At 53.4% G+C, this 115,343-nt stretch carries 106 protein-coding genes, 1 tRNA gene and 1 pseudogene (2 of these 108 running past the window's edge); 64 read left to right on the top strand and 44 right to left on the bottom strand.

The annotated features are described in order from the left end of the window. Positions 1-405: the 3' portion of an RNA polymerase sigma factor gene (locus J0L72_10190; protein MBN8691139.1), read on the top strand. It extends 159 nt beyond the left edge of the window; the window shows 405 of its 564 coding nt (coding positions 160-564); its start codon lies off the left edge, out of view; its stop codon occupies positions 403-405. On the opposite strand, the gene J0L72_10185 is transcribed toward J0L72_10190, so the two are convergent. From J0L72_10185 to J0L72_10165, 5 genes are all read right to left on the bottom strand, one after another. Further along, on the bottom strand, positions 402-3,587 hold the full coding sequence (locus J0L72_10185) for an efflux RND transporter permease subunit (GenBank protein ID MBN8691138.1): 3,186 nt from the start codon (positions 3,585-3,587) through the stop codon (positions 402-404). The genes J0L72_10190 and J0L72_10185 overlap by 4 nt on opposite strands. Continuing rightward, entirely contained in the window at positions 3,584-4,954 is a 1,371-nt protein-coding gene (locus J0L72_10180) for an efflux RND transporter periplasmic adaptor subunit (GenBank protein MBN8691137.1), read from the bottom strand. The genes J0L72_10185 and J0L72_10180 overlap by 4 nt, the downstream gene beginning before the upstream one ends. A 149-nt stretch (positions 4,955-5,103) precedes the next feature. After that, the gene (locus J0L72_10175; protein ID MBN8691136.1) at positions 5,104-6,738 is read right to left on the bottom strand and encodes a S8 family serine peptidase; all 1,635 of its coding nucleotides are present in this window, start codon (positions 6,736-6,738) and stop codon (positions 5,104-5,106) included. A gap of 69 nt (positions 6,739-6,807) precedes the next feature. Beyond that, on the bottom strand, positions 6,808-7,323 hold the full coding sequence (locus J0L72_10170; protein MBN8691135.1) for a TlpA family protein disulfide reductase: 516 nt from the start codon (positions 7,321-7,323) through the stop codon (positions 6,808-6,810). A 113-nt stretch (positions 7,324-7,436) separates the two neighbouring features. Then, positions 7,437-7,513: transfer RNA gene (locus J0L72_10165), tRNA-Pro, on the bottom strand. A 429-nt stretch (positions 7,514-7,942) separates the two neighbouring features. On the opposite strand from J0L72_10165, the gene J0L72_10160 reads away from it, so the two are divergent. From J0L72_10160 to J0L72_10150, 3 genes are all read left to right on the top strand, one after another. Next, the gene (locus J0L72_10160; GenBank protein MBN8691134.1) at positions 7,943-9,220 is read left to right on the top strand and encodes a hypothetical protein; all 1,278 of its coding nucleotides are present in this window, start codon (positions 7,943-7,945) and stop codon (positions 9,218-9,220) included. Between the two features lie 237 nt (positions 9,221-9,457). Further along, positions 9,458-12,904: a sodium/proton-translocating pyrophosphatase gene (locus J0L72_10155; protein ID MBN8691133.1), complete on the top strand. Its 3,447-nt coding sequence runs from the start codon at positions 9,458-9,460 to the stop codon at positions 12,902-12,904. Between the two features lie 106 nt (positions 12,905-13,010). Further along, complete coding sequence (locus J0L72_10150; GenBank protein MBN8691132.1) at positions 13,011-14,264, top strand: TlpA family protein disulfide reductase; 1,254 nt, start codon at positions 13,011-13,013, stop codon at positions 14,262-14,264. A gap of 69 nt (positions 14,265-14,333) precedes the next feature. Here J0L72_10150 and J0L72_10145 read toward each other — a convergent pair whose 3' ends face one another. The 5 genes from J0L72_10145 to J0L72_10125 are packed head-to-tail and all read right to left on the bottom strand — an operon-like array spanning position 14,334 to position 17,924. Further along, complete coding sequence (locus J0L72_10145) at positions 14,334-14,795, bottom strand: hypothetical protein (GenBank protein ID MBN8691131.1); 462 nt, start codon at positions 14,793-14,795, stop codon at positions 14,334-14,336. Positions 14,796-14,836: 41 nt separating this feature from the next. Continuing rightward, positions 14,837-15,640, bottom strand: a complete 804-nt coding sequence (locus J0L72_10140) for a hypothetical protein (GenBank protein MBN8691130.1) — start codon at positions 15,638-15,640, stop codon at positions 14,837-14,839. 2 nt (positions 15,641-15,642) lie between these two features. Then, complete coding sequence (locus tag J0L72_10135; protein MBN8691129.1) at positions 15,643-16,203, bottom strand: RNA polymerase sigma factor; 561 nt, start codon at positions 16,201-16,203, stop codon at positions 15,643-15,645. A 41-nt stretch (positions 16,204-16,244) separates the two neighbouring features. Beyond that, the gene (locus J0L72_10130; protein ID MBN8691128.1) at positions 16,245-16,601 is read right to left on the bottom strand and encodes a hypothetical protein; all 357 of its coding nucleotides are present in this window, start codon (positions 16,599-16,601) and stop codon (positions 16,245-16,247) included. Between the two features lie 39 nt (positions 16,602-16,640). Continuing rightward, positions 16,641-17,924 (bottom strand): glycosyltransferase family 39 protein, encoded by a 1,284-nt coding sequence (locus J0L72_10125; protein MBN8691127.1) that lies wholly within the window; start codon positions 17,922-17,924, stop codon positions 16,641-16,643. A 100-nt stretch (positions 17,925-18,024) separates the two neighbouring features. Between J0L72_10125 and J0L72_10120 the strand changes: the two genes are divergently transcribed. The 8 genes and pseudogenes from J0L72_10120 (at position 18,025) to J0L72_10085 (ending at position 26,343) form a co-directional block, all read left to right on the top strand. After that, positions 18,025-19,014: a thioredoxin family protein gene (locus tag J0L72_10120; GenBank protein MBN8691126.1), complete on the top strand. Its 990-nt coding sequence runs from the start codon at positions 18,025-18,027 to the stop codon at positions 19,012-19,014. A 260-nt stretch (positions 19,015-19,274) separates the two neighbouring features. Then, positions 19,275-20,303, top strand: a complete 1,029-nt coding sequence (locus J0L72_10115; protein MBN8691125.1) for a thiamine pyrophosphate-dependent dehydrogenase E1 component subunit alpha — start codon at positions 19,275-19,277, stop codon at positions 20,301-20,303. A 5-nt stretch (positions 20,304-20,308) separates the two neighbouring features. Then, the gene (locus tag J0L72_10110; protein ID MBN8691124.1) at positions 20,309-21,316 is read left to right on the top strand and encodes an alpha-ketoacid dehydrogenase subunit beta; all 1,008 of its coding nucleotides are present in this window, start codon (positions 20,309-20,311) and stop codon (positions 21,314-21,316) included. A gap of 135 nt (positions 21,317-21,451) precedes the next feature. After that, entirely contained in the window at positions 21,452-21,859 is a 408-nt protein-coding gene (locus J0L72_10105; GenBank protein ID MBN8691123.1) for a response regulator, read from the top strand. Positions 21,860-22,028: 169 nt separating this feature from the next. After that, a complete protein-coding gene (locus J0L72_10100; protein ID MBN8691122.1) occupies positions 22,029-23,045 on the top strand; it encodes a LacI family DNA-binding transcriptional regulator in 1,017 nt (338 codons plus the stop codon). Beyond that, positions 23,042-25,195, top strand: coding sequence for an alpha amylase N-terminal ig-like domain-containing protein (locus tag J0L72_10095; GenBank protein ID MBN8691121.1), 2,154 nt, complete (start codon positions 23,042-23,044; stop codon positions 25,193-25,195). The genes J0L72_10100 and J0L72_10095 overlap by 4 nt, the downstream gene beginning before the upstream one ends. Before the next feature lie 8 nt (positions 25,196-25,203). After that, positions 25,204-25,359, top strand: a pseudogene (locus J0L72_10090) (prepilin-type N-terminal cleavage/methylation domain-containing protein). A 738-nt stretch (positions 25,360-26,097) separates the two neighbouring features. After that, positions 26,098-26,343, top strand: coding sequence for a hypothetical protein (locus J0L72_10085; protein ID MBN8691120.1), 246 nt, complete (start codon positions 26,098-26,100; stop codon positions 26,341-26,343). A gap of 71 nt (positions 26,344-26,414) precedes the next feature. Here the strand turns inward: J0L72_10085 and J0L72_10080 are convergent, their stop codons facing one another. Together J0L72_10080 and J0L72_10075 are read right to left on the bottom strand one after the other, a co-directional pair. Next, positions 26,415-27,965: a site-2 protease family protein gene (locus J0L72_10080; protein MBN8691119.1), complete on the bottom strand. Its 1,551-nt coding sequence runs from the start codon at positions 27,963-27,965 to the stop codon at positions 26,415-26,417. Between the two features lie 3 nt (positions 27,966-27,968). Further along, positions 27,969-29,084 carry a 1-deoxy-D-xylulose-5-phosphate reductoisomerase gene (locus J0L72_10075; GenBank protein MBN8691118.1) on the bottom strand — a complete coding sequence of 372 codons (1,116 nt, stop codon included), beginning with the start codon at positions 29,082-29,084 and terminating at the stop codon, positions 27,969-27,971. Positions 29,085-29,159: 75 nt separating this feature from the next. Between J0L72_10075 and J0L72_10070 the strand changes: the two genes are divergently transcribed. The 7 genes from J0L72_10070 to J0L72_10040 all read left to right on the top strand — a co-directional run bounded on the left by J0L72_10070 (position 29,160) and on the right by J0L72_10040 (position 33,320). Then, on the top strand, positions 29,160-29,852 hold the full coding sequence (locus J0L72_10070) for a hypothetical protein (protein ID MBN8691117.1): 693 nt from the start codon (positions 29,160-29,162) through the stop codon (positions 29,850-29,852). A 6-nt stretch (positions 29,853-29,858) separates the two neighbouring features. Continuing rightward, positions 29,859-30,296, top strand: a complete 438-nt coding sequence (locus J0L72_10065) for a hypothetical protein (protein ID MBN8691116.1) — start codon at positions 29,859-29,861, stop codon at positions 30,294-30,296. A 3-nt stretch (positions 30,297-30,299) separates the two neighbouring features. Then, the gene (locus tag J0L72_10060; protein MBN8691115.1) at positions 30,300-31,226 is read left to right on the top strand and encodes a Mu-like prophage major head subunit gpT family protein; all 927 of its coding nucleotides are present in this window, start codon (positions 30,300-30,302) and stop codon (positions 31,224-31,226) included. Positions 31,227-31,293: 67 nt separating this feature from the next. Next, positions 31,294-31,557: a hypothetical protein gene (locus J0L72_10055; GenBank protein MBN8691114.1), complete on the top strand. Its 264-nt coding sequence runs from the start codon at positions 31,294-31,296 to the stop codon at positions 31,555-31,557. Position 31,558: 1 nt separating this feature from the next. Further along, entirely contained in the window at positions 31,559-31,978 is a 420-nt protein-coding gene (locus J0L72_10050) for a hypothetical protein (GenBank protein ID MBN8691113.1), read from the top strand. A gap of 5 nt (positions 31,979-31,983) precedes the next feature. Further along, positions 31,984-32,307 carry a hypothetical protein gene (locus J0L72_10045; protein ID MBN8691112.1) on the top strand — a complete coding sequence of 108 codons (324 nt, stop codon included), beginning with the start codon at positions 31,984-31,986 and terminating at the stop codon, positions 32,305-32,307. A gap of 23 nt (positions 32,308-32,330) precedes the next feature. Further along, positions 32,331-33,320, top strand: coding sequence for a Gfo/Idh/MocA family oxidoreductase (locus J0L72_10040; protein MBN8691111.1), 990 nt, complete (start codon positions 32,331-32,333; stop codon positions 33,318-33,320). Here J0L72_10040 and J0L72_10035 read toward each other — a convergent pair. Next, positions 33,306-33,914 carry an alpha/beta hydrolase gene (locus J0L72_10035; GenBank protein ID MBN8691110.1) on the bottom strand — a complete coding sequence of 203 codons (609 nt, stop codon included), beginning with the start codon at positions 33,912-33,914 and terminating at the stop codon, positions 33,306-33,308. The genes J0L72_10040 and J0L72_10035 overlap by 15 nt on opposite strands. Continuing rightward, positions 33,911-34,807, bottom strand: a complete 897-nt coding sequence (locus J0L72_10030; GenBank protein ID MBN8691109.1) for a VOC family protein — start codon at positions 34,805-34,807, stop codon at positions 33,911-33,913. Before J0L72_10030 ends, J0L72_10035 begins: the two co-directional genes overlap by 4 nt. Before the next feature lie 85 nt (positions 34,808-34,892). On the opposite strand from J0L72_10030, the gene J0L72_10025 reads away from it, so the two are divergent. Further along, entirely contained in the window at positions 34,893-35,447 is a 555-nt protein-coding gene (locus tag J0L72_10025; protein MBN8691108.1) for a hypothetical protein, read from the top strand. Here J0L72_10025 and J0L72_10020 read toward each other — a convergent pair. Then, positions 35,444-36,154: a hypothetical protein gene (locus tag J0L72_10020; protein ID MBN8691107.1), complete on the bottom strand. Its 711-nt coding sequence runs from the start codon at positions 36,152-36,154 to the stop codon at positions 35,444-35,446. The two genes, J0L72_10025 and J0L72_10020, sit on opposite strands and share 4 nt — an antisense overlap. Positions 36,155-36,201: 47 nt before the next feature. On the opposite strand from J0L72_10020, the gene J0L72_10015 reads away from it, so the two are divergent. Beyond that, positions 36,202-37,656: an amidohydrolase family protein gene (locus J0L72_10015; protein ID MBN8691106.1), complete on the top strand. Its 1,455-nt coding sequence runs from the start codon at positions 36,202-36,204 to the stop codon at positions 37,654-37,656. Here the strand turns inward: J0L72_10015 and J0L72_10010 are convergent. The 3 genes from J0L72_10010 to J0L72_10000 are packed head-to-tail and all read right to left on the bottom strand — an operon-like array spanning position 37,653 to position 40,715. Then, complete coding sequence (locus tag J0L72_10010) at positions 37,653-38,288, bottom strand: hypothetical protein (GenBank protein ID MBN8691105.1); 636 nt, start codon at positions 38,286-38,288, stop codon at positions 37,653-37,655. The two genes, J0L72_10015 and J0L72_10010, sit on opposite strands and share 4 nt — an antisense overlap. A gap of 5 nt (positions 38,289-38,293) precedes the next feature. After that, the gene (locus J0L72_10005) at positions 38,294-40,117 is read right to left on the bottom strand and encodes a redoxin family protein (protein ID MBN8691104.1); all 1,824 of its coding nucleotides are present in this window, start codon (positions 40,115-40,117) and stop codon (positions 38,294-38,296) included. 34 nt (positions 40,118-40,151) lie between these two features. Continuing rightward, complete coding sequence (locus tag J0L72_10000; protein MBN8691103.1) at positions 40,152-40,715, bottom strand: hypothetical protein; 564 nt, start codon at positions 40,713-40,715, stop codon at positions 40,152-40,154. A gap of 93 nt (positions 40,716-40,808) precedes the next feature. Here J0L72_10000 and J0L72_09995 point away from each other — a divergent pair, with 93 nt between their 5' ends. Continuing rightward, positions 40,809-41,723: a pyridoxal-phosphate dependent enzyme gene (locus J0L72_09995; GenBank protein ID MBN8691102.1), complete on the top strand. Its 915-nt coding sequence runs from the start codon at positions 40,809-40,811 to the stop codon at positions 41,721-41,723. Here J0L72_09995 and J0L72_09990 read toward each other — a convergent pair. From J0L72_09990 to J0L72_09965, 6 genes are read right to left on the bottom strand one after another with little or no spacing between them, the layout of a single operon-like run. Continuing rightward, positions 41,700-42,179, bottom strand: a complete 480-nt coding sequence (locus J0L72_09990; protein ID MBN8691101.1) for a DUF2752 domain-containing protein — start codon at positions 42,177-42,179, stop codon at positions 41,700-41,702. The genes J0L72_09995 and J0L72_09990 overlap by 24 nt on opposite strands. Beyond that, complete coding sequence (truB, locus tag J0L72_09985; GenBank protein ID MBN8691100.1) at positions 42,172-43,041, bottom strand: tRNA pseudouridine(55) synthase TruB; 870 nt, start codon at positions 43,039-43,041, stop codon at positions 42,172-42,174. Before truB ends, J0L72_09990 begins: the two co-directional genes overlap by 8 nt. Continuing rightward, positions 43,023-44,000 (bottom strand): bifunctional oligoribonuclease/PAP phosphatase NrnA, encoded by a 978-nt coding sequence (locus tag J0L72_09980; GenBank protein ID MBN8691099.1) that lies wholly within the window; start codon positions 43,998-44,000, stop codon positions 43,023-43,025. Before J0L72_09980 ends, truB begins: the two co-directional genes overlap by 19 nt. Positions 44,001-44,014: 14 nt before the next feature. Next, a complete protein-coding gene (locus J0L72_09975; GenBank protein MBN8691098.1) occupies positions 44,015-45,475 on the bottom strand; it encodes an FAD-binding oxidoreductase in 1,461 nt (486 codons plus the stop codon). Beyond that, positions 45,403-46,131 (bottom strand): SDR family NAD(P)-dependent oxidoreductase, encoded by a 729-nt coding sequence (locus J0L72_09970; GenBank protein MBN8691097.1) that lies wholly within the window; start codon positions 46,129-46,131, stop codon positions 45,403-45,405. The genes J0L72_09975 and J0L72_09970 overlap by 73 nt, the downstream gene beginning before the upstream one ends. A 6-nt stretch (positions 46,132-46,137) precedes the next feature. Further along, the gene (locus J0L72_09965) at positions 46,138-47,025 is read right to left on the bottom strand and encodes a UbiA prenyltransferase family protein (GenBank protein MBN8691096.1); all 888 of its coding nucleotides are present in this window, start codon (positions 47,023-47,025) and stop codon (positions 46,138-46,140) included. 109 nt (positions 47,026-47,134) lie between these two features. Here J0L72_09965 and glmS point away from each other — a divergent pair, with 109 nt between their 5' ends. The 5 genes from glmS (at position 47,135) to J0L72_09940 (ending at position 54,413) form a co-directional block, all read left to right on the top strand. Continuing rightward, a complete protein-coding gene (gene glmS, locus J0L72_09960; GenBank protein ID MBN8691095.1) occupies positions 47,135-48,964 on the top strand; it encodes a glutamine--fructose-6-phosphate transaminase (isomerizing) in 1,830 nt (609 codons plus the stop codon). 223 nt (positions 48,965-49,187) lie between these two features. Then, entirely contained in the window at positions 49,188-49,823 is a 636-nt protein-coding gene (locus tag J0L72_09955; protein ID MBN8691094.1) for a sugar transferase, read from the top strand. Positions 49,824-49,854: 31 nt separating this feature from the next. Next, a complete protein-coding gene (locus tag J0L72_09950; protein ID MBN8691093.1) occupies positions 49,855-50,625 on the top strand; it encodes a WecB/TagA/CpsF family glycosyltransferase in 771 nt (256 codons plus the stop codon). A gap of 172 nt (positions 50,626-50,797) precedes the next feature. Continuing rightward, positions 50,798-52,885, top strand: a complete 2,088-nt coding sequence (locus tag J0L72_09945) for an AAA family ATPase (GenBank protein MBN8691092.1) — start codon at positions 50,798-50,800, stop codon at positions 52,883-52,885. A gap of 70 nt (positions 52,886-52,955) precedes the next feature. Further along, positions 52,956-54,413 carry an O-antigen ligase family protein gene (locus J0L72_09940; GenBank protein ID MBN8691091.1) on the top strand — a complete coding sequence of 486 codons (1,458 nt, stop codon included), beginning with the start codon at positions 52,956-52,958 and terminating at the stop codon, positions 54,411-54,413. A gap of 68 nt (positions 54,414-54,481) precedes the next feature. On the opposite strand, the gene sucC is transcribed toward J0L72_09940, so the two are convergent. Further along, positions 54,482-55,636: an ADP-forming succinate--CoA ligase subunit beta gene (gene sucC / locus J0L72_09935; protein ID MBN8691090.1), complete on the bottom strand. Its 1,155-nt coding sequence runs from the start codon at positions 55,634-55,636 to the stop codon at positions 54,482-54,484. A 158-nt stretch (positions 55,637-55,794) separates the two neighbouring features. On the opposite strand from sucC, the gene J0L72_09930 reads away from it, so the two are divergent. The 7 genes from J0L72_09930 to carB (J0L72_09900) all read left to right on the top strand — a co-directional run bounded on the left by J0L72_09930 (position 55,795) and on the right by carB (J0L72_09900) (position 64,935). After that, entirely contained in the window at positions 55,795-56,607 is an 813-nt protein-coding gene (locus J0L72_09930) for a prepilin-type N-terminal cleavage/methylation domain-containing protein (protein ID MBN8691089.1), read from the top strand. 25 nt (positions 56,608-56,632) lie between these two features. Next, the gene (locus J0L72_09925) at positions 56,633-57,523 is read left to right on the top strand and encodes a hypothetical protein (protein ID MBN8691088.1); all 891 of its coding nucleotides are present in this window, start codon (positions 56,633-56,635) and stop codon (positions 57,521-57,523) included. Between the two features lie 95 nt (positions 57,524-57,618). Next, positions 57,619-59,064, top strand: a complete 1,446-nt coding sequence (locus tag J0L72_09920; GenBank protein MBN8691087.1) for a hypothetical protein — start codon at positions 57,619-57,621, stop codon at positions 59,062-59,064. A gap of 39 nt (positions 59,065-59,103) precedes the next feature. After that, positions 59,104-60,573 (top strand): hypothetical protein, encoded by a 1,470-nt coding sequence (locus J0L72_09915; GenBank protein MBN8691086.1) that lies wholly within the window; start codon positions 59,104-59,106, stop codon positions 60,571-60,573. A gap of 27 nt (positions 60,574-60,600) precedes the next feature. Beyond that, complete coding sequence (gene carB / locus J0L72_09910; GenBank protein ID MBN8691085.1) at positions 60,601-62,499, top strand: carbamoyl-phosphate synthase large subunit; 1,899 nt, start codon at positions 60,601-60,603, stop codon at positions 62,497-62,499. Continuing rightward, complete coding sequence (locus tag J0L72_09905; GenBank protein MBN8691084.1) at positions 62,483-63,262, top strand: DUF2071 domain-containing protein; 780 nt, start codon at positions 62,483-62,485, stop codon at positions 63,260-63,262. Before carB (J0L72_09910) ends, J0L72_09905 begins: the two co-directional genes overlap by 17 nt. Before the next feature lie 20 nt (positions 63,263-63,282). Continuing rightward, a complete protein-coding gene (gene carB / locus J0L72_09900) occupies positions 63,283-64,935 on the top strand; it encodes a carbamoyl-phosphate synthase large subunit (GenBank protein ID MBN8691083.1) in 1,653 nt (550 codons plus the stop codon). Here carB (J0L72_09900) and J0L72_09895 read toward each other — a convergent pair. Next, a complete protein-coding gene (locus tag J0L72_09895) occupies positions 64,932-67,061 on the bottom strand; it encodes a hypothetical protein (protein ID MBN8691082.1) in 2,130 nt (709 codons plus the stop codon). The genes carB (J0L72_09900) and J0L72_09895 overlap by 4 nt on opposite strands. A gap of 77 nt (positions 67,062-67,138) precedes the next feature. On the opposite strand from J0L72_09895, the gene J0L72_09890 reads away from it, so the two are divergent. The 4 genes from J0L72_09890 to J0L72_09875 all read left to right on the top strand — a co-directional run bounded on the left by J0L72_09890 (position 67,139) and on the right by J0L72_09875 (position 69,759). Next, a complete protein-coding gene (locus J0L72_09890) occupies positions 67,139-67,639 on the top strand; it encodes a bifunctional nuclease family protein (protein MBN8691081.1) in 501 nt (166 codons plus the stop codon). A 5-nt stretch (positions 67,640-67,644) separates the two neighbouring features. Beyond that, entirely contained in the window at positions 67,645-68,424 is a 780-nt protein-coding gene (locus tag J0L72_09885) for an HAD family hydrolase (protein MBN8691080.1), read from the top strand. A gap of 111 nt (positions 68,425-68,535) precedes the next feature. Beyond that, on the top strand, positions 68,536-69,516 hold the full coding sequence (locus J0L72_09880) for a prepilin-type N-terminal cleavage/methylation domain-containing protein (GenBank protein ID MBN8691079.1): 981 nt from the start codon (positions 68,536-68,538) through the stop codon (positions 69,514-69,516). Between the two features lie 21 nt (positions 69,517-69,537). After that, positions 69,538-69,759 (top strand): hypothetical protein, encoded by a 222-nt coding sequence (locus J0L72_09875; GenBank protein MBN8691078.1) that lies wholly within the window; start codon positions 69,538-69,540, stop codon positions 69,757-69,759. Positions 69,760-69,810: 51 nt separating this feature from the next. Here the strand turns inward: J0L72_09875 and aspS are convergent, their stop codons facing one another. After that, on the bottom strand, positions 69,811-71,625 hold the full coding sequence (aspS, locus tag J0L72_09870; GenBank protein MBN8691077.1) for an aspartate--tRNA ligase: 1,815 nt from the start codon (positions 71,623-71,625) through the stop codon (positions 69,811-69,813). Between the two features lie 95 nt (positions 71,626-71,720). Between aspS and J0L72_09865 the strand changes: the two genes are divergently transcribed. From J0L72_09865 to J0L72_09855, 3 genes are all read left to right on the top strand, one after another. Then, entirely contained in the window at positions 71,721-72,740 is a 1,020-nt protein-coding gene (locus J0L72_09865; protein MBN8691076.1) for an endonuclease/exonuclease/phosphatase family protein, read from the top strand. Between the two features lie 87 nt (positions 72,741-72,827). Then, on the top strand, positions 72,828-73,784 hold the full coding sequence (locus J0L72_09860) for a prepilin-type N-terminal cleavage/methylation domain-containing protein (GenBank protein MBN8691075.1): 957 nt from the start codon (positions 72,828-72,830) through the stop codon (positions 73,782-73,784). A gap of 108 nt (positions 73,785-73,892) precedes the next feature. Then, positions 73,893-74,945, top strand: a complete 1,053-nt coding sequence (locus J0L72_09855) for a M42 family metallopeptidase (protein MBN8691074.1) — start codon at positions 73,893-73,895, stop codon at positions 74,943-74,945. 3 nt (positions 74,946-74,948) lie between these two features. On the opposite strand, the gene J0L72_09850 is transcribed toward J0L72_09855, so the two are convergent. Then, complete coding sequence (locus tag J0L72_09850) at positions 74,949-75,935, bottom strand: hypothetical protein (GenBank protein ID MBN8691073.1); 987 nt, start codon at positions 75,933-75,935, stop codon at positions 74,949-74,951. A gap of 90 nt (positions 75,936-76,025) precedes the next feature. Here J0L72_09850 and J0L72_09845 point away from each other — a divergent pair, with 90 nt between their 5' ends. Further along, positions 76,026-77,504 carry an AAA family ATPase gene (locus tag J0L72_09845; GenBank protein MBN8691072.1) on the top strand — a complete coding sequence of 493 codons (1,479 nt, stop codon included), beginning with the start codon at positions 76,026-76,028 and terminating at the stop codon, positions 77,502-77,504. Here the strand turns inward: J0L72_09845 and J0L72_09840 are convergent. Genes J0L72_09840 through ligA form a run of 4 tightly spaced genes read right to left on the bottom strand, consistent with a single transcriptional unit; the run spans position 77,501 to position 82,836 of the window. After that, a complete protein-coding gene (locus J0L72_09840) occupies positions 77,501-79,120 on the bottom strand; it encodes a phosphodiester glycosidase family protein (GenBank protein ID MBN8691071.1) in 1,620 nt (539 codons plus the stop codon). The two genes, J0L72_09845 and J0L72_09840, sit on opposite strands and share 4 nt — an antisense overlap. Continuing rightward, entirely contained in the window at positions 79,117-79,980 is an 864-nt protein-coding gene (locus tag J0L72_09835) for a hypothetical protein (protein MBN8691070.1), read from the bottom strand. The genes J0L72_09840 and J0L72_09835 overlap by 4 nt, the downstream gene beginning before the upstream one ends. Before the next feature lie 10 nt (positions 79,981-79,990). Next, positions 79,991-80,830, bottom strand: a complete 840-nt coding sequence (locus J0L72_09830; protein MBN8691069.1) for a hypothetical protein — start codon at positions 80,828-80,830, stop codon at positions 79,991-79,993. Beyond that, complete coding sequence (gene ligA / locus J0L72_09825) at positions 80,827-82,836, bottom strand: NAD-dependent DNA ligase LigA (protein ID MBN8691068.1); 2,010 nt, start codon at positions 82,834-82,836, stop codon at positions 80,827-80,829. Before ligA ends, J0L72_09830 begins: the two co-directional genes overlap by 4 nt. A gap of 53 nt (positions 82,837-82,889) precedes the next feature. Between ligA and J0L72_09820 the strand changes: the two genes are divergently transcribed. The 4 genes from J0L72_09820 to queG all read left to right on the top strand — a co-directional run bounded on the left by J0L72_09820 (position 82,890) and on the right by queG (position 86,671). Beyond that, positions 82,890-84,101: an AI-2E family transporter gene (locus J0L72_09820; GenBank protein MBN8691067.1), complete on the top strand. Its 1,212-nt coding sequence runs from the start codon at positions 82,890-82,892 to the stop codon at positions 84,099-84,101. A 131-nt stretch (positions 84,102-84,232) separates the two neighbouring features. Beyond that, complete coding sequence (locus J0L72_09815; GenBank protein ID MBN8691066.1) at positions 84,233-84,874, top strand: G5 domain-containing protein; 642 nt, start codon at positions 84,233-84,235, stop codon at positions 84,872-84,874. 5 nt (positions 84,875-84,879) lie between these two features. After that, complete coding sequence (gene rsmA, locus J0L72_09810; protein MBN8691065.1) at positions 84,880-85,716, top strand: ribosomal RNA small subunit methyltransferase A; 837 nt, start codon at positions 84,880-84,882, stop codon at positions 85,714-85,716. Next, positions 85,697-86,671, top strand: coding sequence for a tRNA epoxyqueuosine(34) reductase QueG (queG, locus tag J0L72_09805; protein ID MBN8691064.1), 975 nt, complete (start codon positions 85,697-85,699; stop codon positions 86,669-86,671). The genes rsmA and queG overlap by 20 nt, the downstream gene beginning before the upstream one ends. Positions 86,672-86,677: 6 nt before the next feature. On the opposite strand, the gene J0L72_09800 is transcribed toward queG, so the two are convergent. Both J0L72_09800 and J0L72_09795 read right to left on the bottom strand, forming a co-directional pair. Beyond that, entirely contained in the window at positions 86,678-88,087 is a 1,410-nt protein-coding gene (locus tag J0L72_09800) for a DUF4382 domain-containing protein (GenBank protein ID MBN8691063.1), read from the bottom strand. 74 nt (positions 88,088-88,161) lie between these two features. Next, a complete protein-coding gene (locus tag J0L72_09795; GenBank protein MBN8691062.1) occupies positions 88,162-88,902 on the bottom strand; it encodes a TerC family protein in 741 nt (246 codons plus the stop codon). Positions 88,903-89,006: 104 nt separating this feature from the next. Between J0L72_09795 and J0L72_09790 the strand changes: the two genes are divergently transcribed. Next, positions 89,007-90,014, top strand: a complete 1,008-nt coding sequence (locus J0L72_09790; protein MBN8691061.1) for a hypothetical protein — start codon at positions 89,007-89,009, stop codon at positions 90,012-90,014. A 7-nt stretch (positions 90,015-90,021) separates the two neighbouring features. Here J0L72_09790 and J0L72_09785 read toward each other — a convergent pair whose 3' ends face one another. Further along, entirely contained in the window at positions 90,022-91,671 is a 1,650-nt protein-coding gene (locus J0L72_09785; protein MBN8691060.1) for a methylcrotonoyl-CoA carboxylase, read from the bottom strand. 136 nt (positions 91,672-91,807) lie between these two features. On the opposite strand from J0L72_09785, the gene J0L72_09780 reads away from it, so the two are divergent. Further along, the gene (locus J0L72_09780; GenBank protein ID MBN8691059.1) at positions 91,808-93,142 is read left to right on the top strand and encodes an adenylate/guanylate cyclase domain-containing protein; all 1,335 of its coding nucleotides are present in this window, start codon (positions 91,808-91,810) and stop codon (positions 93,140-93,142) included. A 9-nt stretch (positions 93,143-93,151) separates the two neighbouring features. Here the strand turns inward: J0L72_09780 and J0L72_09775 are convergent, their stop codons facing one another. Then, positions 93,152-94,543: an FAD-dependent thymidylate synthase gene (locus tag J0L72_09775; GenBank protein ID MBN8691058.1), complete on the bottom strand. Its 1,392-nt coding sequence runs from the start codon at positions 94,541-94,543 to the stop codon at positions 93,152-93,154. 9 nt (positions 94,544-94,552) lie between these two features. Further along, positions 94,553-95,974, bottom strand: a complete 1,422-nt coding sequence (locus J0L72_09770; protein MBN8691057.1) for an aldehyde dehydrogenase family protein — start codon at positions 95,972-95,974, stop codon at positions 94,553-94,555. A gap of 81 nt (positions 95,975-96,055) precedes the next feature. On the opposite strand from J0L72_09770, the gene pyrF reads away from it, so the two are divergent. From pyrF to rpsT, 4 genes are all read left to right on the top strand, one after another. Next, entirely contained in the window at positions 96,056-96,766 is a 711-nt protein-coding gene (pyrF, locus tag J0L72_09765; GenBank protein MBN8691056.1) for an orotidine-5'-phosphate decarboxylase, read from the top strand. Beyond that, the gene (locus J0L72_09760) at positions 96,763-97,767 is read left to right on the top strand and encodes an A/G-specific adenine glycosylase (protein MBN8691055.1); all 1,005 of its coding nucleotides are present in this window, start codon (positions 96,763-96,765) and stop codon (positions 97,765-97,767) included. The genes pyrF and J0L72_09760 overlap by 4 nt, the downstream gene beginning before the upstream one ends. A 276-nt stretch (positions 97,768-98,043) precedes the next feature. Next, the gene (locus J0L72_09755) at positions 98,044-99,855 is read left to right on the top strand and encodes a hypothetical protein (GenBank protein ID MBN8691054.1); all 1,812 of its coding nucleotides are present in this window, start codon (positions 98,044-98,046) and stop codon (positions 99,853-99,855) included. A gap of 78 nt (positions 99,856-99,933) precedes the next feature. Next, complete coding sequence (rpsT, locus tag J0L72_09750) at positions 99,934-100,206, top strand: 30S ribosomal protein S20 (GenBank protein ID MBN8691053.1); 273 nt, start codon at positions 99,934-99,936, stop codon at positions 100,204-100,206. 43 nt (positions 100,207-100,249) lie between these two features. Here rpsT and lnt read toward each other — a convergent pair whose 3' ends face one another. From lnt to J0L72_09730, 4 genes are all read right to left on the bottom strand, one after another. Next, a complete protein-coding gene (gene lnt / locus J0L72_09745; GenBank protein MBN8691052.1) occupies positions 100,250-101,710 on the bottom strand; it encodes an apolipoprotein N-acyltransferase in 1,461 nt (486 codons plus the stop codon). Further along, a complete protein-coding gene (locus J0L72_09740) occupies positions 101,694-102,317 on the bottom strand; it encodes a histidine phosphatase family protein (GenBank protein MBN8691051.1) in 624 nt (207 codons plus the stop codon). The genes lnt and J0L72_09740 overlap by 17 nt, the downstream gene beginning before the upstream one ends. Positions 102,318-102,333: 16 nt before the next feature. Beyond that, positions 102,334-102,879, bottom strand: coding sequence for a LemA family protein (locus J0L72_09735; GenBank protein MBN8691050.1), 546 nt, complete (start codon positions 102,877-102,879; stop codon positions 102,334-102,336). A gap of 66 nt (positions 102,880-102,945) precedes the next feature. Then, entirely contained in the window at positions 102,946-103,356 is a 411-nt protein-coding gene (locus tag J0L72_09730; protein ID MBN8691049.1) for a hypothetical protein, read from the bottom strand. Between J0L72_09730 and purL the strand changes: the two genes are divergently transcribed. From purL to J0L72_09695, 7 genes are all read left to right on the top strand, one after another. Continuing rightward, a complete protein-coding gene (gene purL, locus J0L72_09725; GenBank protein ID MBN8691048.1) occupies positions 103,313-105,583 on the top strand; it encodes a phosphoribosylformylglycinamidine synthase subunit PurL in 2,271 nt (756 codons plus the stop codon). The two genes, J0L72_09730 and purL, sit on opposite strands and share 44 nt — an antisense overlap. Before the next feature lie 68 nt (positions 105,584-105,651). Continuing rightward, positions 105,652-107,139: a tetratricopeptide repeat protein gene (locus J0L72_09720; GenBank protein ID MBN8691047.1), complete on the top strand. Its 1,488-nt coding sequence runs from the start codon at positions 105,652-105,654 to the stop codon at positions 107,137-107,139. A gap of 87 nt (positions 107,140-107,226) precedes the next feature. After that, entirely contained in the window at positions 107,227-108,075 is an 849-nt protein-coding gene (locus J0L72_09715; protein MBN8691046.1) for an NAD(+)/NADH kinase, read from the top strand. After that, complete coding sequence (locus J0L72_09710; protein MBN8691045.1) at positions 108,072-108,980, top strand: ABC transporter ATP-binding protein; 909 nt, start codon at positions 108,072-108,074, stop codon at positions 108,978-108,980. The genes J0L72_09715 and J0L72_09710 overlap by 4 nt, the downstream gene beginning before the upstream one ends. Before the next feature lie 17 nt (positions 108,981-108,997). Then, positions 108,998-109,621: a phosphate signaling complex protein PhoU gene (gene phoU / locus J0L72_09705; protein ID MBN8691044.1), complete on the top strand. Its 624-nt coding sequence runs from the start codon at positions 108,998-109,000 to the stop codon at positions 109,619-109,621. A 47-nt stretch (positions 109,622-109,668) separates the two neighbouring features. After that, on the top strand, positions 109,669-110,520 hold the full coding sequence (locus J0L72_09700) for an ABC transporter permease (GenBank protein MBN8691043.1): 852 nt from the start codon (positions 109,669-109,671) through the stop codon (positions 110,518-110,520). After that, positions 110,517-111,239: an ABC transporter ATP-binding protein gene (locus J0L72_09695; protein ID MBN8691042.1), complete on the top strand. Its 723-nt coding sequence runs from the start codon at positions 110,517-110,519 to the stop codon at positions 111,237-111,239. Before J0L72_09700 ends, J0L72_09695 begins: the two co-directional genes overlap by 4 nt. Here the strand turns inward: J0L72_09695 and J0L72_09690 are convergent. Both J0L72_09690 and J0L72_09685 read right to left on the bottom strand, forming a co-directional pair. Further along, positions 111,214-111,501, bottom strand: a complete 288-nt coding sequence (locus tag J0L72_09690) for a pentapeptide repeat-containing protein (GenBank protein ID MBN8691041.1) — start codon at positions 111,499-111,501, stop codon at positions 111,214-111,216. The two genes, J0L72_09695 and J0L72_09690, sit on opposite strands and share 26 nt — an antisense overlap. Positions 111,502-111,510: 9 nt before the next feature. Next, entirely contained in the window at positions 111,511-112,398 is an 888-nt protein-coding gene (locus J0L72_09685) for a glycosyltransferase family 2 protein (GenBank protein MBN8691040.1), read from the bottom strand. A gap of 49 nt (positions 112,399-112,447) precedes the next feature. On the opposite strand from J0L72_09685, the gene greA reads away from it, so the two are divergent. The 3 genes from greA (at position 112,448) to J0L72_09670 (ending at position 114,004) form a co-directional block, all read left to right on the top strand. Then, positions 112,448-112,918: a transcription elongation factor GreA gene (gene greA / locus J0L72_09680; protein ID MBN8691039.1), complete on the top strand. Its 471-nt coding sequence runs from the start codon at positions 112,448-112,450 to the stop codon at positions 112,916-112,918. Beyond that, positions 112,902-113,543, top strand: a complete 642-nt coding sequence (locus J0L72_09675; GenBank protein MBN8691038.1) for a hypothetical protein — start codon at positions 112,902-112,904, stop codon at positions 113,541-113,543. The genes greA and J0L72_09675 overlap by 17 nt, the downstream gene beginning before the upstream one ends. Before the next feature lie 146 nt (positions 113,544-113,689). Beyond that, entirely contained in the window at positions 113,690-114,004 is a 315-nt protein-coding gene (locus J0L72_09670) for a hypothetical protein (GenBank protein ID MBN8691037.1), read from the top strand. 30 nt (positions 114,005-114,034) lie between these two features. Here J0L72_09670 and J0L72_09665 read toward each other — a convergent pair whose 3' ends face one another. Continuing rightward, positions 114,035-114,454, bottom strand: coding sequence for a hypothetical protein (locus J0L72_09665; GenBank protein ID MBN8691036.1), 420 nt, complete (start codon positions 114,452-114,454; stop codon positions 114,035-114,037). An 81-nt stretch (positions 114,455-114,535) separates the two neighbouring features. On the opposite strand from J0L72_09665, the gene J0L72_09660 reads away from it, so the two are divergent. Continuing rightward, positions 114,536-115,129 (top strand): leucyl/phenylalanyl-tRNA--protein transferase, encoded by a 594-nt coding sequence (locus tag J0L72_09660; protein ID MBN8691035.1) that lies wholly within the window; start codon positions 114,536-114,538, stop codon positions 115,127-115,129. Between the two features lie 60 nt (positions 115,130-115,189). Continuing rightward, positions 115,190-115,343, top strand: partial view of a hypothetical protein gene (locus J0L72_09655; GenBank protein ID MBN8691034.1) — the 5' portion only. Its footprint extends 350 nt past the window's final position; only the first 154 of its 504 coding nucleotides appear in the window; its start codon is at positions 115,190-115,192; its stop codon lies off the right edge, out of view.

The raw sequence follows: 115,343 nt of genomic DNA, 5'->3' as shown, positions 1-115,343 counted from the left end.
TCGCATCAATTGCACGATCCCACAAAATTCCGTGCCTGGATCGCTACAATCGGCAAACGTGTGTGCGCCAAGAAGAAGATTCGAGAGAGGCTTAAAGGAGCTGTTTCTTTAGAGTTACTCCAAGGTGCGGGGTTTGATCCTGTCGATCAATCTCCCGAAGCAGATGAAGTTTCTGTCCAGCATCAAATGCAACGTTGCGTCAAGTCGGCTTACGAGGCATTGCCACCGATTTATCAGGAAGTGTTTCGGCTTCGAGATATTCAAGGTCATTCAAACCAAAAGGTTGCAGACGAATTACGGATCTCCTTGCCCGCGGTGAAGTCGAGGCTCCTGCGCGCACGTTCAATGCTTCGCAAGAACCTTGATTCTGGCTTTGAGTGTTCGAATCTATTCGAAAGTGCCTAAGCCAATTTGCTCTTCGACATGTAGTAGAGGACTGGGACCGCGAATCGAGAAAGAAGAGTCGATGCGATTTCACCTGCCATCAGTGCGATCGCGAGCCCTTGAAATATCGGGTCGAACAGGATCACAAACGAGCCTACGATAACCGCGGCAGCAGTCAATAGCATCGGACGAAACCGGATTGCTCCAGCATCAATGACGGCGTCTTCGAGCGAGGAACCTTGACTTCGGCGGAGCTCGATAAAGTCCACCAGAATGATCGAGTTGCGGACAATGATCCCGGCGCCAGCGATAAACCCGATCATGGATGTTGCCGTGAAGAAGGCACCCATGATAGCGTGTCCTGGAAGAATGCCGACCAGTGTTAGAGGAATGGGCGCCATGATCACGAGCGGGGTCTTGAAATCTTGGAACCAAGCCACGACCAGAATGTAAATCAAGATCAAAACAGCGGCAAACGCGGCGCCGAGGTCACGAAAAACTTCGTAAGTGATGTGCCATTCGCCGTCCCATTTAACCGAAGGTTCTGTGGTGTCGGAAGGCAGGGAAGCGGTCATCACTTTGACGCCTTGGCCGTTGTTTAGCTCCTTGAGCGCTTTGTTCATCTTGAGAATTGCGTACACAGGGCTCTCTTGTCGGCCGGTAACGTCACCGATCACATACACCACTGGCAACAGGTTTTTGTGATAAATCGCTTTGTCTGTCTCGACCAACTTGTTGGTCACCAATTCGCTCAATGGGACGAGAGATCCTGAATTCGAGCTCACACGCACTTCCAAGAGGTTTGCAATGTTGTTGCGGTCCTCGATTGGCATTCGCAATCTGATAGGGATTTCCTCCCGTGATTCCGCGTCGTGGTACAGGCCAGCGTGTGCTCCTTGTGTAGCCGCTTGCAATGCAGCGACTGCTGCCGCGATGCTAACGCCTGACCGCGCAGCTTTTTCCTCATCGATGACAAGTTGCATCGTGCGTTGGTCATCGTCGACGTACCAGTCGATATCGGCCACGCCTTCCGTCGTTGCAAAGATGTTCTTGACTTGCTCGGCTAACTTTAAGCGAGTTTCTGCGTCGGGGCCATAGACTTCGGCGACCAGCGTTTGTAACACAGGTGGCCCAGGTGGGACTTCTGCAACCTTGATTCGCGCTCCATTGGCTTTCGCGACTTCTGCCAAAATCGGCCTCAACCTCTTGACGATATCGTGGCTTTGCGCCGACCGTTCGTGCTTATTTGCGAGGTTGACTTGGATATCTGCCTGATAGGGTGCCGCACGGAAAAAGTAGTGTCTTACGAGCCCGTTGAAATTGTATGGGCTCGCCGTGCCAGCGTAGATTTGAGTGTTCGTGATTTCTGGTTCGTTTTGGATCGCCGAAACCAGTTCTCGGCTCACACGAACCGTCTCTTCAAGCGGAGTGCCCATTGGCATATCCACGACAATTTGGAATTCGTTCTTGTTGTCAAACGGGAGCATTTTGACCGTTACAGCCTTGATTGCAATCAAACCCATCGAGCCGAGAAGGAGCACGCCGACAACCGAGAAGAACATGATTCTTGCTCGACGCTTTTGTAGCAATGGAGTCATGATTCGGCGGTAGAGCCTTGTCATGCGATCGTCGCTGGCTTCGTCTTCTGAGTGGGCCTTTGATGCATGGTTCTTTCCGAGAATCCTCACCGCTGCCCAAGGAGTGATCGCGAAGGCGACGAGGAGCGAGAAGATCATCGCTGCCGATGCACCGACAGGAATTGGGCGCATATAAGGCCCCATCAATCCGCCGACCATTGCCATTGGCAAAATCGCTGCAATGACGGCGAACGTTGCCAGAATTGTGGGATTACCGACTTCATCCACGGCGGTGACGGCAATCTTGATGAGGGATTGACCGTGATTTTCGGGCATGCGAATATGCCGTACGATGTTCTCGACCACTACGATCGCGTCATCCACCAAAATTCCAATCGAAAAGATGAGGGCGAAGAGAGTGATTCGGTTTAGCGTGTAGCCATAAAGATAGAAGACAAGGAGAGTCAACCCAAGCGTAACCGGGATTGCAACCAGAACGACTAGAGACTCTTTGAATCCTAAAGCGATTGCCATGAGAATGGTCACGGAGATCACCGCGATTCCCATGTGCAGGAGAAGCTCGTTGGATTTCTCACTTGAACTCTCGCCATAGTTACGAGTGGTGGTGATTTCTACTTGGCTGGGAATGAGATTGCCTTTGAGAGTTTCCAACTTGGATTCAGCCGCGTGGACTACATCCATCGCGTTGACTCCTTGTCGCTTGGCGATGCTCAATGTCACGGCTTCCTGTGGAGCTTCGGGTTGGCCATCGTGACTTGCTCGGCCACGCCCAAAAAGGACGAGTTGGGTTGGATCTTCCGGGCCAAGCTCAACGGTTGCGACGTCCCGGATTCTTACCGAATGATCACCACTTGCCGAAACAACACAGGCCGCAACTTGTTCGACGGACTTGTAACTCTCGCCGGCCTGAAGAATGATTTCCTGATTTCCTTGAGTGATTCCGCCAAGCCTCGATTGAACGTTGGCAGAACGTAGCGCACCCAAAACCTGGCTGGAATCAAGATGATACGAAGCAAGTTTTGCCGGATCCAAAGTAATTTTCAGCGTTGGCTTGGTACCACCGATTACCGCAGTTTCAGAAACATTCGGAACTGATTTGATTTCGTTTTCGAGACGAACTGCAAGTTGCCGCAATGCATATCCGCCGAGTTCCTTGCTGTGCAATGTAAACGCCAGAATCGGCACGTCATCAATTGATCTTGGTTGTATCAGGGGTTGAGAAGCCCCGCTAGGGAGTTCGGTGACATGGCTATTCAGCTTCTCTCGTAATCGGACGAAGGCACGTTCTTGGTCTTGTCCCACCATGAATCGGACAACGATCATCCCCCTTCCAGGGCTGCTGGTGGAGTAGACATACTCGACTCCAGGTATCTCCCAAATCCACTTTTCGACTGGTGAACTGATTTTGGTTTCGACTTCCTTTGCCGTTGATCCGGGCATTTCCAGAATCACGTCGGCCATAGGGACGATGATTTGGGGTTCTTCTTCTCTAGGAGTTCGTACGACTGCTAGTAGTCCAAGTAGTAGCGCAGTAATGATCAGCAGCGGCGTAAGTTTGCTTTGAATGAATGCTGATGCAAGCCGGCCCGAAAGCCCTAGTTTCACTGTGTAACCGCCTGGACTTTGTCGCCATCTTTCACAGCGCTGGTGTTCGATGCAATCATTCGGTCGCCCGCTTTGATTCCGGATCGAATTTGAGTAAAGTCGCCGGAAGTCGTGCCTGTGGTTACCAAAGTGAGCCTGGCAGTATCATCCTTGGCCACTGTGAACACATATTTCAGGCCTTCTCGAGCGATGATCTGATCAGACTTAACCCAAATTGATCTGACAGGATCGCCCGTCGCGACGTTTGCTCGGCCGAATGTTCCTGATCGAAGATCTTCCGGAGAGGCGATGCCGAATTTCGCGATGAAAGTATGCGATTGCGAGTCGCCTTGCGGGCTGAGTTCTTTCAAATGGCCGATCCAGCTTTTTCCAGACTTACCGTCAATAGTAATCGTCGCTGCATCGCCGATCGAGAGGCGACCGATATCATTCTCGGGGATGCTGACTTCTAGTCGCAATTCGCCACCTTCCATCACGAGGAGCGGGACTGATGGACCTGTCAGGAGTCCTGGATCAGCAGTTCTGGAAGTAATCACTCCATCAAATGGGGCAGAAATGGTGGCATAACCGAGGCTGACTCTAGCTGCGGAGGCCGCGGCAGAAGATTGTTGAACTTGCGCTCTTGCCGATTCGACTTCTCGTTGACGAACGCTGACCATCATTGCGGCTGCCTTGGCTTCCACCAGAGCCGCCTCGGCTCGCTTCACATTGGCACGGGCCACGGCAACGCCTTGTTCGGCTGTTCGCAATTGTTCTTTACGCGTGCCTTCGACTGCCATTTCAAGAGACTTTCTTGCGGAGTCCAGTTGCGCTTTTGTGACATCAAAACGAGTCTGCGCAGCATCCAAGTCTTTGCGCGGGATGATTCCATCTGATTCCAGCCTCCTCGCACGATCAAGGTCTTCTTGTGCGAGGCGATGCTGTGATTCCGCTTGACTGACGGCGAGTTCTGCTTGAGTGATTTCTTGAGGCCTTGGACCGTTTTTGGCCAAATCGCGCTGAGCTTCGGCGGCGACAAGAGCAGCCTTGGCTTGTTGAACTGCAGATTCTGCCTGTGCGATCCGCGCCTTAGAAGTCGCAGATTCCATTGCAGCGGCGGATTTTGCGCTATTTTCACCGGCGCGAGAAGCCGCGATGTTGGCGTCTGCCATCTGGACCGCGGAAGACAACTCCCGGGAATCAATGCTCAAGAGCCGTTGTCCGCGCGTCACACGGTCGCCGACATTCACGCTAACCGACTCGACTTTTCCCATGACCTTGCTGTACAAAGTGGAATTCAATTCGGCGCGGATCGTGCCCGAATATGTCACGGACACAGGCCGAGTGGATTCCTCAACAAAAAGAACTTCAGCCTGAACAGTGTTCACAGAATTCTTCTGACTAGGCGAATGAGAGCTTTGACATCCAGCCACAATCAGCGCAGAAAGCAGGACTAAAGTGGAGTTTCGTACTGAGAAAACCATAGATCTGCCCCAAGAGAGGCAGGAAAATTCAAAATGGATTCAAATCGCCGGGACTATTCGCCGCTTTGGCCGAAGTTACCGACAACGATATCAAAGTCTGTTGAACCGATTTCTCCGTCGCCGTCCAAATCCGCATAGGCGGAGTACAAGCTATCGCCCACAGTTAGCCCAAATTTCGCGACGATTTGATCAAAATCCCCTGCGCCGATCTCGTTATCGCCGTTAACGTCACCATTAACCAGCGTAACGTTGCCTAAATTCACTGTGGAACTGTTGTTGAGCGCAAATTTCTTCGTCAAAAACGGGCGGGAACTGATGGAGACTTCAAAAGGTCCCACTGGAGCAAGCCAATTGAAGGCACCCACCGATCCCGTGAACGATCCATCCTGGAGTTTGGTGGGAAGATCGTACGAAACTTGGATGGAATCCACCGGAGATTGCCGATTTTGCAACAATAAATTCCCAATAAGGCGATAATTGAGTGCTTTTTGGACTGCGGCGTCAGCCCTGGGCAATCCCCATCCAGCATAAATATCCCAACCTAACGCTTCCAAGTCCCGCGCAGTAGATGCCAGAACGGTATGTATTCCATCTGGCGTCAAATATCGATTCGCGCTCACCGCGAGTGCGGCAATTCCCGCCACAGCAGGAGAAGCGAACGATGTTCCGGACAGATTCACCGATCCGGTTCCAGAATAGCCCCCAGGATCTCGGTCTAGCAGCCGAATATCGAGTGCTGGCCCAACAAAATCTTGTTCAGGACCGAAATTTGAATTCGACCAGATTCCTCCAAATCGATCTACACCTCCAACAGCAAAGACCGTCGGAAGATTCGCTGGGTTAGAAATTGCTAAAACGCCGCTATTTCCTGATGCAGCAAAGTGCGCGACGCCCGCGGCTCTTGTACTGGCGTAGGCGTCTGCAACAGACTGAAAAGCGGTCGCATATCCGTTCGAATTGTTGGTGATGCGGCATCCGGTAGTGAGGGAATAGCCGATCGCGGCGACGATATCGCTGGCCTGAGCGGTGAATCCGTTTGCGCTGGTCATCACGTGCGGGCGAGCGCTTCCAATCGTCACTCCAGGAGCAATTCCCGCGACCAAAAGAGCGTTGTTCAGCTTCGCGCCAATGACACCTGCGACACAAGTTCCGTGGTTATCGAACGTACTAACAGGAGTCCCGTTGCCCGGCTGGCCATTAAAATTCGCGCCAAAACCAAGCGTGAGGTCCGCGTGGTCACCTTGCACGCCGTTATCAATGATCAGGACTTTAACAAAAGATTGCCCTTGCTGCAAATCCCATGCAGGATCAATATTGAGGTCAAAATCGGTGGTTCCGCCGGATTGCCCGGTGTTTCGAAATCCCCATTGCTGGTTAAAAAGGGGATCATTTGGGATGGAAAAAGTGGTACCGGCGATCACGCCATCTTCTTCGATGTATTCAAACCAGCCGGTCTTCTCTAAATCGGTGAGCGCGGATTTCAAAGCCGCATCAGAAGGGAAGGAAACTAAGGCAAGCCGCGGAATTCCCGCAAAATCAGGCTGGATTTCTGTTCCGAGCTTGGATTGAATGGCGCCGCCAGCGATTTCGATGGGGATTTCGGGTTTCAGTTTGAAGAAGAGCCGGGGCGGCGTTGCCGCCCCATAACTCGCCAACCCGAATGCGGACAGCACCGCAAACCAATTCATCAGCTCCCAATTTACACCAAAAAAGGCTGGAACAGAGTCCCAGCCTTGATCTTAAACAGAAAACCTAGCTTACTTTTCAGCCAAAAGTTTGGTGACGGTTGCTTTGATCTTAGATTCTTGGAATCCGAGCACAACATCTCGTACGACGCCCTTGCGGTCGATAATCACGAATGTCGGATAGCCCTGGGTTCCAACAGCTTCAAACAACTTGTCGTTGTTATAAGTGAAAAGATAGTTGTATCCGTGCTCCTTGACATAAGCCTTGGCGGTCGAACCGTCCTTCACGCGCTCGCCAGCGTTAGCACCGACGACCATCAATCCCTTAGATTTAAGATTGGTGTGCATTTCTTGCAATTTTGGCGAAGCTGCTTTGCAGGGGCCGCACCATGTTGCCCAGAAATCCATGAGTACAACTTTGCCCTTAAAATTGGCATTTGTATAAGTTTTGCCGTCGAGTCCGGTCATCTTGAATGGGACCATCGGCTTGCCGAGCAGCTTGTTTGTGGTGGCGTTTTGTGCCGTGGCCGGAACGATCAACGCCGCGGCGCAGACCGCCATTAATGAACCTAGTGCAAATTTCTTCATGGTCTAATTCTCACTGTCGGCGACAAAAATGACGTGCCGAGCAATCAATAGAATAAACGGTTGGAGAGTGTGGAACGTTCCACAAGGTTTGCTACAAAAGCAAGGGAGGGAATTGGTCGGGGCAGCAGGATTCGAACCTGCGGCCTTCTGGTCCCAAACCAGACGCGCTACCAAACTGCGCCATGCCCCGAACGGAAGAATCTATTTTACCACGGGCCCGACCGAATTTCCAGTGGGCCGGGGATGTGCGGCGAGATTTGCCGTTTAAGTTGTGGCGATCTGGCCTTTGAAGGCTGGAATCTGGAACGTGATTGCAGTCTTCTGAATTTAGAATAATCCTGCCGCGATCAAAAGAAATGTTGCTGAAATTTAGGGAAATGCTTTTGAAATTTAAATATTAGTAACTGAATCTTAGGAATCAGCGACCAAATTTTAGAAAATAGTCGTTGCAATTTTAAGAAATCCACCATTTCTTTAGAGAAAACCGTGATTTCTTGAAGAAAATCTATCTGCATTCAAGGAAATTGTTGTCGCAATTTGGAGGATTTGAACCTAAAGTGGGCATCGCCTGGCCCAGATTGAACGCAATTTGGTTCACACTTGAGGGAGCCGAATGGAGATGGATTTTGATCAAGCGGTTGCGGCTATTGCAGCCTTGGCGCCACGAGGTTGGCGGCTCGGGCTCGACCGTATGCAGGCTTTTGTCGATCGCGCAGGATTGCTGAAGGGAAGCCGGCCGAATTTCATTCAGGTCGCGGGGACCAACGGCAAAGGGAGCGTGACCGCGACCTTGCAATCGCTGATGGTTGCTTCGGGAAAGAACACCGGCGGCTATTTTTCACCTTATGTCTATGACGTGCGGGAGAGAGTTCAACACAACCAGGAGCTGATTTCGCCAGAAGAATTCGCCGCATGGACCAGCGAACTGTTGCCGATTGCCGCCGCGATGGACGAAACCGAATACGCGGGCGTCACCGAGTTTGAATTCAAAACCGCGCTTGGATTTTTGGCGTTCGAGCGGTGGAATTGCGATTGGGTCGCTTTAGAAGTCGGGCTCGGGGGAAGACTTGATGCGAGCTCGGTTTGTACTCCAAAATGCGGGGTGATCGTCAGCATTGGATTAGATCACGTGGATATTCTCGGGCAATCTTATGCCGAGATCGCGCGGGAAAAGGCGGGAATTTGTAAGCCGAATCTGCCGCTCGTGATCGGAGAAATGCCCGCCGAGGCCACCGCTGCGATCCGAGAAGTTGCCAACGGACTGAACTGTGATGTGTGGCAGATCGGCAGGGAAATGATCGTGGAAAGGCGTGCGGAGCGCGTGACGCTGCAAACTCCCACCGCGGCGTTCGATTTTCCTCTCGCGGTTTTGGCGGGACCACACCAGATCGGGAATGCGGCACTTGCGGTGGCGGCGGCATATCGCGCGGGGCTGGAGTTTAGTCAAGAACAACTTGACGCTGGAATCTTGAACACGCGGATTCCCGGCCGATTTGAAGTGATTAAGATTGGCGCAAAAACATTCATCTTGGACGGGGCGCACAATGCAGAATCGGCTTCCGCTCTCGCCACGACTCTTTCTGAGAAAGGATATTCGAAGTTCGCCTTGGTGACGGGGATGTTGCACGGACACGATCCGGTGAGCTTTTTACAGCCTTTGCGGCCGCTGATCGAAGCGTTGTTCGTCTGCCCAGTTTCTTTTGGGAGGACGAGAACACCGCAAGAAGTTGCGGAAAAAGCACAAGATTGCGCTGTAAAAATATCTGTTTGTGGTTCTGCATTGGAAGCGATCCGGCTCGCCGCGGCGGAAAATAATGTCGTTGTGGTTTCTGGGAGTTTCTATCTGGTGGGAGAATTGGGAACTCTATTGCGTTCTGGGGCAGTTCCAGTTTCTTGACGCAGACCGCTTGATTGGCTCGTCCTTGCTACGGATACCTGGAATAGGTTCAGTTCAACGTGCAAAAACTTTGACCTTGAATCCGAATTTGAGGTATCTTCAGCGAGATTGCCTAGCCTTCCCATCGGGAGGGTTGGGTTTGTTTCAATCGGGGGATCCACCATAGGAATGAATTGGATGACAAACAATTTTAAGACGTCTCATCAGGGAAGGGGACGTTTCTTAGCGGTCATTCTCATGCTTCTCGCGTTGCTAGTGCCAGGAATGGCGTTCGCATCCGGAGGTGAGGATGTCACGTTGCAATTTAGCAACGCAGACGCTATCTATCTCTACATTTCGCTTGTGTTCGGTGCAATTGCACTGGTCGCAGGCTTTGCATACCGTGGCAAAGTTCTTTCGGCGTCTACGGGCGACGAGAAGATGCAAGAAGTCGGAAAGGCCATTCGTGATGGCGCGCTCGCATATTTGCGACAGCAGCGAACAACGATTGGTATTTTCGTTGTTCTGCTCAGCGTCGGTCTTTACGCACTTTACGTCGGCAAGTTCGGCCCGATGATTGCGATCCAATTGGTCGTATCTTTCATCTTGGGTGTGACTGCTAGCTATGTCGCTGGTTATCTCGGCATGGATATGGCGGTTAACGCAAACATGCGAACTGCCGCCGCCGCGCTCACTAGCTACAAGAAGTCGTTGGAAGTGAGCTTCCAAGCTGGCGCCGTCGCTGGTTTGATCACCGTTGGTATGGGCCTTATCGGCGCAACGTTGATCTTCTTGGTCGCTAAAGAAAACGCCATGAAGTTGCTCGTTGGCTTCGGTTTTGGTGGTTCGCTCGCCGCGCTCTTTATGCGTGTTGGCGGTGGAATTTACACCAAGGCTGCTGACGTTGGAGCTGACTTGGTTGGTAAGGTCGAAGCTGGAATTCCAGAAGACGACCCACGAAACCCAGCCGTTATTGCTGACAACGTTGGAGACAACGTCGGCGACTGCGCTGGTATGGCTGCAGACGTCTTTGAATCGTACGAAGTCACCTTGGTTGCTGCTATCGTTCTCGGTGCGGCCACTGCAGTTATCTTCCCACAAGATGTGTGGATGAAGCTGATCATCTTCGCCTTGATGGCTCGTGGCGTTGGAATCATCGCTTCGATCATCGGTATCGGCATGGTGAAGGGTTCGGACGATCTTAACTCCGATCCTTTGGCACGAATCTCCAAGGGTTTCCAGGGTTCGGCTGCTGTGGCAACCGTTCTCACGATTGGCCTCGCTTACTTCCTTATGGGCGGTATGCCAAGCCAGAATCCAGTCATTACTGCATCCTCGCTCAAGTCGGTTGAAGTTTATCAACGCGCCGAGCAGCAGATGGTTCACAAGGTCGCCAATGCGATCGCTGCCAAGGCTGCTGTTGCTAAGAAGGGTGTCAATGACATCATCGTAGACCTCGGTGCCAAGCGCGCAGACAAGGACACTAAGATGATTACTGCGGACGAGGTCATGAAAGACACTCGAATCGCCGGAATCATGTCCGGTCTTGGATTCAAGACTCTTGCTGCTAGCGAAGTTAAGAACGCAGAAACCGAAGAACAGAAGAAGAACTTCTTCACTCCTGAAGAGTTCAAGAATGCTGTTGTCGTGCCACTGATTGGCCAAGAAGCAACTGCTGATAAGAAGTTCACCGCCGATCTTTCCACCTTGAGCCCAGATCTCGTGATGGAAGATGCCGGTATCCAAAAGGCTGCTGAAGGTAGCGGTCTCCCAGTCGATCAATACAAGGTCGCTGCTGTGCAGCAAGCCTTGGGTATGACCGATGAGCAACTCAATGCCCCTGTCAAGAAGATGGAAGGCTTTGCGAAGCTCAGCTGGACTGATTCGCGAATCGCTAATTACACTGTTCAGGTTCCTGCCTCTGAAATGGGCCAGCCACCTGTCTACAAGGGATTGGCTGAAGCGTTTAAGGATCAGCCACTCGATAAGCAATACGTGGTGTACAAGCTCGGAATCGAGCAAACCCCACCATCGTCTGGTCCTGAGCGACCAAAGCCAATGAAGACCACGGTTCTTTATGGACCAGTCATCAAGGAAGCGGCTGACAAGCAGATTGCAGACGCACTGAAGAATCCGCAGGGCGGCTTGAAGGTTGACAAGTTGGCAATCTTCCCAACCGAACTGCTCATGGACAAGAAGGGCCGACTCGCCGTTGGTGTCATTTCCAAATCGATCAGCGATTCAAAGGCTGGCGTGAAGGAACTTGGCGTCAACCTCGACAACGCTCAGCGAATGACCGGATTCGGCGGGCTCACTTACTTCCGAGAGAAGAAGGATGTCGTCGAGAAGGCAATGGCTGGAAATCCAACCGCTGGACCAAAGGCAGAGAATGCTGAATTTGGTGTCTCTGCAACGACTGTTGCAGATTGGTGGAGATTCTTCCTCTGCATCTTCTTCGGTATCGCGATGGCATTTGCTTTCGAGCGAATGACCGACTACTACGTCAGTGCTCACAAGCGACCTGTGCAAGAAGTTGCCGGTGTTGCAAGTGCTGGCCCTGCTCCAATGGTGATCCAAGGTTTTGCTTTGGGTCTCGAATCCAGCGTGTTCTCGGTGCTTGCCATCTGTGTCTCGCTGGTGATGCCGCTCATGGTGTTCCCGCCAGATCTTTATGGTGGATATGTCTTGAGCTTCTACGGAATCGCTCTCGTGGGTCTTGGTCTTCTGACGACCACTGGCTATATCTTGGCGATGGATACCTTCGGTCCGATCAGCGACAACGCTCAAGGCGTTTTCGAAATGTCGGGTGCCGGTCACACCAATCCAGAAGGCGCGCTAGCTGTTCAACGGCTGGACGCTGCTGGAAACACCACCAAGGCTCTGACCAAGGGCTTTGCAATCGCAACTGCAGTTGTTGCTGCGGTCGCACTGTTCCACAGCTACATCGAAGCTGCAAAGCTGACGACTGCTGGAATGCCGCTTGAGGCTCCAGAAGTGTTCGTCGGATTGCTGGTTGGTGGTGCTGCTCCGTTCCTGTTCGCTGCGTTCTTGATCAACGCTGTGGGCCGAGCTTCGTTCAACTTGATCGGTGAGGTTCGCCGACAGTTCCGCGAAGATCCAGGCATCATGGCTGGTACAAGCAAGCCGGACTATGCACGATGCGTGGCAATCGTCACCGCAGCTGCTCAAAAGGAACTCCTCGGCCCTGGCATCTTGGCAATCGCATTGCCAATGCTGGTCGTGATGCTCCTTGCAGTTGGCAAGCCAACGACGATGGTGGATGGCAACGAATACAACCTGGTTGGTGCTCAAGCTCTGGGCGGCTTCCTTGCTGGAACCATTCTCACTGGCCAATTGCTGGCTGTGGTCTTGGCTAACTCCGGCGGTATTTGGGACAACGCAAAGAAGGTCATTGAAGATGGTATGCACGGCGGTAAGGGCACCGAAGCTCACAAGGCTGGTGTGGTCTGCGACACCGTTGGCGACCCATTCAAGGACACTGCTGGTCCTGCTCTCAACCCGCTCATCAAGGTGATGAACCTGGTGGCGTTGTTGGCTGCTCCGTACGTCATCTTCCCAGGCAACGACAACGTCCGATTGATCGGATCTGGCGTCTGCTTGGCTGCACTGATCTACGCGATCTACGTCAGCAAGAAGGGTTCGATTGCTACCGAAATGCAGTCGATGACCGAAGAAGGCAAGTAAGCTAACTTCGATCACTGAAAGATCAAATCCCCGGTTCATTTTTGAACCGGGGATTTTTTATGCGAATCGGAACCAATCCACGCAATTTTGCAATATAGTTAGAAGTATGGGAATCCTTCTCAATTCTGCTGGGGCGGGTGTGTTGCTCGCGTCCCTCCTTGCGGCTGGCATGTCTGCCTCCGACGCGATGAATGCGTTCAACAAGGAAGTTCAATCGCTGCAAGCTGCAAAGAACCTCACCGAAGCGACTTACTATGGTGCGGCCGATAAGTTTGCGGCTCAGATCGACTATTCGACGCTCTCGCTCGACGAAGCCATGTCCTTTGTGAACTCGCCGATGGCGGAGTCAAAGGCAGGATTTGAAGGTCTCGGCGCGCAGGTCAAGCGATTCGCGGTGACCAAGGATGCGGCTGGCTTTAGCTCGGCTACATTGAAGTTCCGATACAACATTCTGGAACCGCGCGAAGGCAAGGCTCCAAGCGCGAAGGATGCCAAGAACTCTCTGGGCGATGTGCTCAAGCATGGCTATGCTTCGACAGCAATCAAGGATATGACGGGCTATCCGTTCGTCGTCGGCATGTACTATGCGGCAGATCGAGGCGGAATCGTTGATGACAAGTCCATGATCAAGTTCGGCGAACTCATCAAGGATGGGGTTGCTCCACAGTCTGGCGCCATGCTTTCTGAAATCTGGATGAGCTGGCAGAAAGAAAACGCAGGCAATCCGAAGTTCGACGAAATCTGGAAGAGCTTCCATGATTCGATCGTCACCACTTTGGCAAGCGCTGAGAAGGGCGGCACTGATGCCCGGACTCTTTCTGTCCTTAAGCGATCCAAGCAGAAGATGGAATCTCCATCGGGCATGGGCAAGTTGCTGAACCACCCGGCTCCGAACATTGACTTCATGTGGTCGACTCTCCCAGGCGTTTCTTCGCTGAGCGACCTCAAGGGCAAGGTTGTTGTTCTCGACTTCTGGGCTACTTGGTGCGGTCCATGCATCGCATCCATGCCACACATTAGAGAGCTGCAAGAGCACTACAAGGGCAAGAATTTGGTGATCTTGGGTGTGACTAGCATTCAAGGCAGCTTCACCGAAAACGGAAAGCGAGAAGACACCAAGGGTAAGCCAGATACCGAAATCGGTATGTACCCTGCGTATATTCAGCGGCAAAATATCACCTGGAACGTTGCCGTTTCCAAGCAAGACGTGTTTAACCCAGACTACGGCGTGGACGGAATTCCGCACATGGCGATCGTAGACAGCAAGGGCGTTCTGCGATTCTCTGGTCTGCACCCATCTGGAGTCACTCTCGAGCAAAAGATCAAGATGATTGATCCGCTGCTTGCTGAGATTAAATAACTTCTAGTTCGGAAACATACAAAAACGGCGCGGTGCGAACAAGCACCGCGCCGTCATTTTGGATTTCGATTACTGTACAAGATTTCGGATCGAATCTAGATTGATCTCTTTGCCGCAGTCTTCGCAAATGAGCTTGATCGTCTTCTTGCTGAAGAAGTTCTGCTTTTGGCAACTTTCGCAGTTGACCTTGTACACCGGGAGCATCAGGCCGTTCTCAAACGGTACGAGCCGCAAGCAATGCATGCAAGTGAATTCTGAGGTCGGTTTGCCCGTGAGTGCATTGAGCTGTTGACAATAAGGGCATTGCACCCGCTCGACCGGAATACTCTTGCTCGCGACCATTTTGATGATTGCAAAAACGATAGCGATAGTGGCAAATCCTATCAAAAGCCAGCCCAAGATCATTAGCGAACTTTGGTATGCCACCATCGGCACTCCGATCAGGAGGCAGAGAACAGCTCCACCGCCAGCCATCGCCGCTTGTTGCATGTTGATTTCGATCAGGTCCGAAGCACGTTTAATATCGCTCATAGATTCCTCGAGTTCATAGGAATTAGGACGAAACTCAAAACCTATTCGGATTCGGAAGAAATTTTTGGCAGTGTGCCTTCGCTAGTATCTGGTGGTGGGAGCTCCGAAGGATCCGCCTCGACATCAAAAGCAGGCATTGGAGTGGCTGGTTGCGCGTTAGGATCTACAGCCGGGATGATTAGCACGCTTTGAGGGTCTTGTTCGAAAACGGTAAAGTTGCCCTGTTTACCGAGCTGCTTCAGGGCTGAGATCGCCGTGAGGCCAGAAGCCACGAAGTCCACGGGGCGATCTTGGAATCCTGGTCCGATTTCGATGTGCAAACCCGTCTGACGAGTGATTTCGGAAAAGAGCAAGAGCAGCGACTGATTGCTTCCACTCAGCGATACGACCTTGTCGTAGTAAGCGATCTGCCGAGGAGTATCGTTTGGCGTTTTGGGCACGACGTTCGCATACGGATCGTAACCTGGATTGTCGCGGATGTTTGGAGTTTCAGCGCTGACCGTCGGCACATTCGTCGTGACAACAGGAACGTTGGGTTGGTCTGGAGACCGGAACTGGAAATAACTAGCGACTGCGAGGAGCGGCACGGCGATGGCAACTCCCCAAACCCAGCGACCGCGATGGGAGTTTGTGGAGATATCGGGCACTCCTTCTTTCACTTGGAAAGCTGGAATTGGTGCGGACGCTTCTTTCACTGGTCGGTTACCTTTGAGTCCGCGAACCATGTTCACGCGCCGAATCACTTCTGCCCGATGGGCCGGGTAGCGCTTGATGAATGCCTCGATCGCGGCGTCATCGTTTTCTTCCGCCAAAAGCCACATCAACTCGTCAAATGAGCGGTCCATGGTTAACGGTTTGCCTCCTCGTACAGTTTTTTGAAACGCTCTCTCGCGCGGAAAAGCCTCGTTTTGGCGGCATTTGGGCTGCAATCCATGCTCTCGGCGATTTCCTGAAGGCTGAGATCATCCCAATAATAGAGCGTGATCATCGCGCGGTCATCGGGGGGGAGGGAATTCATCGCCTGCTCAACCGCCGGGTCCATGGCAGCTGCGGGTTCTGACTCGACGCGCTCGGCCGCCTCATCCAACTGCACGGTGAGTTTTTGGTACTTCATCGTGCGTTGGTGCTGGATGCTGCGGTTGACGGCGATTCGATAGAGCCAAGTGCTGAACCGGCTTCGGCGGTCGAACTTGTCGAGCTTTCGATAGACCAATGTGAAAATCTCTTGCGCGGCGTCGGATGCCTCATCGTGGCGCAACAGGACGCCGAGCGCAATGGAGAACACGCGATCATAGTAGCGCTGATACAGCACCGTGAACGCGTCTTCATCGCCTGCCACAAAGCGATCAATCAGACGCAAATCATCGTCAAACTCGCTACCGTGGACATTCTCGTAGACCGAGGACATCACACCTATCTTGACGCTATTTCACGCGAAATGGTAACGGTTTATGGCGTTTCGAACCGGTAATTGCTAATCTCGCTCGTTGGCGTTTGGGCATTTCGGACTTCGATCACGAGGATCAATGGTCGCAATATCTGGTGCTTGAGCGAGAAAATGACCTTGGCCTTTGGCACTGGCTGGTCGCCGATTTTGACCGCGTATCCTTCGGTAGTTGGAGAGATCGACACAACGGTTTGTTCGTTCGAGCGTTGTACTTCGAACTGGACTTTTCCGTCTGCGAGTTGAATTTTGTTGAGAGAGGCCAGCCCGCGCTTGCCGTTTAGGCTGACGCGCCAGTTTGCGGGGTCTTCGAGGTCTTGTCCGATGGATCGGAGAACGCGAATAAAGCTGTTCCAAAACATACGACCCTTGAGGTGGCTTTGCGGTCGTGCGTCAATCGGTCAAGGCAAAATGCGCATCGCAAACTGTTGGGGGAGGTAGCTGGACAGCAGCCAGAAATGGAGCCCGCCGAAGAGTGCCAATGGGATCAAGAATGCAAGCTCCTTTTTGGACTTGAACAAATACACCAGCCCCAGTCCGAACGCGAAGAAAATCGCGGGTGCAGCCGGCATTAAGTACCGTGCTTGGCCCTGGAAATAGGTCCTGTTGAACATCAAAAATTGAAGGACTACGATGGTGAAAAGTGTCCAAAGTACGGCTGGCGCGCCTTGCGCCGCTCGGTCGTCTGGGCTTGTCCGTGATTTCAGGATGTGGCCAAGCAGGAACACCACGATGACTGCTCCGAAGATGCGGTAGGTGTTTGAATCCAAGAAGATGTCCATGTAGCCATATGCTGCGATGAAGCTGCGATAGGTCCACCACGCCACGTAATCGGTCCAATAGGTTGGCGCGCCAAAAGCCTGGATGAACATTTCTGCCTTCGGACTTCCCGTGAAGGCTTCCGTGAATGCCTTGAGTGCGAGCGGATCACCATAAAGCGATTGATTGCGCATGAGCCAAGGAAGTGCGATCAAGATCGGAACAGCGATGAGGCCCGCAAGAGCCTTGATGTCTGGCTTGTTTTGATTCCGGATCGAGACGATGATCGCGGCGAGGGTCGTGGGAGCAAGTGCGACCGCGGAGGACTTTGTGAGCATTGCTAAGCCCGCGCACACTCCTGCCGCAACGGCGATCCTGAAAGTCCAGCCATTCACAACTCCGAGCAGCAAGAAAACTACGCTCCAAGCACTGAGGCAGATCACGAGTGGATCATTGGATACCGCCGCGTGGAGAACGAGGAAACCGGGCAGTAACCCCATCGCGGCGACAGCGAATCCAACGGATTCACTTGAAGTACAAATCTTGCCAATGCGAAATAGAGCGACGAGTGTAGCCAGTCCGATTAGAACGTTGATATAGCGCGTCTTTGCGCCATCTGGTGTGGTCGGATCGCCCAGGGTGGATGCGAGTATGTAATAGAGAGGCGGCTGATGTGCCTGGTACATCTCGCCGAGGTCGGCCGAGCCTGGCACGAGCACTGGGAACTTGCGCTCCTTCAAAAGATAGGCGATGTAGTTGGCGTGCTGACGTTCATCTGGTGCGCCTATGTCGGGAATCTGGGCATGGTTGCCTGCAGCATCTCGCTGGAATCTTAGAATTCCTGCTGTCCGGTAGGGAGTCACGTTTGCCGTCCAGATGCCGAAAAACGCGAAGACGAACAGGATTAGGCCCAATTGCCACTTCATCACGAGCAAGGGTATCCGAAAATCGTGTAATTCTTCACGCAATTCTTGCGTCTATCGTTATAATGGAGTTAGAACCAGCCCTCGCTGGGAAGAGTTTGTCATGAGAAAAATTGCCCTATTTATTTCAAGCGTCGCTGCTGTGATGGCTTGCGCCGCATTTATGGCTGCCCCTGGAGCTGCAGAGCTGGTCAATGGCCACTCCGCTGCCCTCGCCAAAGCAGATGGTCTGAGCACCAAGATCATTACCGTTTCTTCTGCGGCTGGTCGACTACAAACCATGGTCGATTTTGCTAAGCCAAATTTGCTTCGGATCGACTCTCCAACTCAATTGGTGATCTCTGATGGAACATCGGTTTACACCTTGTTGAAGTCGCAAAATGTTTACTACAAGAGCCCTGTGAATGCTGAATCGATGGCAAAGGTTCTTGGTTCGGATGCGATGATGCCGTTGCGCTCGTTCTTCAATGCGAATGCACTGAGCGGACTTTCTGGCTTGAAGGTTGGAACTCCGATCAACAAGAAGGGTGTGATGTTGACTCCTGTTACCGGCAACTACGGTAGCGGGATGAAGGCGACTATCGCTATCGCATCGACCGACGGTGTTGCACGACAAATCGAAATTGGCAAGGCAACTGGAACCGGCGAGACCATGATCGCAGACTTTACCGAGCTCGTGTTGGCTCGACCTGCGGCAAGCAAGTTCACCTTTACTCCTCCGGCGGGCGCGAAGGAAATCAGCGAAGCTGATTTGATGTCGACCAAGTGGTTCGAGAACTATGACGAAGCGATGGCAGAAGCTAAGCGAACCAATCGACCGATTCTGCTCGACTTCTACACTGACTGGTGCCACTACTGCCACATGTTGGACGAAGAGGTCTACACCACCGAGATCTTCAAGAACAAGGCTCGAAGCTTCGTTCTTCTCAAGATCAATCCAGAAAAGGATCCAGGCAAGACCTACGGCTTTGAAGTCGAAGGCTTCCCAACCATTCTGTTCTTGAACACCTCTGGTCAGAAGATTCACGAAGTGGTGGGCTACATGCCAGCTGATCGCTTTGTGGGCGAAATGGACAAAGCTCTCGGTAAGTAATCGAGACGAGTTGATCAACTTCGGCGAGCTATCTCATTTTGAGATGGCTCGCCGCTTCATTTTTGAGCGTGACAGGCCGAAGATTTAAGTTAGCCTTTAGGTAGAATGAACCCTAGTGGCGCCCGCCAGGACGGGGGGCCCGGAGCAGTGTTTTGGCGAGTTCACCCACTACAAAATCAAATGGCCAGACGGCCAATGACATTGGGGCTGGCGCGTTGCCCAGTACCAAACTGACCAAAGATGAGCATATTGAGATGCTCATGCAGCTTTATTTGGCCCGATATTTTGATGTCCGGCTGGTCAAAGAAAAGCGACGTGGTCGACTGACAGGCACCTTGTATTCCAGCCACAACCAGGAAGCGATTCTTGTTGGTTCGGTGTTTGGATTGCGTTCCACCGACTGGATCAGCCCGATCCACCGCGATATGCCTGCGTTCTTCTTGAAGGATTTCCGGTTTGGCAAGGATGATCCAAACCGCATGGGCATGAGCATCGAAGAAGTTTGCTCGCAGGTTTGGTGCCGCGTTGATTCTCCAGGGCGTGCGCGCGATAACTGGTCGCACATTGGATCAAAGGCTAAGCACATTATTCACAGCACGTCGATGCTGGCTGGCACGATTCCAGCGGCGGCAGGCGTTGTGTACGCCGACCGGCTCAACGGTGGCGATGCCGTCGTCTTGACTTATAACGGTGAAGGCTCGACCGCCCAAGGCGTGTTCCATGAAGCGATCAATTTTGCCGCTGTCCACAAGCTCCCGGTGATCACAATCATCGAAAACAACCAGTGGGCTTATGGAACTCCGACACACCTGGAATATTCGCTCCCTGATTTTGCTCGCCGCGCTGATGGGTACGGCATTCCTGGCTTGATCGCTGACGGTCAAGACGTTTTTGATGTTTACGACAAGGTGATGCAAGCCGTAGAGTACGCCCGAGCTGGCAACGGTCCGAGCATCATCGAATGTAAGACATTCCGAAGCTACGGTCACGGCGATCACGACGATGATCGAGCTGACAAGTACCGAAGCAAGGAAGAGATTGAAAAGGGCCGGAGCCGTGATCCGATCGCGATTGCTAAGGCCCGACTAGTCAGCCTGGGACACATGACCAAGGACGAAGCCAAGCAATACATGGCTGAAGGAAAGCATGCGACTGAAGCAAGCGATGATGACTTCCCACCGCAAGTGGTGGAGCGCATGAAGAAAGCCGTGGAGTTTGCGATCAAGAGCGGTGTGCCCGAAGCCGAAGAAGGCGCAAAGTGGGTCTTTGCTGAAAGGAAGGATAAGTAATCGATATGTCTGCAACTGCAAGTAAGGGTGTGAAAACCAATTACATCAACGCGATCAAAGACGCGCTTTTCGAGGAAATGGCGCGGAACTCTGACATGGTTTGCATGGGCGAGGATATCGGAATCCTCGGTTCGGCGTTTGGAACCACAGAAGGACTTCAAGCCAAGTTTGGCGCAGATCGCGTGATTGACATGCCGATCAGCGAAGCCTGCATCGTGGGTGCAGCTGTTGGAATGGCACTCAATGGTAAGACCGTGATGGTCGAAATGCAGTTTATTGACTTCATTTCGTGCGGCTTTGACCAGATCGTCAATATGATGGCGACCTACCATTACCGAACTGCTGGCGACGTGTCGATGCCGATTGTGGTGCGCGGCCCTGCTGGAGCGTATTCTGGCGGCGCGCTCTATCACAGTCAGATGAATGAGGCCTGGTTCCTGAATTCGCCTGGCATTAAGGTGGTTTGCCCATCCACGCCATACGACGCCAAAGGTTTGATGAAGGCCGCCCTGCGCGATCCAAACCCGGTGATCATTTACGAAATTAAGAACCTGTACCGATTGCCTAAGATCGAAGAAGAAATTCCAACCGAGGATTACGAAGTGCCACTGGGCAAAGCTGTGGTCCGAAAAGAAGGGAAGGATATTACGATCGCAACCTACGGACAGAATGTTTATCACTGCCTGGACGCCGCCGCTCTGCTCGAAAAGCAGGGAATGAGCGCGGAGGTGATCGACCTTCGAAGTTTGAATCCGCTTGACGAGGACACCTTGGTCGCCTCAGTTGCGAAGACCGGCAGGTTCCTCGCGGTGAACGAAGCCCCAAGAACCTGTGGATTTGCAGGCGAATTGGTAGCACGGATCAACGAGAAGGCGTTTGAATATTTGGACGCTCCAGCTTCGCGAATCACGCGAATGGACACGCCAGTGCCTTGGGCAAAGACGCTTGAAACTTTTGTGCTGCCAAGCATTAAAGAGATTGCAGACACGGCCGAACGGCTCATCAAGTATTAAGGCTTGTGGCTTCTGGCGGAGAATGCTCTGCCAGAAGCCCTGGAAATCAGAACGAAACCGCAGTTTGCGCAGTCATACACGGGCGGCGCATCGATTGGATAAGGTAGCATTGGACACCGCATAGGGAAGAGTTACATGGCCCTGAAGATTCTAGTTTGTGACGACGAAAGACATATTGTTCGCTTGATCCAAGTTAACTTGGAGAAGCAAGGCTATCAGGTTGTGACGGCATACGACGGCAAAGAAGGTCTCGAGAAGATCAAAGCCGAAAAGCCGAACCTGGTTGTATTGGACGTGATGATGCCGTACATGGACGGGTTTGAAGTGCTCAAGAACCTTCGACGCGAACCCGATTTCATGGATCTCCCGGTGATCATGTTGACCGCGAAGGCGCAAGACAAGGACGTGTTTGAAGGCTATCACTATGGCGCAGACATGTATCTCACCAAGCCGTTTAACCCGATTGAACTGGTGACCTTTGTGAAGCGAATTGCTGAAGGTGCCGGCGGAAACAACGGCGGACCAAAGCGCTACGAAGTGTAACTTTCACTCAACAGAAAATCAATTCCGGCAAATCCTATGGATTGCCGGAATTTTTTTGTGAATATTGATTCACCAAGCATTGTCGTTTGCGCGATATTGTGATAATATTCTTGTGAGAATACGAATTCTCAAATCGGATTCGACGAAGAATTGCCGAGAATATTCACCAATGAGGGTTACACAACAAGATATCGCGAGAATATCCGGGGTTAGCCAGGCAACCGTAAGCCGAGTGCTGGGGGGCGACGACCGTGTTGACGGTGAGATCCGAGATCGGGTTCTTGCCGTGATGAAGAGCCACAACTACCAGCCGGATGTGCGCGCCCGTAATCTTCGGCAACGCAAAACTCACCTCATTGGCCTCGTGCTCAAGCGGGAGCAGGGCACTCTTAAAGGCGATCCGTTCTTTGCGATGCTCGTATCTGAGATCGTGGACGCTCTCGCTGGGACACCTTGGCACCTCTGCGTCGATATCGCGAACGACTCCTCTCGCCAAAAACACGTTTACGATGATCTTCTTCGGACTCGGCGTGTCGACGGCCTGATGATGGTGGAAGTCGAACCGAGTGATAACCGAATTCTCGCTCTCAAGGCAGACAATTTCCCATTTGTGTTGATCGGCAATGCTTCGGAAGTACCTGAACTGAATGCGATCGACAATGACAACGTGTTCGCGGGCAAGATTGCCACTCAGCATTTGGTCGAAAACGGATACGAGAAGGTTGCGTTTTTGGGCGGTCCAGCCAATTTGACGGTCACTCAAGATCGCGTCGCAGGATATTCCGGCATTGTGGACCAGCCGATAATCCGGTATGCCGAGTTTGGATGGCAGGATGCTCGTCAAGTCGCACTGCAACTATTACGTGGGAACAATCGGCCGGATGCGATTGTTGCCATGGACGATACGATGGCGCTCGGCGTAGTGCAAGCCGCTCGAGAACTCGGCCTCGCTCTAGGCGACGATCTGGGCGTGGTTGGATTTAACGACAGCTCAGTTTGCGACCTTATCTTTGGTGGATTGACCAGCGTCAACCTTCAAATCGAATCGATGGTGAGATGGGCAATCCGCCGATTGATTCAAGTGATCGAAGATGAGCCTCTCACCGGCCCAACCCAAGACACCGTTGGTTGTCAATTGGTGGTGCGCGGCTCTACAAAGAGGAGACCCACAGTAGGAGCAAGATGAACGGAATCATGATTTGCGCGTTGTTAGGAGTGTTCGCTGGTTCAGACCAGGTCGCTCACCGGTTTGAATTCACAACCACGGAAGACCTGAAAGCAGTCAGCGTTGCCGGTGAGTTCAACAACTGGAACAAAGACGCAAATCCAATGACCAAGGCGGCCGGTACAAAGAACTGGTCCGCGACCGTTAACCTCTCCCCTGGAAGCTATCAGTACAAGTTCGTTTTGAATGGCGAACGATGGGTCACCGATCCAAAAGCGTTTCGAAACGTGGACGATGGTAATGGGAATACGAATTCTCTACTTCTGATCGTGCCAGAGGACTACACGAAGTATCCCGCCAAAATCGGGGACGGACTGATCACTCCTAGTGCGGTCACTCACATTCAAGAAGTTCCGAATCTCAATTTTGATCAAGGCAAGTTGACAGTCACACTTACGGCTCGCACGGGTGATGTCCAATCATTGCAAGTTGACCTCGGCGGCAAGCTGATTCCGATGCGAAAAATCGGGTCAAACGACCTGCGCGAAACCTACCGAGCGACGCTGCCTTGGGATCGCAAATCGAATCTCAACTATTTCTTTGTCCTGACGGACGGCTCGAAAACCTCCTACTTTGGCCCCAAAGGGCTCTCAAGCACAAACAAGACTCCATTTTCGCTCGATGCTATGAAGTTTAAGCCATTTGAAGTTCCGTCCTGGGTTGAAGGCACGGTGTTCTACCAAATCTTCCCAGACCGATTTGACAATGGCAGCAAGGAAAACGACCCCAAGAATCTGACCAAGTGGGTCGACAAGCCGACTTACGATAATCGCTATGGCGGAGATGTGGCCGGTGTAAACCGCCGGACGGAATATTTGAAGGCGATCGGCGTGAACGGCGTCTACTTTAATCCGGTGATGTTCGCTCCGAGCAACCACCGGTACGATCCGAGTGACTTTTACCGCGTCGATCCTGAGTTTGGCACCAATGCTGAATTCATCAAGATGACCCACGAACTGGACCGCCAGGGAATCCGGGTCGTCCTAGACCAGATCTTTGACCACGTGGGCGTGACCTTCCCGCCGTTTGCTGACGTGCTTCGATTCCAAGAAAAGAGCCGGTTCAAAGATTGGTTCTTTATCACGGGCTACCCGGTTGAGGTTAAGCCGAATCCAAATTATGTGGGTTGGTGGGGCACGGAATGGATGCCAAAGATCAACCTCGCCAACAAGGATGCCTACAACTACCTGATGGAGTCGGTGGACTTTTGGATGGCGCAGGCGAAACTGAGCGGATGGCGACTGGACGTTGCAAACGAGCCTCCGCAGTGGTTCTGGCAAGACTTTAGGAAGCGCGTTAAAGGGCACAACCCGAATGCTTGGATTGTCGGAGAAGTTTGGTACGACGCGAATCCTTGGCTAAAGGGCGACCAGTGGGACGCCAGCATGAACTACCCGTTCCGCGACGTTGTGATCCAATACGTTGCCAAAGGTTCAACCAAGCCCACACAGTTCGTCAACAACCTGATGCGAGTTTATGGACTGTACGCTCCGCAAGTCTCGCGAAACCAGCTCAATTTGATTTCTAGTCACGATACACCGCGGTTCCTACACGAAGCAGGGAACGATCGAAAGCTCCAAGCACTCGGCGCCGTGGTGCAATTCACTTGGCCAGGTGCTCCTAGCGTCTATTACGGCGAAGAGATTGGCATGGAAGGGGCGCAAGATCCTGACAATCGCCGAGCAATGCGGTGGGACATGGTCGGGCCGAAGAACGAGCTTCTTAGCCTCTATTCGAAGCTGATCGCTGTCCGAAAGGGAGCTTCCGTTCTTCACAACGGTGAACCGGTGATTTTTAATCAATTTGATAACGAGAACGTTGCGACCTATGGCCGGGTTTCTGGTCAAGATCTCGCCGTAGTGGTGATCAACCGCAGCTCCAAACAGTTTAAAGGAGCCGTGCAATTGGGAGCCGCAAACAAGAATCGGGTGCTCGTCGATGTCCTCACTGGCAAAACATTTACCGCAGATAGCCAGGGACGTTTGACCGTCACCCTCGAACCAGTTTCAGCCCTTGTGGGTCTGAATAATAGCAATACTCATCTCAGTCTCGTTCGAGACGCCGAAAAGGCCGCCTCCCGAGCACTTTCTCGTAAGGAGTCCATGCCATGACACGAAAAATGAAGAAACAGGGATTCACCCTGATCGAACTACTTGTCGTCATTGCGATCATCGCCATTCTGGCGGCGATCCTATTCCCAGTCTTTGCTCAAGCACGCGTGGCCGCCTTCAAGACCGTAACCACGAGTAACTTGAAGCAATTGATGACCAGTGTCACGATGTACGCTGGAGATAACGACGACTATTTGCCACCACGCCGCCGCGTCGGTTACGAAGCACCTACGAACGGTCCTGACCCAGGCCCAGCAATGTCTTGGGACGCGATCGTGCAGCCGTACACCAAGAACATCGACATCATGAAGGCCGGCATTGATCCTAACCCTTCGTACAAGACGCCGTTTGGAACAGGACGACGCAGCTTCTCGGTTGCCGAAAACGTTTTCGAAGGCATTCAAATCCGACCAGGTAACCCGTACGAGTCAATCAGCGGTACACCAAAGTCAACCTTGTCGCTGAGCTGGTTCCCACAACCATCCGAAACTGTCGCACTCGGCGAACGACGCATGTGCAACAGCTCGACCCAGGCTGATCCTTGGGCGGCTGGACAGTGGTTCTGGTGCTCAGACTTCTATAACACTCGAAAGCTCGGCATCAACTACAACGGTAACCGCACTCTGGGCCAGATCAGCTATAGCTACGGCGATCGCGCCGTGTTTGCCCGTGTGGACACCAGCGTTCGAACATATCCAATTGCCGGTCGACGCAGTGACGGAACCACCGTCGGTGCCGTATTCCCTGGATACCAAGAAAAGGCCGACTTCTGGGTAGGCGCAACAAGCGATCCATTCTGGGATAAAGGCATGAGCTGCACTGGTTCTGCACGAAACGTCGAAGACACTCGTGGAACACCAGTTGGCGGTCGATGCACCGTTCCTGGAGAACAGTAAGAATCTATGAAGAAAGAACTTGATCCTAAGATTGTCGCACTGATTATTGGTGCAGCCGTCTTGGTGCTCGGGGTTGGGGGGTACATGGCTTACAAGGGCCCTGGCGGAGTTCCACCAAGTGAAGATGTCAGCCAAGTAGCCGATGCCTACGCCAACGACCTCAAGAACCGATCTGGCGGCGGTGATCCGAATTCAGGAGGCGGCATGAGCGAAGAGCAAATGCGGCAACAGTCTCCTGGCGGCACTCGCTAACTTTCACACGACACAAAACAAATCTCCCCGGTGGAAATTCCAACCGGGGAGATTATTATTTACGCAGCTCGTTACTTGACGAGCAGTTTTGCGGCGTCCTGCGAGAACACAAAGAACATCAGCATCGCGACCAGCATGAAACCTACAGTGTTGATCTTCATCTGGGTATCGATGGATAGCCGCTTGCCCTTGCGGAACATCTCGATGAACGCCACGACCATCTGACCACCATCTAGCGGTGGGACCGGGAGTAAGTTCATGAACCCGAGGGACAGGGAAAGCACCGCTGCCAAATTCAGAATTCTGAAGAAACCTTCTTTCGCTGCCTGGTGAGTGGCTGATGCAATGGAAGCCGGGCCTGCGACATTGTCCTTCGCTTTCGCGGGTTGACTGAAGGTCTTAACAAAGCCGACGGCGCCCTCAACTGGGAGGGAAGCTGACATAGAAATCGCCTGTCCGAAGGACACCGGAACCATCACCGTCTTTGGTCCCATTCCGAGCTTGTATTGGATCGCAGTCTCTTCCGTGAGCTCGAGATCGGAATTGAATACTCGTGTTTCTTCAGTGTCCTTAGTTGGCTTCAGCTCGATCTTCTTCTCCATGCCATTTCGATCGATGATGAAGCTCAATGTCTTGCCGCCAGATTGCCTGGTCATCAAAATGATGTCGTAGAACGAGGTCATCGTTTTGCCGTTCACCGACACGACTTTGTCGCCGACTTGTATGCCTGCTGCTTTTGCGGCGCCTTTATCGTTAAGTTCACCAATGATCGGCTTGTTGACGGGCTTTTCGTCTCCGTAGATCGACAAGGACGTGGCATACAAAATCACGCCAAGAAGAATGCTGAATAGCGGCCCGGCAAAAAGTACAAGCCAACGGGCGAATGGCGATTTTGAATAGAAACCATTCTCAATTTGGGTTTCGCTACCGTCCTCTTTCGGATGCATGCCTTTGATGGCCGCAAATCCTCCTAGCGGGAGCAAGAGCAGGCTGAACTCGGTGCCATGCTTATCTTTGCGAGAAGCGATCGGCCTGAATTGAACATCCAGATCGCCGACCTTGCCATCTCCCATCGGAGCACTTTCCGGCTTACCGATGACTGGTGTGTAATAGACAAACAGGGTGCCGATGATTCCGCCGATAAACAGCATCTGAAGTAGGGAATTCGTGGAATTGAATATCGCGCCCTTTGTACCAAACAGTCCCACCGCGACCAGCGCTCCATAAGCAAACAAGAGGGGCTTAAGACTCGCCAGAAGTGACAAGTGGTACAGCCTTCCGATTCGAAGGCAAATCCAAATTGGGAAAACGGTTGCCAAGCTGAACAGGGCTACTTGACTGAGCGCTGCTGAATGAAGCGAAGTACCCAGAAGAGCCGCAAAGACGGCAAGTCCGTAGAGCGCTCCGACAATCCTTGAATCGAGAATCGGCTTGTCCAGGCTGGAACGCAAGTCTGTCTTACGAATCCCGCCAAACATCACCGCGAATGCATCCACCTTCATCCCGAGAGCTCGCGCTGCCCAAAAGTGTCCGAGCTCGTGAACGAAAACGAGCACCGCCAGCATCAGCATGAAAATCAGGCCCGATCCCACGTACCCTAAAAGTTGTTGTAATTCGTTCATAAGTTAAGCGCTCGCGATTTCCTCTACGCGGATTCGTGCCCATTGATCAGCTTCAAGAATTGCCTCAAAACTGATTGCAGAGGGACTATGTTCATTCATAACGTTTTGAACCGTGTCTGCGATTCCCAGGAAGCTGAGTTGGCCGTTCAAAAACTGCGCAACAGCGGCCTCGTTTGCTGCGTTGAAGACTGCGGGAAGTGTGCCACCTGCTGCATCGGCGTGTCTGGCGAGTTGAATAGCGGGGAAAACTTCTTCGTCCAGCTCTTCAAAAATCAAAGGTCCAGTCGCGACGGGGTTCCAAGGCTTGAGTTCATTCGGTATCCGTTCTGGGTAGGTCAGCGCATATTGGATAGGCAGGCGCATATCCGGCCAGCCGAGTTGACCGATCACGGACGTATCTGCAAATTCGATCATCGAATGAATGATGCTTTGGGGATGGACCAGGACATCAACCTGGCTCAAGTCGAGTCCAAACAACCACCGAGCTTCAATGGTTTCTAGTGCCTTGTTCATCATGCTGGCGCTGTCGATGGTGATCTTTGCGCCCATGCTCCAATTCGGATGATTGAGGGCTTGCTCTGGCTTGATCCCGCCCAACTGGTCGCGGGTGAATCCTCTGAAAGGGCCACCGCTAGCGGTGAGGATGATTTTGGACACTTGGCTGGGTGAATAGCCTTGAAGGCATTGAAAGATGGCGCTGTGCTCGCTGTCGATCGGTGTGAATCGGGTGTCGTGCTTCGCCACCAGCGGCATGACCCATTCTCCTGCCGCGACGAGTACTTCCTTGCTAGCGAGTGCGATGGACTTGTCCGCCTCGATCGCGGCCACGGTCGGGACGATCGCCGCAGCGCCTGCAATTGCTACCACGACCAAATCCACATCGCTTGCCGTGACCATATCGGAAAGCGCGTTCAGGCCCGATGGGATCGAACTGGAGGCACCCTCTTTGGCCAAAGCGAGGCGACTTACTCCGAATTCGGTCGCAAGTTTTTGAAGCGAGCTTTCGTTGGTGTTGGCCGCCATCGAGACCACTTGGAATCGATCGCCCATCTGCCGCACGATGTCTAGCGTTTGAGTTCCAATGCTGCCAGTGGCCCCCAAAATTGAGATTCGCTTCATCTCGTTCATTATGGCCGCTCGTCCCATATTGCCGATTGACAAAGTAGAAATATGTCTACTATATTCCGACGCAATATGAAGTATGCATTTCAAACAGAAAATCAGATTGCCGAGTCGCACATCGAAAGGCGCGCGAAGATCTTTGAGACCGGAGAGTATCCCGATAAGGGGCTTTCGATCGGTCCGGAAGATCTGGAGCGGCTGGTAGAGAACTTCTCGGAGCCGGTGCCATTGCTGATTGAGCACTCGCAAAATCCGCTTGAGCTGGGCCACCTGACTCAAGTCGAAGTGATCGGCAATGAACTCTTTGGGACTTTTCGCTTGGTTCCAGAAGCAAATGCGCTGATGGTCAAATCGGGTGCAAAGTCTGTCTCCATCGGACTATCGCAGGACTTGACCCGGATTCTCGAAGTCAGCCTCGTCAAATCTCCCCGAGTGCCAGATGCTCAGCTGTTTTCGGCGCACCGAGTGGCCACGACGATCAAGCAATTCTTGAGTGAGGGACGATTGTTGCCCTGCCAAGCCGATCTTGCAAAGTCGATTCTGGAACAAGGCTGCAACGCAGAATTTGGCGCCGGAGAATCAGACATTGCGCAGCTGTTCGAGCAGTTCTTGCAACGGATGCCACGGCTTCGCGTGTTCGGCGAAATCGCAAAGTCAAAGCTTGTTTCTGGCGAACAGTCCACCTTTCTTCCTGAAGAAGCAGCGTTTTATCAGCGCTATTTCCCCGACGTAACTCTCGATCAAATCGCGCAGAGGCGCAGTTAAACAATCATGTCTGCACTAACAAAACCATTTGAAACATTTGAACGCCCCGGATTGGTGGTGTCGTACCGAGTCAGCAACGTGAACATTTGGAAAGGAGCCCTGGTTGGCGTCAACGCTTCCGGGTTTCTCGTTCCGATGGCGCACGGTACTGCTGGGCTTAAGTTTGTAGGCGTTGCCAACGAGTCGGTGAGCAACTCCACGGGCACCGCTGGCAGTAAGTCCGTCAATGTCACCAAATCAGGCTCGATTGTGCTTGGCGTGGCCGGATTTACACCCGCTCAAGCCGACATCGGCAAAGAAGTCTATGCCAACACCGACAACGAAGTGCAAGTCGCGGTAACTGGATTGACCAACCAGTACAAGGTGGGCACGATTGTGAGCACTGAACTGACTTCGACTGGCACATCTGGCGTTCGCGTCCGAATCGACAACTATTCACTCTAAACCATGGCACTTACAAAATCAGATATTCCTGAACTTATGCTCGCCGGTCTGAAGACCGAGTTTGATCTTGCTTACCGTTCGCAGCTTGACAACAGCCTTGCTGCTGCGATCGCGACGACTGTGAACACCACCGTTCCGGTGCAAAACTACGCTTGGCTGAGCTTCCCGCCGCCGATGCGCGAGTTCATCGACGAACGCCGTCCTTCGGGTCTGAAATCGTATTCTCTATCCATCGAAGACAAGGTGTTTGAATCGACACTGGCGATCGACCGCCGGGCGATCGAAGACGACCAGTTGGACTTGATTCGGTTCCGAATCAAGGATCTGGCACAGCGCGTCGTGCAGCACCGGCACCAAATCTTGGTGGAGAAGCTGCTTTCCGGACGAACTGCTCCAGGGCCAGATGGTCAGGCGATGTTTGGCGAACACACGGTGGGCTCTCAAACTCAAGAAAACAGCCTGACAGACTCGCTCAACACAGAAACCTTGCGAACGGCGATCTCCACGATGATGGCGTTCCAGGACGAATCGGACACTCCGCTCGGCGTCATGCCAGATACCTTGTTGGTTGGTCCAGCAAACTACTGGACCGCGCTTGAGTTGGTCGAGAGTCAGATCGTCGTTGCGAAGTCAGCCGCGTCCGCTGGCACACCGTATAAGAACGTACTGCAAGGTCGCTTGAATGTGGTGGTGTCGCCGTTCATTTCTGGAAACAACTCGGACCTCTGGTTCTTGATGGATACCTCGCGGCCGGTACGGTCCTTGATCCTCCAGCAACGATCGGATGTTCCGGTTGAGTTCACCGCTCTCGACAGCAACAGCGGTTCTGAATCGGCGTTCATCCGCGATCGCTACTACTATGGCGTCCGTGGTCGCTACAACGTCGGCTTCGGCTTGTGGCAGTTCGCGTTCGCTGGCGGAAACGCCTAAGTCGTTCGTCTCTCCTCATTCTCGGGCCGCAGATTTTCTGCGGCCCGATTTTTCTTTAACTACCAAAATGAACCAATTTGAACTAGGACACGAACTCGCCATTGTCATCGGGGCCGTGCTCACGGGCACGTTCGCGATCGCCCGCTCTCTCTTGAGTCAACACAAGATCCTGATTGAGCGATTGATCCAACTCGCGGAGGACACCAATAACGCCGCTACCAGCGTCTCAGGCGCATTGGGTGAACTCACGACCACTGTACGCGAACACGCGAAACTTCTCCAGCGCACCGCCGATCACCTGAACGTCAAGTTCACCGAAAAGGGGAATTGAAATGGCGATTTCAGTTGGAATCGAAGCGATCAAGCGCAAGGTCGGATTAGAGGGAAGTAGCTGGGACAGCCACGTCACGCTGCTAATGAACGAGCAAATTTCGGTAATTGAGTATGCACTCGAGCCAGGTGCACTCTCCAGTTCAGCGGAATCGGGCCTCCAAGCCTCCCTCAACCTCGCGGCCCTGGAGATCATCGCCGGAAAGTTGTTCGCCGAGATTTCTCGCCGCCCCGAGTTTCAGCTCTCATTCAAGCTCGGCGATGTGGAGATGTACCCCCGAAAGTACGACAACGTGGACGATCCGACACTGCTGATCAAAAAGGGTTGGAGCCGATTGGCCCCATATCTCAAGCAAGGCCAGCCCAATGTGCGACCATCGACGATTAGCCAAGTGACCGGCAAGCAAGGTGAAGAAGCATGATCCTGATGGACGATCGCCTTGCGGCGATGATCGACAAAGTCGGCGAACCGTGCGTGATCGACACGGTCAATCAGAAAGGATTGTTCCATTCGATCTCGACCGGATTGGCGCGGATCTATGTCGGAGATGCTGCCGTAAACTCGGCGTTGCGCCCAATTCGGAAGGCGTACTTCAAGCCCGGAATCACGCTCACCGACTCAAGCGAGATCACCTATCGCAGCAAGGAATACAAGGTGCTCAAGATCGAAGAGGTTCGGCACATCAATGAACCTTTGGTGCTCATGGCGATCATCGCCGAAGTGCCGCCGCCCGAATCTCCAGGAACCTAACAAGGTCATAATAGGAGGTAATCATGGTGAAAATTGGTGTCCTCGGTGCCGGCGGAATGGGTAATGTACACACCCGTCATTACAAAGCGATGCCGGACGTCGAAGTGTCTATCTTTGACATCCGCGAGGACGCCAAGGCTGATTTTGCGGGTCGACACCAAGTCAAACCAGCCTCGAGCTTGCAAGAACTCATTGACTGGGCCGATGCCATCGATGTTTGCTTGCCGACCGACCTGCACAAGCCACACGCGCTCATGGCGATTGCCGCCGGGAAATCTGTACTCTGCGAAAAGCCTATGGGGATCGATGAACAAGAATGTATCGAGATGATGGAGGCAGCCAGCAAAGCCGGAGTGTTGTTGATGCCTGCACAGGTCGTTCGGTGTTTCCCGGAATTCAAACATGCGCATGATCTCGTTGTGGCAAGGAAGGTGGGAACGCCAATTGCGGCTCGAACGCGCCGAGGAGGCAAGGCACCAGTCGGTAGCGGAAGCTGGTTCACCGACACAAACCGTTCGGGCGGTGTACTACTCGATCTCGCCATTCACGACTTCGACTGGCTTCGATGGACGTTTGGCGAAGTCGCCTCGGTGAGTTCGCGCACCGTCAGAATCACTCGCCCGGAGATGCTGGCAGGACTTCCCGGCGATTACAGTCTGACGACTTTGGAATTCGATTCCGGCCTGATCGCGCACGTCGAAGGCACATGGCTCGATCCGAGCGGATTCCGCGCAACCTTCGAGGTTTGCGGAACTGACGGCATGATCGAATTCGACTCACGAAAGGTCGGAGTTTCGCGAGTGCATACGGAAGGCAAGTCCATAACAGAAAATCCGATGGATCAGGCACGAGACCCCTATTATGTTCAAGGGCGAGGCTTCGTCGAGGCGATCGTCAACAAGACCGCTCCGCCCGTCACCGCGCTTGATGGATTGATGGCTGTCTCGATCGCGCGGGCGGCCATGCAGAGCGCGGCCACGGGCAAACCGGTTTCGCCATCAAGGCATTTCTAAGAAGGATTTCGCGGCGTCAACATCCGCTTGAGTGAGACCATGCCCACCTGGAACCACGTGGAATTCTACGGCTGCTCCGGCCGCCCTTAGGATTTCCACTAGCCGCCGCGCGCCAGCAATTGGAGTGATGTCGTCTTCCTCACTGGCCAAGATCAGCGCCGAGATTCCAGACAAATCAGGCATCGAATCCGGCTCAAAAGGCACCATCGGTCGCAGCAAGACCACCTTACTGAACGAACCAGGGTAAAGCAAGGTGATGCCTCCAAGGATGCTCGCACCGTTCGAGTATCCAATCCCATGTATCGGCAGTCCGGCAAGACCGTGCTTTTCCAAGGGCTCCGGGAACCAGTTTGCAAGCTCTCCAGCTCTGAATTTCAGGTCCTCGACATCCAGAACACCCTCCCCAAATCTCCGAAAAAACCGGAGCGCAGTGCCGTTTTCAAGCACGTCGCCGCGAGGAGTGATGAGGTGTGAATCCGGTGCCACTCGGGTTGAGAATGGCACCATCTGATGCTCGTCGCCCCCGGTCCCGTGGAAGGCGAACACGACAGGATGACCTTCTTTTCCTTGGATAAAATTGTAGGCGTAACTCATACGGATACTTCCAATCCTGGGATCGAAACACTGGGAAGGACCTGCAAAATCTCAGCCCGGTGCGACTCCATCCACGGCGGTAAAACGAAAGACTGCCCCAGGGCTTCGATTGGTTCATCAACGTCCATCCCTGGGCCGTCGGTAGCGATCTCAAACAGCACTCCGCCAGGCTCCCGGAAATACATCGACTTAAAGTAGTTGCGATCAATGACTTCCGTTATTCGTAGTCCCAGGTCAAGAGCCGCTGAGCGCATCGCGCCAGAGTCAGCCTCGTCCTTGGATCGAAAGGCGATGTGGTGTACCGAACCTTGCCCGCCTCGTCCGAATCGCGTGTGATTCGTCGGCACCAGATCGACCATGCCATCACCGATCTGATAGCGTTGAATGCCGCTTTCCTCGCCGATCCTCTCCGCACCGAATAGCCCTTCCAAGACTCTAGGCGTATTCCGGTCAGTCATCCACTGGATATCGACTCTTACGACTCGCCCTAATCGATCATGCTGAATGCTCGGGTCAACGACTAGGGCTAATTCAAGTCCGTCTGGATCGTTGAAAACCACCTCGTCCGTTCCGAATCTCCGTGTCACTCGAGTGCCACCCAGCTTTCGAACCAAAACGTCCATTCCGGCTGCGCTAACTCCGAAGACGATTCGAGAAACTTCGCCCGCGCCAGGGATAGAAGGTCCAGCCCCAGGAATCGGGAAACTCGTCAACAACGTCCCAGGACGACCGATCTCATCACCAAAATAAAAGTGATACATAGTGGCATCGTCATGATTCACAGTCTGCTTCACGAGCTTCATCCCAAGCGTCCCGACATAGAAATCCAGGTTGGCTTGAGGGTCGCCAGCAATCGTCGTGATATGGTGAAATCCCTTTGAAAGTAGTTGCATAGTCAAATAAACGTCACTCAAGCTGTTTTGGTTCCGTTGTCAATGTTGCGACGATTCGCCACCCAAACAAGTCTTATCATGCAGGATGTTTCAGTTAATCGCAATGGCAGTGGCATTGAACGGACAAGTAACGCCGCTCAAAGCCGACGAAATCGCACCTTCTGGGTTTGAAGTCCAGGTCAAGGAGTTTGATTTTGCTCAAGGGAGGCGTCCAACTCAGTTTGTTGCCGACGAGTTCTTCACCAAAGAATCCGTGGTTTTCTATGTGATCCCAAGCTCGGACTGGACATCCTACTCGGCCCGGCTGGCCGAGATCGGCGGAAAGCTCACCACCGACAAGACCATCACCGCGCAGGAAAACGTACTCACGAGCGTGATCCAGCGCGTCACATCAAACGTCCGCGTGAATGAGTTTCGCGTGACGCAATCGAAAGGGAAGAACTGGTTCTACCTCTGCCAAAGCAAGTGCCAAATGGACGGCGACCGCGAGATCGGGCGTGCGACGCTTTGGCAGGCAACATTGCCAGTCAAACCTGGAGCAGTGGTCGTTGTCCGACCAATGACCACCGAGCTTTCGAACAAGCTGATGCTTGTTCGATACAACGAACATCGCACGGTGCCACAGGCAGTCCAAGACTAACTTCCTGAGTCTTGTTTGAACTCCGCCCAGAGCTCGGCGGCAGACTTTCCAGTCACTTTTACAAAGATCGGTGCTGGGTCATCCCCGCGCCTCAAAGCCGCATCCAGAGCCGGTACAAGAGCCATGTGGTGCTTGCGAGATGCCCACGCCAGCCAAACCGCAGTCGTCCGATAAGCGTCGGTGTAATTGGCCTTGCTGAAGTCGACCACAGTCCTCCCTTTGGTCGCGTGTAATTCCGGTTCATAGCGCCACCAACGTGTGTAGTCCGCGATCCCTTCAACCAACCAGCCAGTATCTGCCTTGTTAGCCGGGTACGCCTGAATCACATGCGTCAGTTCATGAATCACCATCCCCAAATCCTCGGGATGCGCGGTGATCCATTCGCCATTGATCGTGATCGTCCCGCCTGAGGCATAGGCGGGTGGGTCAATCTTTTTCTTGATCACCACAAGAATCGTCTTAGGGATCGCGTACCGAGTTGTGCTGATCGCGGCGTCAAATGGATCAACGCCATCCGTCGCCAACCAACTCGTGACCGAGTCATACCAATCCGAAATCAACTTCACTGCATCCTTGCCCCACGCCTCGCCTTGAGGAAAGTCTCTGCAATCGAGCACCACATTCGGGCATGGTTTTGGCTTCGCCAGAGGGTAAATGCTCTTGTTTGGGGCGGAGAGTACAGCCGCGCACATCAGCGATTTAATCATGCAGCTCAGTCTACACGTGCTACCAAAATTGCTGTAACATCCGATCTATGCTTGCTGCCTTTGTCCTCGCTTCGGTCCAAACGGTCCTTTTGCACGGAGGGACGATCTATGATGGGTCAGGTGCCAAACCGTATTTGGGCTCGGTTAGAATACGCGGCGAACAGATTTTGGCAGTCGGCAGGCTGAAGCCAGTATCAGGAGAACCCGTCATCGAGCTCAAAGGTCTTGCGATCGCTCCCGGATTCATCGACGCGCACTCTCACGCAGCCGGCAACATCAGCAAAGATCCCCTCGCAGTCTCACAGATCACCCAAGGAATCACGACCTCTGTGGTAGGACAAGATGGCGGCTGGAGCCAACCCGTCGCGGATGAATTCAAAGAACTAGAATCACTCAAGCCAGCGATCAACTTCGCTCTGTTCACCGGACACGGCGGGATTCGCGGCCAAGTCCTCGGCGATAACTACAAGCGGCTCGCCACGCCAGAAGAGATCGCCAAAATGCAACTCCTGGTCAAGGCAGATATGGAAGCGGGCGCTATCGGCCTCTCGAGTGGACTCGAATACGATCCCGGATACTACAGCAACACCGCAGAACTCATAGCCCTAGCCAAGATGACCCAGCCATATGATGGGCTCTACATCAGCCATGTACGCGATGAGGCTGACCGCACTTTTGAGTCCTTCGACGAACTCGTTCAAATCGGCAAATCCGCAGGAATTCGAACCCAGATTTCGCACATCAAGCTAGGTTCGGCAAAGGTTTGGGGCAAAGCTGGCGATGTCGATGCGATCCTGTCCAACTCGAAAGTCAGTGCAGATGTTTATCCATACCTATTCTGGCAATCCACGATTTCAGCACTCTCCCCAAGTCGCGACTGGGAAGATCGATCAATTTGGGTCAAAGGACTGGCCGATGTCGGCGGAGCACAAAATGTCCGGCTCACCAGCTACACCCACGAACCCAGTTGGGTTGGCAAAACGCTCACAGAGATCGCTAAGATTACAGGCAAAGATCCGATCAGTATCATTCAAGAAATCTTGCGAAAAACAGAAGGGCCAGATGGGTCCGGGCGTCAGAGCGTTGCCGTGACAGCAATGCAGGATCGTGACCTCAATCACTTCATCAAACATCCCAAGATCATGTTCTGCAGCGATGGAAGCATCGGAGGATCACACCCACGAGGCGCTGGCTCTTTCCCCAGAATCCTTGCAGTTTATGTTCGAGAGAAGAAGCTGATTACGCTCCAAGAAGCGATCCGCAAGATGACTTCACTGACCGCTGAAACGTTTCGCTTGCCAAAGCGCGGAAGGCTCAAGCCAGGTTACGTCGCTGACATCGTGGCGTTTGATCCAATGACCATTCGAGATAACGCGACTGCTTCCGAGCCAAAACTCCTCAGCACAGGCATGAAATACGTCTGGGTCTCAGGCGTCAAAACGCTCGCCCAAGGGAAGCCAACGCTGCTTCGCAACGGCAAGAGTGTCCGCAGACAGCCTTAGTTAGTGGTGAACTTCGCCCACTTATCGCAAACTTCAATCAAGTACGCAAGTTCGGTGACCGTTCGGAGGCTGGCAAGTCTCGTGACTTCATCGAACGACGCACGAGCACTGTGATAGGACGCGATCGCCGCTTCAGTGTCCCCCATCTTCTCCCCATCATTCGACTTCAGAGCTTTGCCAATGACTTCAAGCTTGGCAACGACATCATTCACATACAACCGCTTCTTAGCAACGCCTTTCTTCAATAGCAAAGCTTTGATGGCGTCGTAGCATTCGGCGTCACGGCCCGCAAAAAACAGAAGGTACATCGTTCCTCCGCCCATGAAGTTGTATTCGGATTCCACCAGCTTGTAGCCGTAATTCTGCAGATGTTTGGTGATCGCGTTGTAATAATCTTGATCCGCCGGGACCAACTTCGAAATTCGCACTGTGTTCTGAGCCTTCACAGCGTTGGCGTACTGGCTCACTTGGTCGCGATATTCGTACTCCGGCATTCCACCTGGCCTCTTGGATTCGCAAATGGCAATCCACTTTTCCAATCCCATCGCGTCCATTTGAGCGGTGGTATAGCCGTAGTTCGGAGTTTGGTTCTGGGCCAAAATTGCCGCGGAAAGTAGCACTGTTTGAATCATAAAAATCAGTTTCCACCGAACAAACGATTTCGAAGTCGTCCGGTTCCGCCAGTATAGTTGAAATATCCTAGCATCATCTCTTCATAGGTTTGATCGCCAAACCGCACCGTCGCGGCCGGGTTCGGATTGGCTGGATTTTCTTTAGAATTATCGAACCAAGCCGTCCCGATGAGGGAGGACCCTTTTGGCACTTTGATAGGTTCAATCGGCACATACTGCAGCTGCCAATTGAAGTCGTAATGCGGAATATCGAGTAACAACTTCTTCTCACCCGACGGCAAAATCACCTCGTAACGATACGCCTTTCCACGAACGTGCATGTGCGGCATGAAGGTCTGAATTTCGGCATCAAAAGGCACCTTCAACCTTGCTTCGACGCGGTGATTGGGATCAAATGGCGGAATCTCAAATCGCAGATTTGCGAGCGCAACCGTCTTCAATTCCTGCTTCGGTGGCTCGGATGTAAACTTGAGTCCCAATCGAAGCTGGTCAGTGGTGGCCACTCCGTTCGGAGTGTAGTGAATCTGGAACCGAAGTTGGGACCCCTTTGGAAGTTTCTTCGCCAGTCCAGCAGGCATCACAAACGAGTCCGTCCCCGGCACATATCCCGCGAAAAAGCCCGAAACTCCTTCATCGTCTGAAGTGAATCGCCGTCCATTTTCCGTGATAAACACCAAAACATGGTGGACCACGGCTCGGTCCGTAGGGAGAATTTGCGTCGCAGTCACCCACTTATCCTCAGTGAGGTTCAGCGGCACTGTGATATTGACGTAATTCATGAATCCATCGGCCTTCACCGGCACCGGCTGAGGCAACTGCACGATCAAATCGGGTTTGCCGATGGTCCATTCGGATGGATATTTGACGGGGATTGGCAAGTCTTTCGGATCGCCTTCAGGAGTCCCTGCTTGCACCCAAGATTGCAGCGTCGCGATGTCCGACTCACTCAGGCTGCGATCATTCGCCCATTTCGGTTGTCCCTCTGCCGGATTCGCAAACCAGGGCGGCATAATGCGATCCTTTGTGACCCCAGCGATCATCGGCCCACGTGCCTTGACATCCTTGAAGTTGTCCAACCGAAACGGCCCAACTCCACCTGGTCGATGGCAGCTCACACAGTTGCGCTGCAAAATCCGGCTGACTTCGCGGGTGTACGTCACGCCGGCGATCTTCGGGACAGACTCCGAACTCGCCAGAGCGCATCCAGGAGCGTGGGTCGCTTCAATGGTGATCGGCTCCCCGCGCACAATCTGGTCTAGGGCATCCGCCAGGTAGGGGTTGCGCGCCGAATCGGAAACCATGCCGACTCCATATTGATCCGAGAGTGCGCCGCGGTAGAGCAGCGTTCGCGCAGTGTCCACCACAAAAACTTCGGTAGTCGTTTTCGCACCCAGTGTCTTCGAGAATTCACCCTTTTTGTCCACCAAATAGGGCAGTCCGAGCCGGCTCTTTTGAGCCGAAATCTCTTTGGCATCCTCGTCAGGAGCGACGTTGACTACCACGAAGCCGAATCCTTGTATTTGATACTTCTTCGCCAGATCAATGGTTGCCGTAGTCATGCGCTTGCTGACAGGGCAGGTCGCACTGGTCAGCAGGATCACGGTGCCGCGTTTACCCGCAAATTGAGTCCAGTTCGTCGCTTTTCCGGCAAGATCAGGCAGGGAAGCGGGGGGCACAAATCGCCCAATCCCAGCTTCGGCAGGACTCCAAAGATCAGCGGTACGAACGATCGAAACTTCGGTTTCTTGCCGCGCGCCTCCTCGATGCCAAACAAACGCCATCGTGAGAGGCAAACTCGCCACCATTGCCAAAAGCCACCAACTCTTCATCTATCACCTAAAACGTTCGCCAGAGGTCTAAGGTTCACTTGGCACTTTGGGCCGGTGCTACTTCCGGCTTCCCGTCGACGAGCAAAGTCCCGTCCGCTAGAATCGCGAGGTTTCCACCCTGCCGCGCAGGATTCGGCACATCCACCTTTGGATCACCGCTCGCATCCCGGTTCGTCTTCGAACTATCAAAGAGCAAAATGGTCTTCTTGCCTTCAGGAAGATCGTCCACATACTTGCCGCTTGCAAGAGAGTTCATCGCGTAACCGTACGAATCTTCGCCCAGCAACGGGTTGTGCAATTTCTTCTTGCCCTCACCATCCTTCAAATCCGCCGTTTGGAGACGGTTTTCAATCGCATCCATCCAACCTTCTGCAGCAGGGAATTGCCCCTCGCTCTCGTGATATAGCATCATCGCGGTGTAAAGGCGGCGAAGATTGTCCTTGCTGGTTCCGACGTACTCTGACTTTTTCACATCTGAAAAGAAGCCGGCTTTCCACAATGCAGCTACCGTCGGGCCGAACAGATACCCAGCAACAGCGAGCCCTGCAACCACAATGCCGAGCACAACCTTGCCTGCTTTCTTTTTCCCAGAGTTCATATTCGCAATTATGGCTTTTGGTACTCTGTTCTCGTGAGTTTTCCGCGCCTTCCACTGGTCTGTCTGCCAACACCGCTCCATCCTCTCCCGAAGATGAGCGAAAAATTGGGCATCGACTTATGGATAAAGCGCGACGACCTCACTGGTTTCGCTCTTGGAGGGAATAAAGGCCGGAAATTGGAATATTTGATGGCAAGAGCGGTCGCAGATGGCATCGAGGCCATCGTTACCTGTGGCGCCGCGCAAAGCAACTTTATCCGGCAACTGGGTGCGGCCTGCTCTGTTTGCGGCATCGAGTGCCACGCCGCCATCATGCAACTCCCGTTCGACTCCAGCGCCGAAAAGATCGAAGTCGAAGCGGTCGAACCAGGAAATGGCAACATCCTACTCGACCAGATCCTCGGTATCAACTTGCACCTTTTCCCAGACGACGACTGGGAAGTTCTTTACGATTACGCCGCCAAAATTTGCGCCGAACTCCAAGCCGGAGGCAAAAAGGTGATGAACATACCGGTTGGAGGGAGTAACTTTTTGGGGGCATACGCCTTCACCCAAGCTGCACTCGAGCTGGCCGAGGAGTTTGATACCATCGTGTTTGCTAGCAGTTCAGGGAGCACCCACGTCGGATTGGCTACTGCATTACACGGTTCGAAGACCAAAGTTCTTGGCATCGCGTGCGATCCAGAACCCGAAATTGTCCACGACTTCGCCGCCCTCAGCGAAAGCCTCGCTCGTGAAACCGGCATGCCTAAGATTACGGCCGAGGAATTCAATGTGAACCTGGACTTCGTCGGTGCAGGATACGGAATCGCAAGTGAAGAGGGAATGATTGCCCTCAAAAACCTAGCCCAAACAGAAGGCATCTTTCTGGACCCGATCTACACTGCAAAGGCTTTCGCAGCTTTGATCCATCTCGCGACAACGGGGAAACTCAGGGGCAAAGTGCTTTTCTGGCACACTGGCGGAATTCCGGCACTCTTTGGTTCAATTCCGAACCTGAACACCTAACTTATTGAGCTGAGATTCCAACGTCGGCACCGGCTGGGTCGTAAATCGCCAGACGCCAAATCCGAGGTAAAGCGCCACGAGTACACCCATAAACGCCTGGATTGGCCGAGCGTCCGTATTGAACCGACTCCCACGCCAGTACCCAATCCCGCATCCGATCGCGCTGATCGTGAACAACAGATAAAACAACGTTCCGAACGGGTTCGCTTGCCAGGCGAGGTCGAACCGTCCGTGGAGTGTTGCCGTAAACGAAGTCGTCAATCCGCAGCCAGGGCACAGCCGGCCAAAAAGGCTAACCGAAGGACAAGCGGGCAAGCCAAGGTGTGTGTGTGTGCCATGTCCAGCAGGATCAGGCGAGAGGTAGAGCGCGAACCCGGTGACAATCACCCAGGAAACAAACCATTGCAAATGGCCCGCCAACTGCTTCTTGGAATATCCCGGATCGAACTTAACCATGAACCGCTTCGGCAGGAATCACGCACTCGGGCTGCAAAAATCCGTGTTCGGTGACCTTCGCCATTCCAAAGACGCGCCCTGACGCTTCGGCGATTGCAACAAAATCAGCATCGGGCACAGGCCGCACCGCCACCTGTTGACCGTTGTAGGCAAGCGCCGCACTACGCGCATCAAGCTTGACAATCGGGCGTGGCAACAGCGCGCTTTCCAGAGGAATCAAATCTTCAGGAATAAGGTCACCAAGTTGCACAGCATCTTCAAGTTGAAACCGGCCAACTTGTACACGGTTTAGCTCCGTAACGTGAGCACCACAACCCACCATTTGTCCAAGATCATGCGCCAAAGTTCGCACGTACGTTCCGCCCGAACATTGACATCGGAACCACGCCTGTTCACCCTCCCATCCAAAAACTTCAAGCTTAAAAATGGTCACTTGTCGAGGTTCGCGTTCGATCTCCACACCCTGCCGCGCAAGCGCATACAAGGGCTTGCCGTCCTTCTTCACCGCAGAGAACATCGGCGGAATCTGCTCGATCGTACCGACCAGTTTCGGTAAAAACTCATCGACCAAAGTTTGCAAGTTTCCTGGCACATCCTTGGTAGCGACCACTTCGCCCTCAGCGTCTTGAGTGTTGGTTTCTTGCCCAAACTTAACCTTAAATTCGTATTCTTTAGGTTCAAGCGGCAGATATTGCAAAAAGCGTGTCGCAGGGCCAACAGCAATCACCAGCAGCCCCGTCGCCATCGGATCGAGAGTGCCAGCATGTCCCACTCGCTTTGTATTGAGTTTGCGCCGAATCTTCGCCACAACGTCATGCGAAGTCATTCCAGGTTCCTTATCAATCAGCAAGATTCCAAGCATTTCTTAATCTCCTCAATAAGTTCGGTCTCCGCCTGTTCGATGGGCAAATCAAAAGTGCATCCCGCCGCATTGCGATGACCCCCGCCACCAAATTTCTGCGCGACCTTACTCACATCATACGGCTCCCGGCTTCGAATGCTCGCACGAACCTTCCCAGTTGTGGGCTGACGAATAATCACCGCAATATGAACCGTGTCGATGGAAAGTAGTTCGTTCGCGAGCCCTTCGGTGTGCTGCTCCTCCGCACCAAATTCTGAAAAATCATCGATCGTCAACACCGACCAAGCCAGTTTGCCGTCCAGATCCAACTGCATATTGCTCAGCGTCCGTCCGACGAGTTCAATGCTCTTCAGCGGTCGGTTCATGTAAACCTCTCGCCCGACCAACGCCAAATCGCCACCGCATTCCAAAAGCTCAGCCGAAGCGTGAAGCGCCTCCGCAGTAGTGTTTCGGAACCTAAAACTACCGGTATCCGTTACGATCCCGGTTAGCAGGCAAGTGGCAGCTTCTGCGGAAGGGCGATAACCGACCGCCTTAAAGAGTTGATGCACGACAAGCGCCGTGGCTGGCGATTCCACGTTGACAATCCGCAAGTCGCCTTGTGCTTCATGCGGAACGTGGTGGTCGATCAAAATAACGGTATCCGCCGCCTCGATGTAGGGCCGAACCCGCCCCAAACGATCGAAGCTGTCTAAGTCCAAAACGATCGCAACATCTGCCTGCTCTCCCTTCGGTTGCAACGTCACCTTGGTCACGCCTGGCAGGAACTTCAAGTTAAATGGGGCATCGTTGTTGCAAAGCACTTCATGCGGCACTCCGCGATGCTGCAAGTATTGACTCATGGCAAGCGCAGAGCCCAGCGCATCACCATCCGGGTTTAGGTGGCACGCCACAAAAACCCGCTGAGCTTGGCTGAGGAGCAAGTCAAATCGCTCTGCGAGCGTAGAATCAAACGGCATCAAATCCAGAATACCTAGGCTAAGTTCAATCGTTTGGCGAGTTCACTACTCAGCAGCCGCTCTGGATCAGCAATTTCGCGCATCAATTTGAAGCGCTGAACCGCCTCTATCCCGTGCATTTTCTCGAATTGTGCTGGCGTCAGCAAATCATCCTTCGCCAAATAGAATTTGCCGCCCGATGCAATAACAAAATCGGCGATCTTGATCCCCAATTCCTGCAATAGCCGAGGATCGGATGAACGCGGAAAGTCCATCGCCAGCGAGTAGCCATCCACCGAATAATCCAGCAGCGCTGGGCTCGATTTGTGCTTTTTCATCACGCCGAGAAAACTCACCAGTCCCATGCGATTCTGCATCTCGATCACTTCGCCAAAGACCAACTCGGCGCGGTCTTCAGGAACGAAAATCTGAATTTGCATCAGCCCAGACTCGCCGTAACTCTGCTCCCAGCCAGGCATAGAATCAAGCAAAAAATTGAAGGCGGCAAGTGATTCGACGTGCGGCTTCGAACTGGACAAAGCGCGGCCCAGACCATATTTCACCGCATTGACCGTCCGCATGCCGAACTTGTTAGTGAATGGCTTGAGCAACTTCCACGCTTGGTCGCGAGGCATCACCTTCCCAATCCGTCCGGCCGGAAGCTGCTTAGCGGGATCGAATCCGATCTTTGTCTCGGCGTAGTTCGCCGCATGAAAAAGCCCACGACCGCCTCCAAAACAGTCAACCCAGCTCACCATGTAGTCCGCGCTGGCACCGAATTCTCGAAACGCCTCAAACTGCTCGCTCAGGCTCTTGATCGACCGGGCATGAACCTGCACACCGCCGCTCGGGACCGCATGAACTCTGACCCAAGCGCGAACAACAATCCCAAATAGGCCCGCCCCGCCGACAACCGCCCAAAACTCGGGGTGAGTGGGAGACATCCGAACCAACTCGCCGTTCGGACGAAGAAGCTCTATCCCTACCAGCTGCTCCCCATAAGTCCCAGCCTTAAACGCGTTCTTGCCGTGGATATTCATGCTGATGGCACCAGCAACGGTCGGAAGTGCAGTCCCACTCACGATTTCGGGCCAGTATTGTCTGGGAAGAGAAGCGCGCCACAGTTCCGAGAGCGTCGCGCCACCTTCAACCAGAGCAATGCCATCCTCGATCCCCAAGAATCGGTTCATCTTGGCGAGAGAAATCGCGAGACCTTCGCTGAGGACACTTGGAGCACCATAACTACGTCCCGATCCACGCAAGACAACCTGCTTGCCAGCGGCCCGCGCTGAAGCCAAGAGATATCGAAGTTCCTCGACGTTGCGCGGCTCGAAAACATACGCCGCAGAACCGGCAGGATTTCCGAATCCGCTCAGCCAACGCACCGATTCTGCCGGCAAAACCCGCATCGGCTCGCCGGAACTCACAAACGGATGCGCCGTAAAACCCACCCTGGAAGTCGCTTGATGATCGCCATCGCGACCATGTGCTTCCAATTCAAATAGAATTCGCCCTGCTTGCCCGCCAACTTCAGTACCCGGGTTGCCGCTTCGTCGACCGTCATCATTTTCCGCTGATCCAAATGCGCGGTCATGTTGGTCGCCATCGGTCCAGGCTTGATGGACGTCACTCTCACGCGGTGCTTCGCCAACCGATTTCGAACCGATTCGAGATAAACATGCAAAAACGCCTTGCTCGCATTGTAAACCGGTTGACCCGCTCTTCCTCGATCTCCCGCAACGCTTCCGATCCCAACGATAGTCCCCCGCCGAGTGTTCTGAAACCTGAGCGCTGCCTGATTGATCCAAGCAACCGCACCCGAGACATTGGTCTCGATCATTCCGAGATCTTTCTCAAAATCGAACTCGTTGATCGCAACCGGAGGCATCAGGCCGGCACAGTAAATGATCAAATCCAGCCCATCAAGCTCACCGCACAACTGTTGGAACAACTCCGGCACCATCGAATAGTCCCGAACATCGTGTTCCACAGAGATCAGTAAGTCGCCATGGACTCTCTGCAATGGCTTGAGGGAATCAATGTTTCGTCCGATAGCAGCAACACGGCACTTGCGCTGGAGCAGTTGTAACACAAGTTCGTACCCCAGTCCAGAAGTACCCCCAACCACAATTGCGCGCCGAAACTTTGCCATGTCGAACTAGGAAGCTAGGAAATCTAGCTTCAATCCCCTCATTGCCAACACCGCAACCAACAAAAACGCAATCAGGCTCAGCACCATTTGTGGGTCCTTAAACACCACCGATTCAGGTTCCTCACCTTCTTCGCGACCAAAGACAAGATAAAGGTACCGCAAGATTCCAAACACCACGACCGGCGTCGTCAAAATCAGGGAAGGATGCAGCCGAGCAGTGTCACTCTCGATCGAATAGATGCCGTATGAAATTCCCGCAAAAGATGCAGCAACGATGACCATCGCATCCAAAAACCGTTCGGAATAGCCTGCCAAAGTCGCTCGCGTCATCGAATCTGTGCCTAATGCGCGCAACTCTTGACGTCGTTTGACACTAGCAAGGAACAGGGCAAACGCTCCCGTACAGAAGAGAAGCCAGCCGGAAATCGCCACTTCTATCGCCATCGCTCCGATCACGGCACGTTGGACAAAAGCCAGGCTGATGACCATTACATCGAGGATCGCCACTCGTTTGAGGCCCAAATTGTAAGCGAGCTGGATCATCGCAAAAAACGCAAGCGCTACCTGTGCGCCACTCGGCAGAAGTGCCGATAATGCGAATCCCCCAACAATCAGCGCAACTCCAATCCCGATAGCGACGCCCGAAGAAAATTGCCCAGACGCAATTGGCCGTAGCTTCTTTCGCGGGTGCAATCGGTCGGCCTTGGCGTCCGCTAAGTCATTAAAAACGTACGAGGCTGAGCTGAGCATACAAAGCGCGCCGAAGGCGATTAGCACCAAGCTCGTCCGTGACGGATCCTGCCAACTGGCCGTAAACAAATACGCCGCCAGGACCAAGAAATTCTTGGCCCACTGCTTTGGACGCAGGAGGCGGAGGACAGCGGCAAGCGGCATGAGCGAATTGTTCTACCCGTTTAGACGGGTTTCGATGCCAAATGACGCCGCATACAACGTGCCAACCGAGTGCCACCCGCAAAAATGCGATATCCTAGACCCCAATAACATGTGCGGAATTGCCGGATACGTAGGACCCAAACAAGCGATCGAAGTCGTTTTCGATCAACTGAAACGACTCGAATACCGTGGCTATGACAGCGCGGGAGTGGCGTTCTTAAATGGCGCGGGCATCGAAGTCATCAAGCGCGCGGGGAAGCTCAATAACCTCACCGGGGCATTTGCAGACGGCATTAACGATGCTCATCTCGCCATTGCTCATAGCCGCTGGGCCACCCACGGAGCTCCGACCGACGAAAACGCGCATCCGCACTTTGACCAATTCGAGCAAGTTGCGATCATTCACAACGGAATCATCGAAAACTATTTAGAACTCAAGGCCGACCTGAGTAGGGACGGCAGCGAATTCAAAAGCGATACCGACACCGAAGTCGCCGCTCACGTCATCGGAGCCGAGTATCAAGACGGAATCACTCTGGAAGAAGCCGTGCGCCGCGCCGTCCGCCGACTACATGGCGCATACGCCCTTGTGGTGATCAGCCGCAAAGAGCCGAACAAGATCGTTTGCGCCCGAAATGCTAGCCCGTTGGTGATCGGCATCGGAACAGGCGAAACAATGCTTGCGAGTGACATCCCTGCGCTGTTGCCATACACCAGAGAAGTCGTGATTCTCGAAGACGACCGAATCGCCGTCCTCACTCCAGAAGAAGTCAAGATCATGGACATCGACGGCAAGCCGATGCCGGTAGAAGCCACCCATATTGATTGGGACATCGAAGCCGCAGAAAAGGGCGGCTACGAGCATTTCATGCTCAAGGAGATCCACGAGCAGGCACAGGTTGTCCGTCAATGTCTCGCAGGCCGAATCGACGACAAGGGCCGCGCTCACCTCGAGAACATCTTCAACGACCACGTTTGGAACGAAATCGACCGCGTTGTCCTGGTGGCTTGCGGCACGAGTTTCCACGCGGGACTGATGGCAAAGCACTTGTTTGAAAACTTGCTGCGACTGCCCGCCGACGTCTACTACAGTTCAGAATTTCGTTACGGCGACCCCGTGCTCAGCCCCAAATCGCTCGCCGTCTTCATCAGTCAGAGCGGCGAGACCGCCGATACGCTGGCAGCACTCAAGCTATGTAAGGAGCGGAGAATCCGGACTTTAGGCGTCGTGAACGTATTAGGGTCCAGTATCGCCCGCGACTGCGATCGAAGCATCATCACCCAAGCTGGCCCCGAAATCAGCGTCGCGAGCACCAAAGCCTATGTGGCGCAAGTCATTGCACTCACCTTGCTGGTCCTGCACGTTGCCAGCATCCGAGAAACTCCCGGTGTGCGCGTTGAAGAACTTACACGCCACTTGCAGCAACTCCCCGATCTGATCGACCAAACTATCGCACGAGAACCCGAGATCATCAAGGTCGCCGAGCGAATGAAGGATGCAAAGCTGATCTTCTTCCTTGGGCGAGGTGCGGACGCGCTTGTCGCTCTCGAAGGCGCCCTGAAGATGAAGGAGATCGCTTACGTGCCAACTCAAGAATCCCCGGCAGGAGAAATGAAGCACGGCCCACTGGCACTGATCGAAAAGGGTGTCTTCGCCGTGGTCGGAGCAACACAAGCGCACCTGCGCGACAAACTCGCGAGTAACATCAAAGAGATTCAAGCCCGCGGCGGGGATGTGATCGCAATTTCGACCGATTCCGATTCTCAACTCCACGGTGTCGCGGATTCGTTGATCAAGATTCCAGACTCTAAATCCGAGTTCCTATCCGCTGTTTTGAGCGTCGTGCCGTTACAATTACTGGCTTATCACACCGCGCGGCTAAATGAGCTCGAGATTGACCAACCCAGGAACCTCGCAAAGAGTGTCACTGTTGAATAAGCATCTTGGTTTGGCACGGAATTTGTATTAACTTCTTCCGGGATCGCCTCAAAGGCTGTTGTATACTCCCAATCGTGTAGCGAGACTGCTCACTACCGAGTTGAGGATCAGCCAACGAGTCGATTCAACCTGGAGGTAACACAAGTTGAAAGGAAACGTCGCGAGCAATATCAAGGAACCCGTGATCGAACTGAAAGAAGACGCACAAACAACCCAAACCCGGTTGGAAAACTGCGTCAATTTAGACGCAGTTCATGTGCCGTACGCACACATCAAGCGGATTTTTGACATCATCGGGGCAGCCGTCCTCATCGTGTTACTATCGCCCGTTTTCCTCGTCGTCATGCTTCTCGTCAAGCTCCACGATCGAGGCCCTGTTTTCTACAAGAGCACCCGAATCGGACTCTGCGGCGAACCGTTCACCTTCTGGAAATTCCGCACCATGGTGCTGAATGCCGATAAGCTCAAGGCTGAACTCGTGCAACAAAACGAGAAAGATGGTCCGATCTTCAAGATGAAGAACGACCCGCGAGTCACCCCGATCGGGCGGCACCTTCGCCGATTGAGCCTCGACGAACTCCCACAACTTTTCAGCGTGTTGACAGGGCAAATGAGCCTTGTAGGACCACGGCCGCCGTTGCCACACGAAGTCCTTCAATATCGAGTTGAGGATTTGGAACGGCTCCGAGTCAAGCCAGGCATCACTTGCTACTGGCAGGTCATGGGCCGCAGCGATCTCTCGTTCGACGAATGGATGGAGCTGGATCGACGTTACATCCAAGATATGTCGTTCATGCTTGATTTTAAACTGCTACTAAAAACTCCATTTGCCGTCCTAAAATCCAGAGGATCGTACTAAGGCCTCCGAGCCAAGGAAGAGCGTATTTCTAGTGACAAGCGAATTATCAACTAGCAAAGATGGATTCGCATCTGCAATGGTGTGTGGCTACCGAGTCGTCACCCAATCTTACGCAGAGGTGCGAGATCAGCTCATTCGCCGTATCCAAAACGGCGAGGGTGCTCGCATGGTCACGCTAAACGTGGAAATGGTCGCTCGCGCCCAGCGGGAAGCGAGCTACAAAGAGATTCTCAACACCGCCGATATCATCGTGCCAGACGGCATGCCCGTCGTTTGGGCCAGCCGAAAACGCCAACCCAACAAGCGAAAAATTCAGCGCATCACCGGAGTCGAACTCACTCAAGATCTCTGCCTCGCCATCGACGGGAACAAGATCGGCATCGTCGGCGGGAAAGACCCGATGAAAGCCCTCGAAATGATCGGCATGGATTCGCGCGAACAAGTGGCCATCAACAACGAGCGTCTCGAAGCTACCGAAGCGGACTACGCCAGAGTGGCCGAGCAGATGAAGGGAAGAACCCTGATCTTCCTTGCACTCGGCGTTCCGAAACAAGACCTTTTCGCCATCGAACTCCGAAAGAGAGTCCCCGAAGCTACCCTCATTCCGAATGGTGGCACGTTCGAACTCCTCGCGGGATTCTTGCCACGTGCACCCGAATGGATGCAAAGCGCTGGGCTGGAATGGCTCTTTAGACTTTGCGTCGAGCCGCGACGACTGTGGAAGCGCTACCTGGTCGAATATTGGTCCGGCGTCACGGCGCTGATTTTTGACTCATTTCGATCAAAATCCACAAATTCTTAGTCGAGTTCGATAAAACGTTAAGTCCAAACCTGACTTGCCGCACGTCTTGAACCGAGAAGATGTTCTAGGTGTTGCCAGTATTACGCCTGAAATTAGGATAAACTGACAATCTTGGGAACAGTTCAAAGTTCGAACTTGTTCGGCATAAATACCGCGGATTCAAATAGAAGCTATGTTTAAGTTTCACTTCAAAAGAGGACTCGTCTTTGGTGTCCTAGGCGCATTGACAGGATTTTTGATCGCCTGGTTCACCCCAAAGGTGTACGAAGCAACAGCTGAAATGCTGCTCGGCGAAGCCACTGTGGCGTCGTCGCAAATGACCTTGACCGCTGACGTTCAGCGAATTCTTGAAGTCGGTCAGGCTAGCGACGCGAACACGGAACTTCAGGTTCTTCGCTCCCAAACCATTTTCTTCCAAGCTCTGCGAAAGGCAGCTTCGGCTCGAAACGATGAAAATCTGGTTCGAGACTGGGTTCGCTTGTACTTGATGTACGATGTGCTCACCCCTGAGCAACGCGTCACTCAACAAGACCAAGGTAGCGTCGCGATGATTCGTGTCCGCGCCAACGATGCGAAACTCGCCGAAGAAATCGCCCAGGCCGTCACCGAAGTCTATAACGACCTTCGAACCCAAAACGGTCGCCAAGGTCTGCAAAATGCGATGCGCTATTTGAGTGCCCAAGAATCCGCAACAAAGAAGGCACTCGACGAAGCAGAAACAAAGTACAAGGATTACGCGACTGCCAACGGTATCGTCAACATCGACGTCACCACCCAAGCCGCAACTCAACTTGAATCCAACGCACTGACTCGGCTCAATGAAGCCAAGGCACAGGCTGCTGGTGCTTCTGCTGAAGTCACCGCGCTCGAGTCGTCGATGAGTTCGTTCCCAGCGAAAGTGAGCAATGGTTCTTTGGTTCAAAAGCCAACAGAGTTGCAGCAGCTCGAAGGCCAACGCGGCGAATTGATTCGAAAGCGTGCAGAACTCAGCGTGCGGTACTACGATGACCATCCTCGAATGAAGGAAGTCAACGACCAAATCGCAAAGATTGACTCTGAGATCAAGTCGGTCAAGTCGCGCGGTTTGGAGCAAGTCAGCCGCAACACGGACCAAATTAACCCAACGCGACAAGCGATGGAGCAACAGCTCGCCATCGCTCGGTCTAAGCGAGACAGCTTGCAACAGCAAGTCAACGAAGCCGAAGCGGCTTACACTTCACAGCAGAATCGCATGAAGTCGCTCCCGAACGACGAGCGAATGATTCGACAGTTCCGACGTGAACTCGAAGTTGCCGACGGAAACTACCGACGTGTCAAGGCTCAGCTCGACGAGCTCAAGAGCCGCCAACAAACCGGTATCCGCGTGACTCCAGTTCTTTCGGACGCTAAGGCATACATCGAACCAGTTGCTCCAGACCGAGGAAAGTTCATCTTCATCGGCCTGATCGCTGGCCTTTGTATCGGTCTCATCTACTCGTTCGTGGTCGAAGGTATGAAGCTCCGGGTTCATACTTCCCAGCAACTGGCCGACCTCACCGGTCTTCCAGTGGTGGCAACCATCCCAGCTTTGGGACGTGGCAAGCAAAAAGGTCTTGCATCGTACACCAAGCCAGGGGCGAAACCAGGGGAGTCGTTCCGCCACATGGCCTACACCTTCCTTGCTAAGAATCACGAATTCCCTCGAACCATGATGTTCACCGCCGTAGGAAACGCGGTTGGTCGAACCTCAAGTGCGGTTCAATTCGGAATCGCTCTGGCGAACGCCGGAACCAAGGTGCTCATCGTCGACTGCGATCCAGTCCGAGGATTGGCGTCCAAGGCATTTGGCGCCGAAGCCCGAAGCGGACTCAGCGAGATCTTCAACAAGTCCACCTTGTCGAACGAATCCGGTGATGTCTTCGCTTCGACCGTCCATGACAACCTCTTAGTGTTGCCAATCGGCACCGATCCATCCAAGACTTTGGCTGATCGATCCGTGGCTCAACTTGAGAGCGTGATGGACTTCCTCAAGTCGCAAGCCGAAGTGGTGATCTTCGATTGCCCACCATGCGATATGTTCGCCGACGCCTCCCGAATTGCCGGACTCGTCGACGAAACCTGCATGGTTGTCTCGGCAAGCACCACAAACTACAACCAGATCCCGAACGGCTACGAAATTCTCCACCGCGCAGGATCTAAGGAAGTTAACTTGGTGCTCACGGATGCTTCTGCAAACGAAGAAGCATTTGGCGATGCAACAAAATACTCTCGAGGTGCCTAAACTCACCTGAATCGCGACCTTTGCCGAATAGGATTGAATTCGATCCTATTCGGCAAATCAGTTCAAATCTATGGCAGTCTCCAAACCCTTCGGCGGAAAATTTGACCAAGAACGCAAGCCGTTCGACAAGTCCGCGCTAGCCGAAGGCGCCAAGCTTTCCGTCCTTCAAAGTTCGCGAGGATTGTTGTATTGGAACGTGATGTCGATCATCTTCGTGACCGTTCCTCTGTTCCTTCCTGTTTCCGATATCTTGGCGCAGTTGTTGCGCTATTTGATGTTCAATGCGGTCGCCTGTGCAACCTTTACCTGGTGGCGACTTGGAGTGCCACTCAAGCTCGTTTGGCCTGTCCGATTCATTCTGCTGATTCAAGTCTGGCTGACGATATGTTCGTTCCTTAGCGGTGCGCAACTCGGACGTACAAACGACTTCGAAACATCAAACTACTTCTTGATCATGGCGGTGATTTACTATATCTGTGCCGCACTCATCTCTCATGTCTGGCATACCTATCGAGCACTGCTAACGAATATCTTGTTAGTTTGCTTCGCAGCAAGCGCTATAGTTGGATTCTTCCAGTTCCTTAAAGTAGGCCCGTTCTTATGGCTCGCGCAAATCTATAACCGAAACAATGACATTACGGCTTGGGGCGCGACTCAGTTCAACGCAGATGGCTTCGCGGCGGGTTCCGTTCGCGCGATTGGTCTCGGTGCCTGGCCAGAGTGGCTCGCATTTCACTGCTTGGGTGGTTGGGCGATTTTGGCGTCTCGACTCATGGAGCGGCGTCTCAAACCATGGGAATTTGTGCTCGCGAGCTTCTTTCTTCTAGTCGCCCTGATGGCTCAATCGCGGATTATGTATGTCTCGCTCGGAATCTGCGGCATCATCTTCCTGATAATGCTAATCCAGCGTGATAAAGAACGTGGCCCGGTGTATCTCATTGCTTTCTTCCTAAGCATTTGTGTCCTCGCAATATTTGGAGGTGAGCGATTAAGTTATGCCTTCAGTACCAACTTAGGTGAAGATAAGACCCTCAAATATCGAAGCGAGATTGGTTGGCAACAAGCTTTTCGTATCGAATCAGAGCGCCCTTGGGTAGGTATTGGACCAGACAATGGTCTGGTTTGGGGTGTGACGGAAATTGTGCCTGACAAATGGACTCAGGGCCAATATTTGGATAACGGATTGCTGCTACTCATTTCTTGGGGTGGATATCCTGCTGTAGCGCTCTTCCTTCCGATCATGATCACCGGCCTGTTGAGCACCCTTCTTGTGCTCAAAAATCGGTCGAACACGATGGAACGTAGGAAAGTCGCGTTTGTTACGTTCACATTTTTGATGTTGCTCGGGAACAATATGCTGCTCAACAACGGGTTCACCAACATTTGGTTGAACTGTCTTGTCGCCGCCTTTGGTGGAATGTGCTTGCCAAACTCTTCGGAGCTCAAGTCGGAAATGACTCAGCAATATAATGTCTTCAGCCGAATGAAGCAAAGAGCATTGGTTCGCTCCGAACTCGATCAGCTCTAATTAGAATTAACGACAAAAAAGAGTCCAGGCCGGATTTGGCCTGGACTCTTTTTTTTCCTAGGAGTTTATTACTTACCGTAAGCGGCAGCCACGATCTTCTGAGCAGCTTCCTGCATGCTCGCCGCCGTGATCAGCTTCGTGCCTTCCAGTAGTTTTCGGCCCTCTTCGGCAGCAGTACCTTCAATTCGGGCGACAACTGGCACATTGATCTCCATGGATTCAAATGCAGCCAAAATCCCCTTCGCCACTTCGTCGCAGCGAGTGATGCCGCCGAAGATATTGATCAAAATCCCCTTCACGTTGTCATCCATAAGGATGAGCTCGACGCAACTCTTCACGCGTTCTGCCTGCGCTCCGCCTCCGACGTCCAAGAAGTCAGCCGGACTCCCGCCAGCCGCCTTCACTTCGTCCATAGAGCACATCACCAAACCCGCGCCGTTACCAATGATCCCAATGTCTCCACCCAACCGGACATAGGCGATTCCTCTTCGAGCAGCTTCCGCTTCGATAGGATCTTCTGCGCTGTCATCTGCGGTCGCGGCGTAATCCTTGTGTCGGAACAATGCGTTCTCATCGATGCTTACCTTGGCGTCAGCAGCGATCAATTTGCCTTCCGGAGTCAGTGCACATGGGTTGATTTCAATCAAATCTGCGTCGGACTGCTTGTATGCAGCAACGAGTTTCTTGATCATCTGCACCATTTGGCCAGCAGCAGCCGCAGGAATTTTCGCTTGATTCACAGCCGCACGAATCTCGAAATCACTTAATCCAAATGCAGGGTCCACTTGGAGCTTGACAATCGCATCTGGATTCTTTTCGGCGACCTCTTCAATCTCCATCCCGCCTTCTTTGCTGATCATCACCACGAGCTGGCTCGTCGCACGGTCCATCAAAACGGACAAGTAATACTCTTCAGCGATATCAATCTGCTCAGCGACCAAAACCTTTTCAACGATCATGCCTTGCGGGTTCTGGATACTGACGAGCTTCTTTCCGATCAGCTCCTTGGTGAATGCTCCAGCTTCGGCCGCATCGCTAAACAGCTTCACGCCGCCCGCCTTTCCTCGGCCGCCCATCAACACCTGAGCCTTGACCACAACCTTGCCGCCATATTCCTTGGCGATCTCGGTGGCCTCTTCGGCATTAGCAGTGACCTTTCCGCCCGGAACAGGTACGCCGTGTGCCGCCAAGAGGTCTTTCGATTGATACTCGTGAAGCTTCATAAGTGGTCAAAAGGGTACCCGATGAAGTCCAAATCGGCGTAAACCATGACTTATTTGATGAATCATTGTTCATATTATCTACACAAAAATGTTGTCGTCAGAAAGTATCCCAATCATCAAAATTGTCAAAGGGAAGCAACAGTTGCTTGAACAAAATAATGATTGTCATGCGACGCGCTTTTACTCTTATCGAACTTCTCGTCGTAATCGCGATTATCGCGATTCTCGCAGCGATCCTCTTCCCGGTTTTTGCTCAAGCACGAAATGCCGCCAAGAAAACTGCGTCCATTAACAATGTCAAACAAATCAACCTAGCCGCGGTGATGTACCACTCGGACAATGACGAGGTCACTGTTCCTCGAAGGTACACCTACGGTGCTCCGGTCCCACCCGATAACGGCACACTGTTCTGGTCGAACCTTATGCAACCGTATGTAAAGAACGACGCGCTGTTCTTCTGCCCCAACGACCGAGCAGATGATCCGTTCGTCCAAACAATGGCAGGGACTGCACGGTTCAATATGGCGAGCCCATACAAGATGTACATCTTGGGTCTGACGCCAAGCTACGGCATGAACTATGTGTACATCAACGACTCGCTTCCTGTTCCTGGCCAGCCTGGTCGAACCTACCAAGTTGGTAAGAGCATGAGCAGCTTTGACGTCACTGCTGACACCGTTTTCATCGCTGAAGCTACCATGAAGGACATCACCGTCCCAGCAGTAGGCGGCGCACCAACCTTGATCAAGAATCCGATTGGCTACCACTCGATTCTTCCTCCAACCATGTGGACCACTTCGGCCTATCCAAATGCGACTGGTCAAGGTCAACTCTGGGGTCGATTTGATGCCAAGTACGTCATCGTGGGATTCCTTGATGGCCACGTCAAGTACACCTCGATCGGTAAGTTGAAGCCCGGCGGAAGCACTCCAGAGCTCATGGACCGCTACTTCAACGGAATCGGAAACTAACAATTAGAAACTGTTCGTTCCCAAAATGAAAAACAGCATCGCCTCCGGGGTAAACCTGGGGGCGATGCAATTTGTTGAGTTCGAAGGCTGGCGATGCGCCCAGATTTCACATGGCCCGCTAACCGTTTGGATCACACTAGATTTCGGCCCACGAATCATAGGGCTAACCTATAACGAAAGCCCAAATCTGTTCTACATCAAGCCTTCCACGAAGGGCAAAGTCGGACTCAGTGAATACACAGGCTATGGTGGACATCGGCTGTGGACCGCCCCAGAAGTCCCAGCCCGAACCTATGAGCCAGACAACGATCCAGTAACAATCCTGGACGATTGGTTTTGCACAGCGGAGAGCCCGTTGGGACTAAACCGGGCCTTGCGCGTAGTTCCTAGAGGTGATAACCAACTCGCGATTCAACACAGAATAACGAATTCAAGTGAAGAATCAATCACCATCGCGCCATGGGCCATTACCGTCATGCGAGCGGGAGGTGAATGCCATTTCTCCCACAATTCCGAGGGACAGGGGGGCAATCCAAAGTTGCCATCCACCCCAATAGTTCTTTGGCCTTATGCCGATATGACCGATACCAGATGGGAATGGCGCAAAAATTGCACGGTACTAAAGCAGTCCGATGATCCCAATCCACAAAAGTGCGGGAGCTTCGTTCAACCCGGAATCGCGCATTATTGGATCGATGGACTCCTGTTTACGAAGTCCTTTGGTTCGGACGGTGGGGAATACCCTGATTTCGGATGCAATTTTGAAATGTACACACGCCACGACATGCTCGAAGTAGAGTCGGTGGGTCCGCTGCAGGTGCTGAACCCTGGCGAATCCGCTCTCCACGAAGAGGTCTGGAGCGTTAAGGAATGCACCAGGCAAGAACTCGAGATTCTTCGTTCGGAGCGAACCTAGTAATTGATTTGGGGGTCGAATTAGAGTAACCCCGTGTAAAATAGGAAGGGTTGTGCACCAGCGTGGGTGGCACCCATAGGTCAGAAAGGAAAACCATGTCCCGAATTAGTATTGTTGCTATTGCTGTCGTAGCCAGTGCCTCAGTCGCATTTGCTACTGGGCCACGAGACGTCAAGCCGGTCGATCCAGCGACGATCCACGTCTTCCGCGCCGAGAATTGGGCGCCGCTAGATGAGAATGGCCGCATTATCGGTGGGCTACGACCAATCCCGCAAAACAATAGCCGTGCAGCAAGCTGGAAAATGGCGTTCGATTCGATGAACACCAATCCGATTACCCAACTGACCTACAGCGGACAATACGGCACAACAACCGCCTATCAGATTGCCGATGCCGGATACAAGTGCTACATGTGGGCAAATGACATTACCGCCCTCAATACCGGCACTGCCTTGGGTCACGCAAAGTTGGCTCGATTGGCGTTCTATTGGAATCCAGGCGGCAACGCGGCTTCTCCGAGCGGAGCGCTGAACTTCGCCGCGAAGATCAGCACCGGCAGCAATTTTGATAATACATCCGACGGACCCGTTCTGAAGAACGAAACATCGTCGATCATGATCACCCGCGCGAACCTAGATGTGTTTGTGACCGGGCAAGGGAATAGACCCAACAAGGAAGTCTTCTTCGACATGTCGACAGTGGCGGCTTCGCTCCCACTCCCGGCAGTTGCATCCCTCTCGAACAGCGGAGTGGTCAAGGTCGAACTCGGCACATACGACTCCGGCACAGGCGAATTCCAACAGTTCAATCCGCTTGTGATCTGCGCACCGCTCTTTAGCAATCAGCTCAGCGTCGGCGAACCAACTCCAGCAGGCACCAACCCGAGCAAGTCAGGCGAACTGATGTGGCTCGATGATGGAAGCACCGCTGCGATCGGCGAACCCGACTACGTCTTCCAAGACTTCACCAATACGAGCAGCGAAAGCTTCCCGTTCGCAGAGCTTTACAGCGGGGACTACACAACCGCCTCGCCAAGCCGAGGAATGTTGCAACCAGCGGTTGCTCTGTTCGTGGACCAGAACATGAAGCAGATCACCGGCACCGTGGTGTTCAATAGCTTGGCCGTCCCAGCCAATCGGCCCGGCACAGCCAAATTCACGGTTTACAATTCGTCAACCAACGCACTGCTCTCCACGCAGATCCTGCCACTTAGCTCGACGGGTGGTTTCGTCCTAGCCGATCCAAACCCATCGACTGGAGGTAGCTACCGAATCAAGGTGGAAGAAAGCACCTGGCTTCGAAAGGCGTCGGGCATCATCAATACCGCTTCTGGTGTCAGCGTTCCGGCTGGAACTATTAACCTGATCAACGGCGACGTAGATGATGACGGAGAGATTGGATCAGCCGACTTCGATATCGTGGTGGCCAACTTTGGTGTCAGCCCAGCCAACCCGGGAGACGGCGATGTGGACCGCGACGATGAAGTAGGTTCGAGCGACTTCGATATTGTCGTTGCAAATTTTGGTCTCGGCGACGAATAACGCTAACACTAACGCCAAGTTTCTGCTAGGATATTTACTATGCAGAAACTTGGACGAATGCTCACTTTTTCACTAGTTCTCACCACTAGTGTGGCGTTTGCCCAAACACCCAAGGTAGGTCAAATCTACCGAGAACTTCGCTTGCCAGAGGTAGTCAACCATGGGCAGGTGGCCCAGCTTGGCCCCGGCGGAACAATCATCGGTCCTTGGCAGAGTTTCGGCCCACAAGCGCAATCCGGTCGAGCCGTCTGGGAGCCCGCCTTTGACACCATGAGCTTCAACCCGAATTCGGGAACGGCTTATACCAATATTTACGGTCAAACTGGCGGTTTCTTCCGATTCTCAAACGCTTACAAGAACCCATTTTATTGCCAAGATATCCAAAGCCTCGCTCCGACCGTCTTCACGGGAAGCGCGAAGCGATTCGCCACCGACATCGTTTGGAATCCGGGCGGCACCGAAGTTCGTTCTGGTAGCGCACGACTCGCGATGGCGGTCTTTACCGCAACAAACTTCGGAAGCATTGACAGCGGCCTGTCCTTCACCAGCCCAATCGGTACACCGGTCGGATCCGGGTACTACGGCCTTGTCATCGACTGGGGCATCCAAGCAAACGGATGGCGGACCTACGACGCAAATCTTTCCAGCACTACCTACTCCATCCCGCTTCCTGGAAATGCCACCGCGAACACTCCAGCCGCAATCTTGGTTGTGATCGGCACCATTAACGCCTCGGGCCAGTTCGTTCTGAATCCGAGCACCTTCGCGATGCAGCCAACGCTGGACACGATGGCAACGCCAATCGACCCGAATTTCCCTGGACAAAACCTCAGTTCGTCCGGCCCTCTTCAATGGGATGACGACGGTGGATCAATCCTGGCGCCATCGTTTAACGGTGTTCACGACAATTTGGTCTCCACGTCAAACGCTTTCTCGGAACTGTACAGCTACGATTGGACCAGCACCAACGACGGATTCGTGCAGAGTGCAGTATCGCTGTTCGTCAATGCGGCCGGCAATCGCGACGCTGGAATCGTTGGTGGCACTCCGCAGCCATTCCAAGTCACCATGCAGTACTTCTTGCAGAACAACGCAGGCACCTACGCGACCGACGGGACGGGTCATGCGATTTCGCTCACTGCCAGCTCAGGTGTGAAGCCATCTGGACATTACGACATGGACCGAATCACTGCTTGGTTCTCTACGATGGGGCAAGGATTCAATCTTCACGCCATCGTCCGGGTTCCTGGGTACTTGGCGCGAGTTGTCCGAAACGCACCAAGTTTTGCTCCTTCATTCGATCTGATCGGCGGAGATATCGATGGTGACAACGAAATCGGATCGTCCGATTACGACGCCGTAATTGCAGCGTTTGGCGCAAGGTACGGTAACCCTAGGTTCAATCCGGTCGCAGACATTGATCGTGATGGGGAAGTCGGATCGTCGGACTTCGACGTGGTGGTCACCAACTTTGGTCTCAGCGGAGACCGAATCCCCGTTCTGCCCTAAGAATTACCTGCCACAATCAAGAGCGGAATGAAGATCCTCGTGATTGGGAGTGGACCGATTGTCATCGGCCAAGCCGCGGAGTTCGATTACGCCGGAACACAAGCGTGTAAATCTCTTCGCGAAGAAGGGCACACTGTTGTGCTCATCAACTCCAATCCGGCGACGATCATGACCGATGAAGACACCGCGGACAAGGTGTACATCGAGCCCTTAACGCCAGAATTTTGCGAGCGAGTCATCGCCGCCGAAAGACCAGATGGCTTGCTCCCAACCCTGGGTGGTCAAACCGGCCTCAACCTGGCGAGCAAACTGGCCCAGCTAGGAATTCTCGAAAAATACAACGTTCAATTGCTCGGCACCAAGCTCGAAGCCATTCAGAAAGCAGAAGACCGCGAGCTTTTCAGGGCATTGATGCACGAGATCGGCGAACCCGTGCCAGAAAGCTGGATTATCGAGTCCCCCGAACAGCTCGAAGCCGTACTGGACAAAGTGCCTTACCCTTGTATCATCCGCCCCGCCTACACTCTCGGAGGAACAGGCGGAGGAATCGCCAGCACACGCGAAGAGTTGTGGGAAATCGGCCAAACCGGACTGAAGCTCTCGATGCGTTCACAGATCATGGTCGAGCGATCGCTTCTCGGCTGGAAGGAAGTCGAATACGAAGTGATGCGCGATAGTAAGGGAAACTGCATCACGATCTGCAATATGGAGAATTTCGATCCGATGGGTGTGCACACGGGCGACTCCATCGTGATCGCACCCAGCCAAACCCTGAGTGATATCGAGTACCACATGCTGCGCTCGGCATCCCTCAAAATTATCCGCGCGCTGGGAATCGAAGGTGGCTGCAACGTACAGCTTGCGATGTCTCCCGAGAGCTTCGACTATTACATCATCGAAGTGAATCCGCGGGTGTCGCGAAGCTCAGCTCTGGCGAGCAAGGCCACCGGATATCCGATCGCGCGGGTCGCTGCCAAGATCGCAATTGGCAAAACTCTCGACGAAATCGAAAACGAAGTCACGGGTTCAACGAAAGCTTGCTTCGAGCCTGCGCTGGATTATTGCGTCGTCAAAATTCCTCGATGGCCTTTCGACAAGTTCCACACCGGTGATCGATCACTTTTCACTCAAATGAAGGCCACCGGAGAAGTGATGGCAATCGATCGTACCTTTGAGTCTGCATTGCTCAAGGCGATTCGCGGGCTAGAAATTCGCGAAAAGGACCTCTGGCACGAGAAGTTTGCTGGAAAATTCGCTCCAATGGGATCAGAACGCGGCGAAGGGAAGATGCCGGACGACGAACTGCGCCACGCCATCAAGAAGCCAACCGATGAGCGCATGTGGGCGATTTTTGAAGGACTGCGAAGAGGCTGGACGATCGAAGAAGTCCGGTCGCTCAGCAACGTCGATCCTTGGTTCTTGGCCAAGCTCAAAACCCTGGTAGAGACCGAGACTGAACTCCTGAATTTGCACGATTGGGTCCAAGATGCGTATACCATGCGCAGCGTGCTGGACCGGGCTAAGCAACTCGGAATCTCCTCCAATTACATCTGCAAACTGGTCGGAATTTCCCCGACTTTTCTCAAGGATCAGCAAGAGATGGCGGGTCAGACTCGCAAGTTCGTCGCCAACCTATCTGATCTAGATGAAGGTGCCTCAGTGGAGAACGTCATCGATACGATGGCGAACCGGATCAAAGAATTCCCAGAATACAAACAAACTCAGGATGAGTTCTTTGCAAAATATCCGTTAGACACGGTCAATTCGACAAGAATCTTCGTTGGAGCTAATCTAGCGTCTTACAATCGGGGGCACGTATTCAAAATGGTTGACACGTGTGCCGGCGAGTTCGAATCGCACACGCCGTACTACTACTGCACCCTAGGTGACGAAACCGACCAGTTTCATCATGCTGAAGCTCAGTGATTACGAATCAGTGCGAACGAGGTCGCCCGGGAGGCCGATCATGCGGCAGTCGTGGCACGACCTCTTGTTTCTGCACGCCGAAGTCGATCCACAGCTCATTCAAGATCAACTGCCACCAAAGCTGCAGGTAGACACCTTCCGTACAGAAGATGGACAGGAGCGGTCCTACATCGGTTTGGTGGCGTTCACGATGTCCGGAATTCGTCCACCTGGGCTCCCGAGTCTGCCGTATTTCTGCGCGTTTCCAGAATTGAATGTGCGCACCTATGTGCATCACAAAGGAAAAAATCCGGGCGTCTGGTTCTTCAGTCTGGATGCTGCCCGTAAAATTGCCTGCATCGTCGCCCGCCAGACCTTTGGGTTGCCCTATTTTCACGCCAAGATGAGTTGCAAACAACAAAACGGTGTGATCAGTTACAAGAGCAAACGGATTGAAAGACCCATCACTCAGACTTCGCTCGAATACCAACGAGGAGAGCGAATCGGGCCAGCTAATCCCGGTTCTTTTGAGTTCTGGTTGGTCGAACGGTACCTGCTGTACTCCGTCCATCAGGGACAATTAATGGCTGGCCGAGTCGTCCATGAACCGTACGTCATTCACCGAGCGAATCTTCTGGAATGCCGTACAGACGCTCTGTCTTGGCTTGGTTTAGAGACTCCAAACTGGGTCCACTGCTGCGCGAGTCCGGGAGTTCAAGTCGAAGTGATGGCACTACAAAATGCCGACGCCGCGCAGATGATTCCCGGTTTTGCACCTGCCTAAAGCGGTACTCTCTATCTCCGGTGAAAGAGTCGGTACTCGTTCTTGGATCAGGCCCAATCCGCATCGGACAAGGCATCGAATTCGACTATTCCTGTGTTCATAGCGTTTGGGCATTGCAGGAAATGGGTTTCCGGGCATTGATCGTAAACAACAACCCAGAGACGGTCAGTACCGACTTCGATACAGGCGATGGGCTGTACTTCGAACCCTTGACTCTGGGCGATGTTCAGAGAGTCATTCAGCACGAAAAACCGCTTGGCGTGGTCGTACAATTTGGCGGACAAACCGCCATCAACCTCGCCGAAAACCTGGCGCACTACGGCGTCAAAATCCTAGGAACATCGCACGAAGCCATCGCCATCGCCGAAGACCGTGAGAAGTTTGAGCGACTACTGGACAAGCTTGGCGTTCCCAAACCTCCAGGACGCGCGGTGAAATCTGTCGAAGACGCCCGAATCGTGGCAGAAGAAATCGGCTATCCGGTGATCGTTCGGCCCAGCTTCGTTCTGGGTGGACGAGCCATGGTGATCGTCTACTCTTCCAGCGAACTCGACGCCTTCTACCAGCTCGCAGATGAAGCCAACCCCGGCAAGCCGGTTCTCATCGACAAATATCTTGTGGGCCAAGAGATAGAGGTCGATGTTATCAGCGACGGGGAAGATACGCTTGTGCCTGGAATCATGGAGCACATCGAGCGGGCGGGGGTCCACTCCGGGGACTCGATGGCGGTGTACCCAAGCATCGGTCTGTCTCGCGAGCTTGAAAAGCAGGTGATCGACGTCGCTTGCGCGCTCGCCAAAGAACTCGGGATCAAAGGTCTCATGAACATTCAGTTTGTGTTCAATGAAGGCAAGCTCTACGTCATCGAGGTCAATCCGCGAGCCAGCCGCACCGTACCCTATCTCAGCAAGGTTTCAGGAATTCCGATGGTCCAACTCGCCACCCGCTGCATGATGGGTGAAACTCTCGCGTCGATGGGATATGGTAGTGGAATCTGGTGCGCCGAACCTGGCGATCCACCCGCCAAAACCGGGTTTAGCCCCCGGACCAAAGGCCGCGTGATTTCCAGCACCGACTACGCGGACTCGCAAAGCAAGCAGAACACGATCTTCGCGGTCAAAGCGCCCGTATTCAGCTTCCAAAAGCTCGCTTTGGTCGAGCCGAGCCTCGGACCAGAAATGAAATCGACAGGGGAAGTGCTCGGCATTGACCGTACGTATGAGGGCGCAGTCTACAAGGCGCTCATCGCCAGTGGAATCCAGTTCAAATCTCAAAAAGTGGCATTGACTCTGAGTCACCTGGACAAAGAACACACCGCCGAAATCGGCAAGCAACTCGCCGACGGCGGATACGAAATCTATGCGACGGAGGGTACGGCGAACGAACTGAACAGTGCCGGGATCGAATGCCACCGAGTCAAGAAGATTCAAGAAGGATCGCCAAACTTCCTAGACCTCATTCAACAGGGCGAATTGGGGTTGATGATCAACACCCCTGGATCGGGTGCCCGCGAAACCGATGAAGCTCGCCGAATTCGACGGGCCTGCATCGAATCTGGAGTGGCATGCATCACCAGTATCGATACAGCCAGGGCGCTTACCCGATCAATTCAGGTGTTTCAAAATCCTGAATTGACCGAGTGCAAACCGTACACGGACTATCTCCGAGCTTAACGAGTTGGAGGTGCGCCCATCGGAGCTTCTTGCGCGGGCTCAGCTTGATTCATCCGTTCGATGACCTGGCGGACCTTCGCCATGAATTCCCGAGGAAAGCCCGTTTCGGGTACTCCAGCCGGATCGCCCGTCATGCGCGTCCCTGAGACCTGCTTGCTCGCCCCAAATTGAGGTGAAACCAAGAATTCCATCAACACGTTCTGCCGCATGCCGATGCGATAGCGATCAAATTTGGCGAACATCATTCCATCGCCTTCTTCGCCTTCCCGGAACGACATTTTCATAAAGGCGTAAGTTTCAGCGTTTAGGATCGAGAAAGGCCCAAAAACGAACTGCTCACCAACTCCTCGAACAACGGTCTCCGACATCGACTTGCCACGGACGAATCCTGTCTGGTCAAGCGCTGGAATTGCCTCTACAACGTCAACATATGGCGGGGCCTGTTCTTCACGAGCGCGACCTTCGATCGTGCTGAGGATAGTGCCAAACATGTCGGTCTGGAACTGCCCAGATGCGAAGTCGATTCCGGTCAAGCATTGCAAGTACAGCGACCGCTGCGGCATATTCAGCGCGGAGAATGGAATCGGCTCACCTCGGTCAAATGGTGGCCGTAGACGGCCATCAAGCGCTCCATAAAAGCGATACGGGGCAAAGCTCATGGACTCGCCGCCCGAGATCATCGAGAAATCCAAGGCTGAGGGCGCGGCCAAGAACAAGTAAACCAACGTGATCCCAGGCGCGAGTTCTGGATACGTATTGGCAAATCCGATCATTGGCTCCAGGCCAACAGAACCATCGCGGTTCTCGATTCGGATCAGTGCGCCCAGTGCGTCTCTGCTGATCCGAGCCTCGAGCGAGATACTCGGATACATCGGCTCGATCAAGAGCCATCCATCTTTGGTCTCGACCTTCTGAGTTCCGATGTTCCAAAAAGCTTCAGCAAGTTGCTTGGTCTTGGTGGCGGCGGTTTCGCCTAGTGCTTGGACTTCCATGGCGAATGTTTCGTCGCAGAGATTGGCCACGGTTGGTAGCGCCTGATCTTTGGCCATCGCCACAACCGCCGAACTCGTAGATAGCCCAAGCGGATCGTGCAGATCGGGCCGCCCGAAGAACTCCTTGATCTGAGTCTGGCGGAAAACTGGTGGCGGCACTCCGTTCGTGATGGACTCGATCACTTCAGACATCGCCTTCAGTTCTTCAGTCATCTCGACCACCGAATCAGGCTTGTTCAACTTCAGTGGGAACTCGGCGATCTTTGGCGGCGACCCAAACCCGCCGAAGAAATTAGAAACGGCCAGAGCAATTTTCAATTCATCTCTGAAAATCACTTTGTTATCTGAGGAGACGCCCGTCAATTTGTAGTTGTAACTGTATGGGTCGTTGCGCGAGTAGCTCACGACGATTCTCGAGAGCGTGCGTTGCCTCGCCTGTCCGATCTTCGCGCTCGCCTGGTTGAACTTCACCATAGCGGTCTTAAACTTCGTGCTCAGCATTGTGAGCCCGCTTCCTGGTTGAGTGCTATACCCAACGCGTTCAAACAGGTTCAATCTCGCCATTCGGTCTACGTCGATCGCAGCTCTCAGATCACGTTTGAGTTCGGACTGCAGCTTCTGGATCTCTACATAGTTTTCACGGAATTTTCGCTCTTCTTCAGTCTCCTCTTCGGTGTTTGGAGGCATCGTTGTGGGCGTTGCTTCTTCGACTTCCATCATGCCATCAGCCGGGAAGAACTCTTTAGAACCGTCGATAGCTTCTCGAAGCTTCTGTGCAATCATCGCTTGGTCCGCAGACCGCATTGCTTTCTCATCTTGTGGCGAGAGCACCAACCGAAACGCGCCGTCTACTTCAGTCCAAGCGGCGTGGGACGTTAGCGCAATTCGACCAAGCAAGTCCTTTGAGGAAACGTCTTTCGCTTGCACCACATAAATCTGCTTTCCAAGTTGAGATTCGACTAGGAGTTTAGTACCAGTCTTGGCAGAAAGATCCGCCAAAACAGCGCTAAGTGGAATCGCCCGGCATTCCAAACTAACCTTAACATCTGGCAGTTCGGCGGCGTTGGCAGCAGCCATCAATCCAAGCAGAACCAGCCCGGAAACCATCTTGTGAGAAAAGCGCAAATTCGACATAAAAATCCTCGTCAATCCCAGTACGTTTCAACCACCCTACCTGTTGCGATCAAAAAAAGATAGGTATCTTTATGGGCATGCCAGACGAACGGGATGACAATCCCGATGATTTGGAATCACCGCCTTCGTTTTTCCCCTATGGAAACGAAGAAGATCGCCTCGTTCGCCAGTCCGATCTAGGCGAACCCGTTGAGGTCACTGTCGAAGGCGTCTTCTATGCCGAGAGCAATAACAACGTTCAGCGCTTCGTTTTACTGAGCTCCGGAGAGAAGAAGTTAGCCATCGTCATAGGGCTTGCCGAAGCAACCTCCATCAGCCTCCCGCTCGAAGGCAATCAACCCGACCGACCGATGACCCACGATCTGATGAAGGTTATCGTGGAACGGCTCGAAGCCGAAGTCACCCGAATTCTGATTGACGATATCTGGAACAAGACCTACTACGCTAAGGTTTATCTGATGTTCGATGGAGAAGAGATGGAAGTCGACGCCCGCCCAAGCGATGCCATCGCGATCGCACTGCGGTGGGATGTGCCGATCTATGTTCTCGAAGGGATTTTCGACCGACAAGACGATTAATGGCCATGCATTCCGAACTCGCCAACATTCGCGCCATTTTCTTTGATCTGGACGACACCCTTTGCAACTATTGGGAAGCGAGCAAGGCTGCCCTACGTTCGACTTTTGATCAACATCCGGTTGCGGGCTATTCGACCGACGAATTGTATGAAGCTTGGGCCAAGGCATTTCGTAAGTTTGCACCCACGCTAAAGAAGACGCCGTGGTACAAGACCTATCTCGAATTCGGCGAGCCGACGCGGACCGAACAAATGCGCCTCACCTTGAGCGAGCTCGGTGCTGTGGATGAGCACCATGCGAAGGCCTTTAGCGACACCTACGGCGCGACCAGAGATGACAATCTCCGACTTTTTGATGATGCGCTTGATGTCTTGAATACACTCAAAGAGTTCTATCCGCTCGGGCTGATCACGAACGGCCCCGCAGACATCCAGCGCCAAGAACTACGTACTTTAAAGATCGAGCACTACTTCGATCCCGTACTGATCGAAGGTGAAATGGGATTTGGAAAACCAGAACCGGATGTATATGCGATCGCTCTGCGACACATGCGAGGCAAGCTTCCCAATCTGTTGCCATCAGAAATCTTGATGGTAGGGAACAGCTTCGGGCACGACATCCTTGGTGCACACTTGCACGGTTGGAAAACTGCTTGGATTCGCCGCGATAGCGACATCCCGCCAAGCACCAACAAACCGGAAGAAAAACCCGAAGGTTCGCCCGATCCGACCACGACGATCTACTCTTTGACAGAGCTTTTGAACGCATTACCCAATCGGGGCTAGTTCAAAAACTAAGAATTGCCCATACCTTTTGCAGGTAATGGTCGTATACTCATTTGATTCCTGCGGTGGCAACGGCGCCGGTGCAGGTTGTACTTAGGAGTATTTAGAGTCATGGATTCATTCAAGAATCGAGTTATTAAGCGACGAGGCTTTACGCTCATCGAGCTGCTCGTTGTCATTGCCATTATTGCAATCCTGGCTGCGATCCTTTTCCCTGTGTTTGCTCAAGCACGATTGGCCGCCCAAAAGACGGTGACCATGAACAACATGAAGCAGCAAGGCACTGGCATGCTGATGTATACCGGTGATAACGATGAAGGGTATCCAGCCGCTGTTTCTGGTGGATGCACCGGTGAAGCTACAACTGTAAACGCCCTCTGGGGACGATTGAGTTTTAACTACATCAAGAATAAAGATGTTTATCTTGATCCTCTTGCAACTCGAAAGCACCCTCCGTTCCGGTTCCAAGCAAACGTTGCTGCACCCGAACTGGGTGTGACTGCTAACCCCGCGCCTTGCAATGACACCAATACGGACCGTCGCACTGCGCCAATTGGAATCAACCGAACATTCCTCGCTTACTTCGTCTGCGATGACGCCGTTCAGGTCGGATGTACTGCAAGCATTTGGGGTGACGAACCGCTCACGCCCGATGTCAACAGCGCTTGCCTTTCCCAGTATCCAACCATGACTTTGGTGCAAGAGCACTCCAAGTTTGTGGTGCTCGGAACGACAAATACATCCTGCACCGCCGGTGCCCAAGGGTATCTGGCTTCGCCACAACGGCCGATCAACACGCTGGACGGTATGACGAATCGTCTCGGATCCGGTCTCGCTCTCGCGTTCGCCGATAGCCACGCAAAGTTCTATCCGGCACGCGAAGATGCAGGACTAGCGGCCGCGATGGGAGTGCCGAAGGCCTTCTTCTCGCCGGTGCAAAACCGCGCAGCAGTTCTGAGGAGTGCTGCAGGTCAGGCAAACCGATCGAACGGCGTCTTGAACTGCATCAATATCAACCCAGCGGATGTCCGATGGAGCATGTGGGTTCCAGGACCTGGCGAGAACACGACGCTCGACGCTCTTTGCCGATAAGGAGAATGTACTTACAAAACCATGGATGATAAGCAAAAAAGATTCGCGATCATTGCCCTAGTGTTGGTCTTGCTCGCGGGGGGAATCACCGCGTTCACCCAAAGTTCCGGTGTTGGAAAGTCCGGTGAAGGCATGATCAATCAAAAGAATCCGCCACCACCAGATTCCGCGCCATTGCCCGCAGATCAAGGCGGGTCAGGTGTTCCACCTGCTGGAAGTACTCCGGAAGGTCGAGGAACCTAACAAAAAATCCCCTCCAGTGATCTGGTGGGGATTTTTTTGTAACAACGATTATCAGCTCAAACGAAGGCCCATTTCAGCCCACTGAACGGCATCGATGGTGCTCGGAGCTTCCATCATAGGATCTTGTCCAAGCCCAATCTTTGGGAAGGCGATAACTTCGCGAATGTTCTCTTCGTCGCAGAGGAACATGATCAGCCGGTCCACGCCAGGAGCGATTCCTCCGTGCGGCGGCGCGCCGTAGCTAAACGCCTCCAAAATGTGACCAAATCGTTCTTGTTGCCTCGCCTCATCAATACCTAGCAGAGCAAAAATGCGCGATTGCACGTCAGGGCGATGAATCCGAATGGAGCCGCTGGCCCACTCTGTTCCGTTGCAAACCACGTCGTAGCAATCCGCCCGAATCTTGCCTGGATCGGTGTCCAAAAGATGCATATCTGCCGCTTTTGGCGAAGTGAAAGGATGGTGAGTCGAATCCCATCGCTTGTCCGCCTCGTTCCATTCGACGAGCGGGAAGTCGATCACAAAGCAGAACGCGAGCTTGCGAGGGTCACGCAGCCCGGCGCGGCTCCCGATCTCATTTCTCAATCGGTACAGAACGTTGTTGCCAGCGGAATAGGTATCAGCGATGAAACACAGCAGATCGCCTGCTTCCGCATGAGCTGCACTGAGGATTTCGCCAACTTGTTCCGGCGTAAAGAACTTGAGGAAGCTGGCCTTCGCCACCAATCCGCTAGAAGTGACGACTTCATTGTCCGATCCGGTTGACTCCGCAGTGACCGCAATCGAAGCCATGCCCTTCGCACCAAACTCCTTGCAGTAGTTCTCGAGTTCGCCCACGTCCTTGCGCGAAAGCGTGGCACCATTCGGGAATCGAACACCGCGTACCTTTCCGCCCAATTCGACGGTAGATTTGAATACACCAAACTCGGATTTCCCAACGATTTCAGAGACGTCGAACAACTCCAGCCCAAAACGTAAGTCAGGCTTGTCGCAGCCGTACTTTTGCATCGACTCGTCATAGGTCAGCCGTTGGAATCCGGTGATCGGCTCCTTCTCAAGCCCGAATTCTGCGATCAATTCGTTGATCACCTTGAGCGTCAGGCCTTCCATCAATTGCAAGATGTCCTCTTGGGTGGCGAAGCTCATCTCAAGGTCGAGTTGTGTGAATTCTGGCTGTCGGTCAGATCGCTGAGCTTCGTCTCGGAAGCACTTGGCGATTTGGTAATACTTCTCCATCCCCGCAACCATCAGCAACTGCTTGTACTGCTGGGGCGATTGTGGCAAGGCATAAAACAGTCCCGGTTCCAATCGGTAAGGCACGAGATAGTCGCGCGCACCCTCTGGAGTGGACTTCGTGAAAATTGGCGTCTCAATTTCGGTGAATCCTTGGTCGTCCAGGAACGAGCGCATCTTCTTGACCGCCGCCGCTCGCAACATCAGCTTTCGGCTCATCGACGGCCGGCGAATATCGAGGTAGCGGTACTTGATTCGCAACTCCTCGTTGACATTGCGCATCTGGGATTCATCGCTGACAGGGAATGGCAAAGGCTTCGCCGAACCTAAGACTTCCATGGAGGTCACGATGATCTCAATATCGCCCGTCTCCATTGCCGCATTCTTTGTGCCTTCTTGTCTTTCTTTCACTTCGCCAGTGATGCTCAGGCAGGTCTCGCTACGGATTTCTGAAACTGGGAACTTGGCTGGATCCAGGAACAGCTGAACCAAGCCAGTTCGATCCCGAAGATCAACAAAGAACAGCCCGCCCAAATCGCGAATGCGATGAGCCCATCCGTTCAAAACAACTGTCTGGCCGGAATGTTCGAGGCGGAGATTTCCGCAATGATGGGTGCGCTGAGAAAACGACATAAACGAGCCTAAAGGATACCTCGAAGGCCAATTTTGAACCTTAACAGCAACTTGACGGGTACAGTAACCACAATCAATCGTCAAAAGAAAAGGTCATGAAAAAGCTGTCTTGGTTCATTCCGTTGCTCGCGCTGGGCGTCACTTCCTCCTGTGCATTCGCACAACAACCGACGAACAATCTGCGCGTAATGACCTACAACATTTACTGGTTCGCGGAGGACTCAAATCCAGAACGGATCGCAAACGTCAAGCAGATCCTCGATACGGTGAAGCCAAATATCGTCGCGCTCGAGGAAATCCAGAGCAAGAAGGCGCTTGAGCAAATTTTCGATTCGAAGTGGTCTATCGGAATGGCGGATGACCCGAAGGAATATCAAGAGCCATGCATCGCGGTGAAAGCTCCGTACAAACTCGTGAAGAGCGAGCTTTTGTTCACATCCCCCGCGTTGAACTTCGCATTCCCAGGCGGACGCGACGTCCTCCGAGCGGAAGTATTGACGCCGAAAGGCACGACACTCGTGTTTTACGTCTGCCACCTCAAGAGCCGCCGAGGAGGTCGATGGATCACCGACCAACAACGTGAACTGGCAGCAGGCATGCTGGCTGGATACATCGCGGGGCAGAAGAACGAGAATTCGATCGTGCTCGGTGACATGAACGACACTCCAGATGACCGATCGATGAACATCTTGGAAACGGGCAACCTACTTGTGAAAGGCGGGCAAGAATCGGTGCCAAACCCGCTCATGGTCAACCTCTGTGAACCGCTTTACCGAAAGAACTACGTTTCACTCGATCTGGACCGATTGTTCAAAGGTCAACCTCTTGCACCAGTGGTCATGGGCGCCTATCAGAGCAACGAAGAACTCCGAGGTAAAGAACACAAGTTCCCAGATGACGTCAAGGTCGTTCAAACCCTTTTTGACCAGATACTTGTTTCACCAAATCTATTTCCTAAGCACGTGAAGACTGACATCTATTCAGGAGCGGAAGCGCTACGAGGTAGTGGAAGCAAGGTCAAGGTTGTCGAAGAGCCGTATTCAGTGACCTATACAGAAATGGGTACAAAAGCGAGCGACCACCTTCCAGTATTTGCAGATTTCAACATCGAATAAATATTGGGAATCGTTTCACTTCTCAAAAAAGTAAGCTAATATGTGATTAACATTCGTGCGTCTTTTGGCGCGCGAGGGCTTGCTATTATGAAAAAAGCATTTACGCTGATCGAGCTTTTGGTGGTGATTGCGATCATCGCCATTCTCGCAGCAATTCTATTCCCGGTGTTTGCACAAGCACGGGACGCAGCCAAAACATCGGTCTGTATCTCGAACAATAAGCAAAACGCCTACGCCACGCTCATGTATGTCGGCGACAACGACGACATGTACCCAATGGGCATGAGCATTTCCGGCGGCAACACGCTGGTTTTTGTCCACGACTTGGTCGATCCTTATCGTAAGGGACCAGATATCCTTAAGTGCCCTTCGTACCCATCGGGTGGCGGCGGTGAAGACTACACAGGTGCTTCGGCGACAGCTGCAGGCGGTAGCCTTCTCGAAGCCATTCGGTCGCGAGTTGGCGGTAGCGTACAGATGTTGCGCACCTTCCGCTACAACGCTTACACTTGGAACATCGGCCTATTCGGTATGGTCACGCGAGTTGGTGGCCCAAGCGGGTTGATTCCACAGGGTCCTGGCGTGAACGGCAAAACACCAATGCCGATCAGCAACTCTCAAATGGAAGCTGTTTCGGAAACCATCGCGTACACCGACGGATATTTCCCGAAGCGATACAACAGCACCGAAGCTCTTTCGGGTTGGGTCAACTACTGGTACAAGTGGGAAATCTGGCCACGACACCGAGATGGCGTCATCCTCAGCTTCGCTGATGGACACAGCAAGCGATTCAACGCTAAGGCACTTCCAACTGGTGGCAAGATCGTAGACAGCTGCCCATCCTGGGCTTCTGTGGACACCCGCGAGACCTACTATTCTTGGACTCGCCACGTACCTGCAGCCAAGATGACTCAATGCGGCATCACCGACTATCCAAAGTCAGAAAAGCAGCATGAGTGTGTCGGTCACCCAGGTAGCACTCCAAACTGGGGCGACATTCATGGCGTACCTGGAACCTGTATCGGCGACATCTACGCGCCGTAATTCGCGCAAAGATTGTCAAAGAGAAATGATCTCGCCTGACTTCTGTCAGGCGAGATCATTTTTTAGGAACCTCCAACCTGATCAACCAGTAGACTGAAAAGGAATTTTATGAACGTTGCACTCCTCAAAAAACTCAGCGAAGCCTGTGGCATCCCAGGCCAAGAAGACGCCATCCGCTCCATCGTAATCGACGAACTCAAAGACATCTGTGAGTTCAAATCCGACGCCATGGGCAACCTCCATTGCTTGAAGAAAGGGAAGTCAACCGACGCCAAGAAGCTGATGATCGCTGCTCACATGGACGAAATCGGTTTCGTGGTGAAGTACATCGACGACAAAGGATTTTTGCGACTGCACCCGCTCGGCGGATGGGATCCACGGCAGATGGCCGCCCAGCGCGTCAAAGTACACACGAGCAACGGTCCAATCAACGGCACACTGATGATGGGTGTCAAGCCGAAGCACATGCTCTCGCCAGAGGAAGCGAATCGCGCTGCCAAAATCGAAGACTTTTTTGTGGACCTTGGAATGAAAGGCGATGCGGCAAAGGCAGCAGTGTCGCTCGGCGATATGGTCACGATGGACCGCGATTTCCGGCCGATGGGAGACCTCTACACCGGGAAAGCGATGGACAACCGAATCGCGGTGTACACCATGATCGAGGCGATGAAGGCTGCGAAGAACCACGAAGTCGAGGTTCATGGCGTTGCTACGGTGCAAGAGGAGATCGGTCTTCGCGGCGCAACCGCAGCTGGCTCAGGAATCCAGCCCGATATGGTCGTCGCCATTGATGTCACCTTGGCAAACGATATTCCAGGAATCCCAGACCAAGACGCTATCACAAGACTTGGCGAAGGCGCAGCGATCAAGATTCTCGACGGATCGCTCATCTGCAGTCCGATGATGGTCCAGCATTTCGTCGATCTCGCCAAAAATCACAAGATCAAGTACCAAATGGAAATTCTGGCGGCAGGAGGAACAGACGCAGGTGGCGTGCAGAGATTGAATGGTGGGGTACCGGCGTTTACACTTTCGGTGCCAACCCGCTATATTCACACCGTCAACGAAACGATCCATCCCGGCGACCTGGACGCAGCGGTGGACCTGCTAGCCAGGTACATCGAAGACGCTCATTCGCGCGACTACATCTACAAAGTCTGAGCGCTACTGCGTTGGCAAACGCTTAGGGTAAACGTTTATTGGAACGATGTTGGACCGGAGGGCTCCGCGATAGAGTCGCAAGAATCCTGGTCCAACATCGCGTGGAACCGTCATTCGGCCCCGCTCGGGTGTGGCATAGGTGAAAGGAACAAACATGCTTACCGGCGAGCGTAGGTTATTCGTGATGTACTGATACGGGCCAATAGTATTCAGCTCAATCTGATCCCCGTCCCGAAGACCCTGAGCTTTGATCACAATCGATTCGCCCCAGAATCCCTGATCATCCATTTCGACATCGAGAATTGGCGCATCCTTGTCTCCTGGCGCATAGCCAAAATACGGCGAATTGCGCAAGATAAACGCCTCATGAGCGAGCAATCCGACGTTCGGGAAGGACTGGAATCCAGTCAAAATTGTTGAGCCTTCATACCGCTCTGGCTTCAAAAGTCCGAACGCCTGCGCCATTCGATTGGCTACGATTCCCGTGGGCACGCTTCCTTTGATCTGCCAAGCATCCGCGGGCGGTTTTGGCAACGTTGAAACCCGGACTCCACTGATCGGCTCCATCACCCAGTCCCCGACGACAACCGTGCCCGAGTAGCAGTCGGTCTGTTTGCCCATCGTGTACTTGCCGCCGCCAGTAGAGAAAATCACGGTGATCTGCTTCGGAAGCGGGTTCACCTCATCGACGACTGACGAATACCAATTGGGTGAAAACGATTCGTCGGCAACATCTTCCGGCTTCGGATTTTCGCCCAGCCGCATGGTAACCCAGTCCTTTCGAGCCTTGACTTGTCGAACGGGGTTCAGCTTAAACTTGGCACCGACCCGGCCTTCATACCAAGTATTGATGTCCTGCATGATTCGGTTGATCGCGGTCACGTTCTCTTTCGCGATTGGAAGATCCGATGGCACCAAGTAAACCGGCTGAACCACAAAGTCAGTCTGCGGCTGAGCGACGATCAATCCTGCTAGGGCAAGTGCATTCACAACCTATACGACGATCAGAACACCCGATCGGTTTGCACCCAGGACCACGAAACGGCCATTCTATCGGCTGGGTAGCATTAACCGTAACAAATGGATCCCATTCAAGAGATCGAAGTTTTGATTCGCGCGCAGTACCCAGTGCTCTATTTGGTGAGTTGGGAAGAGCGCCGTGTAGAATCCGCCTTGTCTGGAATCTGCAAGTCGCTAGGGCGGAATCTACACGTCTGGTCTCTAACCAAAGGGTTGATTCCGGAATTGCCAGGATCACGATCGAGTCTCTCCCCAGAGCTCGCGGTATTGACCCAAATTCTGGAAGCCCCCGACAAGACCGTTTTCCTCCTCAAGGACTATCACCCGTTCCTCAAGGACCTTCGAGTGATTCGGTTGCTGCGCGACCTCGCCGAGAGTTTGCGCGGAAAATCAGTCACGCTTTGCTTGTTGGCGCCGCAACTCGTTTTGCCGGTAGAAGTTGAAAAGGACATCACCGTGCTCGAATTCCCGCTTCCAAACAAGGCGGAAATTGAGGCAAAACTCAACGACGTCATCGCCTCCATGAGTGGCAACGACAAGGTTGACGTGACCCTCGCCGCCGAGGATCGTGAGCGAATGATCAAAGCCGCGCAGGGGTTGACGCTCGACGAAATCGAATCCTGCTTCGCCCGGTCGCTCGTGGAGCACAAAAAGTTTGATCTTTCGGTGGTCATCGAAGAAAAGAAGCAGATCATTCGCAAGTCGGGAATCCTGGAGTTCTATCCCGCCAATAACAAGCTGGAAGATGTGGGTGGTCAAGAACTTCTCAAAGAATGGCTCCAAAAGCGCGGAACGGCACTCACCGATAAAGCTCGCGAATTCGGTATCCCGCCGCCAAAGGGATTGCTTCTGCTTGGCGTTCAAGGCTGCGGAAAATCGCTTGTAGCGAAGGCGGTCGGCGCCTCCTGGAATCTTCCTCTCCTCAAGCTAGACGTGGGCCGAATCTTTGGCTCGCTGGTCGGACAAAGCGAAGAAAACATGCGAAAGGCGATTCGCGTTGCTGAAGGCGTCGCGCCGTGCATCCTCTGGGCGGATGAGCTTGAAAAGGGATTTGGCGGCATGGGCGGAGGAGGAGACAACGGCACCGGTCAACGAGTTCTCGCCACGTTCCTCAGTTGGATGCAAGAAAAGACAAAGCCCGTCGTGATCATTGCTACAGCTAACGACGTGAGCAAATTGCCGCCAGAACTGCTGCGAAAGGGCCGTTTTGACGACATCTTCTTCGTCGATCTTCCAGACGCAAAAGAGCGCGCTGACATCTTCGCAATTCACCTCAAAAAGCGCGCGCGCGATCCAAAGAATTACGACCTGCCTCGCCTTGCAAAGGCCGCAGATGGATTCAGCGGGGCCGAAATCGAGCAGGTGGTAGTAGGCGCACTTTTCAGCGCATTTGGTGCGGGACGAGAACTCACAAACGACGATCTCGAAGCGGAAGCCAAGGCGCAAGTGCCTCTCAGCCGCACAATGGCCGAAGAGATTGATGAATTGCGAAACTGGGCAAGCATCCGCGCAAGGCCCAGCTCGAAACGCGACGATTAATCGATGTGCACGGTCAGGATGTTCGTGAGCCTCCTGGCCGGCTTGATTAAATACTGTCCGCGATAATACAGCGCACGGGACGATCCAGCGTCAAGGTTCATGGCATTCTCGCAACCGAGTGCTTTCATCAGCTTTGCGAACCCGTAGAAAGTCTGTCCTGAGCCGCCAGCCACGATCATCAGCTGATTGTCCGCGGTAATCCCGACTCCCACCCGAGGAACCGCGCCCATAATCGATGGATCGCGGAAGCCTTCGCCCACCGGATCGACATCAATCTGGCCATTGAGCACCAACGCTGGGCCGCAACTCAACACCGTTTCAAATCCGCTCCAATCTTGGGTACGCCCCCAAGGAACACGCTTCATACCAGTCTCGTTGGTTGGAGTTAGGGTGAGGGCAGTGCCCATATGACCTTGGTAGATCACGTTTCCGTTCACCACGATATCCCCAACGGGACGAAGGCTGACCGTATCGAAGAAGGTGCCAACCACCGCGACATCGGCGCCCGACTCGTTGACCAATGAAGCAAACGATTGGTCACCGAACGGGAATCCATTTGCTACCTCAACCGAAACTCGAACGCGCGGATCGTTCAGGTTCACCTTGACCACCTTGCAAGGCACGCCGTTAACGGTGGTGGCAACAAGGCTCGTCGGTAAAGTGCTTGGATCGGGCTTGCGCCTTGGCTTGGCCGGTTTGCTCACTACCATCCCAGAATTGGAAGTGAACCGCACTTCACCACTCAGCATCCCGAGGACGACTTGCCCGGCACTCATCGAAATGGCTCCAACAAACCCCTGATTCACCTTAAACTTGGGCTGCTTGGTCCCCGAGAGCACAGAGATCGTTTCCACTTCATTCTGGTTCGAGAGAAACGCCAGGTTCCGCCCATCGGGTGAGAACACCGCGGTCATCACGCCGCCTAAGCTCGTTTTGAGTTCAGGCAAAGGATTGCCGGTCAGCATGTCCCAACGATGCAACGCGCCACCCTCTGCGGACGAAGCACACAAGATGTTGTCCGAGGCAAAAGCGACTGAACATTGGAAATAGTTCGGCAACTGGTAGGTCTGCAACACGGCCCAGCCATCGATTTTGAACACTCGCACGGTTCCTGCGGAATACGTCGCTAGCTTCAATCCATCCGGCGAGACCGCAATTGAAGTCACCGAACTCGTGTTCGGAACATAGCCCGCGTTGACTCCCGACTTTGTATCGACCATCGCGATGCCGCTAGAGGTCGCGATATAGATCGTTGTTCCATTGGCCGAAAACGTTGCACTGGTGCCCGCCAATAGCGTGCGCGATAGTTTGCCGTCTTTCGCTCCGATCAACCGAACAGGCTGCCAAAACCCTTGCACGGGATAGCTCGCAGCGACAAAATCACCAACCGGCGAAAGCGAGAGCTGGCTGACTGTAAGCGGGGAAGTCGGACCAGGGCACTTCCAATTCGCCAATCTTGAACCCGTCTCTATCATCCGAACCGAGCCGTCTGAATATCCTGCCGCCACGCGCTTACCATCCTGGCTCATGGCGAGCGCAGTCACAGGCGACACCCGCTGTGCGGATGCCACGGTGACCAATGCGATCGCTGTCAGAACTGGAAGAGCAAGTTTCATTTGTACTGGATCGGAATTCGTTGAATCTTACAAGGTGAACCTTCGCTGCTCGAAAGAAGGTTTCGACCATCGATTGTATAGCAAATCGATTCGTTTTGGTCGTCAAAGATCGTACGAATACTCGTTGGGGACGATTTCATCCAATCGTCAAATTTGCCCTTCACGGGGTATTCGTAGGCCAGGAGATAGGTCCGGAGTGCCACGAATTTGCCATCGGGCGAGATGGCACCTCCCGTGATCAGTTTTCCGGCAGACATCAGGATGGGTACGTCAACTTCGCCAATCAAAGTCATCTCGTAATCACTCGATTTTGATGGGTTTTTGAGCTTAAAGACTTTGGAAGGTGCCTTGCTTGTCTTGGTGACGATGTAAATGTCGCCCGTGGTCGGATGCACCATCAACGTTTCGGCGTTGTGCGGTCCGTCCGGATAGGTGAGGACGTATCGGTCAAATTTGTCGAGCTCGCGGCTTTCACCTGTAGGCTCTTGAACGCGGTAAACCGTGACGTACTTTCGCTTCTCGGCGTTGTCCCCGATGTCGCCAAAGTAGAGGTAGGACTTTCCACCAATCTTCGCGCTGGCCATGTCTTCCCAGTCGATCGCGCCGGCGCCCTTGAGGCTAAAGGTGCCTGTCAGTTTGCGCTGCGCGTTGAACCGAAAGAACCTCGCGGTATCCCCGCTATCGTTGTGCGTGTAATAGGTATTTGGCGTCACTCGGCCTTGCGCAATCCCGGATGACTCATCAATAAACTTCTCGTTGATCTCGCCAAACGGAACGGCGTCGCCGACAACCCGATTCGCAGGTTTTGACCAAATGGTTAATGAAATTGTGGCGATCAAGCCAGCGAGTACCCAGCGCATAGGTTCAATCCTACCTAACGCCTTGCATGTTTGAGTAATACAAAAACAGCTGCGCCTGTCCAGCCCATCGTCCGTAATGGGTTCTTAATAGATCGCCAACCAGGTTATATTTCTTATCCGTCAGGTTCGATCCAATCCATTCTGGGAAGGCGTTGCGGCAGGCCGCCTGCCATAAATGGGTGTCTACCGGAACCGATTCCGTCATGTCCAGCGCGTACAAGCAGATACAGTCCGCCAGCTTAGGCCCAATCCCAGGGAGTTCAATGAGCATTTCTCTGGCTTTTGGATAAGGCCAGCGTTTAACCTCCTCAAGGTAGAGCTCTCCTCCGCGATCCGCCAAGGCATGCGCCACCTGCGGGATCGTCTTAGCCCGGTACCCAAATCCCAATTTTCTTAGCTCGTCTTCAGATATTTTTGCCACCCGAGCAAGGGAAGGAAAGCAACCACCTTCTCCAAATTCCGCCAGTCTGCTGACCATTTGCTGAATTCGGGTGAGGTTGTTGTTCGGCGTACACAGGAAGCTGAGCAGGCACTCGGCTGGACTCGAAGGCCGAAGCATCCGAAGTCCAATCGTTTCTGGATGCTTCAGATTGATTCCGGGGTGAAGCGTCATCAAATGCTCCACCAGGTCCAGGGGCTCGTCAAGACGGAAAAAAGCCTGGACATCGGACAAAGTCCCGTTTGATTTGACTTCTATCTTCGAATCTGACTGAATGAATTCAAATCTATTCTTGCCGTCAGTTCCAGACCAGATTTCGCCAGCTTTGGTGAACCGAAACACCTGCCCAGAGACAAGGCAGCGATCAAGGTCCAAGTATTGCCGGTCAATCCGTATCTCGAACGAATTCATGCTTCGCCGCGCGCTTGCTTTAACAATTCTTCAAAAGCAGCCTCGTCGATGACTTCGATGCCAAGTTGGGTAGCTTTATCCAACTTTGAACCTGCGTTCGGTCCAGCTACCACCAATGTCGTGGCCTTCGAAACAGAGCTTGCTGCCTTTCCGCCAAACGCTCGAACCCAATCTTCCGCCTGGTCGCGTGTGAAAACTTCGAGCTTGCCCGTGAACACAACGGTCTTTCCAGCAAAAAAGTCTCCGCTTGGTTCGGCGGATGCGATTGGAGTCACGCCGCCTTCCAACAGCCCATCTATCAATTCCTGATTTACTGGCTCTTCTAGCCACGATTCGATTTCGCTCGCCGTGCGAGGGCCGATTTCGGGCACTTCGATCAATTGGGCGTAGGTCGCCTGCCTGAAATTCTCGATCGATCCGAATACCCGCGCCAGATCTTTGGCCGTTCGCTCTCCCACAAATCGAATTCCGAGCGCAAACAAAACTCTATCCAGCGGTCTGAGCCGCGCCTCAGCGATCGCATCGAGGAGTTTTTGTGTGCTCTTCTCGCCGGAGCCTTCCAGGGACGCGATCTGTTCTCGGTGACGTTCGAGCCGAAAAACGCTCGGCAGGTCGGTGATAAATCCAAGTTCCAAGAATCGTTGCACCTGTTTTTCGCCGAGTCCTTCGATATCCATGGCTTTGCGACTCGCGAAATGGATCACTTTTGCGAGAATCTGGCTAGGACATTCCTTGTTTGGGCAGCGCAGAGCGACGAATCTCTCTTCCTTCACCAAAGCAGTCTCGCAATCCGGACAATGGGCTGGTGCGTCGATCTCGGCGGCGCCACTGATCCGCTTCTCTAGCACCGGGCCGATCACCTCTGGGATCACGTCGCCTGCACGCTGCACGATCACCGTGTCGCCGACTCGCACATCCTTCTTCCTGAGATCTTCGAGGTTGTGTAACGTGGCGCGGCTGACCATCACTCCGCCCACAAAAACGGGCTCCAACTCGGCAACAGGTGTCACGACGCCAGTCCGGCCAACTTGCCAACTCACCTCGCGAAGGGTCGTAAAGGCTTGCTCAGCCGCAAACTTGTAGGCAATCGCCCATCTTGGTCCGCGTGAGGTGAACCCGAGCTGGCGCTGCAACCCAAGATCGTTGACCTTGATGACAACGCCATCAATACCAAATGGCAAAGTTGCACGTCGGGCTTCAACATCCGCGATGAACTCCATCAACGCTGACACCCCAGTACACAACTTGGCGTCATCGCGGCCTTCAAAACCCATCCGGTTGAGCGCCGACAGCACGCCAAACTGCGAATCGGCCAGAACTCCTGTGCCGAGACCATAGGGGAAGAACGACAGTTTGCGCTTAGCCGTTTCTTTGGCATCGAGTTGCCTTAATCCACCGCTAGCCGCATTTCGGGGGTTCACAAACGCTTGTTCGCCGGCAGCGATTCGTTGCGCATTGACACTTTCAAATGCTGCCTTGCTCATCAAGACTTCGCCGCGAATTTCCAGCAACCCCGCAGGAGCATTGTTGAGTTGAGTCGGTACCGAACCGATCGTCAATATGTTTGGTGTAACGACCTCGCCTGACGAGCCATCACCACGGGTGACCGCACGCACAAGCCTGCCATTTTCGAATACGAGACTCACGGATGCGCCGTCAAACTTCAATTCGGCCAAGTATTCGATCTCGTTTTCTGATTCAAGCACGCGGCGAACGCGATCATCGAAACTTCGCAATTCTTCCTCGCCAAATGCGTTATCCAAAGACAGCATTGGGACCAAATGTTGAGCCGATTCAAACTTTTCTGAAGGGCCGAAGCCAACCCTCTGCGTTGGCGAATCGCTTGTCGCGAGTTCGGGATGGGCCGCTTCGAGTGCTACTAATTCTTGAAAGAGATGGTCGTACTCGGTATCACTGATTTCGGGGGATTCCAGCAGGTGATACAGCCGGTTGTGGCGATTGATTTCATCGCGCAAGAAGGCAATGCGATCGGCCGGAGAGTTCATGGCTGAATTTTAGCAACAATCGCCCCCCTGGTTTAGGTTAAACTTGCCGAACGATGACAGGTTGGAAGATTGCTCTGTGGGTGTTTGTTGTGGCACTCGTGCTTTTCTTCTTCTATTCGGTGCGCAGCATCTTGCTCCCGTTTATCCTGGGATTCGTTATTGCCGTTTTGCTTGAACCTCTCGTGAGGAAGCTACGCGTACGCGGGATGAAGCGAAATTCGGCAGTGATGCTCGTTTTCACAGTTTTCTTCGTGGCTCTGATCGGACTCGTGGCCGTGACCATCCCGGTGGTTTCTCGGCAGGTTGTCTCACTCACGAACACCGCAACGGGGTTCACGCGAAATCTTGAAGCGCAAAGCTACGCCAACAACTATTTCGTTCGGTGGAACCCAAAGCTTCGCATTGAAGCGAGCAGCCAAGTCGCACCACTCGACAAGGCGCTTCTCCAATTCAGCCCGATGCTAGATCGTGTCGGATTGCCCAGTTCGCAATCAGCGATCGTGGCGCAATACGTCGAGCCTCGCAGGGCCGAAATCTCAAAACTGGTCCAAGGGTTTTTCAACAGTTTCCTCGGCGCGGCGAGCTCATTTGGGACACTGTTGCTTCTTCTTCCACTCACGCCGTTTGTGGTGCTCTTTATCTTGCTGGATTACGACCGGATCAAGATGACGAGCCCGACTTGGATTCCCCCATCAATTCGTCGCCAAACCCTTTCGTTGATGCAAGATGTCGGCGATGTCTTCCTCAAATACTTGCGCGGACTGACAATCAGTTGGGCGTGTTATACGCTCACATTGGGTGTGGTGATGACTGCATGCGGTGCGCCGTTTGGATTCCTTTTGGCGATTCTATTTGGCGCCCTCTATCTGATCCCATTTATTGGCGGCGTTCTGAATTACATCATCTTGTTCGTTGTCACCGGCCTCAGCGGCGTTAGCGGCAATCTGTTCATGCACATGCCATCGAGTTGGGCATTCGCGTTCGCGCTAGTCATCGCTCTGTTCATTGTCACCTGGGCTTGGGACAGCTTTTTCCATCCAAAACTCGTGGGAAGCGCGGTTGGCCTAAGCCCGCTAGTGAGCATGTTCGTGGTTATCGCTGGCGGCGCGCTGTTCGGCATCACCGGGATGGTGCTCGCATTCCCAATCGGCGGTGCGATCAAGGTGATTTTGCAGCGGGTGATGAAAGTTGCCACAACAACCGGTTCGGATACCCTCGGACTACCGTCTGTACCATTGAGGCACCGAGTTCAAGTCGAACGTTAAAGATTCCTAGTGAATCTACCGATCATCTAAGTTTGGTGCCCGAAAGGTGCACTCGTGAGGCCCAAAATTGACTTTTGGAGGATCAATTGGGTACCTTACAAATCCGCGTCGAAAGGCCGGAGATTCTGCCTATGATGAATAGCAAAGCTCCCGTTCTTCTCGCAAGCATGCTGGTGATCGCAATCTCAGCTCAAGCTCGCCAAGAAGAACCGAAAACCACTAGCACGGAAACCAAAACCGTCGAGAAGCAAATACCGTTTAAGACCGAGTATCGATTTGATCGACAACTCGCGGCAGGGCGAATCAAAGTAGCTCAGCCAGGTGTGAACGGAAAATTGGTTACCACGATCCTGATCACTAAGAATCTGGACGGCAAAGAAATTAGCCGGCAAGTGATCAACACCGAGACGATCGAACCCACCAAAGAAATCATCGGGATGGGGCGTCAAGGACACACGACCAGCCGAGGAAGCTTCACCCGCGCCAGCGTCCGAGTCATGAACTCGACCGCATACACACCAAGCGCAGGACGAAAGAATCCAACTTTCAAAACCGCTAGCGGGTTGCCCGCAAAGTACGGCGTCATCGCTGTAGATCGCCGGCAAATCAAGCTCGGCACACTATGCTTTGTCGAAGGCTATGGCTTCGCCATCGCCGCTGATACAGGCGGAGCGATCAAGGGCAACATCATTGACGTTTGCCTGCCAACAGAACGCGAATGCCGACAATGGGGACGCCGCAAGGTCAAAGTTCACATCTTTAACGAACGCTAAACACAGTGAATCTGTGTGACGTTCCAACACTAAAATCGCTGCTCGAACGGCACGGCCTCAAGCCGACCAAGCTGTTCGGGCAGCATTTTTTGATCTCGCCCAACGTCGTAGAAGCCATCGTTTCACGGGTAGAAGCTTTTGGCGCAAAATCCGTGTTCGAAGTCGGTCCCGGCCCTGGTGTACTCACCACCCGTTTAGCCGAGCAGTTGCCAGTTTCTGCGGTCGAAATCGATCCAGTCGCAGTCAGCGCTCTTACCGAATCGGCTCCTTCTGCAAAGGTGATTCAGGCGGACGCGCTCCAAGTCAATCTTGGAGAACACTGCCGCGAACTTCCTTCGCCGAGAGCGGTGGTGAGCAACATGCCGTACAACATCACTGGGCCGCTTTTGACCGCCTTCACCCGGTTCCGATCAGACTACGTTGTTGCCATCCTGATGATGCAAAAGGAGGTCGGTGAAAAGATCCTCGCCGAGCCCGGAGATCGCGAGATCGGCTCGATATCCGTGTTTCTCAAATCGAGATTTGACGTCGAGATCGTGTGCAAGGCCCCCGCTGGCGCGTTCTTCCCGCCGCCAAAGGTCGATAGCCTCGTGCTTCAATTTGTGCCCAAACCTGCGATGCCCAAAAAGCTGGATGCGTCGCACGAGTCCTTGGTGAGGCAGGCGTTCAGTCAACCCAGGAAGACCTTGGCCAACAACCTCAAGGCGTTGAATCTACCGCAATCGCTCTTCTCCGATTGGCTTGATGCTCACGATTACCACAACGCCATCCGGCCCCACGAGGTCAGCCTTGATGCTTGGATGAAGCTCGCGCAGGATTGGGATGCAACACGCAGAACTTGAGTCCTTGGCCCGCGAGTTTGGGTTCGAGCGCGTCGGTATCGCCGGGGTCAATGCAGAATTCGAAGGCTATCCACATTTTCAGCGCTGGATCGAAGACGGCAACCACGCGACCATGCATTTCCTCAAGGAGCAAGTCGAGTTGCGAAGATCAGTCCAGTCGGTCCTGCCTGGCGCGCAGTCGGCCATCCTATTCGCAAAGAACTATGCTCAGCCCAATCCGTACCGTCTGGGATATCCACGCATCGCGCGGTATGCCCTGAACCGCGATTATCACAACGTTCTCCGCGCAAGGCTGAAGAAGCTCGTGATCAGACTCCAAAAAGCGTTTCCGAACGACACATTCCGAGTGTTCGTGGACTCCGCGCCGATTCTAGAGCGCGAACTGGCACGTCGCGCGGGACTCGGTTGGTTTGGCAAGAACACGATGCTCATCGACTCAAAAACAGGGTCGTACTTTCTGTTGAGCGGGATTCTGACGACCGCAGTGCTTCCGGCATCTGAACCGAGCGGTGGTGGCTGCGGAAATTGCTCAGCGTGCATCGACGCGTGCCCGACCGGCGCGATCGAACTCAGCGGCGAGCGATGGCAAGTGGATTCGCGTAAATGCATCAGCGCTTGGACCATCGAACACAAGGGCGAGATTCCGAAGGAAATCAGCCAGAAATTTGGCGCGTGGACGTTTGGTTGCGACATCTGCCAAGAGGTCTGCCCGTTTAACCAGCCGCGCGAATCTCAACCAGCGCGCGCAGCATCCACCCAAGATGAGCGATTCTTAGCTCGGCCAATGCTCAGCCTACAGCAGATCATTGAATCGCCAGATGAACAGCTAATCGAATTCTCCAATGGGACTCCATTGGCCAGAGCAAAGCCAGCTGGGCTAAAGCGTAACGCGAAGATTAGTCAAGAAAACGCCCAGATTCAAGAGAACTTGAACCTGGGCGGGGAAGAGATCTAGAAAGAATCAGTTAAGAATCTTGATCTCTCTTGCGATGATCTTAGTTCCGTCGAACTTGCCTTCGACCTTCACCGATTTGGCATTCGCTGTGCTGAAGAACGTGCTCTCTGAAATGTTCTCATTTGCAGAGTTCTTGATTTCCAACTTGCCAGCGAGTTGAACGGAAACGGAGTTGCCAGTTGGCGAGAATCCTTCCCATTCGATGAGACTGATCGAGAATGTTCGTGCGCCAGAATTCAAGGAACCAGCTGTGCCTCGAGCTTCGGCCTCCGAACCTGGGTCGTCGCCACCGTGGCTCTCATTTTCGTACTTCACCTTGGTTGCGGTGAACACGCCCGAAGTGGAGTTGTAAGTGCCTTCGACTTCAACGAACTTGACAGAAGAGAGGCCAGCAAACCAGTCAGCCTTTTGCATCGTGACTCCCGAGCCGCTTCGGTAGATGGTGCCGCTATTCGTTTGCACGCTGAACGGATTGGCGTTAGGGAAGAACCCTTCTGTCTCGTTCGTCGTGATCATGAACGTGCCAGAATCTGCGTCAATCGAGCTTGGCGAACCTTTTGCCTCGTGTGGATCTTCGCTGCTACCGTCGCCAGTTTCGATCTTCACGGAAACCGCATCGTAGTATGCGCCAGCGGTGTTGTAGGTTCCGCGAATCTCGACTCTATCGCCGTTTGAAAGCGATGGACTTGAGGTGCCGTTTGAATTAAAGATCGCAGTACCAGCATTGGTGCGCACGGCCATCGTTTGACCGCGTGGCATCGATAACGTGAACGTATAGGCACCCGCGCTCGAAGTCAGATCAGAGACCGTGCCGTGCACATCGTCTTCTTCGTGTCGAGAACTATCGTCAACGTTGTTGCTGTTGTCGTCGCGAATCACTGGAACCAGCTTGCCACCCGAGAGTGTGAAACTGGCCAGGTCGAAGTCGATTGCGAGATCGTCAGGGGAGTTGATCACCTTGTCGACCGAGAAGTCGGCGGTGATCACGATCTTTCCAGCGCCGTTTGTGGTTCCTTCAACTGGGTATGTTGTGCCAGTCGTATTGCCAGTGGCGAACACTTGCATCGTTGGAGCAATGGTCAACCGAACAGCGGTGTAGGTTCCGGCAGGAATGTCTGCCTTGCTAAGGAATGCATATCGGCTCGAACCACTCCACAGCTTGCGGAAGTTGAAAGTCTTGCCTTCGGTGCTCTCATACACGGTCGCTGCGGTGCTGTCAGCTTGCAAAAACTCCATCTTGTAGATGGTGCCGTACACGCCGTCGTAGCCGTCACGGTAGTTGTCAGTAACGAAGAGGGTGAGCGGGACGCCAGTAGAGCCACCCGTCGCACCTCCGCCACCGCAACCTATCGCTAGGACCAGTAGCGTCGCCGCGAGTGCGATGGCAACGCCGAATTTTGAGATTAGGTTTTTCATGGAATTTCCTTTGACTGCAGTCAATCAGGCTAAAAGAACTGAGAGTGAGCCACTCGAAATAAATACTTGCATTTTTAACTTTCTAAGTGTGAATCTTTCAAGTGCAGCGGCTTGCCAGATCGCAACTTAATATTGAGCATTTCGACAACAACGGCGAAGGCCATCGCAAAATAGGTGTATCCCTTTTCGATGTGCTGGCCGAATCCTTCACCAAGAAGATTGACACCGATCAGCACGAGGAACGCCAATGCGAGCATCTTGATGGTTGGGTGCTTCTCAACAAAGTCGCTGACTTTGCCAGCAAACAGGAGCATAAACGCCACTGAGACGAGCACAGAAATCACCATGATTTCGATGTGCTTCACCATTCCGACTGCAGTGATAATGCTGTCCAGAGAAAAGATGACGTCAAGTACCAGAATATCGAAAACGGCGCGACCGAGTGTTGCTGGTGCAGGTTTTTTGCCTTCTTCGTCGGAGACACCTTCAAGCTTGTGATGGATCTCTTTCACCGAATGATAAATCAGGAACAATCCGCCAAAAATGAGGACCAAGTCTTTCCCACTAAATCCCTGATTACCTATGTGGAAAATGTCGTTTTTCAGGCTCATTATGCCGGTGATGCTGAAAAGAAGAGCCAGGCGGGTGATCAACGCGAGCCCGATACCGATCTGGCGAGCTTTGGCGCGCATCTCTGGCGGCAACTTGCCACTGACAATCGAGATAAAGATGATGTTGTCGATCCCGAGGACAACCTCAAGCGCGACTAATGCCAGAAGCCCCATCCAAGCGGAGGGGTCAGAAATCCAACTCACATAACCAAAAACGGAGGAACGGAATCAAAGGATGCACGTTTGACACTTGATACTGGCTCAATCACCTGGCACATTCGCTAGGTTGGGCGTATACTTCACTCACCATGGCAAAAATAGTTGGCACTACAGCGATAGCGGCATTGGCGTTGCTTATTCTCTCGGGATGCGGAGGCTCTGGGGGCGGAAAGCTTCCAAACTACACTCTGACGTTCCGGAATTCGACTTCGGACGATGTGAGCGCCGTGGACTTTTTGCCATCGCCAGCGAACACCGTTCTCACCCAAGTTTCGATCACCACGAATTTAGGCGGCATCTACACATTCGGTGGCTCAAGTTCGACGTTGCCTGATCCGAGCGGTTCTGGTGCGACGGTGATCACCGACGTGAACGCAAGCGGGAAATACGTGGGGTACAGCTTGAACGGCACCGCTCCTCGCCCGGTTTCTGGAACAGGTGGGACGCTAGCCTACGACACAACCGGCATCACAGTAGTTTCAGGAGAATCGACCACCTTCTTTGGGATCAATAACTCGGGAACCGTGGTTGGATTCCAGCCTTCTTCGACCCAGCCTATCTTCCGAAGATCTTCGACAAACGTCGTGACCTCGTACGCGATGCCAACAGGCGAAACCGTGTCTCAGATCGCAGGAATCAGCGCCAACGGAACCGTCATGGGCCGCACAACGAGCGCAAAGGCCTTTGTTCTGACGCCAACTGGCGAAATTATCCTCCAAGATGCCGGATTCTATTCCGACTCCAACGCGAGCAATGTGGCCGTCGGGTACGACTCAAGCGGACCGTTCAAGATCAACCTTCCGAACGGCGTTCGCCAACGACTTCCGCTGCCTCCAGGAGGGTCGAACGGGATCGCGTTTGGCATCAACGACAACGGAGACATCGTTGGCAAATACACGCTGAGCGGTACCGATCGACCTTGCATTTGGTACGAAGATACGGGCGCGTTCGTCGATCTGTCGAGCAAGTTGACCGTTCCATCTGGCTACACATTGCTTGCAGCAACAGAGATCAACAACAACGGCGACGTGTTGCTATCGTTCCGAAATACAGGAACCAACGTTCGCACGATCGGCATTCTGAATCCGATTCCGTAAGATCGGATTACATTCGGAAAATGCCGAATCTTGGTGGGGCGATCGGGCTATGCTTGCTCGCCTCAATCCCAAGTCCTAAGACCTTTCGAGTGTCGACCGGATCGATCACACCGTCATCCCAGATTCGTGCCGACGAGAAGTAGCACGACGACTCAGCTTGATACTTTTCGAGCGTTGGTCGCCGGAATTCTTCTTGAGCGGCGAAGTCCATCAGCTCTTCGTCCGACGGGTTGCCACCCATTTTCGCTGCCATCTGATCGAGCTTCACTCGTAGCAAAACATTTGCAGCTTGCTCGCCACCCATCACGCTGATTCGCGCGTTGGGCCACATCCAGAGCTGGCGAGGCTGGAACGCCCGGCCGCACATGCCGTAGTTACCGGCACCATAAGAGCCTCCAACGATCACAGAGAACTTGGGTACGTTGGCGGTGCTCACGGCAGTCACCAGCTTCGCGCCGTGCTTGGCGATTCCCTCGTTTTCGTACTTTTTGCCCACCATGAATCCTGTGATGTTCTGCAAGAAAACCAACGGAATCCCGCGTTGGCAACAAACCTCGATGAAGTGAGCACCCTTCTGCGCGCTTTCGCTGAATAGAATCCCGTCGTTGGCGATCACCCCGGCCAAGTGACCGTAGAATCGCGCGAATCCGCAGATCAGAGTTGTGCCGTAATTCGCCTTGAACTCTTGGAATCGGGAACCATCCACCAGCCGCGAAAGAACCTCACGCATGTTCATCGGAGTCTTCGAATCACTGGGCACCAAGGAGTAAAGGTCTTCGACGTTGTGAATCGGATCTTCCGGTTCACTAGGCGGCGCAAATCCGCGACCGCGAGCGCTCCAGGTCAGGGAAGAGTTTCCGAGCGATTCCACGATGTTGCGAAGAATCTCGATGGCGTGGGCATCATTTTCAGCGTAGTGGTCGGCGACCCCGCTGACCTTGGTGTGAACGTCGGCACCGCCGAGTTCTTCTGCCGAAACGATCTCGCCAGTTGCCGCCTTCACCAGCGGAGGACCGCCCAAGAAAATCGTGCCTTGCTTCTTCACGATGACCGTTTCATCGGACATTGCCGGAACATACGCTCCGCCCGCAGTGCAACTTCCCATCACGGCAGCGATCTGTGGAATTCCAACCGCGCTCATGTTGGCCTGGTTATAGAAAATTCTTCCGAAATGATCTCTGTCCGGGAAAACTTCGCTTTGCAACGGCAAGAACGCGCCACCAGAATCAACGAGGTAAATGCAAGGAAGGTGGTTTTCGAGAGCGATTTCCTGGGCGCGAAGATGTTTTTTGACGGTGATCGGGAAGTAAGTTCCGCCTTTAACGGTTGCATCGTTCGCGACGATCACGCACTCTCGATTGTGGATTCGTCCAATTCCGGTAACGACGCCAGCGCACGGCGCATCACCGTTGTACATGCCATGTCCGGCCAGAGTGCTGAATTCGAGGAATGGGGAACCAGGATCCACAAGCGCATCGATTCGGTCTCGCGCCAGCAGCTTTCCGCGGGATGTGTGCTTTTGCCTGGCTTCCTCGCCGCCGCCCAACATCGCTTTTTGCATCTCCGAGCGATACTCGCTCATCGTTGCGTCCATCGCCGCGCGGTTCGCTTTGTGCTCGTCGTCGAGCACGTTCACCGAGGAAGGAATGATCTCCATAAGCCGCCTCATAGGATACTTTGGTCCACGACTGGTTTGGTGAAAGCCCCAGAATTTCACAAGTAAATGGAACAAACTTCTCGAACCCGGCAACAATGAAACCAGACAACCGTCTAAGTTAAAGGGCTGGCTACCTATGAGTGACGTGGATTCAAAATCAACAGGGCAACGGATGCTTGCAGCAATCGTGTTTACCGACGTGGTCGGTTTTTCGACGCTTGCCAACATGGACGAGGCCAAAACGCTTCGACTTCTGAATCGAGACATCGATCAGATTCGAAACATTGCGAATGCGCACCAAGCGCTGGTGATCAAAGGCACGGGCGATGGCTTGCTCATGGTCTTCTCCAGCGCCGTCGAAGCAGTCAACGTTGCGATCGAAGTCCAAAAGCGCATGTTCGCAAACGCGCTCGAATTTGGTGCCAGTGAGTCGCTCAAGCACCGGCTCGGAATCCACCTCGGCGATGTCGTGATTTTGGAAGGAGATGTAGTGGGCGATGGCGTAAACGTCGCCGCAAGGCTCCAAACCGAAGCTAAACCGGGCGGAATCTGCCTATCCTCCGCGGTGTACGAGGTCGTCAAAGGCAAAGTCAACCTGAAAGCAACGAACCTCGGACCACGCAATCTGAAACATATCATTGAGACTGTCGACGTCTGGATGGTGCCGCCAATTGATGAACCCGCGCCCGCAGTCAAGCCCCAAGCCAATGTGATCTCTGGATTGGAGCTGGATAGTGTTCACAGCGATCCTTCGCCAAGCGGAGGCAAACTCGTGCTGATCGTCGCTGGCATCGCAATTTGTGTCGCCGCACTGGCATTTATCGTCACGCAGTTCTCAAAACCATTGGCTAGCACCGGTAATTCCAAGAAGCCTGTGGCATCAAACGACCGGACCACCCCAACTCACCGACCTTCTGTGGGAGGGAACGACCCTTCGCGCGAATCCACCAAGCCCACCACCGAAGAAACAAAGGAACCTGACGGAAGCAAGCCGCAGTCGACCGGAGGTGCACCAACTCCAGGTGATCTGCCCGTTGACGAGGAGATCGCCAAGTTTGCCTCCTCCTACGAATTCGCGACCGCCGCCGATAGATTGGCAATGCGCGGCGATTCTCGGTACGACGCGACAATCGCGCGTTATAAGCGGCTCGCCGAGTTTGTCGCCTGGATCACGACTTCAGTGCAGGCTACAACAGAGACGAATCCACTGAGAGTTTCTGGTGGCGGCGGCTCGACAGATAAAGACTATGAGCTGTACGGCGTCGGTCGTGGCGACATGACCGTCCGGTGGCCAAACAACGAACAACAACAGGTCACTCTCCGACAGTTTGAGCCGAGAGAACTCCTGCGAATCACCGCTGCGATCTTCAAGATGGGCGCCGTCAGCAACGACGAGAAATCTAAGATGAAGTCGGCTGCGGAAGAGTTTGCGACCGAAATGCGTTTGACTTCGATTCCAAACACTCTCTAAGTCAATCCATTATTCAGGTTCAGCCGCGCCTTCGTGGATCATTCCTCGCGTCTGCGGGAATCGTTGATACCACAAGCCTAGCGAATCTCGGAGATGCTTTGCGTATCGGTAATGCGCGCCAAGACCAGTCCGAAGCTCAGCTTCATAAATGAACTTATCGGCAGTGGTGAAATGCTCAAACCGGAACTGGGTTCCAAGTAGTAACCAGTAAGGAAAAGTCGGATCGTTGGACTCCAGCGCCCGCCGAGAAAGACTGTTGGTGCTCGTCCCGTGGTGAGAAAGATGCTTGACCAACTCGGCAACCTTTGAACCTGCGGGTGCCTCATCCAGCGCGCAATAGAATCCCCGCGCAACGGGAGGGCAATACTTGGTCCCAGTTCGGTGCCGATTCAAATCCCGAAGCTCGGCCAAGGCAACCGCATCCCATCCAAATCGGACGCCAGTTCGCGCAAGCGGCTCGCCATAGTAAGAATATCGGTGCGGGTGTGCCGAAAGGGCATGAACGATATCCGCCTCTTTGACATCGCTCGGCGTGTGAATTTCCAATGTTGGAGCGTCTATGGCTTCACCTTCTGCGAGCTCGCGGTGCCGAGATTCGGACTTTGCGGAATCCAATTCCATCTGCCAGCCTTGAGCAAAACTTTCAGTCTTCACTGCATGTCGCAACAACCTCGGAGCGACCAAGCCCAGTTCTTCCACTACGAGGTTTCCGAGTTGCTTGGCCTCCGCGACCGGTGAACTCAGGAGCCATTGGCAGAGCTGAACCCATGCCCGGGCAGACATCACCAACATCATGTTCGTGGCGAGCCCGACTGGAAGGAAGTACCTCGCTCGGTCAAAGGCATAATTTCGGCGCATCCTCGCGACTGCCTTTTGAGCTTTTTCGCTTGGATCGTCAAGCAGCGAGCGGGGAATGCGAGTGAGTTCTGGCTGTGCTTCGCCGAGTTCTTCCCATGCCTCGATCGCCGAATCGTATGCCTTCAGCGACTCGCTCATCAAGAACTTCCATGTGTTCTGTTCGCTTGGCGCGATTCCCAACACGGCAGGGTCGATCAGATCATCTTTGCCAAGTCGCAAATACCGCGTCGAAGATTCCTGCCCTCCCGCGGTTGGCACTCTCCCCCAAACAGCGTAGGCCATCCAAAGTGAAATTCCATCGATGAACATCGCCACCGGCGCCATGTCTGCAATGGACTGATGACCATAGTCGACCATCTTAAAAATAGAGTCCACTGACTTATCGAGATTGGAAGGATCGATCTTCGAAAGGATCGCTTCGAGGCCCTCATTGTTGCGGCTATACCGTGCGCCGCATGCAGCCAATAGCTCCGGAGTCAGCGCAGGCCGTCCCGCCGATTGACTGGATTCCGTGGGCTGTAGCGCGACGTGAGTGACCTTCATTGCCTCTATTTAACCGCGAGTGACCACGGTCTTGTATTCCGAAAACTCGTCGAACGCATATCGAACACCCTCTCGCCCGAACCCGCTCTTCTTTATCCCGCCGTATGGAAGGTTGTCGAATCGAAGACTCGGAACATCGTTGATAACGACCCCGCCAACCTGCAGTTCGCGTGCAGCCGTTTCTTGGACATCAGTGGATTGCGAGAAGATGCTGGCATGTATCCCGTAATCAAAGCCGTTGATCAGTTTGATCGCTTCTTCTACATGCTTGACCGGTATCACGTTGAGCACCGGGCCAAATATCTCTTCTCGAACCGCCTCACTCATTCGGTGCGGATTGTCAATAATCGCCGGATTCATCAGGTTGGGCTTGACAACTTCACCGCCATGAACCGTTCCGCCCGCCGAGGTCATCCTAAGTTGCACGGATTGGAGCGCGCCAGTGCTGATCAGCGGGCCGCACAAAACGCCTTCCTCCCGCGGATTCCCGGCTTTGGGTAACCGCTCTATCAACCCAGTCACGGTGTCTTCGTACAACTCCTCGACAACGCAAAGATTTTGCGCTGAGATGCAGATTTGACCGGCGTAACCAAAGGCAGAAGCGGTGAGCGAATCCAGAACTGAATCTAAGTTCGGAGTGGATTCTAAGATCACGGTCGCATTGCCACCAAGTTCCAGGCAGACTCGCTTGTCGGTGACCTTCGATTTCAGATGCCAACCGACCTTCGGAGAGCCCGTGAAAGAAACAGCGCGTATTCGTGAGTCGAGCGCGATTCTCTCTGCTACCGAAGGCTCGCAATTCAGGAAGTTGATCACACCTGGCGGGAAGCCGCACTCACTCATCAATTTTCCAAGTGCGAGGGTGCAGAGGCTCGCTGAATCGGAGCCTTTGACAACAACCGTGCAACCCGCAGCCAATGCCGGAGCAACTTTGTGCGCTGCCAAGTTTATCGGCCAATTGTAAGGAGTGATGCAGAAGGCCGGTCCGACAGGCTCTTTCAGAATTCTTGCCGTGACGCCTTCGCTGCGAGGGTCATAGCTCACATCTGCTGTCTCAAAATCAGGGCCGCTGAGGAGTTCGGATGCAAGTTGAAACGTTAGCGCAGCGCGGTTGACCTCAGCGCGGCCCATTTCTAATGGTTTCGCAATCTCATCCGCCATCAATTCTGCGAAGAATTCCCGCCGGTCCCTCAGCATCTGACTTACCGATACCAACAGGTGTTGACGTTCGTGTCGCGGAGTTGACTTCCAACTAGCGAACGCTTGAACTGCCGCGAAAATCGCAGCATCTGCTTCCGGCCACATCGCTTCCGCCGCAACGCCGACGACGGACCCCGACCAAGGCGAGTGGACAACCTGCTTGCTCACCGAAGAGTCGCATGGCCCGCCAAAGAAAACGCCATTGATGAGGAGTTCTTGAGTCATGACCATGCCGTTAAGATTACTCGCAGAAATCGAATTTCGGACGTTCGAAAGGGGCCGAACTCACGTACAATTGTTGAAGAGGAAATCATGGGAGCACACCGCAAAATTATCTGCGCTTTGGACACTGGAAACTTGGACGAAGCGATCTTGGCAGTCAAAAGACTCAGCCCGTATGTGGGGGGATTCAAGATTGGTCACGCGCTAACTCTGCCGAATGGTCTCGACGTGGTCGATCGCCTTCGTGAGGCGGGTGCAAACCGGATATTCCTCGATCTCAAGTTCCATGACATACCGAACTCCGTTGCCCTCGCCGTGCGAGAAGCAGGGAAGCGCGGGGTGTGGATGGTGACTATTCACGCCAGCGGCGGACAAGCGATGATGGTCGCTGCGGCAGAAGAAGCCTCGATGTTCGATGAAGATGTACGGCCACAGCTACTTGCCGTGTCTGTCCTCACTTCGCTGGACGGAGACGTACTCAGCAAAGAACTCGGCATACAACGAACGGTTTCTGACCAAATGGTGAGTCTTTCCAAACTTGCCGTAAGTTGTGGAATTGATGGCGTCGTTTGCTCCGCCGAAGAAGTGAAGGCCCTGCGAAGCGAAGTTGGGCACGCCGTGATTGTCACTCCAGGCATCCGCCGGGACGACCAGTCGGTCCACGATCACGCCAGAACCGGGACGGCGACTCAGGCCCTCAGTGACGGCGCAGACTACTTGGTGATCGGTAGAGGATTGATGTCTGCCGAAGATCCGGTGGCGACTCTTGCCGCCTATGGGCTCATGAGCACCTCGGCTTGAGTTGGCACGAAGAGCTTCTCGGATGGTACCGAGCTAATCGGCGCGAACTGCCTTGGCGGCGTACGAGTGACCCGTATGCAATCTGGGTCAGCGAAGTGATGCTCCAGCAGACTCAGGTAGCCACCGTCATCGGTTATTACGAGCGATGGATGCGGAAGTTCCCAACCCTGCAATCGCTTGCCGAGGCGAACATCGACGACGTCTTAGTACATTGGCAAGGGCTCGGCTACTATTCGCGAGCGAGGAACTTACAAAAGGGCGCGTCCAGAATGCTCGAGCCCGATTCCAACTGGACAGCGGCATTCCTGGAGAAATATGTGCCGGGGATCGGTCGGTACACGGCGGCTGCAATCGCAAGCATTTCGCAAGGTGAACCAGTGCCGCTGGTGGATGGTAACGTCGAACGTGTCTTTGCGCGAATGACGGGATTCGATAAACCAAAACCTATGCTCACCGTGGGGGCTTGGGACTGGGCGGCACAGAACCTGCAATCTTCAGCCCCAGGTGACTGGAATCAAGCCCTGATGGAACTTGGGGCGACCATCTGCACTCCAAAATCTCCCAATTGTCCGAATTGTCCCGTGAGCTCCGCTTGCAAATCAACGCACAGCTCACGCGGGATTTCGCTTCCGACCCCGTCCACCAAGCCCAAAACAGTGAGATTGCAACGACGCCTCGGTGTCCAGGTGGTCAACGGGAGGGTCAAACTCGTAAGGATTCCGGACGGCAAGTGGGCCGAGGGGATGTATGAGTTCCCAGAGCTCTCGGAGTCTGAACTTCAACTACCAATACTGATCAGCTTCTCGCATTCGGTCACGCACCACCGAATATGCATCCATGCTTTTTTGGCAGAGAGCGACCTGGGTACTGAGGGCGAGTGGTTTGCCCTCAATGAACTTCATGAACTCGCAATGCCAAGTCCCCAACGAAAAATTGCTGCTGCAGTCCAAAAATGGCACCAAGAAACGATTTCTGAGAAAGTTGCGTCTACTAAAGTGTGAATCGAAAGATTCATAAATCCTTAAAAAACAGGAGGTGGTGCAACAAAAATGTACTCAAGTAAAACGCACCGAGGAGGTCGTGGGTTTTAGCGCCTAGCGACCAACTTGTCCGCAGGGACAGTGATGAACTCACAGCCTCTTCGGAATCTAACGCAAATGCCCTTTTGGATCATCCAAGGGGGCTTTGCCATTTTTCTGACTCGCCGCCGTAGCAAAGGACCGCGCGAAAATGCCATAATTGAGGTTCGCGCCCGAAGTGGGCGCCGAGGATTTCACTTGGCCAAAGCAATCCAAATTAACCCAGAAGAAACTATTGCGCGTGAGTTTGCCGATCGTTTGATTCTTGCCGAACTTTCGGAGCTTCAAACTGTTGTCAAATTGAGCGAGATCGCTGATCGACTCAGCAACCATGGTCTCGGTCTTGCCGCAGTGCGTTCGTTGCTTGCATCGAACCCCAACAAATTTGCCTATTCCGAGCGACGCTGGATTCCTGCTGCCCGGCTCGAAGGCTTCGGTCGCCCGCTCTCAGAAGCGATCAAGATGACCATCGAGCGATTTGGCGGCCCAATGCCGCTGAACCTCCTGGTGAGCGAACTCCAACTGCTCAACCCGCTGACGACCGAAGAAACCGTTCTGCGGAGCATCGAACGCGGCGTTGATGTGGGCATCACCGAAGGCAATCTGCTCTTCTCCAACGCATGGGCATTCCGGACCAAGAACGACTCCGTCGAAACGGAACTCGCTCGAAACAAGGTCTCTGCGTCCGAAGTCGAAGAGATCGAAAAGAAGATTGGCAAAGTCAATTTCACAGATGCTGGCGAGATCGTTGAGGCACTGCAGAAAGCCGCACCAGTGAGCGCGAAGGCGTTTGGCGCAGTGGCTTGGAAGGCCCTCAATCCGCAGGATCCAAAGGCATTCCTCAGATACGACTGGCGAAAGTTCTACGCCATCGTGTTCGCCGCGGAAGGCATGGTTTACGCCGCTGGCGGCACCATCCATTCGACGGATGGAATGAAGAAGTGGCTGATGACAGCGGTCAAGGTTGCAGAGCGTCTCGCTCCAACCGTCGAGATCGAAGATGCCGCACCAATCGAAGTCAAATCGGAAGATGTTGATCGAATGGTCAAGCGAATCCAAGAGAGCGAAGCCAGTATCACCGCAACCAAGATTCTCGAAGATTTCTACGAAATCACTCCGAGCGTCAAGACATTCCCAGACGACCTCGAGAACGTTATGGCCGCACTCCGAACTCGAAGCGAAGTTCTTTGGGTGGGCGGCGACCGATTCAACAAGAAGGACGTCGTGCCTGAACTGGTGATGTCGGTTCCAGACATTTTCAAGTTCGAAACGACAGACTTCAAGGACGACGAAGGCGAGTTCATTGACAGCGAATTGAATGATGATGGTCTTAGCAGCACCCTGCGAAAGCTGTTGAATCACCCTCTCGCAATGGATGTTCTCGATCAGGAAGCCGTCGGTGGACCAAAGTCTGCCGCCGAAGATGTTCGATGCGTCCTCAAGTCGATTCACCGCGAACTTGGAACCTTCCCAACCTGCCAACTCCCAACCGGATTTATTGGCGAAGGCGTCGACTTCCAAGAACTGATCTTCATCGATCCAAATGGACGAGAAGTTCAAGCCTGGGCAAACATGCGCGATCGATTGATCTTCGGTTTGATCGACTGGTTCTACGAAAATCCAGTTGAATCCGGCGCTGTTTTCCAATTGACCCGAACTTCGAAGCCGAACGTGTACGAATTCGCATGGCTAGACCAAACCGACCCGGTGGTATTTATTACCTCGCAACGGATGGAAGAGATGCGCGAGCTCCAATCGCGAAGCGAAGAGCTCAGCACGTACGACATTCTCCGCGAAGTGATGTCGCACTGGCCAAAGGGCGCCGACTATCTCACACTTCTGTGGGAAGTCAACGTCGTTCGCCGATCCTCGCGCCGATTGGTCGCCTCGTTGCTTAGCAGCTACGCTTGCTTCTATCAACGATCCGGCTCGCCAGTCTGGCACTACGACGCCAAAAAGGTCGAACAAGGGTTCGACAAGACCAAGCGAAAGTTCATCCTTCGCCGATAGCATTGCAATCGGGCCGCACTCCGGGGTACCTTTTTCCCCCGGAGTCAGTCCAAAAACTAAACCGACGCAACCAAAAATATGGCAAATCTTAAGTCAAGTAAGAAAGACCTTCGACGGATCGCAAAGCGAACCGAGCAAAACAAGGGCATCAAGAGTGCTCTCAAGACCTACATCAAAAAGGCAAAGCAAAACGCTAAAGCGGACGTTTCTGCCCCGACAACCGAAGAAGCGATCGTGCGTGCAGTTAAAGCTCTCGATAAGGCCGCTCAAAACGGTGTTATCCATAAGAACCAAGCTGCTCGACGCAAGTCCCGCTTGATGAGTGCCATCAACAAGGCGAAGAAGAGCTAATTTAGCCCGGTTTAGTTTACGGACAATATTGAGTCCGCGTCGTTCATTTGGACGGCGCGGACTTTTTTCGTTTGGACGCAAAGCTCGCGATCGCCACGCCAACACAAGTGAGCATGGCAATGATCGGGAACGCACTTCGATAGGCGAAGGCGTCTGTCTTCTCCGGCAGCTTGACGGTGGTTCTGAGGGCAAACCTCTTGCCGAACGGTGCCCTAGCTAACATATTCCCACGGCTGTCAATCAACGCGGACTCACCCAGACTTGCCGCACGGGCCATCGGCAGTCCGTTCTCAACGGCACGGTAAACCGTTCCAGCAAGCAGGTTTTGGTTCATACCAGAGCCGGCGTACCAATCATCAATGCTGATCGTAGCCAAGAGCCGGGCGCCCATGTCTGCCTGAGTCGCAGCAACGTCGTAAAAGAGCGTCTCAAAGCAGATCGATACCCCGACCGGAATTCCCGAAGGTTTGAGCAATCCCACTTTGTCGCCGGGCACCAGATCGCCAGAAGGGAGATTGAACGACTTCAAAAACGGCAGACTGTCTCGGAATGGGACGTACTCGCCGAACACCACAAGATGAGTTTTGTCAACCGATTGGAGCGTGCCATCAAACGCATAAGCGCTTTGGTACACGTGCTCGGAACGGCGCTGGGTGCCAAAGATGACTGGAGTCGCTGGCATGCTAAACGGAACTTGTGGGAGCGAGTCTCCACTCGCTACACCGAGTCCCTCGGGCAAAATCAACAGATCCGCGTTCCAGCTATCGGCCTTGGCGGCGATTTCGCTCACTGCTTCTCCCACGCGCATGTCCTCGGTGGACGGATCGCCAAAGGCCAAGTCTGTGCCGAGTTGACCAATCACTAACGTTTTGGTGTCTCCGCCCTGCGGTTCGGCGTGTCGGTAAACGGAATACATGAAGACTCCGGCCGTGATCGACGCCATCACAATTGTGCGGCGAATTGGAGCGCGTTCCGCCACTTCCAACAAAACTACGTTCACCAGCACCACGCTCGCAGAGACAAAGAACATGGTGCCGATCGACGCATGCTGAATGATCTCCGGCACCACGTAAAGAGGGATTGCGACGATAGCGTGAGGGAACGCAGCGCCAGGAAGTGTGCTGCGCAGAACCTCGACCCCCGCCCAAACGAGAGGGATCGCCCACGGCGCATTGAGCTTGTAGCATTGGTGAATCAACCAGCCCAGCAGCATGAAAAATGGGATCAACAATCCCGTCGCGATCACCCAAGGCAACATCGCCAGCCCTGTCGAACCGGTCCACTTGCCTACAAATATCACGAGCCAGAACATCTGGCTGCCCATAAAGATCGCTCCAAACAGCGCACCGGACCTGAGCGGGCGACAATCCGGTGCACGAAGCGACTGCAACCACGGAACTATCGCCACAAACACCAACAAGAACGTGGGCAAGGGGGGAAATGCGAGCCCGAGAAGAATCGCGGAAAGCAGGGCAGGAATAGCCGCCTTAACCGATGATCCCATGTGCGCGCTGTAGCGCCTCCTGCGCTAGGTGAGAAGTGTCGTTGTACTTCTCCAAAATCCATCCGCCGGTAGGAAGTTTTCGTAGCTCGCTAACTCCGGTATTCGAAAACCGGAACGCTCGGCCTGTCCCCGGTGGGGTGCCGAGCAAGTGCGCAAGCAAAGCCGAACTCGTCCCACCATGAGAAACCACTGCAGCCGCTTCGCATGTTTCGAACTGGCCATCGAGAAATTTGTCGAGCCTCTCATGAACCATCGCCATAGATTCGCCCCCGGGCGGAACTGCATAGCCGGGATCTGGGCCAAGGGTGGCGATTCGCTCGCGAATCTCGGGATAGTTCAAGCCTTCCCAATCGCCAAAGCTCCGTTCTCGAAGGAGGGAAGTTAAGATCAGCTTGGCGCCTGTTGCTTCGGCGAGCGGCCTCGCGGTGTCTGCAGACCGAACCAAATCAGAGGAGAATACGAACTGCAAAGACAAGTTAGAAAAGTGCTTTGCCAGGCTCTCAGCTTGCTTCAAGCCAAGGTCGTCTAGGGGGATGTCCGAATGCCCCTGTGCCTTCTGTAAAACGTTCCATTCGGTTTGACCATGCCGGATCAGAAACAGGCGCATCGTGCCAAATTATGGCTCAATCGAAGCGGACTTTAACTGGTTCGGATGCGGCAGGATCGTCGATTTCGAAGAATGCCGCAGGAGTCGCCTTCGCCGCACCTGCCATCAAATTGGTAGGAAATTGCTCAATGGCGGTGTTCAACTGCATCACCGCCGAATTGTAAAAATCCCGGGCAAAAGCAATCTTGCTTTCTGTGTTAGAAAGCTCTTGCTGAAGCTGGATCATGTTCTCGCTAGACCGGAGATCAGGATAGCTCTCGGCGACCGCGAACAGATTCGCAAGCGCTCCAGATAGAACGTTGTTCGCAGCCATCGAATCCGGAGGACCCGAGGCACTCATAGCCTTGCTTCGCGCCTCAACGATTTTAGTAAGTGTGTCCGCTTCGTGAGCCATGTACTTTTTCGCGACTTCAACCAGATTCGGAACCAAGTCGTAGCGACGATTCAGTTGAACCTCGATCTGTGCCCAAGCGTTTTTGACCCCCTGTTTTTTCGCGATGAGAGTGTTGTAACACACGATCAAAATGATCGCCAAAATGACGATAATCAAGACGATTCCGATGGCGACTGGGCCGATGTTCATGGTTTCTACTGCTAGGTACGGACCAGCATTCTTCAAGGTTTCACGTTACTTCTCACGCTCGAGCTTCACGCCTTCCATGTCCGGATTTTCATCCTGAAAAATCAACTGATTCTCAGTAAAACTCAGCGAGACAGGTTCGCCCAGTTTTTTTGCCGGACCAGTCAACCGGGAAATCGGTTGACCCATCACTTGTTTTGGTTTCAGCCACACCGTCTGACCGGAAGCGTCCCACTCGCCGGTAGTTCCTAAACTCTGAAAGGTCAGCACATAGGTCCCGTCCTCATTGAGCTTCAGGTTCACATTCTCCATCGAGGCAACGATATCAGCGGGAACGGTGTGGTCGTATTGCAGTTTTCTTTTGCCTGCCCACTCCCCAGCAACATTGGGGGGAGATTCGCATCCAGCAGATATAATGCATGCAATGGCCGCCACCGCGATTGATCTTGCCGCCAGCATGGGGCTCAACAGTTTTGAATATGGGCGCATATGCGAACTCATGGGCCGGGAGCCTAACCAAACTGAGTTAGGCATGTTTGCAGTCATGTGGTCCGAACACTGCGGATACAAGTACTCCAAACCCGTCCTTGCCTATTTTAAGCAATACAAAGAGGCTATGGATGGCGATGGTCTAGAAAACGCCGGAATTGTCCCCATTGGAGACGGCTTGGGCGTTACATTTAAGGTCGAATCGCACAATCACCCAAGCGCGGTAGAACCGTATCAAGGTGCGGCAACCGGCGTAGGAGGAATCCTGCGCGATATCTTTACGATGGGCGCGCGACCGATTGCCTGTCTCAATTCATTACGATTTGGCCCGGTAAAGCCAGGTCCCGATACGCCCGAAAGTATCGCCGCGCGCAACCGGTTCTTGTTCGAACATGTGGTCGCCGGTATCGCGGGCTATGGCAATTGCGTTGGTGTTCCAACTGTTGCGGGCGAAGTCGGCTTCCATCCAAGATTCTCTGGCAATCCGCTTGTCAATGCAATGGCAGTAGGCATGGTAAAGCTAGACGAGATCACAACTTCAGCTGCAGAGGGAGTTGGGAACCCAGTGATCTATATGGGAAGCGCGACAGGAAAAGATGGCATCCACGGCGCGACCTTTGCAAGCGATAGCCTCAGCGAAGACTCCGATTCAAAGCGTCCGAATGTGCAAATCGGTGACCCGTTTGCAGAAAAACTCTTGATCGAAGCCACACTGGAAGCGCTTCAAACTGGTGCGATCCATTCGATCCAAGACATGGGAGCCGCGGGTTTGACCTGCAGCACCATCGAAATGAGTGCAAAGAAAGGCGTCGGAATGGAAGTCGATTTGGACTTGGTTCCAATGCGCGAATCCGACATGACCGCTTATGAACTGATGCTCAGCGAATCGCAAGAGCGGATGCTGTGTGTGGCTCACGCCGGCAGAGAACAAGAGGTCCTTGACGTGTTCCACAAATGGGGACTTAAAGCGGTGGTCATTGGCAACGTGACGGATTCCGGCAGGGTGAGAGTTTATCGTCATGGGAAGCTAGAAGCAGACCTTGATCCGACCCACCTTGCCGATCATTGCCCGGTGTATCAGTCGAAGGTGGAAGAGCCCGCCTACTACGCCGAAGCCAAGCAATTTGATGCTTCCAAGTTCACGGTTCGCGATCCCAACGCTGAGTTGCTATCGATACTTTCGGATCCCAATATCGCCAGCAAGCGATGGATTTTTAACCAGTTTGATCAAGAAGTACAAACCCAGACCTTGATTCACCCTGGAAAGGCGGATGCCGCCGTACTTCTACCCCGGGGGACTAAGAAAGGTCTTGCGATCAAGCTAGATGGCAATGCGCTTTGGACCTACTTCGATCCATATCGCGGGGGAATGCTGGCGGTAGCCGAAGCAGCACGAAATGTCGCTTGCACGGGCGCGATGCCAGCAGGGATTACCGACGGCCTCAACTTTGGCAATCCACAACAGCCGCATGTCTATTGGCAGTTTGATCGCGCGGTGAAAGGAATCGCAGAGGCAGCTGATGCGCTTTCCATCCCGGTGGTGAGCGGCAACGTGAGCTTCTACAACGAGAGCGAACTCGGCGAGGTCTTGCCGACACCGATCATCGGCATGCTCGGTGTGCTGGAAGACGGTTCCAAGGCGATCGGGAGCGGCTGGAGCGAGGGCGATGAAGTCGTGGTCATCACTCCGGGGCCGCTGAGCGGAACGGGCCTCGGCGCTAGTCGATATCTGAGCGCAGTTCACGGGATCGAAAATGGGGTTCCCGAATCTCCAGATATGGCGGCTGAGGCTCGATTGCACTCCTTTTTGGTGGAATGCGCCGCGCAAGGATTATTGACCTGTGCACACGATTTGAGCGAAGGCGGGGCTGCCACTGCTCTCGCCGAAATGGCGATTACTTCGGGGCATGGAGCCAGATTGGAACTTTCTCGTTCAAAAGTCTTCTCAGAAATGTCCCCAACTTCTGCGCTATTCGGTGAATTTCCTGGTGTAGTTTTTGCGGGTGTTTCGTCTCAAAATGTGGAACATCTTAAGCGAGTCGCTAACGCAAAAGGCGTTTTTGTTGAGATTATCGGATCAGTGGGCGGGACGCAGTTCCAACTATCTGCCGATTTGGCTACAAAAATCGATCTGAACACCGCACAACTGCTTGAATATTATCAAGATTCGATTGGTTCTGCAGTGAACGGTGGATAATAAAGGGAAGTGCGCCAAATGTGGCGTCACACTTCGTTATTAGCAATTAGCGAATTTTGGGGAAGAAAATGACTGTAAAGAAGAATTGGATCAAAAAGCTGAGCTTCACCTTTTTGACCGCAATGTTGATTGTCGGCACCGCAATGGCCCAAACCGAGCCGGTTGCCCCTGCTTCAAACGCACAAGTTTTTGAAGCTGCTCAGCTCTACAAGGCCGGCCAATTGAACGACGCTGCCGCTAAGCTGGAAGCAGTTGTCAAGGCAGACCCGTCCAACGGCGAAGCCCACAGTTGGTTGGGATTCATCTACCTCCGACAAAGCAAGCCCGAAATGGCTGTCGCTTCGTTGGAAAAGGCACAAGAGCTGCGCCCAACCGACCTCGAAGTCAAGGTCAACTTGGGCAATGCCTACTTGATGACCTCGCAAGACGATAAGGCTCTCGCAACATACACCGTCGTTGCAAAGATGAAGCCTGACATGGTCGAGGCTTGGTACAACATCGGTAGCCTCCAACTGGCGAAGAAGAACGCGGATGCAGCCATCAGCGCGCTGACAACAGCCGAAAAGCTCGATGGAAAGGATGCGTTCATCAAGAACAACCTGGGCGCATCGTACGAACTCAAAGGCGACTTTGCAATGGCCGCTTCGAAGTTCGCTGCAGCAAGCGATCTCCGAACGGATCTCGCAAATTTTGCTCGCAACGCTGGCTTTTCGTACTATCGACTCTCAAAGGTCAATGACGCAATCGCGTATTTCGAGCGAGCTCTTTCCGTTGGCGAAACCGATCCGTCAGTTAAGGCCGCTTTGAGCGATCTCTATCTCCGAGCAGGTCGACGAGACGATGCCATGAAGATGATGGCTGAAGTCGAAGACATGATGGCCGGCGATAAGAACTTCTGGTTCAACCGAGGTGTTCTTTGCATGCAAGCAAACGATGCTGAAGGCGCAGAAGCTGCTTACAAGCGGGCACTCGATATCGATCCAAAGGATGCAGCCAGTCTGAACAACCTCGGCTTGGTGCTCTACACTCAAGGCCGATACGATGAAGCCGTTCCGTTCTTCAAGCGGCTATACGATTTGAACCCAGACAACAAGGGTGCTCAAATGAACTTGTCAGCTGCATATGCTCGATCTGGTGATTTGGGTTCGGCGGTCAACCTTTGGAAGACCATCTTGCGAAAGGATCCAACTCGAAACGAAGTTCGACTTGACCTCGCGGCTGCGCTTTGGTCGATGGGCGATAAGGAAGGGGCGAAGTTCCACTACGCCACCGTTCTGAAGTCCGATCCGAACAACGCTCGAGCACGAAACGGCATGGGCCTTTGGTACCTCGGGCAGGCAAAGTACAAGGAAGCAGAAGCTGCTTTCCGAACCGCGATCAAGCAAGACGCGAAGTACGTTCAAGCCTACAACAACCTTTCGATCGCTCTTGAGCGACAAAATAAGCGAAAGGAAGCCATCGCAGTGCTGGAAGCAGCGCTGAAACTCGATCCAAACGCAAGCGACGTGCTCGCTAACTTGGAACGAATGCGAAAGGCCGAAGGCAAAGCGTCCTAACTCGCGTTAATCAAAATCAGTCAACTTCCACAACGCACGGCGCACCTCAGATAATGGGGTGCGCCGTGCCGCTATAATTTCAACTAGGTGCGCTTTCATCTTCTAGTTAATCTGTACCGAGCCGACGCGATTGAAGCGGCGAAGATTGCCGCCGCCAGCCTCATTGATCGCGGAGTACAGGTGTTTGCCGACGAACTCAGCGCAAAACTGGTCGGCATCCCAACCGCCACCAACGAAGATTTTGGCAATTGCGATCTCGTCATCAGTTTTGGCGGTGATGGCACATTGCTCAACGCAGCCCAACGTTGTGGAGAAAGGCACACTCCGATTCTAGGCGTCCACTACGGCAAGTTCGGGTTCGTCACCCAATGTCAGCCTTCGGAGCTCGGCGCCGCCCTCAGCATGTTTGTTGACGGGAATTCGACTCTAGAAGAGCGAATGATGGTCCAAGCCACTTTGGTTCGAAGTGGGGAGACAATCGCTGAGTTCCACGCGCTAAACGAAGCTGTGGTCCAACGGGCCGCTACCACGAGAATGCTTGAGTTCGAAATTTTCGTGGACAATCAGTTTTTGACCCAATATCCAGCGGATGGGATCATCGTCTCGACTCCGACGGGCAGTACAGCATACAATCTCTCGGCAGGAGGCCCAATCGTAGACCCGAAGCTAGAAGTAATCTTGCTCAGTGCGATCACCCCGCACACTCTGAGTGCTCGTCCGCTCGTCTTCGGCTCCAATAGCACCATTGAGATCAGGGTCGAGACGCGTGGCGATGCCATTTTGAGTTGCGATGGCCACGACCGGGTCGAAATGTTCAGCGGTGATCGGGTGATTGTTACCAAGAGCGACCGAACTATTCGCCTCGTGCAAGTCGATGATCAAGACTTCCTCAACAAGGTGACCAACCTTCTACTTGGCGGAGGGAGTTCTACATGAGCGTTCTTTCTGTTCGGAATCTTGAAGTCACTTTCACGAAAGGGAATCAGCAAAACCGCGCCATTCGAGGCATCAACCTAGATGTCGCAGAAGGGCAGTTCCAGGCAATTGTCGGAGAATCTGGCTGTGGCAAGACCACCCTCGCACGATGCATTTTGAGCCTCCAGCCGTTCTCAGGAAGTATTGAGCTTGATGGCAGGTCAGTGAGCGGTGTTCACCCCGGACAGGCGTCCACGGTGGGAGTGGTTTGGCAAGACCCTTTTGCTAGTCTAGACCCCAGATGGAGGATCGGTGATCTCATCAAGGAGCCCGCGAATCTTGCGAAGGTCGAAGTGAACCTGGATGAGCTGTTGTCCCAGGTCGGGTTGAATCCGAATCTGAAGGATCGATACCCGCACCAACTCTCTGGCGGGCAACGGCAGCGTGTAGCGATCGCCCGCGCAATCGCACTTCGCCCAAAGTTGCTCATTTGCGACGAACCTACATCTGCACTTGACCTAAGCGTCCAGGCTCAAATTTTGAACCTCCTTAAGGATCTCCAATCCGAACTGAAATGCGCGTTTCTCTATATTTCGCATAACCTAGAGACGGTTCGGTTCTTGAGTGACCGGGTGGCGGTCATGTACCTTGGCAACATCGTTGAGTTTGGCGACACCGACACAGTTTTCGAAAGTCCGAATCACCCGTACACGAAGCTGTTGCTCGAATCCGCACTGACTCCAGAACATATCGGGATGCTGCCAGAGATCGAGACCTTGCATCCTTCCCGTGGGCAGGCGGGTTGCCCATTCGCGCCTCGGTGCCCACGGTATTTGGATCGATGTTCAAATGAAGTCCCGTTGCTCGCGGGCGACGCACATCAGGTGGCTTGCCACAACCCGCTCATAGCTGAGGGCGTTCGTTGAACCAAGAGACCTCGCCAATGTTGAGTATCGAGCACGATCTACTCGAGATGGCGTCCCGCGCCGAAATGATGTTTCAGCGCGCAGTGCAAGCTTTGACCTATCTACAATCGCATGCTGCCGAGCAAGTGATCGAGAGCGATGACCGCGTAGATGCGCTGGACGCCAAAATTGAACTCGCGTGCCTAGAATTACTCGCCGACCGGGAGCAAGTTGATGTCGATCGCCGCAAAGTTGGCACCGTTCTCAAGATGATCACCGACATCGAGAGGGTCGCGGATCTCGCGGTGGATTTAGCGCGCTGCAGCCTCCGCGTCGAGAGTGAACTCGGTGAATCCGGCTTTGTAGATCTTCCGCGGTTTTCGGACATTGCCCGAACCATGTTCCACACCGCGATCGAAAGTTACGCTAAGCAAGACGTAGCCCTAATCTCACAAGTAGTTCGGATGGAACAGCAAGCGGATAAGTTGTTCCTTGAACTTCGCGACCAAGCGCATCAGTCGATGCAAATTCATCCTGAACACGCAGTCACGCTGAGCTATCTTGTTGTAGCAATCCACGACATCGAACGCGTTGCGGACCACTCCATCAACATCGCGGAGCGGGTGGAATTCTTGCTTACGGGCGAGATGAAGAGCTATTGATCAGTTCCTAAACCCAGCCGCAATGAGATTGGTACACTTGGCGAACAATGCGTAAGGACCTCGCCGAGCTTTGGCGATATCGCGAACTGCTGTTCACGCTCGTCGAGCGTGAGCTACGCATCCGATACAAAAACAGTGTCTTTGGGTTCTTTTGGTCGCTCTTCAATCCGCTAGTCACCGTCGGAGTGATGACCTTCGTTTTCAAAATCTTCATGCGCAACGAAACCCCAAATTTCAGCGCATATATCCTGGCCGCCTATCTGCCATACATGTTTTTCCAGCAGTCGTTGCTAGATTCCTCGCAAAGCATTTTGGGTTCGCTGCCGATCATCAAGAAAGTATATTTCCCGAGGGAGATTTTGCCTCTGACTTCAGTCATCAGCAACTTCATCCACTTGGTACTGGCGCTAGGTGTTTTCTTCGCTTTCTTGGTGGTGATCTACCTCGCCGATCCCAGAATATCGCCCTTTAGCTGGAGCATGGTTCTGGTTCCGATTCCTTTGCTCATCAACTTCATGCTGGTGGCTGGGCTTAGCCTTTTCATCTCTGCGCTGAACACGTACTATGAGGACGTCAAGTACATCGTCACGGTGGTGTTGCAGTTGTTGCTTTTTGTATGCCCGGTGATGTACTTCAGCGAGCAAGTTTATGCCAGTACCGCGGAGAAATCGCCGTGGCTTTACACTGCGTTTCATCTCAATCCGGTAGCGATGTTGTGCACGACCTACCGCAAGATTTTGGTCGCTCCTCAGGATCCAATTTTTGGAGACAAGAAGCTGCCTTACTTGCCGCTAGACTGGACGCTGGTTTCGATCACGGCTTTGGTCTCGCTCGCGATTTTCATCGGAGGGTACGCATTCTTTAACCGAGTGAAATGGGGGTTTGTGGAACGACCATGAGCGAGAACCGGATCACAATTTCTGATCTCCACAAGTCGTTTCGCTTAAGTCACACGCGCTCGCTTAAGACCGCGCTGATGTCGGTGACGAAAAGAAAGATCGAGAAACTCGACGTCTTGCGGGGTGTCTCCTTCACGCTAGAAGCAGGCGAATGTGTCGCGCTTGTCGGGCGAAACGGGGCGGGGAAGAGCACCTTACTTTCACTAATTTCCCGAATCTACAAGCCCACTAGCGGATCGATCCAAGTGAATGGTCGGATCGCGCCACTTCTGGAGTTAGGCGCCGGCTTCCACCCCGATCTAACGGGGCTCGAGAACATCGTCTTCAATGCCGCGATCTTGGGGCTGAGCCGAAAGCAAGCCATTGAGGCCACCGATTCAATCGTCGCGTTCGCTGAGCTAGAAAAGGTGATCGACTCTCCGGTCCGAACGTACAGCAGCGGCATGATGGCCCGACTGGGATTCAGTATTGCCACCCATGTGAATGCGGAAATCTTGATCGTCGATGAAGTGCTCGCGGTGGGTGACTTCGCCTTCGAGGAGAAGTGCTACCAGTACATCCAAGACTATCGAGAAAAGGGCGGCGCGGTGCTGTTTGTCTCTCACCAGCAAGAGAGCATTCGGCGCGTGGCGACGCGATGCCTCTGGATGAAAAACGGCCTGATTGAAGCGGACGGACCCGTCGAAGAAGTGCTTACTCGGTATCGCTCGGACGCTTAAACGCTCGGAATGTTTGGAGCAGGTCTTCCACAAGCACACCGTTGATCGTCGCCCCAGTGAAATCGCAATCCTCAATTTCAGCACCTGTGAAGTTGATATTCGTAAATTTGCTGTTTGCCAGATTCACGTCTTGGAACTTGGCGCGCTCCATGTCGAGGTCGTGCAGATCGGCGTCAACCATCTTTACGTCGCGAAACTTGGCGTTCACGAGCTTCGTGTCAAAGACTTCCAATGAGGTTTCGATGTTGTGGATGCGATGCATAAAATTCAGTTAGACCCGTGGACCCGAAATCGGTGCCGTCATGACACGCCAAAACGTGCGAATCCGCGATCGGTTTAATGATAAGACGGCAAGGAGTAACCGTATTGCCGCACCTTTTCGATTCAATACCCAGCAAACCATCGCGGCCCATCGGGATTGGTGGATCAAAAATGTGAGTTCTTTGCCTCGGTTGTAAAGCGCGATTGACCACCATCTCCGCTCTAGCGAAGTGCTTGCGCCAAGCGCATGTTTGAACCGCGCCCGAGGCTCGTACAGAATCTTGCCCTTGCGTGCAAGCCGAATGCACAGCTCAGTGTCTTCGCAATACAAAAAGTAGCGTTCGTCAAATAGCTCTCCACGCCGCATCATCAAGCAAGCTCCCATCACCTGAGCCACGGCAGAGGGCCTGTCTTTAGGGAGCCGGTTCGTGATCCAATATGGCGACCAAAACGACGAGCTTGGGAAGAGCTTCTCTAGTCCTGTTTGTTCACAGAACACCGCCCACAAAGTCAGTTGGGTGCAGCAGGAAGGCTGAATCATTCCTCCTGCATCGACTAACGCACCTCCAATTGCGACCGCATTCTCTTGGTCAAGGGTTTCTAGCATCTGCTGGATCGCGCCGTCTTCAGCTTCGATGTCTGAATTCAAAAGCAGCACGATAGGGGACTTTGTCGCTGCGATCCCCTGGTTGTTAGCCCGACCAAATCCGACGTTGGTGACATTCTTAATAAGGGTTACATTTGGAAAATCGGATGCCACCATTTCTGGTGATCCATCCTCCGAAGCGTTGTCTACCACTACGACTTCTCCTACTCCGGGTTGGCTTACGACAGAACTCAGGCATCGTCGCAAATGCTCGACCGTATTGAAACTGACGATAATGACATCGGCGACCACAGCACAATCATACAAGCACGCAGAGTCTCGGTGCTACAATACGGGTTCAATGTCGAATGAAGTCTTGCTGACCAAAGAAGGGTTTGCCAAGCTGAAAGAAGAGCTTGATGCACTAAAAGGCCCAAAGCGCGCAGCAATCGCAGAAGCGATTCGCGAGGCAAAGAGCCACGGCGATTTGCGCGAAAATGCTGCTTATCACGAAGCAAAGCTGAACCAATCACGCAATGAAGGTCGCATCGCTGACCTCGAAAAGTTGTTACTTCTTGCGAAGGTGGTTGACCGCCCAGAGTCTGCGGGCGACACAGCGCATTTGGGAAGCACAGTTACCCTGAAAGACTTGAACTGGGGCGATGAGCTGCAGATCAAACTCGTGGGTAGCTTTGAAGCAGACCCAGCCAACGATCTGATCAGCATCAGTGCACCGCTCGGTGCGGCGCTCATTGGCAAAGGTGTGGATGAGGAGATTGAAGTTGAAGCTCCAGCTGGAATTCAAAAGTACAAAATTGTGGCGATCAGTTAGCCTCGCAGTTTTAGCCGCCGGGCTCATTGGATGCGCAGACGATGCAATTCCAAAGAATATCGGCGCCAGCGGACCCGAAAAACCTAGCCTGCAAGTCTCGGTGCAATGGTCACCGGACAACAACGCGCCGTACCTCCTCAATGGCGACCGCATTCTGCGCATCCATGCGACCGAGGATCAAGCGTTCGAAGTGTTCGCTAGGCCAAAGAACGGTTTTGACTTCTTCGAAGAATCGCCGATCACTGGGGACGAGTACGTCGCCAAAGGGTGGCAATCCGGAATAGAGTCCTTTGGTGTACTTTCGCTTCGAAACAAGGTCGTCTTGGCGATGTACACGCTAGATTACACTTCAGCCGATCAACTATCAGAAAAAGTCCGGCAGTACCAAGAAGCGTTCTCAACTATCGAGCCCAGCGTGTTGCCAGGAGATAAGGCGAGCTATTGGTTCTGGGAAGTTGGCCGGGTTCGATTGATGATCTGTGCGAGCCAGGATACAAAGCGTAAGCAGCAACTCGTGATCGCACTAGGAGATACCGACGTGATGGACGCTCTACGAATGTCGCCCGACTCCGCAAGGCTTGATTTGGTCGAGGCTCGGCTGAAAGCTGGCGAGCGTTCGCTGTAGACTGTTATCTTTAAGTTAATTAGACGAAGCAATATTTTTGCGTAATGATTCTCATGAAACCGAATATCTAGGTCTGATTTCAAGAATTTTGTTCGGAATTCTGTTTGTTGGTGCAAGCTCTACCATTTCGGTGTATGATAGCTGACATGAGCGATTCCAGTGCCATATTTGCCGGTATGGTTTCCGATCGCGTCATGGCGTATGTCACTGCCGAGCACATGGACCTATCCATTGATGAGACGCGCGCATCAAAAATTATTGGATTGCTGAGCGTCCAATGCCTTTCGGACGAACTGGACCGGTTGCGCTCTGAACTGTCTAGCTGTAAGCCAGACGTCAAGTCCAGGCTAATTGTCACCCGGCAGTTCTTTGAGTGCACCCATTGCCCGGCACTACAAAGCTCTCGCCGGCGATTGCTCGAAATCGTTCAGAAGATGGTACGCGAGAATTCGCGACTCTGAGCATCCACCGGCGGCGCAAGCAATAAAGGATCAGTGTTGATACAGCGAATACGGATCCCAGGCGCTATCTACCGACATCCGCATTAAGCAGAGCTGACCGATGTGATAGCTATCGTGCATCGCGATGTAATCCATCGCGATTTCATGTTGGTCTGGCGTGCGCATGCATGCCATGATAGCCACGAGACGAAGATCGAACATCTTCTCCATCAACTGATTGAAGTCGGTGATGCCCGTGGACCAACCCGATCCCCAATCAAACGTCTCTCCGTGGGCGATCAGATTTGTGGCGTGATAAACCATCGCCAGATGCTCGACAGATTCGCGGACGCTCATTGCCGTTGGGGCAACTTTCGTGTCGAGGTGCGCGGCTGGGTAGCCGGTTAGCACCGCACGGAGTTGAAAATCGCATTCTTCGAGTGACTTGCTCAAGAAGTTGTTACTGCTCATGGGAGTATCTTATCTTAACAGGAGGATTCAAAAGTCATGGGGCTCTGGAATGGTTGGAATGAAAACTCAATTCAAAGCAGATTGACTGTTGATCGATTGCGAGTTGGTCTGGAGCACGGCCATTTTCCGATGGCGGACCACTCCGACAACATCATCCTCTACTCTGTGAATTGGCGATGTTTGTTGCCAATCGAGGGGATTCATATTTCTAGGCGATTGGCACAAAAGATTCGGCAAGGGAAGTTCGCAGTCACCACAGACAGATGCTTCGAGAAGGTCATGCGCGGATGTATTCGCCCGGAAGACAATTGGATCAGCGAGGAATTGATTGAGCTCTATTGCGAAGCTCACCGAAGGGGATGGGCGCACTCATGCGAGGTTTGGGATGGCGAAGAGCTGGCCGGAGGAATTTACGGTGTAACGTTGGGCACCGTCTTCAGCGGGGAGTCGATGTTCAGTCGTCGCACCGATGCTAGCAAGATCGGTCTGCATCATTTCCTTGCTCACCTTCGTTCGCTAGGATTCACGCATTTTGATTCGCAGTTCATCAACGATCATACGGAGTCTCTCGGGGCCTACTGCATCGAAGAAGAGGAGTACCTCGACATCCTCGACAAAGCGCTCCTGAGTCCCATCGAGTGGCAAAATCTAGAAATTCTGGGTCAATCGAGCTAGGTTCAATCGTACTAAGAACTGAGACTGTGCCCGTTGGGCGCAATTCTTCACAGGAGATTTATGAAGAAAACATTATTGATGTTAGCGCTCGGATGCGCGGCGCTCTCGGCATCGGCGCAAGAAACAAAGCCGATGGGAATGAGCTTTAAGATCGGAAACTTCTGGCCATCGAGCGGCGAAGCTCGAACGGCAGGAGGATCTTGGGTTGGTTTTG

Source organism: Armatimonadota bacterium, from assembly GCA_017303935.1.
Classification (GTDB): Bacteria; Armatimonadota; Fimbriimonadia; order Fimbriimonadales; family Fimbriimonadaceae; genus JAFLBD01.
Note: the sequence above shows the minus strand (reverse complement) of the source record. Positions and strands in the feature narration are given on the sequence as shown.

Coding starts and splice junctions, on each gene's coding strand:
- J0L72_10175 (MBN8691136.1), bottom strand. CDS start 6,738: ATGAATTGGTTTGCGGTGCTGTCCGCATTCGGGTTGGCGAGTTATGGG.
- J0L72_10170 (MBN8691135.1), bottom strand. CDS start 7,323: ATGAAGAAATTTGCACTAGGTTCATTAATGGCGGTCTGCGCCGCGGCG.
- J0L72_10160 (MBN8691134.1), top strand. CDS start 7,943: ATGGATTTTGATCAAGCGGTTGCGGCTATTGCAGCCTTGGCGCCACGA.
- J0L72_10155 (MBN8691133.1), top strand. CDS start 9,458: ATGCTTCTCGCGTTGCTAGTGCCAGGAATGGCGTTCGCATCCGGAGGT.
- J0L72_10150 (MBN8691132.1), top strand. CDS start 13,011: ATGGGAATCCTTCTCAATTCTGCTGGGGCGGGTGTGTTGCTCGCGTCC.
- J0L72_10145 (MBN8691131.1), bottom strand. CDS start 14,795: ATGAGCGATATTAAACGTGCTTCGGACCTGATCGAAATCAACATGCAA.
- J0L72_10140 (MBN8691130.1), bottom strand. CDS start 15,640: ATGGACCGCTCATTTGACGAGTTGATGTGGCTTTTGGCGGAAGAAAAC.
- J0L72_10135 (MBN8691129.1), bottom strand. CDS start 16,203: ATGTCCTCGGTCTACGAGAATGTCCACGGTAGCGAGTTTGACGATGAT.
- J0L72_10130 (MBN8691128.1), bottom strand. CDS start 16,601: ATGTTTTGGAACAGCTTTATTCGCGTTCTCCGATCCATCGGACAAGAC.
- J0L72_10125 (MBN8691127.1), bottom strand. CDS start 17,924: ATGAAGTGGCAATTGGGCCTAATCCTGTTCGTCTTCGCGTTTTTCGGC.
- J0L72_10120 (MBN8691126.1), top strand. CDS start 18,025: ATGAGAAAAATTGCCCTATTTATTTCAAGCGTCGCTGCTGTGATGGCT.
- J0L72_10115 (MBN8691125.1), top strand. CDS start 19,275: ATGCAGCTTTATTTGGCCCGATATTTTGATGTCCGGCTGGTCAAAGAA.
- J0L72_10110 (MBN8691124.1), top strand. CDS start 20,309: ATGTCTGCAACTGCAAGTAAGGGTGTGAAAACCAATTACATCAACGCG.
- J0L72_10105 (MBN8691123.1), top strand. CDS start 21,452: ATGGCCCTGAAGATTCTAGTTTGTGACGACGAAAGACATATTGTTCGC.
- J0L72_10100 (MBN8691122.1), top strand. CDS start 22,029: ATGAGGGTTACACAACAAGATATCGCGAGAATATCCGGGGTTAGCCAG.
- J0L72_10095 (MBN8691121.1), top strand. CDS start 23,042: ATGAACGGAATCATGATTTGCGCGTTGTTAGGAGTGTTCGCTGGTTCA.
- J0L72_10085 (MBN8691120.1), top strand. CDS start 26,098: ATGAAGAAAGAACTTGATCCTAAGATTGTCGCACTGATTATTGGTGCA.
- J0L72_10080 (MBN8691119.1), bottom strand. CDS start 27,965: ATGAACGAATTACAACAACTTTTAGGGTACGTGGGATCGGGCCTGATT.
- J0L72_10075 (MBN8691118.1), bottom strand. CDS start 29,084: ATGAAGCGAATCTCAATTTTGGGGGCCACTGGCAGCATTGGAACTCAA.
- J0L72_10070 (MBN8691117.1), top strand. CDS start 29,160: ATGAAGTATGCATTTCAAACAGAAAATCAGATTGCCGAGTCGCACATC.
- J0L72_10065 (MBN8691116.1), top strand. CDS start 29,859: ATGTCTGCACTAACAAAACCATTTGAAACATTTGAACGCCCCGGATTG.
- J0L72_10060 (MBN8691115.1), top strand. CDS start 30,300: ATGGCACTTACAAAATCAGATATTCCTGAACTTATGCTCGCCGGTCTG.
- J0L72_10055 (MBN8691114.1), top strand. CDS start 31,294: ATGAACCAATTTGAACTAGGACACGAACTCGCCATTGTCATCGGGGCC.
- J0L72_10050 (MBN8691113.1), top strand. CDS start 31,559: ATGGCGATTTCAGTTGGAATCGAAGCGATCAAGCGCAAGGTCGGATTA.
- J0L72_10045 (MBN8691112.1), top strand. CDS start 31,984: ATGGACGATCGCCTTGCGGCGATGATCGACAAAGTCGGCGAACCGTGC.
- J0L72_10040 (MBN8691111.1), top strand. CDS start 32,331: ATGGTGAAAATTGGTGTCCTCGGTGCCGGCGGAATGGGTAATGTACAC.
- J0L72_10035 (MBN8691110.1), bottom strand. CDS start 33,914: ATGAGTTACGCCTACAATTTTATCCAAGGAAAAGAAGGTCATCCTGTC.
- J0L72_10030 (MBN8691109.1), bottom strand. CDS start 34,807: ATGCAACTACTTTCAAAGGGATTTCACCATATCACGACGATTGCTGGC.
- J0L72_10025 (MBN8691108.1), top strand. CDS start 34,893: ATGTTTCAGTTAATCGCAATGGCAGTGGCATTGAACGGACAAGTAACG.
- J0L72_10020 (MBN8691107.1), bottom strand. CDS start 36,154: ATGATTAAATCGCTGATGTGCGCGGCTGTACTCTCCGCCCCAAACAAG.
- J0L72_10015 (MBN8691106.1), top strand. CDS start 36,202: ATGCTTGCTGCCTTTGTCCTCGCTTCGGTCCAAACGGTCCTTTTGCAC.
- J0L72_10010 (MBN8691105.1), bottom strand. CDS start 38,288: ATGATTCAAACAGTGCTACTTTCCGCGGCAATTTTGGCCCAGAACCAA.
- J0L72_10005 (MBN8691104.1), bottom strand. CDS start 40,117: ATGAAGAGTTGGTGGCTTTTGGCAATGGTGGCGAGTTTGCCTCTCACG.
- J0L72_10000 (MBN8691103.1), bottom strand. CDS start 40,715: ATGAACTCTGGGAAAAAGAAAGCAGGCAAGGTTGTGCTCGGCATTGTG.
- J0L72_09995 (MBN8691102.1), top strand. CDS start 40,809: ATGAGCGAAAAATTGGGCATCGACTTATGGATAAAGCGCGACGACCTC.
- J0L72_09990 (MBN8691101.1), bottom strand. CDS start 42,179: ATGGTTAAGTTCGATCCGGGATATTCCAAGAAGCAGTTGGCGGGCCAT.
- truB (MBN8691100.1), bottom strand. CDS start 43,041: ATGCTTGGAATCTTGCTGATTGATAAGGAACCTGGAATGACTTCGCAT.
- J0L72_09980 (MBN8691099.1), bottom strand. CDS start 44,000: ATGCCGTTTGATTCTACGCTCGCAGAGCGATTTGACTTGCTCCTCAGC.
- J0L72_09970 (MBN8691097.1), bottom strand. CDS start 46,131: ATGGCAAAGTTTCGGCGCGCAATTGTGGTTGGGGGTACTTCTGGACTG.
- J0L72_09965 (MBN8691096.1), bottom strand. CDS start 47,025: ATGCCGCTTGCCGCTGTCCTCCGCCTCCTGCGTCCAAAGCAGTGGGCC.
- glmS (MBN8691095.1), top strand. CDS start 47,135: ATGTGCGGAATTGCCGGATACGTAGGACCCAAACAAGCGATCGAAGTC.
- J0L72_09945 (MBN8691092.1), top strand. CDS start 50,798: ATGTTTAAGTTTCACTTCAAAAGAGGACTCGTCTTTGGTGTCCTAGGC.
- J0L72_09940 (MBN8691091.1), top strand. CDS start 52,956: ATGGCAGTCTCCAAACCCTTCGGCGGAAAATTTGACCAAGAACGCAAG.
- sucC (MBN8691090.1), bottom strand. CDS start 55,636: ATGAAGCTTCACGAGTATCAATCGAAAGACCTCTTGGCGGCACACGGC.
- J0L72_09930 (MBN8691089.1), top strand. CDS start 55,795: ATGATTGTCATGCGACGCGCTTTTACTCTTATCGAACTTCTCGTCGTA.
- J0L72_09925 (MBN8691088.1), top strand. CDS start 56,633: ATGAAAAACAGCATCGCCTCCGGGGTAAACCTGGGGGCGATGCAATTT.
- J0L72_09920 (MBN8691087.1), top strand. CDS start 57,619: ATGTCCCGAATTAGTATTGTTGCTATTGCTGTCGTAGCCAGTGCCTCA.
- J0L72_09915 (MBN8691086.1), top strand. CDS start 59,104: ATGCAGAAACTTGGACGAATGCTCACTTTTTCACTAGTTCTCACCACT.
- carB (MBN8691085.1), top strand. CDS start 60,601: ATGAAGATCCTCGTGATTGGGAGTGGACCGATTGTCATCGGCCAAGCC.
- J0L72_09905 (MBN8691084.1), top strand. CDS start 62,483: ATGCTGAAGCTCAGTGATTACGAATCAGTGCGAACGAGGTCGCCCGGG.
- J0L72_09895 (MBN8691082.1), bottom strand. CDS start 67,061: ATGTCGAATTTGCGCTTTTCTCACAAGATGGTTTCCGGGCTGGTTCTG.
- J0L72_09890 (MBN8691081.1), top strand. CDS start 67,139: ATGCCAGACGAACGGGATGACAATCCCGATGATTTGGAATCACCGCCT.
- J0L72_09885 (MBN8691080.1), top strand. CDS start 67,645: ATGCATTCCGAACTCGCCAACATTCGCGCCATTTTCTTTGATCTGGAC.
- J0L72_09880 (MBN8691079.1), top strand. CDS start 68,536: ATGGATTCATTCAAGAATCGAGTTATTAAGCGACGAGGCTTTACGCTC.
- J0L72_09875 (MBN8691078.1), top strand. CDS start 69,538: ATGGATGATAAGCAAAAAAGATTCGCGATCATTGCCCTAGTGTTGGTC.
- aspS (MBN8691077.1), bottom strand. CDS start 71,625: ATGTCGTTTTCTCAGCGCACCCATCATTGCGGAAATCTCCGCCTCGAA.
- J0L72_09865 (MBN8691076.1), top strand. CDS start 71,721: ATGAAAAAGCTGTCTTGGTTCATTCCGTTGCTCGCGCTGGGCGTCACT.
- J0L72_09860 (MBN8691075.1), top strand. CDS start 72,828: ATGAAAAAAGCATTTACGCTGATCGAGCTTTTGGTGGTGATTGCGATC.
- J0L72_09855 (MBN8691074.1), top strand. CDS start 73,893: ATGAACGTTGCACTCCTCAAAAAACTCAGCGAAGCCTGTGGCATCCCA.
- J0L72_09845 (MBN8691072.1), top strand. CDS start 76,026: ATGGATCCCATTCAAGAGATCGAAGTTTTGATTCGCGCGCAGTACCCA.
- J0L72_09840 (MBN8691071.1), bottom strand. CDS start 79,120: ATGAAACTTGCTCTTCCAGTTCTGACAGCGATCGCATTGGTCACCGTG.
- J0L72_09835 (MBN8691070.1), bottom strand. CDS start 79,980: ATGCGCTGGGTACTCGCTGGCTTGATCGCCACAATTTCATTAACCATT.
- J0L72_09830 (MBN8691069.1), bottom strand. CDS start 80,830: ATGAATTCGTTCGAGATACGGATTGACCGGCAATACTTGGACCTTGAT.
- ligA (MBN8691068.1), bottom strand. CDS start 82,836: ATGAACTCTCCGGCCGATCGCATTGCCTTCTTGCGCGATGAAATCAAT.
- J0L72_09820 (MBN8691067.1), top strand. CDS start 82,890: ATGACAGGTTGGAAGATTGCTCTGTGGGTGTTTGTTGTGGCACTCGTG.
- J0L72_09815 (MBN8691066.1), top strand. CDS start 84,233: ATGATGAATAGCAAAGCTCCCGTTCTTCTCGCAAGCATGCTGGTGATC.
- queG (MBN8691064.1), top strand. CDS start 85,697: ATGCAACACGCAGAACTTGAGTCCTTGGCCCGCGAGTTTGGGTTCGAG.
- J0L72_09800 (MBN8691063.1), bottom strand. CDS start 88,087: ATGAAAAACCTAATCTCAAAATTCGGCGTTGCCATCGCACTCGCGGCG.
- J0L72_09790 (MBN8691061.1), top strand. CDS start 89,007: ATGGCAAAAATAGTTGGCACTACAGCGATAGCGGCATTGGCGTTGCTT.
- J0L72_09785 (MBN8691060.1), bottom strand. CDS start 91,671: ATGGAGATCATTCCTTCCTCGGTGAACGTGCTCGACGACGAGCACAAA.
- J0L72_09780 (MBN8691059.1), top strand. CDS start 91,808: ATGAGTGACGTGGATTCAAAATCAACAGGGCAACGGATGCTTGCAGCA.
- J0L72_09775 (MBN8691058.1), bottom strand. CDS start 94,543: ATGAAGGTCACTCACGTCGCGCTACAGCCCACGGAATCCAGTCAATCG.
- J0L72_09770 (MBN8691057.1), bottom strand. CDS start 95,974: ATGGTCATGACTCAAGAACTCCTCATCAATGGCGTTTTCTTTGGCGGG.
- pyrF (MBN8691056.1), top strand. CDS start 96,056: ATGGGAGCACACCGCAAAATTATCTGCGCTTTGGACACTGGAAACTTG.
- rpsT (MBN8691053.1), top strand. CDS start 99,934: ATGGCAAATCTTAAGTCAAGTAAGAAAGACCTTCGACGGATCGCAAAG.
- lnt (MBN8691052.1), bottom strand. CDS start 101,710: ATGGGATCATCGGTTAAGGCGGCTATTCCTGCCCTGCTTTCCGCGATT.
- J0L72_09740 (MBN8691051.1), bottom strand. CDS start 102,317: ATGCGCCTGTTTCTGATCCGGCATGGTCAAACCGAATGGAACGTTTTA.
- purL (MBN8691048.1), top strand. CDS start 103,313: ATGCATGCAATGGCCGCCACCGCGATTGATCTTGCCGCCAGCATGGGG.
- J0L72_09730 (MBN8691049.1), bottom strand. CDS start 103,356: ATGCTGGCGGCAAGATCAATCGCGGTGGCGGCCATTGCATGCATTATA.
- J0L72_09720 (MBN8691047.1), top strand. CDS start 105,652: ATGACTGTAAAGAAGAATTGGATCAAAAAGCTGAGCTTCACCTTTTTG.
- J0L72_09710 (MBN8691045.1), top strand. CDS start 108,072: ATGAGCGTTCTTTCTGTTCGGAATCTTGAAGTCACTTTCACGAAAGGG.
- phoU (MBN8691044.1), top strand. CDS start 108,998: ATGTTGAGTATCGAGCACGATCTACTCGAGATGGCGTCCCGCGCCGAA.
- J0L72_09700 (MBN8691043.1), top strand. CDS start 109,669: ATGCGTAAGGACCTCGCCGAGCTTTGGCGATATCGCGAACTGCTGTTC.
- J0L72_09695 (MBN8691042.1), top strand. CDS start 110,517: ATGAGCGAGAACCGGATCACAATTTCTGATCTCCACAAGTCGTTTCGC.
- J0L72_09690 (MBN8691041.1), bottom strand. CDS start 111,501: ATGCATCGCATCCACAACATCGAAACCTCATTGGAAGTCTTTGACACG.
- greA (MBN8691039.1), top strand. CDS start 112,448: ATGTCGAATGAAGTCTTGCTGACCAAAGAAGGGTTTGCCAAGCTGAAA.
- J0L72_09670 (MBN8691037.1), top strand. CDS start 113,690: ATGAGCGATTCCAGTGCCATATTTGCCGGTATGGTTTCCGATCGCGTC.
- J0L72_09665 (MBN8691036.1), bottom strand. CDS start 114,454: ATGAGCAGTAACAACTTCTTGAGCAAGTCACTCGAAGAATGCGATTTT.